At 66.7% G+C, this 115343-nt stretch carries 118 protein-coding genes, 1 pseudogene and 1 riboswitch (1 of these 120 running past the window's edge); of the genes and pseudogenes, 54 read left to right on the top strand and 65 right to left on the bottom strand.

Going from position 1 to position 115343, the window contains the following annotated elements:
* Together AB4Z27_RS11420 and AB4Z27_RS11415 are read left to right on the top strand one after the other, a co-directional pair.
* Positions 1–2909, top strand: the 3' portion of a protein-coding gene (locus tag AB4Z27_RS11420; RefSeq protein ID WP_441644492.1) for an ATP-binding protein. Its footprint begins 4 nt before the window's first position; only the last 2909 of its 2913 coding nucleotides appear in the window; the start codon falls outside the window, past its left edge; its stop codon occupies positions 2907–2909.
* A 2-nt stretch (positions 2910–2911) separates the two neighbouring features.
* On the top strand, positions 2912–4300 hold the full coding sequence (locus AB4Z27_RS11415; protein ID WP_441644491.1) for an ATP-binding protein: 1389 nt from the start codon (positions 2912–2914) through the stop codon (positions 4298–4300).
* Here AB4Z27_RS11415 and AB4Z27_RS11410 read toward each other — a convergent pair.
* The 3 genes from AB4Z27_RS11410 to AB4Z27_RS11400 form a co-directional block, all read right to left on the bottom strand.
* Positions 4284–5699, bottom strand: coding sequence for a hypothetical protein (locus AB4Z27_RS11410; protein WP_092295548.1), 1416 nt, complete (start codon positions 5697–5699; stop codon positions 4284–4286). The two genes, AB4Z27_RS11415 and AB4Z27_RS11410, sit on opposite strands and share 17 nt — an antisense overlap.
* Positions 5700–5867: 168 nt before the next feature.
* Positions 5868–6245 carry a potassium channel family protein gene (locus AB4Z27_RS11405; RefSeq protein WP_441592590.1) on the bottom strand — a complete coding sequence of 126 codons (378 nt, stop codon included), beginning with the start codon at positions 6243–6245 and terminating at the stop codon, positions 5868–5870.
* Positions 6246–6306: 61 nt separating this feature from the next.
* The gene (locus AB4Z27_RS11400; protein WP_441592591.1) at positions 6307–7041 is read right to left on the bottom strand and encodes a GntR family transcriptional regulator; all 735 of its coding nucleotides are present in this window, start codon (positions 7039–7041) and stop codon (positions 6307–6309) included.
* A 163-nt stretch (positions 7042–7204) separates the two neighbouring features.
* Here AB4Z27_RS11400 and pcaB point away from each other — a divergent pair, with 163 nt between their 5' ends.
* Genes pcaB through AB4Z27_RS11385 form a run of 3 tightly spaced genes read left to right on the top strand, consistent with a single transcriptional unit; the run spans position 7205 to position 11025 of the window.
* Positions 7205–8578: a 3-carboxy-cis,cis-muconate cycloisomerase gene (pcaB, locus tag AB4Z27_RS11395; protein ID WP_441592592.1), complete on the top strand. Its 1374-nt coding sequence runs from the start codon at positions 7205–7207 to the stop codon at positions 8576–8578.
* Positions 8579–8638: 60 nt separating this feature from the next.
* The gene (locus AB4Z27_RS11390) at positions 8639–9625 is read left to right on the top strand and encodes a tripartite tricarboxylate transporter substrate-binding protein (RefSeq protein WP_441644490.1); all 987 of its coding nucleotides are present in this window, start codon (positions 8639–8641) and stop codon (positions 9623–9625) included.
* A 5-nt stretch (positions 9626–9630) separates the two neighbouring features.
* Complete coding sequence (locus AB4Z27_RS11385; protein ID WP_441644489.1) at positions 9631–11025, top strand: class II fumarate hydratase; 1395 nt, start codon at positions 9631–9633, stop codon at positions 11023–11025.
* A gap of 12 nt (positions 11026–11037) precedes the next feature.
* Here AB4Z27_RS11385 and AB4Z27_RS11380 read toward each other — a convergent pair whose 3' ends face one another.
* From AB4Z27_RS11380 to AB4Z27_RS11370, 3 genes are read right to left on the bottom strand one after another with little or no spacing between them, the layout of a single operon-like run.
* Complete coding sequence (locus AB4Z27_RS11380) at positions 11038–11820, bottom strand: class II aldolase/adducin family protein (protein WP_441644488.1); 783 nt, start codon at positions 11818–11820, stop codon at positions 11038–11040.
* Positions 11821–11870: 50 nt separating this feature from the next.
* Positions 11871–12239, bottom strand: coding sequence for a RidA family protein (locus AB4Z27_RS11375; protein WP_092295566.1), 369 nt, complete (start codon positions 12237–12239; stop codon positions 11871–11873).
* A gap of 7 nt (positions 12240–12246) precedes the next feature.
* The gene (locus tag AB4Z27_RS11370) at positions 12247–13233 is read right to left on the bottom strand and encodes an NAD(P)-dependent oxidoreductase (protein WP_441592595.1); all 987 of its coding nucleotides are present in this window, start codon (positions 13231–13233) and stop codon (positions 12247–12249) included.
* A 239-nt stretch (positions 13234–13472) separates the two neighbouring features.
* On the opposite strand from AB4Z27_RS11370, the gene AB4Z27_RS11365 reads away from it, so the two are divergent.
* Positions 13473–14456: a Bug family tripartite tricarboxylate transporter substrate binding protein gene (locus AB4Z27_RS11365; RefSeq protein ID WP_441644487.1), complete on the top strand. Its 984-nt coding sequence runs from the start codon at positions 13473–13475 to the stop codon at positions 14454–14456.
* 143 nt (positions 14457–14599) lie between these two features.
* Complete coding sequence (locus AB4Z27_RS11360; protein WP_441644486.1) at positions 14600–15271, top strand: GntR family transcriptional regulator; 672 nt, start codon at positions 14600–14602, stop codon at positions 15269–15271.
* Positions 15272–15387: 116 nt separating this feature from the next.
* On the opposite strand, the gene AB4Z27_RS11355 is transcribed toward AB4Z27_RS11360, so the two are convergent.
* Complete coding sequence (locus AB4Z27_RS11355) at positions 15388–17979, bottom strand: bifunctional aconitate hydratase 2/2-methylisocitrate dehydratase (protein WP_092295576.1); 2592 nt, start codon at positions 17977–17979, stop codon at positions 15388–15390.
* Positions 17980–18473: 494 nt separating this feature from the next.
* Here AB4Z27_RS11355 and fliL point away from each other — a divergent pair, with 494 nt between their 5' ends.
* The 7 genes from fliL (at position 18474) to fliR (ending at position 22989) form a co-directional block, all read left to right on the top strand.
* Positions 18474–18962, top strand: a complete 489-nt coding sequence (fliL, locus tag AB4Z27_RS11350) for a flagellar basal body-associated protein FliL (RefSeq protein WP_092295579.1) — start codon at positions 18474–18476, stop codon at positions 18960–18962.
* A 148-nt stretch (positions 18963–19110) separates the two neighbouring features.
* Entirely contained in the window at positions 19111–20124 is a 1014-nt protein-coding gene (gene fliM / locus AB4Z27_RS11345; protein ID WP_092295582.1) for a flagellar motor switch protein FliM, read from the top strand.
* Positions 20117–20605 carry a flagellar motor switch protein FliN gene (gene fliN, locus AB4Z27_RS11340; protein ID WP_092295585.1) on the top strand — a complete coding sequence of 163 codons (489 nt, stop codon included), beginning with the start codon at positions 20117–20119 and terminating at the stop codon, positions 20603–20605. Before fliM ends, fliN begins: the two co-directional genes overlap by 8 nt.
* Entirely contained in the window at positions 20602–21120 is a 519-nt protein-coding gene (gene fliO, locus AB4Z27_RS11335) for a flagellar biosynthetic protein FliO (RefSeq protein WP_092295588.1), read from the top strand. The genes fliN and fliO overlap by 4 nt, the downstream gene beginning before the upstream one ends.
* Positions 21117–21908, top strand: coding sequence for a flagellar type III secretion system pore protein FliP (fliP, locus tag AB4Z27_RS11330; protein WP_092295591.1), 792 nt, complete (start codon positions 21117–21119; stop codon positions 21906–21908). Before fliO ends, fliP begins: the two co-directional genes overlap by 4 nt.
* A gap of 13 nt (positions 21909–21921) precedes the next feature.
* Positions 21922–22191 (top strand): flagellar biosynthesis protein FliQ, encoded by a 270-nt coding sequence (fliQ, locus tag AB4Z27_RS11325; protein ID WP_092295594.1) that lies wholly within the window; start codon positions 21922–21924, stop codon positions 22189–22191.
* Between the two features lie 12 nt (positions 22192–22203).
* A complete protein-coding gene (gene fliR, locus AB4Z27_RS11320; protein WP_092295597.1) occupies positions 22204–22989 on the top strand; it encodes a flagellar biosynthetic protein FliR in 786 nt (261 codons plus the stop codon).
* Positions 22990–23003: 14 nt separating this feature from the next.
* Here the strand turns inward: fliR and blaOXA are convergent, their stop codons facing one another.
* Positions 23004–23873 (bottom strand): OXA-1206 family carbapenem-hydrolyzing class D beta-lactamase, encoded by an 870-nt coding sequence (blaOXA, locus tag AB4Z27_RS11315; RefSeq protein WP_441592599.1) that lies wholly within the window; start codon positions 23871–23873, stop codon positions 23004–23006.
* A 166-nt stretch (positions 23874–24039) separates the two neighbouring features.
* Here blaOXA and AB4Z27_RS11310 point away from each other — a divergent pair, with 166 nt between their 5' ends.
* Positions 24040–25683 carry a hypothetical protein gene (locus tag AB4Z27_RS11310; protein ID WP_441644485.1) on the top strand — a complete coding sequence of 548 codons (1644 nt, stop codon included), beginning with the start codon at positions 24040–24042 and terminating at the stop codon, positions 25681–25683.
* Here the strand turns inward: AB4Z27_RS11310 and AB4Z27_RS11305 are convergent.
* The gene (locus tag AB4Z27_RS11305; protein WP_441644484.1) at positions 25673–27310 is read right to left on the bottom strand and encodes a methyl-accepting chemotaxis protein; all 1638 of its coding nucleotides are present in this window, start codon (positions 27308–27310) and stop codon (positions 25673–25675) included. The genes AB4Z27_RS11310 and AB4Z27_RS11305 overlap by 11 nt on opposite strands.
* A gap of 400 nt (positions 27311–27710) precedes the next feature.
* Between AB4Z27_RS11305 and AB4Z27_RS11300 the strand changes: the two genes are divergently transcribed.
* The 3 genes and pseudogenes from AB4Z27_RS11300 to AB4Z27_RS11290 form a co-directional block, all read left to right on the top strand.
* On the top strand, positions 27711–28916 hold the full coding sequence (locus AB4Z27_RS11300) for an NnrS family protein (protein ID WP_441644483.1): 1206 nt from the start codon (positions 27711–27713) through the stop codon (positions 28914–28916).
* A 105-nt stretch (positions 28917–29021) separates the two neighbouring features.
* Complete coding sequence (locus AB4Z27_RS11295; protein ID WP_092295612.1) at positions 29022–29459, top strand: nuclear transport factor 2 family protein; 438 nt, start codon at positions 29022–29024, stop codon at positions 29457–29459.
* Positions 29460–29575: 116 nt separating this feature from the next.
* Positions 29576–30373 (top strand): annotated as a pseudogene (locus AB4Z27_RS11290) (YoaK family protein); the annotation flags it as partial.
* Between the two features lie 30 nt (positions 30374–30403).
* On the opposite strand, the gene AB4Z27_RS11285 reads toward AB4Z27_RS11290, so the two are convergent.
* Positions 30404–31345, bottom strand: coding sequence for a GlxA family transcriptional regulator (locus tag AB4Z27_RS11285; RefSeq protein WP_092295618.1), 942 nt, complete (start codon positions 31343–31345; stop codon positions 30404–30406).
* A 145-nt stretch (positions 31346–31490) separates the two neighbouring features.
* Between AB4Z27_RS11285 and AB4Z27_RS11280 the strand changes: the two genes are divergently transcribed.
* On the top strand, positions 31491–32300 hold the full coding sequence (locus AB4Z27_RS11280; RefSeq protein WP_177219938.1) for an SDR family NAD(P)-dependent oxidoreductase: 810 nt from the start codon (positions 31491–31493) through the stop codon (positions 32298–32300).
* A 3-nt stretch (positions 32301–32303) separates the two neighbouring features.
* Here AB4Z27_RS11280 and AB4Z27_RS11275 read toward each other — a convergent pair whose 3' ends face one another.
* From AB4Z27_RS11275 to AB4Z27_RS11265, 3 genes are all read right to left on the bottom strand, one after another.
* Positions 32304–32951 (bottom strand): 4-carboxy-4-hydroxy-2-oxoadipate aldolase/oxaloacetate decarboxylase, encoded by a 648-nt coding sequence (locus tag AB4Z27_RS11275; RefSeq protein ID WP_441644482.1) that lies wholly within the window; start codon positions 32949–32951, stop codon positions 32304–32306.
* 18 nt (positions 32952–32969) lie between these two features.
* Positions 32970–33983: a Bug family tripartite tricarboxylate transporter substrate binding protein gene (locus tag AB4Z27_RS11270; protein WP_441592605.1), complete on the bottom strand. Its 1014-nt coding sequence runs from the start codon at positions 33981–33983 to the stop codon at positions 32970–32972.
* Positions 33984–34044: 61 nt separating this feature from the next.
* Positions 34045–34725 carry an RraA family protein gene (locus AB4Z27_RS11265; RefSeq protein ID WP_441592606.1) on the bottom strand — a complete coding sequence of 227 codons (681 nt, stop codon included), beginning with the start codon at positions 34723–34725 and terminating at the stop codon, positions 34045–34047.
* Positions 34726–34831: 106 nt separating this feature from the next.
* Here AB4Z27_RS11265 and AB4Z27_RS11260 point away from each other — a divergent pair, with 106 nt between their 5' ends.
* Entirely contained in the window at positions 34832–35725 is an 894-nt protein-coding gene (locus AB4Z27_RS11260; RefSeq protein WP_092295630.1) for a LysR family transcriptional regulator, read from the top strand.
* Here AB4Z27_RS11260 and AB4Z27_RS11255 read toward each other — a convergent pair.
* Positions 35722–36711, bottom strand: a complete 990-nt coding sequence (locus AB4Z27_RS11255; protein WP_441644481.1) for a zinc-dependent alcohol dehydrogenase family protein — start codon at positions 36709–36711, stop codon at positions 35722–35724. The two genes, AB4Z27_RS11260 and AB4Z27_RS11255, sit on opposite strands and share 4 nt — an antisense overlap.
* Before the next feature lie 114 nt (positions 36712–36825).
* Here AB4Z27_RS11255 and AB4Z27_RS11250 point away from each other — a divergent pair, with 114 nt between their 5' ends.
* Together AB4Z27_RS11250 and AB4Z27_RS11245 are read left to right on the top strand one after the other, a co-directional pair.
* Positions 36826–37752: a LysR family transcriptional regulator gene (locus AB4Z27_RS11250; protein WP_441644480.1), complete on the top strand. Its 927-nt coding sequence runs from the start codon at positions 36826–36828 to the stop codon at positions 37750–37752.
* Complete coding sequence (locus AB4Z27_RS11245; protein ID WP_441644479.1) at positions 37749–37970, top strand: hypothetical protein; 222 nt, start codon at positions 37749–37751, stop codon at positions 37968–37970. Before AB4Z27_RS11250 ends, AB4Z27_RS11245 begins: the two co-directional genes overlap by 4 nt.
* 18 nt (positions 37971–37988) lie before the next feature.
* On the opposite strand, the gene AB4Z27_RS11240 is transcribed toward AB4Z27_RS11245, so the two are convergent.
* The 4 genes from AB4Z27_RS11240 to AB4Z27_RS11225 form a co-directional block, all read right to left on the bottom strand.
* Entirely contained in the window at positions 37989–38480 is a 492-nt protein-coding gene (locus AB4Z27_RS11240; RefSeq protein ID WP_092295639.1) for a flavodoxin family protein, read from the bottom strand.
* A 62-nt stretch (positions 38481–38542) separates the two neighbouring features.
* Entirely contained in the window at positions 38543–39169 is a 627-nt protein-coding gene (gene ycaC / locus AB4Z27_RS11235; protein WP_092295642.1) for an isochorismate family cysteine hydrolase YcaC, read from the bottom strand.
* Positions 39170–39380: 211 nt separating this feature from the next.
* Complete coding sequence (locus AB4Z27_RS11230) at positions 39381–39800, bottom strand: organic hydroperoxide resistance protein (RefSeq protein WP_092295645.1); 420 nt, start codon at positions 39798–39800, stop codon at positions 39381–39383.
* Between the two features lie 84 nt (positions 39801–39884).
* Positions 39885–40226 (bottom strand): hydroxyquinol 1,2-dioxygenase, encoded by a 342-nt coding sequence (locus AB4Z27_RS11225; protein WP_092296206.1) that lies wholly within the window; start codon positions 40224–40226, stop codon positions 39885–39887.
* 460 nt (positions 40227–40686) lie between these two features.
* Between AB4Z27_RS11225 and AB4Z27_RS11220 the strand changes: the two genes are divergently transcribed.
* The 4 genes from AB4Z27_RS11220 (at position 40687) to AB4Z27_RS11205 (ending at position 44921) form a co-directional block, all read left to right on the top strand.
* Complete coding sequence (locus AB4Z27_RS11220) at positions 40687–42501, top strand: cytochrome c biogenesis protein DipZ (RefSeq protein ID WP_441644478.1); 1815 nt, start codon at positions 40687–40689, stop codon at positions 42499–42501.
* Between the two features lie 368 nt (positions 42502–42869).
* Positions 42870–43946 (top strand): porin, encoded by a 1077-nt coding sequence (locus AB4Z27_RS11215; RefSeq protein ID WP_092295652.1) that lies wholly within the window; start codon positions 42870–42872, stop codon positions 43944–43946.
* Between the two features lie 56 nt (positions 43947–44002).
* Positions 44003–44383 carry a VOC family protein gene (locus tag AB4Z27_RS11210; RefSeq protein ID WP_092295655.1) on the top strand — a complete coding sequence of 127 codons (381 nt, stop codon included), beginning with the start codon at positions 44003–44005 and terminating at the stop codon, positions 44381–44383.
* Positions 44384–44441: 58 nt separating this feature from the next.
* Positions 44442–44921, top strand: a complete 480-nt coding sequence (locus AB4Z27_RS11205) for an MEKHLA domain-containing protein (RefSeq protein WP_092295658.1) — start codon at positions 44442–44444, stop codon at positions 44919–44921.
* A gap of 27 nt (positions 44922–44948) precedes the next feature.
* Here AB4Z27_RS11205 and AB4Z27_RS11200 read toward each other — a convergent pair whose 3' ends face one another.
* Positions 44949–45359, bottom strand: a complete 411-nt coding sequence (locus AB4Z27_RS11200) for a cupin domain-containing protein (protein ID WP_441592609.1) — start codon at positions 45357–45359, stop codon at positions 44949–44951.
* A gap of 195 nt (positions 45360–45554) precedes the next feature.
* Between AB4Z27_RS11200 and AB4Z27_RS11195 the strand changes: the two genes are divergently transcribed.
* The gene (locus AB4Z27_RS11195; protein ID WP_092295663.1) at positions 45555–46301 is read left to right on the top strand and encodes a transporter substrate-binding domain-containing protein; all 747 of its coding nucleotides are present in this window, start codon (positions 45555–45557) and stop codon (positions 46299–46301) included.
* Between the two features lie 14 nt (positions 46302–46315).
* On the opposite strand, the gene AB4Z27_RS11190 is transcribed toward AB4Z27_RS11195, so the two are convergent.
* The 9 genes from AB4Z27_RS11190 to AB4Z27_RS11150 all read right to left on the bottom strand — a co-directional run bounded on the left by AB4Z27_RS11190 (position 46316) and on the right by AB4Z27_RS11150 (position 55332).
* Entirely contained in the window at positions 46316–47125 is an 810-nt protein-coding gene (locus tag AB4Z27_RS11190; protein WP_255370849.1) for an enoyl-CoA hydratase/isomerase family protein, read from the bottom strand.
* A gap of 91 nt (positions 47126–47216) precedes the next feature.
* A complete protein-coding gene (locus AB4Z27_RS11185) occupies positions 47217–48242 on the bottom strand; it encodes a Bug family tripartite tricarboxylate transporter substrate binding protein (protein WP_441644477.1) in 1026 nt (341 codons plus the stop codon).
* 94 nt (positions 48243–48336) lie between these two features.
* Complete coding sequence (locus AB4Z27_RS11180; RefSeq protein WP_441644476.1) at positions 48337–49926, bottom strand: AMP-binding protein; 1590 nt, start codon at positions 49924–49926, stop codon at positions 48337–48339.
* Between the two features lie 51 nt (positions 49927–49977).
* Positions 49978–50757 carry an enoyl-CoA hydratase/isomerase family protein gene (locus AB4Z27_RS11175; RefSeq protein WP_441644475.1) on the bottom strand — a complete coding sequence of 260 codons (780 nt, stop codon included), beginning with the start codon at positions 50755–50757 and terminating at the stop codon, positions 49978–49980.
* A 252-nt stretch (positions 50758–51009) separates the two neighbouring features.
* Positions 51010–51879, bottom strand: a complete 870-nt coding sequence (locus AB4Z27_RS11170) for an IclR family transcriptional regulator (protein ID WP_092295678.1) — start codon at positions 51877–51879, stop codon at positions 51010–51012.
* Between the two features lie 86 nt (positions 51880–51965).
* On the bottom strand, positions 51966–53246 hold the full coding sequence (locus AB4Z27_RS11165; RefSeq protein WP_092295681.1) for a TRAP transporter large permease subunit: 1281 nt from the start codon (positions 53244–53246) through the stop codon (positions 51966–51968).
* Complete coding sequence (locus tag AB4Z27_RS11160) at positions 53243–53827, bottom strand: TRAP transporter small permease (RefSeq protein ID WP_441644474.1); 585 nt, start codon at positions 53825–53827, stop codon at positions 53243–53245. The genes AB4Z27_RS11165 and AB4Z27_RS11160 overlap by 4 nt, the downstream gene beginning before the upstream one ends.
* A 15-nt stretch (positions 53828–53842) precedes the next feature.
* Positions 53843–54286: a type II 3-dehydroquinate dehydratase gene (locus tag AB4Z27_RS11155; protein ID WP_092295687.1), complete on the bottom strand. Its 444-nt coding sequence runs from the start codon at positions 54284–54286 to the stop codon at positions 53843–53845.
* A 38-nt stretch (positions 54287–54324) separates the two neighbouring features.
* Positions 54325–55332, bottom strand: a complete 1008-nt coding sequence (locus tag AB4Z27_RS11150) for a TRAP transporter substrate-binding protein (RefSeq protein ID WP_092295690.1) — start codon at positions 55330–55332, stop codon at positions 54325–54327.
* 178 nt (positions 55333–55510) lie between these two features.
* Here AB4Z27_RS11150 and AB4Z27_RS11145 point away from each other — a divergent pair, with 178 nt between their 5' ends.
* Positions 55511–56335, top strand: coding sequence for an IclR family transcriptional regulator (locus AB4Z27_RS11145; RefSeq protein WP_092295693.1), 825 nt, complete (start codon positions 55511–55513; stop codon positions 56333–56335).
* A gap of 20 nt (positions 56336–56355) precedes the next feature.
* Here AB4Z27_RS11145 and AB4Z27_RS11140 read toward each other — a convergent pair whose 3' ends face one another.
* Entirely contained in the window at positions 56356–56943 is a 588-nt protein-coding gene (locus AB4Z27_RS11140) for a PAS domain S-box protein (RefSeq protein ID WP_177219940.1), read from the bottom strand.
* Between the two features lie 90 nt (positions 56944–57033).
* On the bottom strand, positions 57034–57495 hold the full coding sequence (locus tag AB4Z27_RS11135) for a MarR family winged helix-turn-helix transcriptional regulator (protein ID WP_092295696.1): 462 nt from the start codon (positions 57493–57495) through the stop codon (positions 57034–57036).
* A gap of 229 nt (positions 57496–57724) precedes the next feature.
* Here AB4Z27_RS11135 and AB4Z27_RS11130 point away from each other — a divergent pair, with 229 nt between their 5' ends.
* Positions 57725–58171, top strand: coding sequence for an Ohr family peroxiredoxin (locus AB4Z27_RS11130; protein ID WP_092295699.1), 447 nt, complete (start codon positions 57725–57727; stop codon positions 58169–58171).
* A gap of 25 nt (positions 58172–58196) precedes the next feature.
* Here AB4Z27_RS11130 and AB4Z27_RS11125 read toward each other — a convergent pair whose 3' ends face one another.
* Positions 58197–59009, bottom strand: coding sequence for an anti-sigma factor family protein (locus AB4Z27_RS11125; protein ID WP_441644473.1), 813 nt, complete (start codon positions 59007–59009; stop codon positions 58197–58199).
* Complete coding sequence (locus AB4Z27_RS11120) at positions 58996–59619, bottom strand: RNA polymerase sigma factor (protein ID WP_441592615.1); 624 nt, start codon at positions 59617–59619, stop codon at positions 58996–58998. The genes AB4Z27_RS11125 and AB4Z27_RS11120 overlap by 14 nt, the downstream gene beginning before the upstream one ends.
* 231 nt (positions 59620–59850) lie before the next feature.
* Here AB4Z27_RS11120 and AB4Z27_RS11115 point away from each other — a divergent pair, with 231 nt between their 5' ends.
* Both AB4Z27_RS11115 and AB4Z27_RS11110 read left to right on the top strand, forming a co-directional pair.
* A complete protein-coding gene (locus AB4Z27_RS11115; RefSeq protein ID WP_441644472.1) occupies positions 59851–60738 on the top strand; it encodes a metallophosphoesterase family protein in 888 nt (295 codons plus the stop codon).
* Between the two features lie 4 nt (positions 60739–60742).
* Entirely contained in the window at positions 60743–61111 is a 369-nt protein-coding gene (locus AB4Z27_RS11110; protein WP_092295711.1) for a cupredoxin domain-containing protein, read from the top strand.
* Between the two features lie 9 nt (positions 61112–61120).
* Here AB4Z27_RS11110 and ydfG read toward each other — a convergent pair whose 3' ends face one another.
* Positions 61121–61870, bottom strand: a complete 750-nt coding sequence (gene ydfG / locus AB4Z27_RS11105; RefSeq protein ID WP_092295714.1) for a bifunctional NADP-dependent 3-hydroxy acid dehydrogenase/3-hydroxypropionate dehydrogenase YdfG — start codon at positions 61868–61870, stop codon at positions 61121–61123.
* A 162-nt stretch (positions 61871–62032) separates the two neighbouring features.
* On the opposite strand from ydfG, the gene AB4Z27_RS11100 reads away from it, so the two are divergent.
* A complete protein-coding gene (locus AB4Z27_RS11100; protein WP_092295717.1) occupies positions 62033–62500 on the top strand; it encodes a cupin domain-containing protein in 468 nt (155 codons plus the stop codon).
* A gap of 19 nt (positions 62501–62519) precedes the next feature.
* Here AB4Z27_RS11100 and AB4Z27_RS11095 read toward each other — a convergent pair whose 3' ends face one another.
* Genes AB4Z27_RS11095 through AB4Z27_RS11085 form a run of 3 tightly spaced genes read right to left on the bottom strand, consistent with a single transcriptional unit; the run spans position 62520 to position 65219 of the window.
* Positions 62520–63221 (bottom strand): RraA family protein, encoded by a 702-nt coding sequence (locus AB4Z27_RS11095; protein WP_255370865.1) that lies wholly within the window; start codon positions 63219–63221, stop codon positions 62520–62522.
* Between the two features lie 40 nt (positions 63222–63261).
* Positions 63262–64233, bottom strand: coding sequence for a hydroxyacid dehydrogenase (locus tag AB4Z27_RS11090; protein WP_092295723.1), 972 nt, complete (start codon positions 64231–64233; stop codon positions 63262–63264).
* A 5-nt stretch (positions 64234–64238) separates the two neighbouring features.
* Positions 64239–65219 carry a Bug family tripartite tricarboxylate transporter substrate binding protein gene (locus AB4Z27_RS11085; protein WP_441644471.1) on the bottom strand — a complete coding sequence of 327 codons (981 nt, stop codon included), beginning with the start codon at positions 65217–65219 and terminating at the stop codon, positions 64239–64241.
* A 91-nt stretch (positions 65220–65310) separates the two neighbouring features.
* On the opposite strand from AB4Z27_RS11085, the gene AB4Z27_RS11080 reads away from it, so the two are divergent.
* Both AB4Z27_RS11080 and AB4Z27_RS11075 read left to right on the top strand, forming a co-directional pair.
* Complete coding sequence (locus AB4Z27_RS11080; protein ID WP_092295730.1) at positions 65311–66237, top strand: LysR family transcriptional regulator; 927 nt, start codon at positions 65311–65313, stop codon at positions 66235–66237.
* A gap of 112 nt (positions 66238–66349) precedes the next feature.
* Positions 66350–67108 carry a sulfite exporter TauE/SafE family protein gene (locus tag AB4Z27_RS11075; protein WP_441592618.1) on the top strand — a complete coding sequence of 253 codons (759 nt, stop codon included), beginning with the start codon at positions 66350–66352 and terminating at the stop codon, positions 67106–67108.
* Positions 67109–67111: 3 nt separating this feature from the next.
* Here AB4Z27_RS11075 and AB4Z27_RS11070 read toward each other — a convergent pair whose 3' ends face one another.
* The 3 genes from AB4Z27_RS11070 to AB4Z27_RS11060 are packed head-to-tail and all read right to left on the bottom strand — an operon-like array spanning position 67112 to position 70148.
* Positions 67112–68443 (bottom strand): aminotransferase-like domain-containing protein, encoded by a 1332-nt coding sequence (locus tag AB4Z27_RS11070; protein WP_441644470.1) that lies wholly within the window; start codon positions 68441–68443, stop codon positions 67112–67114.
* A 54-nt stretch (positions 68444–68497) separates the two neighbouring features.
* Positions 68498–69259 carry an SDR family oxidoreductase gene (locus AB4Z27_RS11065; protein WP_441644469.1) on the bottom strand — a complete coding sequence of 254 codons (762 nt, stop codon included), beginning with the start codon at positions 69257–69259 and terminating at the stop codon, positions 68498–68500.
* Between the two features lie 46 nt (positions 69260–69305).
* A complete protein-coding gene (locus AB4Z27_RS11060; protein WP_441644468.1) occupies positions 69306–70148 on the bottom strand; it encodes an EamA family transporter in 843 nt (280 codons plus the stop codon).
* A gap of 98 nt (positions 70149–70246) precedes the next feature.
* Here AB4Z27_RS11060 and gcvA point away from each other — a divergent pair, with 98 nt between their 5' ends.
* The 6 genes from gcvA (at position 70247) to AB4Z27_RS11030 (ending at position 76330) form a co-directional block, all read left to right on the top strand.
* The gene (gene gcvA, locus AB4Z27_RS11055; RefSeq protein WP_441592621.1) at positions 70247–71131 is read left to right on the top strand and encodes a transcriptional regulator GcvA; all 885 of its coding nucleotides are present in this window, start codon (positions 70247–70249) and stop codon (positions 71129–71131) included.
* Between the two features lie 79 nt (positions 71132–71210).
* Positions 71211–72134, top strand: coding sequence for a LysR substrate-binding domain-containing protein (locus AB4Z27_RS11050; RefSeq protein ID WP_092295745.1), 924 nt, complete (start codon positions 71211–71213; stop codon positions 72132–72134).
* Positions 72135–72310: 176 nt separating this feature from the next.
* The gene (locus AB4Z27_RS11045) at positions 72311–73453 is read left to right on the top strand and encodes an NAD(P)/FAD-dependent oxidoreductase (protein WP_092295748.1); all 1143 of its coding nucleotides are present in this window, start codon (positions 72311–72313) and stop codon (positions 73451–73453) included.
* Positions 73437–73745: a (2Fe-2S)-binding protein gene (locus AB4Z27_RS11040; protein WP_218158036.1), complete on the top strand. Its 309-nt coding sequence runs from the start codon at positions 73437–73439 to the stop codon at positions 73743–73745. Before AB4Z27_RS11045 ends, AB4Z27_RS11040 begins: the two co-directional genes overlap by 17 nt.
* Entirely contained in the window at positions 73742–75232 is a 1491-nt protein-coding gene (locus AB4Z27_RS11035; RefSeq protein ID WP_441644467.1) for an FAD-dependent oxidoreductase, read from the top strand. Before AB4Z27_RS11040 ends, AB4Z27_RS11035 begins: the two co-directional genes overlap by 4 nt.
* Before the next feature lie 132 nt (positions 75233–75364).
* Positions 75365–76330 (top strand): Bug family tripartite tricarboxylate transporter substrate binding protein, encoded by a 966-nt coding sequence (locus tag AB4Z27_RS11030; protein ID WP_441592623.1) that lies wholly within the window; start codon positions 75365–75367, stop codon positions 76328–76330.
* 41 nt (positions 76331–76371) lie between these two features.
* Here AB4Z27_RS11030 and AB4Z27_RS11025 read toward each other — a convergent pair whose 3' ends face one another.
* From AB4Z27_RS11025 to AB4Z27_RS11000, 6 genes are all read right to left on the bottom strand, one after another.
* On the bottom strand, positions 76372–77856 hold the full coding sequence (locus AB4Z27_RS11025; protein WP_255370851.1) for a DUF1254 domain-containing protein: 1485 nt from the start codon (positions 77854–77856) through the stop codon (positions 76372–76374).
* A 49-nt stretch (positions 77857–77905) separates the two neighbouring features.
* Positions 77906–79396: a DUF1254 domain-containing protein gene (locus tag AB4Z27_RS11020; protein ID WP_092295754.1), complete on the bottom strand. Its 1491-nt coding sequence runs from the start codon at positions 79394–79396 to the stop codon at positions 77906–77908.
* Positions 79397–79531: 135 nt separating this feature from the next.
* Positions 79532–80560 carry a hypothetical protein gene (locus AB4Z27_RS11015; protein ID WP_092296221.1) on the bottom strand — a complete coding sequence of 343 codons (1029 nt, stop codon included), beginning with the start codon at positions 80558–80560 and terminating at the stop codon, positions 79532–79534.
* Between the two features lie 64 nt (positions 80561–80624).
* Positions 80625–81869, bottom strand: coding sequence for a complex I 51 kDa subunit family protein (locus AB4Z27_RS11010; protein WP_441644466.1), 1245 nt, complete (start codon positions 81867–81869; stop codon positions 80625–80627).
* 19 nt (positions 81870–81888) lie between these two features.
* Positions 81889–83538 carry an FAD-binding protein gene (locus AB4Z27_RS11005; protein ID WP_441644465.1) on the bottom strand — a complete coding sequence of 550 codons (1650 nt, stop codon included), beginning with the start codon at positions 83536–83538 and terminating at the stop codon, positions 81889–81891.
* A 14-nt stretch (positions 83539–83552) separates the two neighbouring features.
* Complete coding sequence (locus tag AB4Z27_RS11000; protein ID WP_441644501.1) at positions 83553–84191, bottom strand: 4Fe-4S dicluster domain-containing protein; 639 nt, start codon at positions 84189–84191, stop codon at positions 83553–83555.
* Between the two features lie 190 nt (positions 84192–84381).
* Between AB4Z27_RS11000 and AB4Z27_RS10995 the strand changes: the two genes are divergently transcribed.
* Both AB4Z27_RS10995 and AB4Z27_RS10990 read left to right on the top strand, forming a co-directional pair.
* Positions 84382–85326 (top strand): lactate/malate family dehydrogenase, encoded by a 945-nt coding sequence (locus AB4Z27_RS10995; protein WP_441592626.1) that lies wholly within the window; start codon positions 84382–84384, stop codon positions 85324–85326.
* 143 nt (positions 85327–85469) lie between these two features.
* The gene (locus AB4Z27_RS10990) at positions 85470–86975 is read left to right on the top strand and encodes a DASS family sodium-coupled anion symporter (RefSeq protein ID WP_441592627.1); all 1506 of its coding nucleotides are present in this window, start codon (positions 85470–85472) and stop codon (positions 86973–86975) included.
* Here the strand turns inward: AB4Z27_RS10990 and AB4Z27_RS10985 are convergent.
* Positions 86966–87541, bottom strand: a complete 576-nt coding sequence (locus AB4Z27_RS10985) for a histidine phosphatase family protein (protein WP_441644464.1) — start codon at positions 87539–87541, stop codon at positions 86966–86968. The genes AB4Z27_RS10990 and AB4Z27_RS10985 overlap by 10 nt on opposite strands.
* Positions 87542–87728: 187 nt before the next feature.
* Here AB4Z27_RS10985 and AB4Z27_RS10980 point away from each other — a divergent pair, with 187 nt between their 5' ends.
* The 3 genes from AB4Z27_RS10980 (at position 87729) to AB4Z27_RS10970 (ending at position 89844) form a co-directional block, all read left to right on the top strand.
* Complete coding sequence (locus tag AB4Z27_RS10980) at positions 87729–87941, top strand: CbtB domain-containing protein (RefSeq protein ID WP_441644463.1); 213 nt, start codon at positions 87729–87731, stop codon at positions 87939–87941.
* Positions 87942–87953: 12 nt separating this feature from the next.
* Positions 87954–88691, top strand: coding sequence for a CbtA family protein (locus AB4Z27_RS10975; RefSeq protein ID WP_441644462.1), 738 nt, complete (start codon positions 87954–87956; stop codon positions 88689–88691).
* Positions 88692–88944: 253 nt separating this feature from the next.
* A complete protein-coding gene (locus AB4Z27_RS10970; protein ID WP_092295775.1) occupies positions 88945–89844 on the top strand; it encodes a LysR family transcriptional regulator in 900 nt (299 codons plus the stop codon).
* A 102-nt stretch (positions 89845–89946) separates the two neighbouring features.
* Here the strand turns inward: AB4Z27_RS10970 and cobW are convergent, their stop codons facing one another.
* The 3 genes from cobW to AB4Z27_RS10955 are packed head-to-tail and all read right to left on the bottom strand — an operon-like array spanning position 89947 to position 94546.
* Positions 89947–91011, bottom strand: a complete 1065-nt coding sequence (gene cobW, locus AB4Z27_RS10965) for a cobalamin biosynthesis protein CobW (protein ID WP_441644461.1) — start codon at positions 91009–91011, stop codon at positions 89947–89949.
* A gap of 48 nt (positions 91012–91059) precedes the next feature.
* Positions 91060–92508: a PepSY domain-containing protein gene (locus AB4Z27_RS10960; RefSeq protein ID WP_441644460.1), complete on the bottom strand. Its 1449-nt coding sequence runs from the start codon at positions 92506–92508 to the stop codon at positions 91060–91062.
* 10 nt (positions 92509–92518) lie between these two features.
* Positions 92519–94546 carry a TonB-dependent receptor gene (locus AB4Z27_RS10955; protein ID WP_441644459.1) on the bottom strand — a complete coding sequence of 676 codons (2028 nt, stop codon included), beginning with the start codon at positions 94544–94546 and terminating at the stop codon, positions 92519–92521.
* Positions 94547–94762: 216 nt separating this feature from the next.
* Positions 94763–95013: riboswitch (cobalamin riboswitch) on the bottom strand.
* A gap of 224 nt (positions 95014–95237) precedes the next feature.
* Between AB4Z27_RS10955 and msuE the strand changes: the two genes are divergently transcribed.
* The 5 genes from msuE (at position 95238) to map (ending at position 99063) form a co-directional block, all read left to right on the top strand.
* Complete coding sequence (gene msuE, locus AB4Z27_RS10950) at positions 95238–95819, top strand: FMN reductase (protein ID WP_441644458.1); 582 nt, start codon at positions 95238–95240, stop codon at positions 95817–95819.
* Between the two features lie 43 nt (positions 95820–95862).
* Positions 95863–96846, top strand: a complete 984-nt coding sequence (locus AB4Z27_RS10945; protein WP_441592634.1) for a DUF1852 domain-containing protein — start codon at positions 95863–95865, stop codon at positions 96844–96846.
* Positions 96847–96935: 89 nt separating this feature from the next.
* Positions 96936–97961, top strand: a complete 1026-nt coding sequence (locus AB4Z27_RS10940) for a methionine synthase (protein WP_092295793.1) — start codon at positions 96936–96938, stop codon at positions 97959–97961.
* 128 nt (positions 97962–98089) lie between these two features.
* Positions 98090–98299, top strand: a complete 210-nt coding sequence (locus AB4Z27_RS10935) for a ParD-like family protein (protein WP_092295796.1) — start codon at positions 98090–98092, stop codon at positions 98297–98299.
* A complete protein-coding gene (gene map, locus AB4Z27_RS10930) occupies positions 98296–99063 on the top strand; it encodes a type I methionyl aminopeptidase (protein WP_441644457.1) in 768 nt (255 codons plus the stop codon). The genes AB4Z27_RS10935 and map overlap by 4 nt, the downstream gene beginning before the upstream one ends.
* Before the next feature lie 327 nt (positions 99064–99390).
* Here map and flgL read toward each other — a convergent pair whose 3' ends face one another.
* From flgL to flgB, 11 genes are all read right to left on the bottom strand, one after another.
* Entirely contained in the window at positions 99391–100626 is a 1236-nt protein-coding gene (gene flgL, locus AB4Z27_RS10925; RefSeq protein ID WP_092295805.1) for a flagellar hook-associated protein FlgL, read from the bottom strand.
* Between the two features lie 43 nt (positions 100627–100669).
* Positions 100670–102589 carry a flagellar hook-associated protein FlgK gene (gene flgK / locus AB4Z27_RS10920; RefSeq protein WP_092295809.1) on the bottom strand — a complete coding sequence of 640 codons (1920 nt, stop codon included), beginning with the start codon at positions 102587–102589 and terminating at the stop codon, positions 100670–100672.
* 253 nt (positions 102590–102842) lie between these two features.
* Positions 102843–103856, bottom strand: coding sequence for a flagellar assembly peptidoglycan hydrolase FlgJ (flgJ, locus tag AB4Z27_RS10915; protein WP_441592637.1), 1014 nt, complete (start codon positions 103854–103856; stop codon positions 102843–102845).
* Positions 103856–105049, bottom strand: coding sequence for a flagellar basal body P-ring protein FlgI (locus tag AB4Z27_RS10910; RefSeq protein ID WP_092295818.1), 1194 nt, complete (start codon positions 105047–105049; stop codon positions 103856–103858). Before AB4Z27_RS10910 ends, flgJ begins: the two co-directional genes overlap by 1 nt.
* A gap of 7 nt (positions 105050–105056) precedes the next feature.
* Positions 105057–105755: a flagellar basal body L-ring protein FlgH gene (flgH, locus tag AB4Z27_RS10905; protein WP_244844726.1), complete on the bottom strand. Its 699-nt coding sequence runs from the start codon at positions 105753–105755 to the stop codon at positions 105057–105059.
* Positions 105756–105766: 11 nt separating this feature from the next.
* Positions 105767–106552, bottom strand: a complete 786-nt coding sequence (flgG, locus tag AB4Z27_RS10900; protein WP_092295824.1) for a flagellar basal-body rod protein FlgG — start codon at positions 106550–106552, stop codon at positions 105767–105769.
* Positions 106553–106588: 36 nt separating this feature from the next.
* Positions 106589–107332 carry a flagellar basal-body rod protein FlgF gene (gene flgF / locus AB4Z27_RS10895; protein WP_092295826.1) on the bottom strand — a complete coding sequence of 248 codons (744 nt, stop codon included), beginning with the start codon at positions 107330–107332 and terminating at the stop codon, positions 106589–106591.
* Between the two features lie 31 nt (positions 107333–107363).
* Positions 107364–108587: a flagellar hook protein FlgE gene (gene flgE / locus AB4Z27_RS10890; protein ID WP_441644456.1), complete on the bottom strand. Its 1224-nt coding sequence runs from the start codon at positions 108585–108587 to the stop codon at positions 107364–107366.
* 74 nt (positions 108588–108661) lie between these two features.
* Complete coding sequence (gene flgD, locus AB4Z27_RS10885) at positions 108662–109324, bottom strand: flagellar hook assembly protein FlgD (protein ID WP_092295833.1); 663 nt, start codon at positions 109322–109324, stop codon at positions 108662–108664.
* Between the two features lie 45 nt (positions 109325–109369).
* The gene (gene flgC / locus AB4Z27_RS10880) at positions 109370–109777 is read right to left on the bottom strand and encodes a flagellar basal body rod protein FlgC (RefSeq protein ID WP_092295836.1); all 408 of its coding nucleotides are present in this window, start codon (positions 109775–109777) and stop codon (positions 109370–109372) included.
* A gap of 12 nt (positions 109778–109789) precedes the next feature.
* The gene (gene flgB / locus AB4Z27_RS10875; protein WP_092295839.1) at positions 109790–110197 is read right to left on the bottom strand and encodes a flagellar basal body rod protein FlgB; all 408 of its coding nucleotides are present in this window, start codon (positions 110195–110197) and stop codon (positions 109790–109792) included.
* A 288-nt stretch (positions 110198–110485) separates the two neighbouring features.
* On the opposite strand from flgB, the gene flgA reads away from it, so the two are divergent.
* From flgA to AB4Z27_RS10855, 4 genes are all read left to right on the top strand, one after another.
* A complete protein-coding gene (gene flgA, locus AB4Z27_RS10870; RefSeq protein ID WP_441644455.1) occupies positions 110486–111223 on the top strand; it encodes a flagellar basal body P-ring formation chaperone FlgA in 738 nt (245 codons plus the stop codon).
* Between the two features lie 184 nt (positions 111224–111407).
* Positions 111408–111725 (top strand): flagellar biosynthesis anti-sigma factor FlgM, encoded by a 318-nt coding sequence (flgM, locus tag AB4Z27_RS10865; RefSeq protein ID WP_149138701.1) that lies wholly within the window; start codon positions 111408–111410, stop codon positions 111723–111725.
* 9 nt (positions 111726–111734) lie between these two features.
* Positions 111735–112196, top strand: a complete 462-nt coding sequence (locus tag AB4Z27_RS10860) for a flagella synthesis protein FlgN (RefSeq protein ID WP_092295848.1) — start codon at positions 111735–111737, stop codon at positions 112194–112196.
* A gap of 172 nt (positions 112197–112368) precedes the next feature.
* Positions 112369–112539, top strand: coding sequence for a hypothetical protein (locus AB4Z27_RS10855; protein WP_177219943.1), 171 nt, complete (start codon positions 112369–112371; stop codon positions 112537–112539).
* A gap of 43 nt (positions 112540–112582) precedes the next feature.
* On the opposite strand, the gene AB4Z27_RS10850 is transcribed toward AB4Z27_RS10855, so the two are convergent.
* From AB4Z27_RS10850 to AB4Z27_RS10830, 5 genes are all read right to left on the bottom strand, one after another.
* Entirely contained in the window at positions 112583–112993 is a 411-nt protein-coding gene (locus tag AB4Z27_RS10850; protein WP_250025747.1) for a hypothetical protein, read from the bottom strand.
* 156 nt (positions 112994–113149) lie between these two features.
* Positions 113150–113407: a hypothetical protein gene (locus AB4Z27_RS10845; protein WP_144199916.1), complete on the bottom strand. Its 258-nt coding sequence runs from the start codon at positions 113405–113407 to the stop codon at positions 113150–113152.
* 434 nt (positions 113408–113841) lie between these two features.
* Positions 113842–114252 (bottom strand): hypothetical protein, encoded by a 411-nt coding sequence (locus AB4Z27_RS10840; RefSeq protein WP_441644454.1) that lies wholly within the window; start codon positions 114250–114252, stop codon positions 113842–113844.
* 69 nt (positions 114253–114321) lie between these two features.
* Positions 114322–114711 (bottom strand): hypothetical protein, encoded by a 390-nt coding sequence (locus AB4Z27_RS10835; protein ID WP_441644453.1) that lies wholly within the window; start codon positions 114709–114711, stop codon positions 114322–114324.
* 2 nt (positions 114712–114713) lie between these two features.
* Positions 114714–115343 (bottom strand): RHS repeat-associated core domain-containing protein (locus AB4Z27_RS10830; protein ID WP_441644452.1); only part of this gene is annotated, 630 nt, incomplete at its 5' end.

The following is a 115343-nucleotide window of genomic DNA, read 5'->3' as shown; positions in this document are numbered from 1 at the left end:
CTAGCCGCGCCCCTGCCGTCAAAGCCGACCCACCGGTCGCCTTTGGTCCGTTTACGCTGCATATCGCGCAGCGCCTTTTGCTGGAGTCCGGCCGCCCCGTGCGGTTGGGTGCGCGTGCGCGCAGCATCCTCGCCGCGCTGGTCGAACGTGCCGGCGAGGTAGTGAGCAAGGCCGCGCTGATCGCCTATGCCTGGCCCGACGGCGATGCCGAGGAAGCCACGCTGCGCGTGCACATGGGTGCGCTGCGCAAGGTGCTCGGCGATGGCCAGGGCGGCACGCGCTACATCGCCAGCGTGGCCGGACGCGGCTACTGCTTCGTCGCGCCGGTGGCACGCGCCACCGCCGAAGGTGCGCCCGGCGCACTCCCGGCAGCCCCCGCCCATGACGCCCACCTCCCCGCCCGCGTGACCCGCGTCATCGGCCGGGAAACCCTGATCGCCGCGCTCGCCCAGAGCCTGCCGCAGCGGCGCCTGCTCACGCTGTGCGGCGCGGGCGGCATGGGCAAGACCACCATCGCGCTGGCCATGGCCGAACGGCTGCTGCCGGACTATGCGGACGGCGTGCGCTTCGTGGACCTTGGCCGCGTKGCCGACCCGGGACTGGTGGACGCCGCGCTGGCCGCCACGCTCGGCATGACGGCCGGCCCCACCGCGCGCGCGGCGCTGGTGGATGCGCTGCGGCACCGGCGCATGCTGATCGTGCTGGACAGTTGCGAGCAYGTGATCGACGCCGTGGCCCTGCTGGTACTGGCGCTGCTGCAGGGGGCGCCGGACGTCCACCTGCTCGTCACCAGCCGCGAGCCGCTGCAATGCGAGGGCGAATGGGTCCAACGCGTGCCGCCGCTCGCCCTGCCCTCCCCGCGCAACGAAATCAGCGCCGACGAGGCGATGCGCTACCCGGCCGTGCAGCTATTCGTSGAGCGCGCCATCCACAGCGCCGACACCTTCCAGCTRCCGGACGCCGACGCGCCCGGCGTGGTCATGCTCTGCGCCAGCCTCGACGGCATGCCGCTGGCCATCGAACTGGCCGCCGCGCACGTGGAGACCTTCGGCGTCGCCCATCTGCGCCGGCTGCTGGACGACCGCTTCCAGATGTCGGCGTACAACAGCGACATCGTGCAGCCCCGCCACCGCACCCTGCGCGCGCTGCTGGACTGGAGCTACGACGTGCTGCCCGCCACCGAGCGCGTCGTGCTGACGCGGCTGGCCGTGTTCACCGGCGAATTCACGCTGGCCTGGGCGCGCGCGGTACTGGTGGACGCCGAGGTCAGCCGGGGCGATGTGGACACCGGCATCGCGTCGATGGTCGCCAAGTCGCTGGTCAGCGTGGATGCCAGCGAAGGCGTGGTGCGCTACCGGCTGCTCGCCACCACGCGCGCCTATGCGCTGGAACGGCTGGCCCGGGACGGCGCGCTCCGCGACCTCCAGGCCCGCCATGCGCTGCACTGGCGCGATGCACTGCGCGCCACCTGGACCGACGARCCGACGCTGACGCAGGCCGAATGGGCCGCGCGCTACGGCAACGCCATCGACGACGTGCGGGCCGCCATCGGCTGGGCGCTCTCCCCGGACGGCGACGCCGCCCTGGGCGCCACGCTGATCATCGCCGCGCTGCCGCTGGGCTACTTCCTCTCCCGTCTCGACGAATTCTGCGGCTACGCAGCGCGCGCGCTGGCGCTGGCCGACGAGGGCGCCGCCCCGCTCGACCCCACGCTGACCACGCGGCTGCGCGTGGCGCTGGGCACGCTGATCTATCACACGCGCGGCGTGGCCGCCGGCGCCGAAGACGCCTACCAGCGCGCGCTGCGCGACGCCACCGCGCTGGCGCAGCCAGGGGCGCAATCGGGCCCGCAACAGCAGGCGCTGGCCGGCATCGGCATGATCGCGCTGGCTTCTGGCGACTACGCCGCCGGGCGGCGCCACGCCGAGACCATGTGCGCACTGGCCGATCAGGACGGCGATGCGATGGCCCGCCTGTGGGCCGAACACACGCTGGCGCTGGCCCACCACTATCTGGGCGACCACGCCACGGCGCGGCATCTCGCGCGGCACGTGCGCACCCATCCGAGCCCGCTGGTGCGGCCCGTGGACAACCTCACCGCGCTGGTGGACCGCCGCGTCTGCATGCGCATCGTCGAGGCGCGCACGCTGTGGATCGAGGGCTACGCGGACAGCGCCGCGTCGCTGGTCGCCCAGTGCGTGGAAGACGCGCTGACCGACATGCCGCTGGCACTGGCGCAGGCGCTGGCATTCGCGGCCTGCCCGATCGCGCTGTGGCGCGGCGACGAGACCGCACTGGCCGACTACGCCAACCGGCTGCGCGAGCACTCGTTGCAGCACGCGCTGGTGGCGTGGCACGGCTGGGTGGAGATGCTCGACGGCGCGCTCGCGCTGCGCGACGATGCGCCGGGTGCCGTCGACACCGACGCGCACCATCGCCTGCAAGCCCGGATCACGCACACCGGCGGCAAGCAGGCCGATCTCTACGCCACCTTCGGCGCCCGCTTCGTGACGCCGCTGGCCATCACGCGCGCGACGGCGGGCAAGTCCGGCTGGTGCATGGCCGAAGTGCGGCGCGTGGCCGCCGAGGCGCACCCGCATCGGCACACGCACGCRGGCCGGYTGGCCGCCGCATCGGCGTTCGAGGACGCGTTGGACGTGGCCCACGCCCAAGGCGCACGCGCCTGGGCGCTGCGCGCCGCCACCAGCCTCGCCCGGGTGCGCCATGAACTGGGCGAYGCTGACGACAGCACGCGCGCGGCTGAGTTGCTCGCGTCGATCTGCGCACGCATGCCCGAAGGACACGCCACGCGCGACTACCGGACCGCGCAGGCTGCGCTGGCGGATTGCGCCGCGATGCCGGCCATCGCACCCGAAGCCGACGCGGCGACCACGCAGGCACGCGCATGATCATGGCGAATACGGACCCTGACAGCGCGGCCGGGCGCGCGTACCGCTTTGGCGCCTTCCTGCTACGGCCCGCGCGGCGCGAGCTGCTGGCGGACGGCGTGCCGGTGACGCTGGGCAGCCGCGCCTTCGACCTCCTCGCCGCGCTGGTCGAGCACGCCGGGCAGGTCGTTTCCCGCGATGCGCTGACCGCGGTGGCGTGGCCGCGCATGGTCGTGGAGGACAGCAGCCTGCGCGTGCAGATCGCCCATTTGCGGCGCGTGCTGGGCCCGGAAGGGCCGGGCATCGTCACGGTGCCGGGTCAGGGCTATCGCTTCGACGGCGTGGTGCAGGTCGTGGACGAGGGGGCCGCGCCAGCGGCGCAGGTCATACCGGCCGCGCGCGTGCTGCCGCGCCGCCTCACCGCCATCATCGGGCGCGATGCCGAGGTGGCCCGCGTGCAGGCGGCGGTCCAGCCGGGGCGAGTTGTCACCCTGGTCGGCATCGGCGGCATCGGCAAGACCACCGTGGCGCTGGCCGCCACCGAGCGGCTGGCGGGGGACTATGCCGATGGGATCTGCTACCTGGACCTCGGCACGCTGCCCGACCCCGTACAGGGTCTCGCCGCCGCGTTCGGCGCGGCGCGGATGGACGCGCTCGGCCACGCCATGGCCGGCCATCGGCTGCTGGTGGTGCTGGACGGCTGCGACTACGCACCGGAAGCCGTGGCCGCCCTGCTCGCGCAACTGGCGCAGGCGCCCGGCGTGGCGGTACTGGCCACGAGCCGCCACCCGCTCGGCGCCGCCGCCGAACACCGCCTGCGGCTGCCGCCGCTGGACCTGCCTCCTGAGGGAGAGATCGAGATCGACGCGCCCCGGGCGCTGACCTTCGGCGCGGTGCAGCTATTCGCCTCCCGCGCGCAGGCCAGCGGGGCCGGCTACACGCTGACCGACCGCGACGCCCCGGTCGTAGCCGCGCTCTGCCGGCGACTCGACGGCCTGCCGCTGGCCATCGAACTGGCCGCCGGCTGCGTCGACGCGTTCGGCGTGCTCGGCCTGCTCGACCAGGCCGACGATCGATTCAACCTGCTCGAAGCCCGCCGCCGCAGCCCGCAGGAACGCCAGCGCTCGCTGCGGGCGTCGCTGGATTGGAGTTACACCCGGCTGTCCGCCCCAGCGCAGACCGCGCTGCAACGGCTGTCGGTGCTCGACGGGACGTTCACGCTGGCGTCCGCCACGGCAGCCATCGGCGCGGATGGCATCGACAACGCGGCAGCAGCGGACCTGCTGGAAGCGCTGGTGGCGCAGTCGCTCGTATCGCCGGAAGCCACCGATGACGGCCCGCGCTTCCGCCTGTCCGCCATGGTCCGCGCCTACGCGCGCGAGCGGCTGCGGGCCGTTACTTCGCCTCGATAGACTGGTAGGTGGAGACGTAGGTCGCGTCCGCGTAGACCCACGAGCGTATGAGGTTGATGCGCATGTCTTCGACATAAGACATGGTGTACCGGCGGCTGGTTTCGGCGCCCTCGGTCTCCGTGCAGATCATGTCGATGGCCATGCCGGTTAGCGTGGGCAGGATCTGGCTTGCCGCGTAGCGCCCGCCGGTCCGGCAAACCACCTTCGCCAGCTTCGGCGCGCCCGACACCTCCCCGCGCCACGACGATACGGAGAACGTCATCCGGGCATCGGGCTTCACGGTGGCGGGACGCTGCGCCGGCTCGTTCAGCATGACGTACTGGGGCGGCTCCATGGCTTTGGCGCCGTGCGTGTATTCCTGCTGTTTCATCGTCCACGGGAAGGTGTCCCCGAGGTAGAAGTTGCCGTAATAGGGGACGTCTTCCGTCGTGCTCGCCTGCTGGAAACACTGGAGGATCGGCGCCTTGACCACGGAACACACCGACTTGATTTCGACAAAATCCGATCGTTCGCGGGTCTTGATCGAGAGAAACGAATGCGTCTCCAACTGCTTGAATGGCAGCTTGCCGCCGAGCGAGGTCAGTTGCTTGCGGAAAGCGGGAGGCATGGCGGAGAGGACGAAGTCCGCGTCGAGGACATCCTGGCTGCTCTTGAAAGGCGCGGGCAGCACAGCAGTCTTTGGGCGTTCGGCGCGCGCCCGCCCACCCAGCAGGAGGAGGACGAGATCATCGCGATCCGCTTCGTCGATCTGGTCGACCGCGACGCGTACGACGGCTTCGACAAAGCACGCCGCGTCCTCGTCGGAAAAGTCCTTCTGACCCAGATCGATCAGCTTCTGGGCGCCGCCAGGCATCTTGGCGGCAACCTCAAGTGTCTTGGCACCGAACGTGCGTTCCAGCGCCGCCGTGCGCTCGACTGTCAATCGCGTGTGGGGAACGCTTCTGGCTTCGGCCTGAAGGCCCAGGTAGAACACACGGTAGGCTGCATCCAGGTCGATCGGCGCCGCCTCGTCAATTGGCGCGTTGCGGCGGCACAGCAATGGCATGCCGCTCCGCAAATAGGACATCCGGTTCTGGCTGTCGAGGCGCATCAGGTTCCGCGTCATCTCGCAGTGGCGGCATCCCTCGCTGGCAACCCGGTTCAACCGCGACTGCAATTCCTCGTCAGTAAGCCCCTTCCTGATCTCCGCATCATCCTCCGCAGCCTCCAGCCATTTCCGGACCGCCGGATTGCCCGCCAACTGGCGATCCGCGCCTTCGCGGCTCAGGGCGGAATCGGTCATCGGGTGGCTGCCGGCGCCGGGCGCCGCGGCATCTTCCGCCGCGCCTGCCGTGTGCATGGCAAGGAAAGTCCAGACTGCAACAAACAGCAACTGCAGGGCACGTCGTGTGAGCGTCATGATGGGAGGGAAGGTGCGGCGACTCGCCGAATTGGAGCGAGACCGTAGCACCGACGCCCCATCATGTCGCGGATGGCGAAGGAGGGTGTGTTGCGACCCGCCAACGCAGGACGCAGCGCCTGCTTTAGCAGGCTAGGTGAGCGCTGACTATCGGCGGGGCATGACCCCTCACCCCAACGTTCGCCTCGCCGCAGCCTGGATCGCTTGCACGGCCGCCGCGGTCATGACGCCCATCGCCAATACGCCCAGCGCGCCGAGGGCCACGGCGAGGAAGCGGCCCAGGGGGGTGGTCGGGACGACGTCGCCGAAGCCGATCGTCAGCGACGTAATCGCACAGAAATACAAGGTGCCGCCGAGCGACGCTGGCGACCGGCTGCCCGCGTCGACCGGGCCGCCGACGTAGTACATCGCCAGCGACAGCAGGACGAACAGCACGCTGAGGAAAATCAGGATCGAGCGCAATTGCCACAGCACGGCGGTGAATTCGGCAATGGCGTGGCGGGGGCGGATGGGTAGCTGCCCGGATTCGTTGCGGATGGTGGCCATAAGCGGTGGACTCCCTGGCAAGGTGCGGCGAAGGCCGCGCTAGTCCATGTTAGGTCCCGGATCAGCCCGCCGTGCGCTTCAGTCGCGTCGTGACCGAAAAGGTTTCCGCCGGATGGATGGTCACGGACACCTCGAAGGTGTCGCCGGCCTCGTCGATATAGCGGCGCACGATCTTCAGCACCGCCGCCCCCGGCTCCAGCCCCAGCGCGCGGCCGATGCGCGGGTCCGCCAGCGTGGTGGCGCGCACGTCCTGCTCGATCTCGGCAATCGGCCGCCCATGGCGCGACTCGATCAGGGCGCTGACCAGCACGTCGGGCGTGTCGCGCACGATCGGGCCGATGTCCGCGTAGGCGCTATCTATATAGATATCGGTCCAGGCCATGGGCGCGGCGCTGGCACCGTCGTCCAGCCGCACGCTGGAGATGCGCAGCCAGCGGGTGTCCGGCGCGCCGCCCAGGTCGGCCGCCACTTCTGGCGGCGCCGCCACGGTCTCCACCGACTGCACCACGCGCCGGTGCGCCTCGCCGAACTGCATGAGGTCTTCCACCGAGGCCAGCGTCGGTTTGAACACGGCCCGGGGCCGCGCGGCCTCCACGCGGGTGCCCACGTTCTTGCGGCGCGACACCAGCCCCATGTCCTGCAGGGACTGCAGCACCGCCCGGATGGTGTAGCGGCTGGCCTGGAACTGCTCGCACAGCGCGAATTCGGTCGGCAGCAGCGTGCCCACGGGGAATTGGCCCGTGGTGATGCCATCCAGCAGTTCGCGGGTGATCTCCGCTGCGTTTGTTTTACTCATAAAGGCCCGTTACATCACTGGATTGGCGCGGTGCGGCATGGCTGACGGCACACGGGTGGACGCCCCGGGTTTACGTCTATTTCGCAAATATGTTCGAACATATTTAATAGTCGATATGTTCGAACATATCTGAGATCCCATCAGCATGCCACAAGGTCGCACCATGCCCAACATTTCGATTCCCGCCGCCAGTACCGTTGTCGACTCCGCGCTGTTCCGCGACGCCTTCGGCACGGCGGCCATGCGCGAGATCTTCTCCGATGGCGCGCTGGTCCAGCGCTACATCGACGTCGAGATCGCCCTCGCCCGGGCCGAAGCCCGCGTCGGCGTGATTCCGGCCGATGCCGCCGAGACCATCGCCAGCGCCTCGCGCCTCGATCGCATCGACTTCGACCACATGCGCGAGGAAACCGACATTGTCGGCTATCCGATCCTCCCGCTGGTGCACCAGCTCGTGGAAATGTGCGGCGATGCCGGCCGGTACGTCCACTGGGGCGCCACCACGCAGGACATCATGGACACCGCCGTGGCCCTCCAGGTGCGCGACGCGCTGGACAGCATCGACGCCGATATCCGCACCCTGCGCGGCATCCTGGCCGACCTGGCTGCCCGGCACCGCGACACCCCGATGGCCGGCCGCACCCACTTGCAGCAGGCCCTGCCGGTGACCTTCGGCTACAAGGTGGCGATCTGGCTGGCGATGTTCGACCGCCACCAGCAGCGCCTGGCCGAGCTGCGTCCGCGCGTGGCCATGGTGGAGTTCGCCGGGGCCGCCGGCACGCTGGCGTCGCTGGGCGACAAGGGCTTCGCCGTGCAGCAGGCACTGGCCGAGGAACTGGGCCTGGGTGTGCCTGCCACCACCTGGCACGTGGCGCGCGACGGCTTTGCCGAGGCAGTGAACCTGCTGGCGCTGGTCACCGGCTCGCTGGGCAAGATTGCGCTCGACATCATGATCATGGCGTCCACCGAGTTCGCCGAGGTCTACGAGCCCTTCGTCAAGGGGCGCGGCGCCAGCAGCACCATGCCGCAGAAGCGCAACCCGATTTCGAGCGAACTGATGCTCGCCGCCTCGAAGGCAGTGCGCCAGCACGCCGGGCTGATGGTCGATGCGATGGTGCAGGACTTCGAACGCGCCACCGGCCCGTGGCACGCCGAGTGGATCGCCATTCCCGAGAGTTTCATCCTGACGGCCGGCGCGCTGCACCAGGCGAAGTTCGCGCTGGGCGGGCTGATCGTCGACGTGCCGCGCATGGCCCACAACCTCGGCATCACCAAGGGGCTGATCGTCGCCGAGGCCGTGATGATGCGCATGGCGCCCCACATCGGCCGCCAGCAGGCGCACGACGTGGTCTACGACGCCTGCCGCACCGTCAACGAGCAGGGCGGCACGCTGGCCGAGGCCCTGCTGGCGCTGCCGGCCGTGACCGAGCACTTCGACCGCGCCGCCATCGCACACATGGTGGACCCCGCCAATTACCTCGGCCTGGCGCCGCAGATGGTCGACCGGGCCATCGCGCTGTCCGGCGAAGTGGCCTGAGCCCTCCGGCCGGCGCCACGCACTRCTTTCCACACGATAAGACTGATTCAGGAGACAACCATGCACCGCTTCCCCACCTTCGTGCGCGGCGCGCTCGCCGCCGCCGCCCTGCTCACCGCCGTATCCGCCCAGGCCCAGAACTGGCCCACCAAGCCGATCACGTGGATCGTGCCGTTCGCGGCCGGCGGCCCCACCGACGCGCTGGCCCGCAACATCGCCGAGCGCGTGGGGCGCGAAGTCGGCCAGTCGATCATCATCGACAACTCGCCCGGTGCCGGCGGCACGGTCGGTGCGGCCAAGGCGGCCCGCGCGCCGGCGGACGGCTACACCATGYTGGTGGGGCAYATGGGSTACATGGGCGCGGCGCCGGCGCTCTACAAGAAGCTGCCGTACGACCCGGTCARGGACTTCGCGCCGGTGTTCCGCTTCCCGGACACGCCGATGGTGCTGATGGTGCGCAAGGACCATCCGGCCAAGGACGTGAAGGCGTTCGTCGAATATGGCAAGCAGCATCCGGGCAAGCTGTTCATCAGCAACGCCGGCATGGGCTCCACCTCGCACCTGATTGCGGCGATGTTTGCGTCGGCGGCGGGGATCAAGGTATCGCTGGTGCCCTACAAGGGCGCCGGYCCGGCGCTGATCGATGTGATTGGCGGGCAGGTCGATGGCATGTTCGACCAGACCAACACGGCGCTGCCGCAGATCACGGAATCGAAAGTCCGTGCGCTGGCGGTGACCTCGGCATCGCGGGTGGGCCAGCTCAAGGACGTGCCGACGCTGGCCGAAACCGTGATACCCGGCTTCGAGGCCGCGACGTGGTACGGCATCTACGCGCCGAAGGGCACGCCGCAGCCGGTCATCGACAAGATGCAGGCCGCCTACCTGAAGGTGATGCACGACAAGGCGTTCACTGACCGCCTGTCGGCGCAGGCCATCCAGATGCTGCCGGCTGACAAGTACACGGCCAGCGCGCTGGGCAAGCACACCGAGGCGGAAGTGGCGCGCTGGAAGGTGCTCGCCGCCAAGGCCAATATTTCGCTGGACTGAGCGCCATGACAACGTCCCGGGTGGAGCRTGACGCCTTCGGCCCCGTCGATATCCCGGCGGACCGCTACTGGGGCGCCCAGACCCAGCGCGCGCTGGCCGTCTTCGGCATCGGCAGCGAGCGCTTTCCGGACTGCCTGATCCACGCCTTCGGCCTGCACAAGATGGCGGCGGCCGTTGCCAACCAGCAGYGCGGRGCGCTGGAGGCGGAGATGGCGGCGGCCATCGTCGCCGCGGCGGCCGAAGTGCGCAGCGGCGCGTTCGATGCGCATTTCCCGCTCACGGTCTGGCAGACCGGCTCCGGCACGCAGACCAATATGAATGCGAACGAGGTGATCGCCAATCGGGCCAACGAGCGGCTGGGCCAGCCGTTGGGGACCAAGCAGCCGATCCATCCGAACGATCACGTCAACCGCTCGCAGTCATCGAACGACAGCTTTCCCACGGTGATGCACCTGAGCGCGGTGCTGGAACTCGAAGACCGGCTGCTGCCGGCGATGGCCGCGCTGCGCGACAGCCTTCAGGCGCGCGCGACGGACTTCGCGGACATCCTGAAGCTGGCCCGCACCCACCTGATGGATGCCGTGCCGACCACGCTGGGCCGCGCCTTCGAGGGGTTCGCCGCGCAGATCGGGCACGGCATCGCGCGTATCGAGGGGACCCTGCCGCGCCTGCTGATGCTGCCGCAGGGCGGCACGGCGGCGGGCACCGGGCTCAACGCCCCGCCCGGCTTCGCGGAGGCGTTCTGTGCGGAGGTAAGCCGCCTGACCGGCCTGCCGTTCCAGCCCAATCCTTGCAAGGTGGAAGGCATGGCCGCGCACGACGCCCTGCTGGAGTTGTCCGGCGTGCTGAACGTGATTGCGGCGTCGTGCATCAAGATCGCCAACGACCTGCGCTGGATGAGTTCCGGGCCGAACTGCGGCCTCGGCGAGCTGGTGATGCCCGAGGACGGGCTCACCTCGTCGATCATGCCGGGCAAGCGCAATCCGACCATCGCCGAAGTCATGGTGCAGGCCGGCATGCAGGTAGCCGGCAACCATGTGACGGTGACCATGGCCGGCGCCTCGGGCAGCTTCGAGCTGAACGTGGCCAAGCCGGTGCTGATCTACAACGTCCTCCAGTCCATCCGCCTGCTGGCCGACAGTGCGAACACCGTGGCCGAACGGGTCATCCCCGGGCTGGCGCCGGACCGCGCGCGGCTGGCGCGCCAGCTCGACAGCCCGCTGCTGGCAGCCACCGCGCTGAACCCGGTGATCGGCTACGACCAGGCGGCACGCATCGTGCGCCACGCCATGGCGTACGGCATGGCGCCGCGCGAGGCCGCCATCGCACTGGGTATCCTGCGTGGCGAGGAATACGACCGGCTGGTCGATCTCGAACGCATGGCGCGCGGCGTGGCGTAGCCCCGGGGTGCCTCAGCAGCGATAGTCCCCGCCATCGCGATCCAGCAGGCGCAGCAGCGCCGTCCACTCGCGGTCCAGGTGCACCGTGTCGAGGTAGGCGTAGTCGTCGTGCTGCTTGGCGGCGTGCTCGCAGACCTCGGGCGACGGCAGGGTGACCTTCTGGCCCATCGACAGCGTCTGCACCTGGATCTCGCAGGCGCGRTTCAGGTAGAACATGCGCGTGAACGCCTCMGCCACSGAGCGGCCGGTGGTCAGCAGGCCGTGGTTGCGCAGGATCAGGTAGTTGGCGTCCTGCATCGATTTCACGATGCGCGAGCGCTCGTCCAGATCCAGCGAAATACCTTCGTAGTCGTGGTAGTTCACGCGGTTGTAAAACTGCATGCTGATCTGGTTCAGCGGCAGCAGGCCGCAYTCCAGCGCGGCGACGGCCATGCCGGCGTCCGTGTGCAGATGGACCACGCACTCCACGTCGTGGCGGCTCTGGTGCAGGGCGCTGTGGATCGTGAAGCCGGCGGCGTTGACCTCGAAGCGGCTATCGCCGATCGGCCGGCCTTCGGTATCGATCTTCACGAGGCACGACGCCGTGATCTCGTCGAAAAACCAGCCGTGCGGATTGATCAGGAACTGGTCCTGCGTGCCCGGCACGCGCACGGAGATGTGGGTGTAGATCAGGTCGGTGAGCTGGTACTTCGCGGCCAGCCGGTAGGCGGCGGCCAGTTGCACGCGCACCGCCCATTCTTCCTCGCTGATGTTGCGCGGCTTGCGGTTGCGGTGCGGGTCCGTGGTGGAAATCATGGTGGCGTCCTCTGGTGAAATCGGCGGAAGTCGGCGGAAGTCGACGGAGTTCAGGCGAGCAAGGCAGTGATGACGATCTCCACGCGGTAGGCCGGGTCGGCCAGTTCGACCTTGCCGCAGCAGCGCGTGGGCGTTTCGCCGGGGGCCACCCAGGCGTCCCAGACCGCGTTGAAGCCGTCGAAGTCGGCCATGTCGGCCAGCCAGATCTGGGCGGTCAGCGCGCGGCGGCGGTCGGTGCCGGCCTCGGCCAGCAGSGCGTCTACCTTGGCCAGCGCCTCGCGGGCCTGGCTGGCGATATCGCCGGACTTGTCGTCAGCCACCTGGCCGGCCAAAAAGACCATGCCGTTGGCGATGACGGCCCGGCTGCGGCGGTGGTTCTGGTCCAGACGGACGATGGGCGATGCGGAAGATGTGGACATGGCGGGCTCAGGCGTGGGTCTTGACGATGCGGCGGCAGTGCTCCAGCGCGGCGCCGATCAGGTTGTTGTTGGCTTCCGGTGTGCGGAAAGCCGAATGGGCGGACAGCGTGACGTTGGGCAGCGTGGTCAGCACGTGGCCGGCGGGCATCGGCTCCACCGTGAACACGTCCAGCCCGGCGTGSGCCAGCTTGCCGCTGCGCAGCGCCGCRATCATGGCGTCTTCATCCACCAGCGCGCCRCGCGCCGTGTTGACCAGGATCGCGCCGTCGCGCATCGACTGGATGCGTTCCGCCGTGATCAGGCCGCGCGTCTCGTCGGTCAGCAGCAGGTGCAGCGACACCACGTCGCTCTGCGCCAGCAGCGTGTCCAGATCGACGAATTCCACGCCCTCGTGCGTCTTCGGCGTGCGGTTCCAGGCCAGCACGCGCATGCCGATGCCCCGCGCCAGCCGCGCCAGTTCCTGGGCGATGCCGCCAAACCCGACCAGCCCGAGCGTCTTGCCCGTCAGTTGCACGGCGTCCGAGCGCAGCCAGTTGCCGGCGCGCATCTCGCGGTCCATGCGCGCGAAGTTGCGCGCGGCCGCCCACATCAGCGCGAAGGCGCACTCGGCCACGGCGGTATCCCCGTAGCCCTTGATGGTGTGCACCGTGATGCCGATCTCGGCCAACTCCTCCGGGTTCATATAGCTGCGCGGGCCGGTGCCCAGAAACACCACGTGCTTGAGGCCGGTGCACTGGCGGGCGATCTCGGTCGGCAGATGAGTGTGGTCGATGATCGCGATCGGCGCGCCGGCCAGCGTCGCGGGCAGTTGCTCGGGCTTGATCTCGGGCTGGCGGTTGATCGTCAGCGGCAGGTCATCGGCCCGGTGCAGGCGGGAAGCCACTTCCGACAGTGTGGGATTGGCATCGACGAAGACGGCGCGCCATGCACCAGCATCGAACGCGGGATTATGGGCAGCGGGGCGGGCAGGCGTGGCGGAAAGAGAAGAAGTCATTGTTTTTACTCGGCAATAAATAGGGGTGAACCATTACGGTGCCGATGAACCAAAACGGGGCTCGATGAGGCCGCAACGGTGAAGCGCAGCATAACGCTTTACAGAATACAGATCAATAATTAAAGTCTGTATACAGGACGGAGTGCAGGGCCGGGAGYCACCCGGCCCGCACGTTGCCCCCACCACCCTGCCCTTGGAGCGTTCCCATGACGATGCGCCGATTTGCCCCGCGATTTGCCTTGCTTCCCGCCTCYCTGCTTGCTGTCACGTTGATGGGRCTGGCCAGCCCCGCCTCGTCCCAGGACACCAAGTCGTGGCCTAACAACACGATTGCCATCGTCAGCGGCTTCCCCGGGGGCGCCGCCACCGACATCTACGCGCGCCGGCTTGGCGTGGAGCTGAACAAGGAATTCGGCGTCTCGTTTATCTCCGATAATCGCCCCGGTGCGGGCGGGAATATCGCGTCGAGTCTCGTCGCGCAGGCCAAGCCGGATGGTTATACTTTCCTGCTCGGCACGGCCGGYACGCACGCGATTAATCCCGCGCTATATTCGAAACTGTCATTTGACGTGGTGAATGATTTCTCGCGCATTGCATTATTGGGCACGCTGCCGAATATCCTGCTCGTGAATCCCGAGAAGCATCCGGAGATCAAGACCTGCCAGGACCTGATCGCCGCCGCGAAGAAGGCGCCGGGCACGCTGAACTACGCCTCAACCGGCAACGGCGCCTCCGGCCATCTGGCCGGCACGCAGTTCGCCACGGCCTCGAAGACCAGCTACGTGCATATCCCGTACAAGGGCCAGGGGCCGGCCATGACCGCGCTGCTCTCGGGCGAGGTCGATTTCTTCTTCAACCAGAGTTCGCCGAGCCTGGGCGCCATCCAGTCTGGCAAGATGCGTGCGTTAGCGGTCACTTCGTCGCAGCGCGTGAGTGTGCTGCCGAATGTGCCGACCGTCGCCGAGGCGTGCAGCCTGCCCGGCTTCGAAAGCACCACCTGGTACGGCCTGTTCGGCCCGGCCGAGTTGCCGGCGGACATCCAGACCCGGATGTCGCAGGCCGTGCTCAAGGCCATCGGCACGGAGAGCTTCCGCCAATGGCTGGTGAGCCAGGCGATCCAGCCCATTGCCGATGGCGGCCCGGCCGCGTTCAAGCGCACGCAGCTTGCCGATATGAAAACCTGGGCCAAAATCGTCAAGGATTCCGGCGCCCATATCGATTGACGCTGATATAGACCGATTCGCATGGCGGCGTGCCGGTTGCCGCGAGGTGTATACACCGCCGTGCACAGAATCGAATTCAGGTATATTCCAGCCTTTCGCCAGCACCGGCGAAAGGCTGATGACCGAAGACAGGACTCAATACCGTGGCAACCGTGGCAAGTGACAGCATCGTCGAGCAGGTCTATGACAAGCTCAAGCAAATGAGCGTGGGCTATGACTTCAAACCCGGCGAACGGCTCAACGAAGGCGTGCTGGCCAGTGCGCTGGGCGTCAGCCGCACCCCGCTGCGCGAGGCGCTGACCCGCCTGACGACCGAAGGGCTGCTGCGCTTCTCGCCGGGCAAGGGCTTCTTCTGCCGCGATCTGGATGCCCAGGAAGTGTTTTCCCTCTACGAGCTGCGCAAGGTGGTGGAAACCGAGGCGCTGCGGCTGGCCATCGTGCGTGCCAAGGAAGAGGACATCGACGCCCTGCTGTCCTTCCTGGAGAACACCGGCCCGGAGCCGGGCGACCGTACGGTGGAGGAACTCGTGAGGCTCGACGAGACCTTCCATGAAGGCCTGATGGCGATGTCCGGCAACCTGGAGATGCTGCGGGTGCTGAAGAACATCAACGCGCGCATCCGCTTCGTGCGCTGGATCGACATGGAGCGCTGCGACCGCCGCGTCAGCCAGAACGACCACCGCGAGATCCTGCTGGGCCTCAAGGCGCGCGACCCCGAGCGCTGCATCCCCATCCTCACCCGCCATATCGACCGCCGCCACGACCAGATCGCGACCGCCCTGAAGGAAGGGCTGGCGCAGATCTACATGGGCTGACGGCCGGCCCGCCCTACCTCCCGCCTTCCCCCAAAGAAAAAACCCCGCGATGCCATCGGCAACGCGGGGTTCGATGCCCTGCCGCGAACGGCAGGGCCGGCTGTGCCCGGAAACGCTTACACGTTCACGGTATCGGCCACTTCCTTGAAGTCTTCGATCTGGTCGAAGTTCATGTACTGGTAGATCTTGTCGCTGTTGGCGGTCAGCACGCCCATGTCGGCCATGTACTCTTCCTTGTTCGGGATACGGCCAAGGCGCGAGCAGATGGCGGCCAGTTCGGCCGAGCCCAGGTACACGTTGGTGTTCTTGCCCAGACGGTTCGGGAAGTTACGCGTGCTGGTGGACATCACCGTGGCGCCTTCGCGCACCTGTGCCTGGTTACCCATGCACAGCGAGCAGCCCGGCATTTCGGTGCGCGCACCGGCCGTGCCGAACACGCCGTAGTGGCCCTCCTCGGTCAGCTGCTTCTGGTCCATCTTGGTCGGCGGGGCCACCCACAGCTTCACGGGGATGTCGCGCTTGCCTTCCAGCAGCTTCGAGGCTGCGCGGAAGTGACCGATGTTCGTCATGCACGAGCCGATGAACACTTCGTCGATCTTGGCGCCGGCCACGTCGCCCAGCGTCTTCACGTCGTCCGGGTCGTTCGGGCAGGCGACGATCGGCTCATGCACGTCGGCCAGATCGATCTCGATCACGGCGGCGTACTCGGCGTCAGCGTCCGGCTCCAGCAGCTTCGGATCGGCCAGCCACGCTTCCATGGCCTTGATACGGCGCTGCAGGCTGCGCGGGTCCTGGTAGCCCTCGGCGATCATCCACTTCAGCAGCGTAATGTTGCTGTTGATGTACTCGATGATCGGTTCCTTGTTCAGGCGCACCGTGCAACCGGCGGCCGAACGCTCGGCGGAGGCGTCGGACAGCTCGAAAGCCTGTTCCACCTTCAGTTCGGGCAGACCTTCGATTTCCAGGATACGGCCCGAGAAGATGTTCTTCTTGCCTTGCTTGGCCACGGTCAGCAGGCCCGACTTGATCGCGTACAGCGGAATCGCGTTGACCAGGTCGCGCAGCGTGACGCCGGGCTGCATCTTGCCCTTGAAGCGGACCAGCACCGATTCCGGCATGTCCAGCGGCATCACGCCGGTGGCAGCGGCAAACGCCACCAGACCGGAGCCGGCCGGGAAGCTGATGCCGATCGGGAAACGGGTGTGCGAGTCACCGCCGGTACCCACGGTATCCGGCAGCAGCATGCGGTTGAGCCACGAGTGGATCACACCGTCGCCCGGACGCAGCGAGATACCGCCGCGCGTGCTGATGAACTGGGGCAGCGTGTGGTGCGTCTTCACGTCCACGGGCTTCGGATAGGCGGCGGTGTGGCAGAACGACTGCATCACCAGATCGGCCGAGAAGCCCAGGCAGGCTAGGTCCTTCAGCTCGTCGCGCGTCATCGGGCCGGTGGTGTCCTGCGAGCCCACCGAGGTCATCTTCGGTTCGCAGTACGTGCCCGGGCGGATGCCCGTGCCGTCGGTCAGGCCGCAGGCGCGGCCAACCATCTTCTGGGCCAGCGTGTAACCCTTGCCGGTATCGGCCGGGTTCTGCGGCAGGCGGAACAGCGTGGACGGGGCCAGGCCCAGTGCCTCGCGGGCCTTGGCGGTCAGGCCACGGCCGACGATCAGCGGAATCCGGCCGCCGGCGCGCACTTCATCGAACAGCACGTCCGACTTGACCTTGAATTCGGCGATCACGGCGCCGTTCTTGAGCGCCTTGCCTTCGTACGGGCGCAGTTCGACCACGTCGCCGGTGTCCATCTGCGACACGTCGAGTTCGATCGGCAGCGCGCCGGCGTCTTCCATCGTGTTGTAGAAGATCGGGGCGATCTTGCTGCCCAGGCACACGCCGCCGAAGCGCTTGTTCGGCACGTAGGGGATGTCTTCGCCGGTGAACCACAGCACCGAGTTGGTGGCCGACTTGCGGCTGGAGCCCGTGCCGACCACGTCGCCCACGTAGGCCACGAGGTTGCCCTTCTCCTTCAGCGACTCGATGAACTTCACCGGGCCGCGCTTGCCGTCTTCCTCGGGCTCGAACGCGGTGCCTTCACGCTTGTTCTTCAGCATGGCCAGCGCGTGCATCGGGATGTCCGGGCGCGTGGTGGCGTCGGGGGCCGGCGACAGGTCGTCGGTGTTGGTCTCGCCCGGCACCTTGAACACGGTGATGGTCATCGACGCCGGCACTTCCGGACGGTTCGTGAACCACTCGGCGTCGGCCCAGCTTTGCAGCACGGACTTGGCGTTGGCGTTGCCCTTGTCGGCCTTTTCCTTCACATCGTGGAAGGCGTCGAACATCAGCAGCGTGGTCTTCAGCGCGTTGCCGGCCACGGCGCCGACTTCGGCGTCGTCGAGCAGCTCGATCAGCGGGGAGATGTTGTAGCCGCCGAGCATGGTGCCCAGCAGTTCGGTGGCGCGGGCGCGCGAAATCAGCGCGGTCTTCTCCGAACCCAGGGCCACGGCGGCCAGGTAGGAAGCCTTGACCTTGGCGGCGTCGTCCACGCCGGCCGGCACACGGTAGGTGATCAGGTCCAGCAGGGTCTGTTCCTCGCCCGCCGGCGGGTTCTTGATCAGTTCGATCAGCTCGGCGGTCTGCTTGGCGGTCAGCGGCAGAGGRGGAATGCCAAGCGCGGCGCGTTCGGCAACATGGGCGCGATAGATATCAAGCATGGGAACCTGCTGGTAATAGGGTTGTAACGTACAGCTTTGTCTCTGTGGGTCCAGCGGCACAGCACACCGCTGGTTGCCGCGTGATTGTAATCCGAAGTCCGGCCCAGATCAAATGTCTTATATCTTATATAAGACTTAAATCGCAACACCCGCGGCTCCACAACGGTTGGCGGCACATAAGACYCGCGGAACTGACATGAAAGGTGTCCGGAGGTCGCCACCCGCCCTGCCGGCAGCCACGCGAGCCGGGCCGCGGCGCCGGCCTTTTAAGATATTCATCGATCACATTCACACGTCATGCAAGACGTGCGTCTTAAGTTCCGGCGCGCCCATTCGTTAACCATGGTGCAGGCGCTAATGGCGCGCCCATGCGCCTCCGCGTCCGATGCCCGCCCAGCTCAAACGGCCAAGCTGAGTGGGTTTCCCCCTTTTTATCGGCCCTTTGCTTGCCTGCGATTCGGGAAGAATGGCAGGCATTCCGACACAGGCATCTCATGGCGAACACGCTTTCCCCCTCCCAGACTGGCGGCAATTCAAGCAAGCGCGGTCGACTGCTGCTGATTGGCGGCGGCGTGCTGGTGGTGGTGCTGGGCGTTGGCGGCTTCGTGCTCGGCAGCGTGCTCGGCGGTAATCGCCAGGCAGCGGCGCCGGCAGCACCCGTAATCCCCGCGCCGATCTTCGTGCCGCTTGACGCGTTCACGGTGAACCTGAAGGGCGAGGACGGTGATCGCTTCCTGCACACCGGCCTGTCGCTCAAGGTGGCGGACGCCGACACCCAGGGACGTCTGGCCCAGTACCAGCCGGAAGCGCGCAGCCGCATCCTGCTGCTGCTTTCGGCCCGCCAGCCGGCGGACCTGGCCACGGTGGAGGGCAAGCGCAAGCTGGCCCAGGACGTGCAGGCTGCCATCAGCCAGCCGTTCGCGCCCGGCCTGCCGCCCCAGAAGATCCTGGATGTCTTGTTTACATCGTTCGTGGTGCAGTAAGCCCCTGGCGCCCTGCTCCCGAACCCAACTGCATAACCGACATGAAACTGTCCGCCGACCTTCCTTCCTGCCGACGCGCCTGGCGCGCCGACTGAAGCCGGCCATGGACCGTTTCATCCTTACAGCTGTTCACGGGGCAGGACACTAGATGGCCTACGACAAGTTCCTCTCGCAGGACGAGGTAGACGAGCTACTGAAAGGCGTATCGGGCGAATCCGATGCGCCCGCAGCCAGCAGCGCGCCCGCTATTGATGAAGGCGGGGTGCGGCCGTACAACCTGGCTACCCAGGAACGGATCATCCGTGGCCGCCTGCACACGCTCGAAATCATCAACGAGCGCTTCGCGCGGGCGCTGCGCACGGCGCTGTTCAACTTCATCCGCCGCGGCGCCGACATCTCGGTCGGTTCGGTAAGGATCGAAAAATACGGCGATTTCGTGCGCAACCTGCCGGTGCCGACCAACCTGAACCTGGTCCACATGAAGCCGCTGCGGGGCACCGCGCTGTTCGTGTACGACCCGAACCTCGTGTTCCTGGTGGTGGACAACCTGTTCGGCGGCGATGGCCGCTTCCACACCCGTGTGGAAGGCCGCGACTTCACGCAGACCGAGCAACGCATCATCCGCCGCATGCTGGACCTGACGCTGAACAGCTACGGCCAGGCCTGGCGCACCGTGCATCCCATCGAGTTCGACTATGTCCGCTCGGAGATGCACACCAAGTTTGCCAACATCGCCGGCGCCAACGACGCCGTGGTGACCACCGCGTTCCATATCGAACTGGGCGCCGTGGGCGGGCAACTGCATATCTGCATTCCCTTCTCGATGATCGAACCGCTGCGGGATCTGCTGATGAACCCGCTGCAGGACGAGGTCGAGGTGGACAAGCGCTGGCTCGGCCAGCTCTCCACCCAGCTGCGTGCCGCCGAAGTGGAACTGGTGGCCGAATTCACGCACCTCCAGAGCACCGTGGCCGAGGTACTGGCCCTGCGTGCCGGCGACGTGCTGCCGATCGACCTGCCCGAGAAGCTCTTCGGCAAGGTGGACGGCGTGCCCGTCATGCAATGCGGCTTCGGCACCATGAACGGCCAGTACGCGCTGCGCGTGGAGCGAATGATCAATTACCAAGACAGCGATTCCAACAAGGAAACCGATCATGACTGACGGCACTCAGGACAAGCCGGTCGATCCGATGGACGACTGGGCCAGCGCCCTGGCGGAGCAGACCAGCGCCGAGCCGGCACCGGCTGCCGCCCCGGCCGCCACGACCCCCTCCGCTACGGCACCCGCTACGGCGGCGCCTTCGCAGGCCATGGCTACCGCCACCCCGGCAGCCTCCACGGTGTTCCCGCCGCTGGCGCAGGAAGCGCCGGCCGGCTTCCACAACGATATCGGGATGATTCTCGATATCCCGGTGCAGCTGACCGTGGAACTGGGCCGCACCAAGGTACCCATCAAGAACCTGCTGCAACTGGCGCAGGGCTCGGTGGTGGAACTCGACGGCCTGGCTGGCGAACCGATGGACGTGCTGGTCAACGGCTACCTGATCGCCCAGGGCGAGGTGGTGGTCGTGAACGACAAGTTCGGCATCCGCCTGACGGACATCATCACGCCGTCCGAACGTATCCGGAAGCTGAACAAATGACAGCCGTGTCGCGCCGGCTGCGGTCTGCCGGACGCTTTGCCGCGGGCCTGATCCTCACGGGTCTGGCCACGGCCGGTGCGCAGGCTGCAGATGTTGTATTGAGTACCGCCCAGGCAGCCAGTGCACCGGCTGCCCCGGTGGCGCAGTCCGCGCCGGTGATCAGCGGCGGGGCCAGCCTCGCGCAGGCCGGGCTCGGCCTGTTTGCCGTCATCGCCCTGATCCTCGGCATGGCCTGGCTCGCGCGCCGCGTGGGCCTGGTGCGCCACGGCAGCGGCGGCGCCACGATGAAAGTCGTGGGCAGCCTGATGCTGGGCGCGCGCCAGAAGGTGGTCATGGTCGAAGTTGGCGATACCTGGCTCGTGCTGGGTGTTTCCGCCGGCGAGATTCGTCCGCTCCACACCCTCCCGGCCCAGCCRGATGCCATGGTCCCGGCCGGCACCACCGCGCCGCAGCCCTTGCAGGGCGGCTTTGGCGAGCGCCTGATGCGCGCGATGCAGGAAAACCTCAAGAAATGAACACGTTGCGTGCCGCCATCGGGCGGCATTCCGCCCGCGGGGCCTGGGTCGCGCTGCTGCCGGTAGCGGTCGGGCTGGCGCTGTCGGCCCTTCCCGAATCGGCCCTGGCCCAGGCGCTGCCGGGCGTGACCAGCAAGCCGGCCGCCGGCGGTGGCCAGACCTGGTCGCTCTCGATCCAGACGCTGGTCCTGCTGACCTCGCTGTCGTTTCTGCCGGCTGCCATGCTGATGATGACGGGCTTCACCCGCATCGTCATCGTGCTGGGCCTGCTGCGCAGCGCGCTGGGCACGGCCTCCTCGCCACCGAACCAGGTGCTGGTGGGCCTGTCGCTGTTCCTGACCTTCTTCGTCATGTCCCCGGTGTTCGACCGCGTGTACACGGACGCCTACAAGCCGCTCTCGGAAAACAAGATCAGCCTGGAGACCGCCGCGTCCCGCGCCGCCGTGCCGATGCGCACGTTCATGCTGCGCCAGACCCGCGAGAAGGACCTGGCGATGTTCGCCCAGATGGCCAAGACGCCCGAGATGAACGGCCCGGAAGACGTGCCGTTCTCGGTGCTGGTGCCGGCGTTCGTCACCAGCGAGCTGAAGACCGCGTTCCAGATCGGCTTCACGATCTTCATCCCTTTCCTGATCATCGACCTGGTCGTGGCCAGCGTGCTGATGGCGATGGGCATGATGATGGTGCCGCCGGCGACGATTTCATTGCCATTCAAGCTGATGCTGTTCGTGCTCGTGGATGGCTGGCAACTGCTGCTGGGCTCCCTGGCGCAGAGCTTCATGACCTGACAAGGAGCCTGCCATGACGCCCGAAACAGTCATGACCATCGCCACGCAGGCGATGAAGATGACGCTGATGCTGTCCGCCCCGCTGCTGCTGGTGGCGCTGGCGGCCGGTCTGGTGGTGAGCCTGTTCCAGGCCGCCACCCAGATCAACGAAATGACCCTGACGTTCATCCCCAAGCTGATTGCACTGTTCGTGACGATGGTGCTGGTTGGCCCGTGGATGATCAACACCTTCGTCGACTACATGCGCGAGGTGTTCCAGGGCATTCCCGCGCTGGCGCACTGACGCCCGCCTGCCGTGATCGACGTCTCCACGGCCCAGCTCTACGGCTGGATCGCCGCCTTCCTGTGGCCGATGTTCCGCCTGCTCGGGCTGATCGCCACCGCGCCGCTGTTCAGTGAATCGACGATTCCGCGCCGCGCCAAGGTCCTGCTGGCCGGTGCGCTGTCGGTCATCGTCTCGCCCACGCTCGGCAATATCCCGAGCGCCACGGTCTATTCCTTCGACGGCTTCCTGATCATCCTCAACGAGGTCGGCATCGGCGTGGCCATGGGCTTCACCATGCGGCTGGTCTTCGCGGCGGTGCAGACCGCCGGCGAGGTGATCGGCCTGCAGATGGGTCTCTCGTTCGCCTCGTTCTACGACCGCTCGTCGGGCGGGCAGACCATGGTGCTGTCGCGTTTCCTGAACATCGTGGCGATGCTGCTGTTCATCGTCCTGGACGGCCACCTGATGATGCTGGCCGTGCTGGTGGACAGCTTTGGCGCGGTGCCCATCGCCGCCACGCCGCTCTCCGGCCACGGCTGGGGCACGGTGGCCAAGGCCGGGTCGATGGTGTTCTCGGCCGGCACGCTGCTCTCGCTGCCGATGATCGCCACGCTGCTCACGCTGAACCTGGCGATGGGGATTCTGAACCGCGCCTCGCCGCAGCTCTCGATCTTCGCGGTGGGCTTCCCCGTGACGCTCCTCGGTGGCATGCTGGTGATGACCCTGGTCATGCCGCAGATGGGCGCCTACATGCAGCACATGGTCGAGGCCGGCCTGGCCACCATGGGCGCCGTCCTCGACCAGCTGGCGCCCTAGGGCGCCCAAGCCGACTAGTTCGCCTGCGGCAGCGCGCCAGCCTGCTGCAGCGCGGCGCGGCCAATCTCGAGCCGCTTCGGCCCCTGATCCATCTTCGGCATGTCCATGTTCATGGCGAACACGTAGCGGTCCTCGCCGCGCGTGAGCGAGCCGACCCACCAGCCCACATCGACACCATCCCGCGCGGACCAGCCGGTCTTGGCCCGCAGCGTGTACGCCGGGGTCTGCTCGATGGTCAGGATGTCATCCAGCGCGTCATAGCTGCGCGCCGAGATGCCCGGCAGCGTGCGCGCCACCACGGCCCGCATGAAGTCGATCTGCTGGTAGGTGGTGATCTTCAGGTGGTTGTTGAGCCAGAACATGTCCACCGGGCCGCTCACATCCGCATTGCCGAAGTGGGCCGCGCCGAGGAAGCGGCGGTACTGCGCCGTCCCCACGCGCCGCGCCAGCGCCTGATAGGCCGGCACGCACGAGTTCTTCAACGCCAGCCGCAGCGACACATCGCCATTGCACACGGCCGGCAGGATCGGCTTGCCGTGGTGGGTCCAGACCTTGCCGTCCCAGGGGATCTTGTCGTTGTCCACGTCAGCCACGGCGCCGGTCTCCAGCCCGATCAGGGAATTGAAGATCTTGAACGTCGAGGCCGGCGAGTAGGCCTCRCGGGCACGCTGCGGGTTGTAGGCGTACAGGCGGGCGGCGCGCACGTCGTAGATCARCATCGTGCCCTGCGTGCCGGCGGCATCGAAGAGCGGCTTGAGGTTGAGCGGGGCTTCCTTGGGGGCTTCCTTGGCGGTCTGCGCGTGGACCGGCGCGGCCAGCATCAGCGCGGCGGACAGCGAGGCGAGGCAAAGGCGGCGGGCAAGGCTGGGCAATCTGTTTGGCATGTTCTGCACCTTTCTGAGGGGAGGATCGAAATGTCATGGGATGACAATCCAGGCCCGGATCGTGGTGCGGAGCATAGGCGCTGATCGCCGGGGCGCCAACCCGGCCAGCTGTAACACGCGTAACATGGCGGGGCCCCACAATCGCCCCCCATCGCCCCCGCCCCCCATGCCCGCCCCGCTCGTCCATATCGACCTGTCCGCGCCCTACCGCGTGAACGGCCAGCCCGCGCGCTACCAGTCCGTCTGGCTGCTGGCGCGCATCTGGCTGGCCACCGCCCGCGACCATGAAGACCTGCCTGCCGCCGCCGTGCGCGCGCGCTTTGCGGAGGCTGCCGATGTGCGGATGATGGTGTCGCGCGCGTTTGCCGATTTCGCGCGCTGGGGGGTGCCGGTGGGCTGGGGCGGCGACACCTCGGCGCCCATCGACCATCTGAGCCCGGCCCGACGCAGCCGGGGCCCGTTCTGGATGCCGCCCGCCAGCGCGCGGCGCCTGCGCTTCGCAGCCGGCGGCAAGGCGCTGGGCGCCACCGCCGTGGCGCGCTGGCTGGGCCAGTCCGCCGCCGATAGCACCGATGGCGCCGATGCGGCGCCGCCCGCCGCCGCCGATGGCCTCGGCTACGTGATGCGCGACATGGCGTTCTGGAGCCACCTCACTCAGGCCATGCGCGGCGCGCAGGACGGCGTGCCGGGCACGGTCGATGCGGGCGTGGCCGAGTTGTTCCGCGCCGCCCAGCGCAGCGCGGCGGATGACTTCCAGCAGGCGTTGTCGCTGCTCAAGGAGAGCCTGGCGTGGCGCCGCAGCGACCGCCTCGACCAGAGCCGCGCGGCGCTGCGCCGCTTCCACCGCGTCGTCGCGCGGGGCGGCGTCAGCGCGGCCCTGCCCACCTTTGCGGCGATGGGCCACGTAGTGCGCGCGTGGGAGCACTACGCGCGCGGCGACCTGGACACCGCGCAGGGCGAGCTGGCGCGCCTCAACGCCGATGCCGAGCTACGCCCGGTGGTGCGCTACAACCCGCGCGTCCGCTTCGAGACGCTGAACCTGGGCGCACTGGTGCGCAAGAGCCTGGCGCTGCGGCCGGACGATCCCAAGGCCAAACCCGGCAAGGTCGATCGCCCCACCGCCGCGCGCGACGCCCTCCAGGCGTTCTCCGGCGCGCTGCAGGCCGGCTACGAGGCCGATTCGGTCGACGCCGTGCAACACGCCGCCGCCAATATCGGCTGGTCGCTGTGGCTGTTCTGGCAGCACGGGCTGGTCGATGAAGGCCGCGCGCTGGCCGCCGGCGACGTGCAGCGGCAGGCCATGCGCTGGCTGGGCCTGTCCGAATGGATCTGCGACCGCTTCGGCGTGGGCGGCGGCTCGGCCTGGAACACGATCTTCCTGCTGCGCGTGGCGCGCGGCACCGCCGACGTGGAAGCCCCCGACAGCGTGGCCGCGTTCCGCAGCCAGCGCCCCCTCACCGTGGCCGCCGCCATCGACGCCCTGCGCCCCTTCCACGCCCCGTTCGCGCCGGCCAAGGGCTTCGTGCGCTGGTCGTCGGTGGCCGCCTTCGCGCTTGAGGAGCACGACGCTGGCCACGTGCGCTACAACGCGCTCCAGCTCGCCAACCTGCTGATGGAATCGGCCTGGTACCTCACCCACGAGCAGGGCGCCACGGCCATCGCCTATACCGCGATGGAGCGACTGGCGCAGCAGATCGGCACGCTCAGGCCCGCCGAGCGCGGCTTCTTCCGCGCCGGCCTGCGCGCGTTCCCGCCGGAGTTGCGGGCGGCGGCAGCCGAAGCCATGCGCCGCCCGAGCCTCAGCCGCTGAACTGCACGGCCCCAACCGGCAGCGCGCGGCGGCGCCGAGCGTCAGCCACCCCCGCCACATCCCCCGCCCGGCCCGGAAGCCGGAAGAACGCCACCGCCTCATTGAGCATGCGGCCCTGTTCGTCGAGCGAGCGGGACGCCGTGGCGGCCTCGTGCACGAGGGTGGCGTTCTGCTGCGTGACCTGATCGATCTGGACGATGGCCTGGTTGACCTGTTCGATGCCCCGGTTCTGCTCGGCGGACGCTGCGGCGATCTCGTCGACGATGCCGGTCACGCGGGCCACCGCCTGGGTCACCTCGCCCATCGTCTTGCCGGCTTCCCCGGCCAGCACCGCGCCCTCGCTCACCTGCGCCACGGAGACCTCGATCAGCGCCTTGATCTCCTTGGCCGCGCTGGACGAGCGCTGCGCCAGCCCGCGCACCTCGCTGGCCACCACCGCGAAACCGCGCCCCTGTTCCCCGGCGCGCGCCGCTTCCACGGCCGCGTTGAGCGCGAGGATGTTGGTCTGGAAGGCGATGCCCTCGATGATGCCGGTGATATCGGCAATCTTGGCCGAACTGGCGCTGATGCCGTTCATGGTGTCCATCACGCGCCCCACCGTGCCGCTGCCCTGCTGGGCCACCGACGCGGCGTTGCGGGCCAACTCGCTGGCCTGGCGGGCGTTCTCGGTGTTGTGGCGCACCGTGGCGGTCAGCTCCTCCATGCTCGCGGCGGTCTGCTCCAGTGACGCCGCCTGCTCCTCGGTGCGTGCGGACAGGTCCGCGTTGCCGCTGGCGATCTCGCCCGTGGCATCGACGATGCTGGCGCTGCCCTGACGCACGCGCGCCACGGTTTCGGTCAGGCGGTCGTTCATGTCGCGCAGCGCGCCCARCAGGCGGCCAGTCTCGTCGTCCGAATTCACGTCGATGTGCATGCCCAGCTCGCCCCGCGCCACGGTGCGCGCCACGTCCACGGCGCGCTGGATCGGGCCGGTGATGGCGCGCGTCAGCAGCAGGCCGCCCATCAGCCCGAAGACCACGGCGGCCAGCGACACCACGACCAGGAGGTTGCGCTGCGTGCCGTAGTCAGCCTCCAGCGCCGCCACCATCTCGTGCTGGCGCTCGCGCGTGAAGCCGGCGTAGGCGTCGGTGGCCTTGACCAGCTCGGCCAGCAGCGGACGGCACTCCGCATTCATCTTGGCGATGGCCGCCTCCTGCTTCTTGTCCAGCGCGAGGCCGACGATGGCTGTCGCCACCGGGCCGTAGCGCGCTTCCACGCTGGCCATGCCGGCCACGAGGCCGCGCGCGGTCTCGCTGACGCCTTCGCGGGACACCATCTCCCTGAGCTTGGTCATGCGCGCCGCCACATCGTCATGCGCGCGCAGCACCTCGGCCTTTTCCACGTCGAGGTCCGCCTGCGTGGTCACCAGCACCAGATTGCGCGCGGCAATCGCGCGGCGGTCCACGGCGGAGCGCAGTTGCGCGGCCACCTCGGCCCGCGCGTTGAGGCCATCGACATAGGCCTTGAAGCCGCTGGTGGCACGGTTCAGCGCGTACAACGACAGCCCCGACACCAGCAGCACGACCAGCGCCAGCGTGCCAAAACCGGCCACGAGCTTGGTCTTGATGGAAAGATTGCGAAAGCTCACAGTGATCCCCTTTTCCCGAAGGCATGCCTGTCCGATAGGCATGCCGGATGCATGTCACACGCACGCGTGACGGCCGAATCGCTGAGAGCCCGTTCCCCACTCGCTGGCACATCGCGATATGACTGGCTCTGCCCTTGCGGGCGCGCTCGCGATTTGGCGCGCGTACGCGCCGTGCTCTGTCTAGTGCGTGGGCTAACGGCAGGCCGTGGAAAGCTTTACCCCTCCTGCGGGAGGGGTATCCGTAAGGGGGGAATGGTTAACCCGTGAGAAGTGACGGGACCGCCGGTTTCCCCCGTCAATCCGGCTTGGAACGGGGTCGCATTCTAAAATTGCATTTGTAATGCATATTTTATAGAATCGATTCGTCGCGGCGTTCGGCCGTGAATTCAAGCGAGCAACGATGTCCGTCCTGCTGCCGATTTCTCCCCCCTCCCGTCCCGACGCCGGCTATCGCGGCCTGCCCGTCTTCGCGCTCGGCTTCCGTCCGTTCTATTTGCTCGCCGCCGCCTTCGGCGCACTGGCCGTGCCGGCCTGGGTGGCGCTCTACCTCGGCTGGTGGCAGCCGGCCGCGCAGCCGTGGATGGGCACCATGGCCTGGCACGCGCATGAAATGGTGTTCGGCTTCGCGGCGGCGGTGGTGGTGGGCTTCCTGTTCACCGCCGGCAAGGCCTGGACCGGCCTCCAGACACCCCAAGGCCCCTGGCTGGCCGCGCTGGCCGGCACCTGGCTGGCGGCGCGCATCCTGATGTGGGCCGGGCCGGCCTGGGCGGCCATCGCCGTGGATGCGGTGTTCCTGCCGCTGTGCAGCTTCAGCTTCTACCGCCTGCTGCGCCGGGCCAAGAACAAGCGCAACATGGGCCTCGCCATCGCCATGGGGGTGCTGGGCGCGCTGAGCCTGGCCTTCGACCTCGCCGTCGCCAGCGGCCATCTCGGGCTGGCTTTCCAGATGGCCGACGCAGCCACCGGGCTGGTCGTCGTCTTCGTCACAGTGATCGGCGGCCGGGTGATTCCGATGTTCACCACCAACGGCGTGCCGGGCACGCGCATCCGCCGGGTGGAGATGGTCGAGCGCGCCGTTATCGCGCTGACCCTGCTCGCCATCGTCGCCCATGCCTCGATGCTGTCGCCGCTGGCCACCACGCTGCTGGCGCTCGGCGCGGCGGCGGCGCACGGCATCCGGCTGGCCGGCTGGGACCCGCTGCGCACCTGGCGCAAGCCCATCGTTGCCATCCTCCACTTCGCCTATGCCTTCCTGCCGATCGGCTTCCTGCTGATTGCCGGCGCCGCGCAGGGCTGGGTGGACCGCTCCACCGCGCTCCACGCGCTGACCGTSGGCGTGATCGGCTGCGCCATCGTCGCCATGATTACCCGCACCGCGCTTGGCCACACTGGCCGGCGGCTGGAAACCGGCCATCTGGAACACCTGGCCTACGCCTGCATCGTGCTGTCCGCGCTGGTCCGCGTGGCGCTGCCGATCTGGCTGCCGGCGCTCAAGGCGCAGGCGGTGGCCGGGGCCGGCGCGCTGTGGGTGGCGGCCTTCCTGCTCTACCTCGTCAAATACACCCCCTACCTGTTGCGGRTGCGCATCGACGGCAAGGACGGCTGATGCGGGGCTCCCGATGGACGTGATACGATGACCGACAACTGGGGCGTGACTTCGATGCCCCAGTCAATCCATCACCGTTCCTCCAACAAAAAACGGGAGACATCGATGTTCAAATTCGCCGCAGCCCTTGGCGCCGCCGTGCTGTTTGCATCGGCCAGCGTGCCTGCCATGGCCCAGTCCGCGGACGTCCAGTCCGTCACCACCACCGCCGAAAAGCTCCGCGTCGCCATGGTCGATCCCGACCAGGCCGCGCTCTCCGCACTGGTTGCCGAGACGCTGAGCTACGGCCACTCGGGCGGCCGCCTCGACACCAAGGCCAGCTTCATCGGCGACCTGCTCGATAAGAAGTCCGATTTCGTGTCGATCGCCATCACCGACCAGACCGTGTCCGTCTCGGGCGATGTGGCCGTGGTGCGCCACACGCTGTCCGGCGAGACGCTGGATAGCGGCAAACCCGGCACGGTGAACCTGAAGGTGCTTCAGGTCTGGCAGAAGCAGGGCGGCGCCTGGAAGCTGCTGGCGCGGCAGGCGGTCAAGGCCTGACGCGCCCCCGGACGTTATATGACGTCCTATGTTTCGAATGCCTCCTTCGGGAGGCATTTTCGTTTTGGCGCGTCGTATGATGACGGCTTCCCGGTCGTGATTCCGCGAGGTTGACCATGCCTATCGCCTATCTGCGCAGTCTCACGGCGCGCCAGCGCACTGCCTATTCGAACCGGCAGCTAGCCGGTTTCCTGTGCTTCGTGGCGGGCGCGGCCAACGCCGGCGGGTTCCTCGCGGTCAAGCAGTACACCTCGCATATGTCCGGCATCGTCTCGGCGATGGCCGACGATCTCGTGCTCGGCAACTTCGCCCTGCTGCTCCAGGGCCTGGGCGCCTTCCTCTCCTTCCTGCTCGGCGCCGCCTGTTCCGCCATCACCATCAATTGGGCCCGGCGCACCGGCCTGCGCAGCGAATACGCGCTGCCGCTGGTGCTGGAAGCCGCCCTGCTGCTCTGCTTTGGCCTGATGGGCGCGCAACTGGGCCTGAAGCAGTGGCTGTTCGTGCCAGCCACGGTGATGCTGCTGTGCTTCATGATGGGCCTGCAGAACGCGATGATCACCAAGGTTTCCAACGCCGAGATCCGCACCACGCACGTCACCGGCATGGTCACGGACATCGGTATCGAACTGGGCAAGCTGTGCTACTGGAACTGGGCGCCGCCACTGGGCAACCGGCGGCCGGTGGCGGCCAACCACGACAAGCTGCGCATGCTCGCCCTGCTGGTGGGACTGTTCTTCGGCGGGGGCGTGGTGGGGGCGCTGGCGTTCAACGGCATCGGCTACACGGCCACGATTCCGCTGGCGGCCCTGCTACTGCTGGTGGCGCTGGTGCCTGTGCTCGACGATCTACTACCGCGCCTCTTCCTGCTGCTGCGCGCACGCCGGCTGGCGCGGCGCAGCCGCCGCTGGGGCCGCCGGCGTTAGTCGCCCGGCCAGCCCGCCAGCCTAGGCCCGCGCCGCGCGCCGCACCGCCTGCGGCGGGAGGCCGAAGCCGCGCACGAAGGCCTCGCGCATATGCCGGCGGTCCCGAAAGCCGGTTTCGCGCGCCACCACGTCCAGCGGGTGGCGGCTCTGTTCGATCATCAACCGCGCCGCCTCCAGCCGCAGGCTTTCGATGGCCTTTGCCGGCGACTGCCCGGTCTCCGCGGTAAAGATCCGGCTGAACTGGCGCGGGCTCAGATGCACCGACTGCGCGAGTTCCTCCACCGTCAGCGCCTGGCTCAGATTTTTGCGCGCATGGTCGATGGCGCGCTGGATGCGGTCTGACTTCGGCGCCATGTCCAGCAGCTCCGAGTGCTGCGACTGCCCGCCCGCGCGCCGCTGCACCATCACCAGCTTGTGCGCGAGGGACCGCGCCGCGTCCGCGCCAAGATCCTTCTCGACCATCGCCAGCGCGAGGTCAAACCCGGCCGTCATGCCCGCCGAGGTCCAGATCGGGCCATCGACGATATAGATACGGTCGTCCTCCACGTGGATGCCCGGGTGCTGCTGCTGCATCGCGCGCGCGTACGCCCAGTGCGTGGTGACGCGCCGGCCTTCGAGCAACCCCGCCTCGGCCAGCACGAAGGCGCCCGTGCAGATCGACGCCGCCCGCCGGGCGCGCGGCGCTGCGCGGCGCACGAAGTCCAGATGCGCCGCCGGCGTCGGCGTGGCGACCGGGTCCCCCACGCCAACGATGATCCACGTATCCACCGCCGTGCGCGGCCCGACGGCGCGCGTCTCCACGCGCATGCCCAGCGACGAGCGGACCGGCCCGCCGGCTATCGAGTAGTTGTCGATSGCATAGAACGGCTCCCCCGCCACCATGTTGGCGTACTCGAACACGCTCTGCGTGGCCAGCGCCATCACCTGGAAACCATCGATCAACAGAAATCCGATGCGATGCATTGATCACTCCGCGCCACGCCGTGGCCTATGTCCTGAATCCGTACCATAAACGTCATTTCGGCCATCGTCAAACGACCCTACGATGACATCCATGGATTCGACGAATCCGATCCGACGACACRAACCGATTCAAAGGAGCATCACCATGGCAATCACCCCGACCCCTCCCCTCGGCACGGCCCTGATCACGGGCGCCTCCACCGGCATCGGCGCGCTCTACGCCGAGCGGCTGGCACGGCGCGGCTACAACCTGATCCTGGTGGCACGCAACCGCGAGAAGCTGAACGCGCTGGCCGCGCGCATCACGGACGAAACGCGCCGCGAAGTGGAAGTGCTGGTGGCGGACCTGAACGACCGCGCCTCGCTGGCCACGGTGGAAGCCAAGCTGCGCGAGGACGCCAGCATCACGCTGCTGGTGAACAACGCCGGGGTYGGCACGCACACGCCGCTGCTGGAGAGCGACGTGGACAATATGACGCGGATGGTCGACCTGAACGTGACCGCGCTGACGCGCCTGACCTACGCCGCCGTGCCCGGTTTCGTGGCGCGCGGGCAGGGGTCGATCATCAATATCGCGTCGATCGTGGCCGTGGCGCCGGAGATTCTCAACGGGGTCTATGGGGCGAGCAAGGCCTACGTGCTGGCGCTGAGTCAGTCGCTCCATCACGAACTGAAGGACCAGGGCGTGCGCGTGCAGGCGGTGCTGCCGGGCGCCACGGCCACCGATTTCTGGGCGATTGGCGGCCTGCCGGTGGAACACCTCGACCAGAACATCGTGATGCCGGCGGCGGCCATGGTCGATGCGGCGCTGGTTGGTTTCGACCAGGGCGAACTGATCACGATYCCGTCGCTGCACGCCCTCGACACATGGCAGGCCTATGAAAGCGCCCGCCAGTCGATGATGGGCCAGCTGTCCCGCAACGCGCCGGCCCCGCGCTACGCCACGGCGGGCTGAGTTTTATCGCAGCCCAAGCGAGTCAAGCGTCTCCCGCAGGCCCAGCAGCTCGACCATGGTCGCGCCCTGGGCCAGCCGCTCGCGCATCTGGGCCTCCTTCTGCTCGCGCGCCGCGCTCGCGGCGATGACTTCGGGCACCTCGTCGGCGGCCACGATGACGAGGCCGTCGCGGTCCCCCACCACGATGTCGCCGGGCCGCACCGCCGCCCCGCCCAGGATCAGCGGCAGGTTCAGCTTGCCCGGCTGGTGCTTGTTGGTGCCGCGAATGCTGAGCCCCCGGCAGAACACCGGAAAGCCCATCTCGACGATTTGCGAGGCATCGCGCACCGCGCCGTCGATCACCAGTCCGGCAATGCCGATCTGCTGCGCCGCGAAGGTCARCACATCGCCCCACGGGCCGGCATCGACGAACGCTTTCGCGTCCACCACGAGTACATCGCCCGGGCGCGCCTTGGTCAGCGCGTAGTGGATCATCAGGTTGTCGCCGGGACGGATGTCCACGGTCAGCGCCGGGCCGGCCAGCCGCATGGWYGGGTCCAGCGGCGCGATGCGTGGGTCCACGGCGCCGCGCTGGCCCTGCGCCTCGTGAATCGTGGCGGTGCCCAGGCGCTTGAGCTGGTCGCGCTGGGCGGCGGTAATCGAAGTGGTCATGGCGAAGTTCGATGAAGATCAGTCAACGGTCGCGCCGGAGCGCTTGACCAGCGATTCCCAATACGGCAGTTCCTTGCCGATAAAGGCGCGGAACTGGGCCGGCGTGCCGCGCACATCGCCCGAGCCCATCTCGGCCAGCTTGGCGGCGACGTCCGGCTCGCCGAGCACGGCGTTGAGGTCGTCGTTGAGGCGCTGCACCAGCGGCGCGGGCGTCTCCGCCGGCACGAACAGGCCGTACCAGTTCTCGATCACGAAGCCCGGGAAGCCGGCCTCCTGCATGGTCGGCAGATCAGGCAGTGCGCGGGCGCGCTTGGCGCCGGTAGTGGCCAGCGGCCGGACGCGGCCCGACTTGAGCTGCGGCGCCAGCGCCGTGGTGGTCTCGAAGGCAATCGGCACCTGCCCCGCCAGCACATCACTCAGCGCCGGCCCCTGTCCGCGATACGGCACGTGGATCAGGTCCAGATGGCGCTCCAGCTTCAGCAGTTCGCCAGCCAGATGCTGCGGGCTGCCGCTGCCGCCGGACGCGTAGCTGTACTTGCCCGGCGACGCCTTGACCAGATCCACCAACTGCCCCACGTTATTGGCCGGCAGCGCCGTGTTGACGTAAAGCACCAGCGGCACGGACGCCACCTCGCCCACCGGGGCCAGCGCGCGGGTGGGGTCCAGCTTGAGCTTGTACAGGGTGCGATTGATGACGATGCCGGTGTTGTTGCCGAGCAGCGCCGTGCAGCCATCGCCCTTGGCGCGGCCCACGAACTCGGTGCCGATATTGCTGCTGGCGCCGCCCCGGTTGTCGACGATGACTGGCACGCCCAGCCGCTTCGACAAGCCCGGCGCGACGATGCGCGCGAGGATGTCCGTCGTGCCGCCCGGCGGATAGGGCGAGACGATGCGCAGCGTGGCGCAGGGGTAAGCGGGGGTATCGGCRGCGGCGAGGGCGGTGGAATTCACGCCGGCAAAGATTGCGATAACGGTCGCGGCCAGCACGAAACCGGCAGCCGCGCGCCGGCGCGGGTGGGAGGGGAATGCCATGTCTGTCTCCATCTCTATTTATAGTGTGCGAGGGGCCGGGAGCCCCTTCGCGGCGCCGGGCTCAGTGGCCGGCGCGTTGCAGCGTGTGATAGCCGAACTGGCGACGGGCGTCGCGCAGCGCCATGCCCTCCAGCGCGGCGCCGAGAATCTGGTCCTCCACGTCACGCGTGCGCAGCGCGCGTTCGAACACTTCCTGCGCGCGGGCCTGCGGCACCACCACCACGCCGTCCGGGTCCGCCACGATGAAGTCACCGCTGGCCACGCGCACATCGCCCAGGCTCACCGGCTGCTCCACCGCCCGCACCTGCACGCGGTCCTTGCCGGTGCGCATGAACCGGCCGCGCGCATAGAGCGGATAGCCGGCCGCGTCGGCCTCGGCGGTGTCCCGGCAGACGCCGTGGATCACCGTGCCGCCCACCCCGCGATGCGCGGCCAGCCGGCTCATGATGCCGCCCCAGACCGTGCAGTCCATGCGGCCCGCGTTGTCGAGCACGGCCACGGCGCCCTGCGGAATGTCATCGAGAAAGTCGCCCACCGTGCCCGGCGTGGCCAGGTCCACCGGCACGAAGGCCACGGTGAAGGCCGGGCCGAACACCCGCGGCTGGCCGGCGATGTGCTGGATGCCCAGCGCGCTGCCGGGCAGGCGGAAATAGTCGAGGGCGTCCGAGATCTCGGCGGTCGAGAGTTGGCGGGCGCGGGCCAGCCAGTCGCCGGTGTGGGTGGGATTGGGGGTGTCGCTCATCGTGCTGCGTCTCCTGCTGCTTTTCTGTTTTCCTACCGATGAACGCAGTTTCAAGTAAAGTCMCATCGAGATCAAACATCGAAAAATGGACTCGACTTCAATAAAAATGAACTTGCGGCAGCTACGCTATTTCTGCGAAGTGGTCGATGCGGGCAGCGCGGCGGAAGCCGCCAACCGGCTGTTCGTGGCGCCCACGGCCATCAGCATGCAGCTTGGGCAGCTGGAATCGCTGCTCGGCGCGCCCGTGTTCGACCGGTCCCGCCGCCCGATGACGCTGACCGCGACCGGCCAGTTTCTCTACCCGCGCGCCAAGGACCTGCTCGCGCAGATGCGCCGGCTGGACGAGGAGGCGCGCGCCATCGCCGCCGGCAACCTCGGCTGGCTCGGCATCGGCTTTACCCGTTCGGCTATCTTCTCGATCCTGCCGGCGGCGGTGCAGCGCTTTCGGGAGCAGTATCCGGATGTGCATCTCGATCCACTCGAACTGCTGTCCGAGCACCAGCCAGCGCAACTGCGGCGCGGGCGTATCGACGTGGGCATCTCGCGCTATGTGGGCGAGTTCGAACGGCCGGCGGACCTGCACTACACCACGCTGTTCGAAGACCCCTTCGTGGCCGCCGTGCCGTTGCAGAGCCCGCTGGCACAGCGCAGCGCCATCGCCGCGCGGGAGCTGGACGCGCTGCCGCTGATCCAGTATCCGAAGGACCCGCAGAGCGTGTTCGCCAGCCATATGGTGGCGGCGCTGCGCGACGCCGGTGCCCATCCCACCCCGGGGCATGAGGCCATCGAGATCCATACCGCGCTGGGACTGGTGGCGGCCGGGCTCGGCTTCACGCTGGTGGGCGCGTCGGTGGCGGCGCCGAACCGCACCGACGTCGCCTTCGTGCCGATCGACGATCTCCGCGTGCGCGCCACGCTGGTGGCCGTGACCCGCGCCGGGACATCGAGCCCGGTGATCGACGCCTTCGTGGCCGCCCTCGCCGCCTCCCGCCCCGCCTAGACCGTCACCACAATCTTGCCGAACTGGGCGTTGGACTCCAGGTAGCGGTGCGCGGCGACGATGTCGTCGAAGGCGAAGCGGCGGGCGATGACCGGCGCCAGCGAGCCATCACGCACGCCGTCGAGGATGAACGCCTTGGCCGCCGCCAGCTTCGCCGGGTTGCCGATGACCTCGTGGACGAGGTAACCGCGCAGCGTCAGCCGCTTGCCGAGGACGGTGGCCAGCGGGAACGGCGTGGGCGCGGGGTCCAGCCCGCCGTATTCGATCAGGATGCCGCCCGGCGCCATGGCGGCGGTGAGCGGCGTGAACAGCGGGCCGCCGATCGGATCGAAGACCACGCGCGCSCCCCGGCCGCCRSTGATGGCGTCGATGCGCGCGGCCAGATCCTCGTCTKCCGATGCCACGACGTGGGCGRCGCCCTGCGCCCGCAGCGCGTCGCCCTTGGTGGCGCGGCGCGTGACGGCAATCGGCGTGGCGCCGACCCGGTTGGCGATCTGGATGGCGGCCAGGCCGACGCTGCTCGACGCGGCCGTCACCACGACGAAGTCGCCCCGGCCCAGCGCGGCGATATCGATCAACGCGCCGTAGGCGGTCAGGGTCGGCATCCACAGGGCGGCGGCCTGCGCCCAGTCCAGCGCCGCCGGGTGCCGGACCACCGCTGCGGCCGGCATCGTAATGATCTCCCCGTAGGTCGGCCAGCGCGCCATCGAGATGGGCGGGATCACGCTAACTGCATCACCGACGGCCACCTCGCGCACCCCCTCCCCCACCGCCGCGACAATGCCGGCCGCCTCCAGCCCCAGCCCGGACGGCAGCGGCGGCGTTTCTATATAGATGCCCGCGCGCATCAGCGCCTCGGCCCGGTTCAGCCCGAGCGCCTTGACCCGGATCTGCACCTCGCCGCGCGCGGGCGGCGGCACCTCGACGTCTTCGATCCGGAGCACCTCCGGGCCGCCATGTGCGTGGAAACGGATTACGCGTGTCATCGGTGCCATCACTCGCCTTATTCGTCTTGATTGGGAACGAATACACTATGGCAGGCCGCCCATCCGCGATAAATGGCCGGTTTTCCAGAACACTGATAACCAGGAGTTTCTAATATGGACCGGCTGACTAGCATGGCCGTGTTTGTGAAGGCGGTGGATCTCGGCTCGTTTTCGGCCGCCGCCGACGCGCTCGAGCTATCGGGCCCGATGGTCGGCAAGCATGTCCGGTTCCTGGAAGAGCGGCTGGGCATGCCGTTGATCACCCGCACCACGCGGCGCCAGAGCCTGACCGAGTTCGGCCGCGAGTATTACGACYGCTGCCGCGTGGTGCTGGCCGAGGTGGACGCCGCCGATGCGCTGGCCGCCGACCATGCCGACAAAGGCGAGCAATCAGCCCCGCCGCGCGGCCGGCTGCGCGTGACCGTGCCGGTGCACTTCGGTCGGCGCTGCGTGGCGCCGGTGCTGCTGGCGCTAACGCGGCAATATCCCGGGCTCGAACTCGACCTGTCGTTCAGCGACCGTTTCTCGGACTTGATCGAAGACGGCTTCGACCTGGCCATCCGCACCGGGGAGCCGGACGACAAGGCCGGTGTGGTGGCGCGCCGCGTGGCGCGGCAGATCATGATCGTGTGCGCGTCGCCCGGCTATCTGGCCGAGGCCGGCACGCCGCTGGGGATCGATGACCTGGCGGGGCATCGCGCCGTGGTCTACCGGCGCTCGGGGCGCATCCGTCCGTGGCAGTTGCCGGGCGACGATGGCGCGCCGGTGCCGCTCCTGCCCGCCCATCAGGTGCGGATGGACGATCTCGACGCCCTGGCTGACGCCGCCGCGATGGGCCTCGGGCTGGCATGGCTGCCGTACTGGCTGGTCCGGGACCGGATTCAGGCGGGCACGCTGGTCCACCTGCTGCCCGAGCGGCCCGGTTTTCCCTACGATGCCTACGCACTGTGGCCGCACACGCCCCACACGCCCCACCTGCCACGCAAGGTGCGCGTCGCCGTGGAGGCGCTGGCGGCCGAACTGCCGCGCATGATGGCGTGAAACCACGAGTGCTGGGTGGCTTCCTCGACCTATGGCAGCCCCGCTCGCTGATCGTCGATGCCGGCACCACCGCACCGGCCAGCGGCAGCTTCCCGGCCGTGGTGGCCTCGGACCGGACCGGCGTGCCCGGCGACGCCACCGACGGCACCGACGGCACGATCCGCAACGCCGCCGTGCTCGCCGCCAACATCGACTACGTGGCCACCGTGACCGCGTAGCGCACCGCCGCGCAGGCGCTAGAACACGCCGAGCGCGATGCCGGCCGCCAGGCCGGCGCCCAGCTCGGCGCATTGGTCCAGGTCGTCCTGGTCGATCTGCTTCGTGGCGAGGATGGCTTCGGGCGTCTGTGCGTGCGTGCAGACAATCAGCGTCGGCGCCACGCGGTTGAGGCGCCAGCCGGTGGCGATGCGCTCGACCTGCCGCTGCGCGTTCTGGCCGTCACTGCCGGCGCAGATCATCGCCGCGTAGGGGCGGCCGTTCACGCGGTCCAGCACCGGGTAGTAGCAGCGRTCGAAGAAGTCCTTCATCAGGCCGGACATCGCGGCCAGGTTCTCCGGGGTGGCGAACAGGTAGCCGTCGGCGGCCAGCACATCGGCCGCGCCGGCCTCGGTGGCGCGCAGCAGGCGGACATCCACGCCCTCCTGCCCGCGCGCCGCCGTGGCCGCCGCCTCGGCCATCTGCGCGGTGCCGCCGGTCATCGTGTGATAGACGATCAGTAAGGTCTTCATGGTGCGCCGACTCTACCATGTGGCACGGGCGGCACCGGCGCACCCGGGGGTACCGAATCGGCCTACTTGCTGCCCTTGACCGTGGTGTARCTCGTGATCAGGTTGCGGTAGTCGGGAATGTGGTTCGAGAACAGCGTGCCGAGCCCCTCGATGTCGTTGCGCCAGTCGCGGTGCAGCTCGCACGCCACGCCGAACCAGCTCATCATCTGCGCGCCGGCCTGGGCCATGCGGTTCCAGGCCGCGTCCCGCGTGATCGGGTTGAAGGTGCCGGAGGCATCGGTCACGACGAAGACGTCATAGCCCTCCTCGATGGCCGACAGCGCCGGGAAGGCGACGCAGACCTCGGTGACCACGCCGGCAATCAGCAGCTGTTTCTTGCCGGTGGCTTTCACGGCGGCGACGAAGTCGGCGTTGTCCCAGGCGTTGATCTGGCCGGGGCGCGGAATGAACGGCGCCTCGGGGAACATCGTCTTCAGTTCCGGGGCGAGCGGGCCGTTCGGGCCATCCTCGAAGCTCGTGGTCAGCACGGTGGGCAGGCCGAAATATTTGGCGCAATCGGCCAGCGCCAGCACGTTGTTCTTGAACTTGTCGGGTTCGATATCACGCACCAGCGACATCAGGCCGGCCTGATGGTCCACCAGCAGCACGGCGGCTTGGGACTTGTCTAGGCGGTTGTACTTTTGGGTCATCATGCGCTCCAAAGGAAGCCTTGGGCGAGCGGACGGGCATCCGCCCGGCGGGGGTGGCCCTGCGGGCCAGACTCCGCTGCGAACGGCGGAGTGAAGTCCACTGTAGGCGATCCATCGGCAGCGCGGCAGTCGTGAATGCAACGCGCAGCGGGCCGGTGAAGGCGCGCTGCGCGGGACTGCCATCGGAAAAATCGGACCAGATCCGACCCGGTCAGACGAGATTGATCTCGATATGGATGTTGCCGGTGAGGGCCTTCGAGTACGGGCAGGTCTGGTGCGCGGTCTCCACCAGCGCCTGCGCCACATCGCGCGGCACGCCCGGCAGGCTCACGTTCAGGCGTGCCTGCAGCAGGTAGCCATCGCCGCCCTTGCCGAGGTCCACTTCGGCGTCCACGGCGGTATCGCCCGGCAGTTGCACCTTGCGGGCCTTGGCCGCGATGCCCATGGCGCCGATGAAGCACGCGGACCAGCCCGCAGCCAGCAGCTGCTCCGGGTTGGTGCCGATGCCGCTGGTGCCCGGCGAGGACAGCTTGATGTCCAGCCGGCCGTCGTCGCTGCGTGCCGAGCCGTCACGGCCGCCGGAGGTGATGTGGACTTTGCCGGTGTACAGCACGTTTTCGATACGGGTCATGTCGATTTCCAGTGTTTCGAGGTTGCAGGTTGAAGAGCGTGGATCCAATCGGGCAAATCAGGTGACGCAGGTGACGCAGGTGACTCAGGCGTAGGCGCCGTCGAGGTACGGATCGACCGTGCGTGCCGGGTCGGCCGAGACGCCGGTGCGGTCCATGCCGGCCACGATGCGGGCGCCGTCCGTGTACGGATCGACATTGCGGGCGCCATCGGTGAACGGGTCGACGTTGCGGGCGCCGTCGCTGTACGGGCTGCGGGCGTCCTGCACCGAGCGGGCACCGTCGCTGTACGGGTTGCGGGGTTCTTGCACCGAGCGGGCGCCGTCGGTGTAGACATCACGGGAGCCGGTGACGGCGGCTTGGGCGCCGGCAGCGGCGGCAACGAGGGCGACGGCGAGAACGAGGCGCTTGGCGATGGAGGTCATGATCGTATTTCCTTGAAGTTTGGGTTCGGTAATCAATTAAGGATTGCGAGGCGGGTTACGGTGCGTCTGGTTTGTTTCGCTTGCCGCGCTGCCACGGAATGCATTTAAGACGACGGACGTATCGCGCCCGTAGCGATTTGAGGGCCTTACTGTCAGGGCACGTATCGGTGCGGGAGCCAGATACAAAGACGTACAAAAAGGGGCGGGGCGGAGGGGGGAGGCAGATCGCGATCGGCGGGATTCGGGTGACGGATGGGGCGGAATCGGTTCGAATCGGACCCAGACCGGGCAAATCGGACGCAACCGGGCCGATCGGCGAGCCCGCCGGCCACCGCCATGTATCACTCTGTATCTGGCGACGGCCTCGCCACAGTGGCATACGCCCAGCCGCGCTGGCGACACATCGGCGATATGCGCAGCGGGTCTGATCGAGGCAAGCCAATCTTCCTACCGGATGCCAATCATGACCCTGCTGATACTTGCCTATATAGGTGGCGCTCTCACCATCCTGAGCCCGTGCATCCTGCCGGTGCTGCCGTTCGTGTTCGCMCGCGCCGGCCAGCCCTTTGTGCGCAGCACGCTGCCGATGCTGGCCGGCATGGCGCTGACCTTCGCCGCCGTGGCCACGCTGGCGTCGGTGGGCGGCGCCTGGGTCGTGCAGGCCAATCAGGTGGGACGCTACGCCGCGCTGGTCCTGCTGACCGTCTTCGGCGCGAGCCTGCTGCTGCCCGCGCTGGCGGACCGGCTGGCCCGCCCCGTGGTGGCGCTCGGCAACCGGCTGGCCGGCGATGGCGACACCTCCACGGTGTGGCGCTCGCTGCTACTCGGCGTGGCGACCGGCATGCTCTGGGCGCCCTGCGCCGGCCCGATCCTTGGGCTGGTGCTGACCGGCGCGGCGCTCAACGGCGCCAGTGTGCARACCTCGCTGCTGCTGGCCGCCTACGCGGCGGGCGCYGCCAGCTCGCTGGCCGTGGCGCTGGGCATCGGCGGCCGGGTCTTTGCGGCGATGAAGCGGTCGATGGGCGCCGGCGAGTGGCTGCGGCGCGGCCTGGGCGTGGGGGTGCTGGCTGGYGTGGCGATCATCGGCACCGGCACGGACACCGGCCTGCTGGCGCGGCTGTCCGCCGGCAGCACCACYGGCATCGAACAGGCGCTGCTCAATGCGGTGGAGAAGGCGCGCGACATGCCGCCGCAGTCCGCCAACGTCGCCAACGTCGCCAATGACGCCAATGACGCCAACAACGGCATGCTGCTGGCCGCCAACGACGCCCGCGTAGGCTTCCCGGGCGGTGTGTCGGGCGCCTTGCCCCCGCTGCCGGTCGAAGGCCGCCTGCCCGCRCTGGACGGCGCGGTGCAATGGCTCAACTCGGCCCCGATCACGCGCGAGCAGTTGCAGGGCAAGGTCACGCTGGTCTACTTCTGGACCTATTCCTGCATCAACTGCATCCGCTCCCTGCCCTACCTGCGCGCCTGGGCTGACAAGTACAAGGACCAGGGCCTGACCGTGATCGGCGTGCATACGCCCGAGTTCGCGTTCGAGAAGCAGCCCGAGAACGTGCGCCGCGCGGTGGCGGACTTCCGCATCGGCTTCCCGGTGGCCATCGACAGCAACTACAAGATCTGGCGCGCCTTCGACAACAGCTACTGGCCGGCGGCGTATTTCGTGGATGGTCGMGGCAATATCCGCCATCAYCAGTTCGGCGAAGGTGGCTATGCGACCTCGGAACGTGTGATTCAAGCGTTGCTTGCGGAGGCCGGCGACAAGTCGGTGGCCACGGGACTGGTTGCGCCGGAGGCGCGCGGTGCGCAGGCCATGCCTGACCTGAACAACGTGCGCTCGGGCGAGACCTATGTCGGCTACCAGCAGGCCACCAACTTTGCCTCCCCCGGCGGCCTGCGGCCCGATGCGRCGCGCGACTACACGGTCGGCAAGCTGGACCTGAATAGCTGGGGGCTGTCTGGCCGCTGGACCGTGGAAGCGGAGCAAGGGACACTTGACCGCGCCAACGGCACCATCGCCTACCGCTTCCATGCCCGCGACCTGCACCTCGTGCTCGGCCCGGCGGCCAATGGGCAGGCGGTGCGCTTCCAGGTGACCATCGACGGCAAGCCGCCCGGCGCCAGCCATGGTGCGGACACCGATGAGAACGGCAATGGCGCGGTCACGCAAACCCGGCTCTACCAGCTGGTGCGGCAGGCGGGCGAAGTCGGCGACCACACGTTCGAGATCCGCTTTCTCGATCCGGGCGTGCAGGCTTACGCGTTCACCTTCGGCTGATGTCTGAATACGTGAGTTAATCGTCACTTTTTCGGGGCTTCCTCCCGATTGCGGTAAACTACGCCCCGTTCTGCCGGCCGGGGCGTCGCTGCATCCAGCCCCACCCAGCATCATTTGCCCGGCAAACACCCCTCTGCTTCACCTTCGCTCCGGGGACTGCGCCGCCCATCGCGCGCAGCCCGGTCATTGACCTGCGCCCCCCCCATCCGGGACCGATCCGGGACCGATCCGGGACCGATTCGGAACCCATCCGGGACCCATCGTGGACCGCGCGCAGGACTGAATCCCTCAGGCAGTTTGTCTGACCCTCCCTCCCGGGGCACGCGCGCGTGTGCCGCGGGCGGATCCGTTTTCCGGAGGACAACGCAATGAAGAAGCCAGCCAGCCTTTGGCTGCTTGCGGCCGGGCTCCTGCCCGTCGCCGCCCACGCCGCACCGGGCGTGACCCTGTACGGCATCGTCAGCTCGGCGGTGCGCTATACGTCGAACATCGACGGTCATCACAACGACCAGGCCGCGCTGGTCTCGGGCGGCATGGTCGGCAGCCGCTGGGGCCTGAAGGGCGATGAAGACCTGGGCGGCGGCCAGCACGCGATCTTCCAGGTGGAAAGCGGCTTCGCCAGCGACGACGGCCGCGCGTCCTACAACGCGCTGTTCGGCCGGCAAGCCTGGGTGGGCCTGAGCGGCGACTGGGGCAGCCTGACCTTCGGCCGCCAGTACAACGCGCTCAACAACATCGGCTGGGCGTTCGATCCGCTCGACCAGGGCTGGGGCAATTTCTGGTCCGATCCGCTCTACATCGGCGGGGACATCTTCTTCCAGGACTACCGCATCGACAACAGCGTGGTCTACCAGCGCACCGTGGGGCCGTTCTCGGTCCAACTGGACTACGGTGCCGGCGAGCAGGCCGGCAGCATGGGGCGTGGCACCACGCTCGGCGGCGGGGTGAAGTACCAGCAGGGGCCGGTGGTGCTCGGCGTGGCGTACGACCAGCGCCGCAGCGACGATGGCGCCAACACGCTGCGCAACTACTCGGTGGGGGGTTCCTACGCGTTCGGCAAGGCCACGGCCTACCTCGGCCATATGGGCCGGCGCGAGTCCGCTGGGGATGCGCGCTTCGCCATCTCCTTCGTCGGGCTGGGCTACCAGCTGACGCCGGCGTTCCACGTCTCGGGCGCCTACTACCGCTACCAGCAGTCCGGCGACGTGACCACGCAGTTCCAGGACACCCCGGTGCGGCTGGGCGGCGGCAACGCGGACAGCATCGCGCTGGTGGGCGACTACGCGCTCTCCAAGCGCACCAGCGTCTACGTGGAGGCGGATATCGTGCATGCGCGCGGCGGCGCGGTGGGGCGGGAGACCGAGTACTGGGCCGGTACGCCGGCCACGGACGTGGACGATTCCACCCGCATCGGCGTGATGGTGGGCATGCGACACCATTTCTGAAGCCGCGCTATCATCGCCCGCTCAGTCCGTTACATCTGTTAAACCCGGGAGCCGCGATGACCGCGAACATGGACACCATCGAGATCAAGGCGTTTCTGCCGGCGCAGGATTTCGACCTGTCGAAGCGTTTCTACCTCGACCTCGGCTTTACGGAGGCGTGGGGCAGCGACGAGATGGCCTACCTGCACGCGGGGCGCTCGAGCTTCCTGCTGACGCGCTTCTACGAGAAGCCGTTCGCCGAGAACCTGATGATGTCGCTGCTGGTGGTGGATGTGGAGGCCTGGTGGCAGCACGTGGTGGCCCAGGACCTGGGCGCGCGCTACGGCGTGCGCGTGAACCCGCCCGAGGACCGGCCCTGGGGCATGCGCGACTTCACGATCGACGATCCGTCCGGGGTGCTGTGGCGGATCGGCCAGTCCATCGACCAGCCGGCCTGATGGCTGCCTGATGGCTGCCTGATGGCTGTCCTGGCTCCCTTCCTTCCGCTTCACGCTTATGTCTTCCGATTCGATTCTTTCCCCCCGTGAGCCCGGCGACACCGCCTTCTACCAGCTGTTGGCCGATAGCTACCAGCGGCTGCTCGGCCGCACGCTGGTGCCCGAGCCGATGCCGGCCCGCAAGGCGGCCCGCTGGCTCTACGAGGAGGCGCCGTTCGCGGTGCTCGCCCACAACACCGCGCCCGATCCGGTCTTCGTCTACGGCAACCTGGCCGCCCAGCAGCGTTTCGAGTACGACTGGGCGGGCATCACGCGGCTGCCGTCCCGGCTCTCCGCCGAGCCGCCCAACCAGGCKGAGCGGCAGGCCTTCCTGGCGCGCGTCCAGCGCGTGGGCTACGAGACCGGCTACACCGGCGTGCGCATCACGCGCACCGGCAAGCGCTTCATGATCGAGGAAGCCACGCTGTGGCAACTGATCGACGCCGATGGCGTGCTGCACGGGCAGGCGGTGATCATTCCCCGGACGCGCGACCTGTAGGCAGGCGCCCCCGCCGTGACTTGAGCGTTACTTGACCGGGGCCACCAGCGGCACGCCCTTCCGGACGACGTACGTCGCCAGTTCCGAGGCCTTGCCGTGCCCCACGTTCTTGGCCACGTGCGCGGTGCCGTCCGGGATGAACAGCGCCTCGCCCGCCTTCAGCGTCACCGGCGCGCGGCCCTCCAGCTGGTATTCGAGTTCGCCCGCCAGCACGTAGGCGATTTCCTCGCCCGGATGGGCATGCTTGATCGAGACCGCGCCCGGRTCGAAGTCCACCCGCACCTGCACGGCTTCGCGCCCCGGCGTGCTCAGGTCGCTCTGCACCAGGTCCGTGCGGTGGAGGCCGACGTTCTGGGCGTGCGCGGCCTGGAACAGGCCGGCGCCGATCAGCAGGACAGTAGCGGCGAGGATGCGGCTGGAGGTACGGGTCGAAGTCATGGGAAGCCTTTGCGTTGCAGTGGAAAGAGTCGCCATTGCATCGCGCTGGTGTGTGGCGGATGTATCGGGCCGGGGACGGTTCTGTATGCCGATGTACGAACGCCCGGCGCCGACATGCGGCGATACAATGTCCGCCACGCCCGCACCGCTGCGGGCCGGCGCCCTCCCCCAACGTAGGTTTCCGACTGCTACCCCATGACCGTAGACAAGCCACTTCTTGACGCCTTCGCCCCGACCGGCGTGCTGCGTGCCTCGATCAACCTGGGCAATCCGATTCTTGCGCACCGCGCGGACGCTGGTGGCGCGGGTGGCGCGGGTGGCGTGTCCGTGGACCTGGCCGGCGCGCTGGCCGAGCGGCTGGGCGTGAAGCTCGAACTGGTGGTGGTGGAGACCGCCGGCAAGTCGGTCGATCTGGTGGCGAACGAGCAGGCCGATATCGGCTTCTTCGCCATCGATCCCAAGCGCGGCGCCAGCATCGCCTTCACGGAGCCCTACGTGCTGATCGAGGGCTACTACCTCGTGCACAACGACTCGCCGGTGCGCACCAACGCCGATGTCGATCACGCCGGCACCCGGGTGGTGGTCGGCAAGGGCAGCGCCTACGATCTGTTCCTGTCCCGCGAACTCCAGCATGCGGAGATCGTGCACGCGCCGTCGTCGCAGGAGGTGGTCCGYACCTTCCTCGAACAGGATCTCGACGTGGCCGCCGGGGTGCGCCAGCAACTGGAGGCGGATATCCGGGGCCTGCCCAACCTGCGCCTGCTGGACGAGCGCTTTATGGTGATCCGTCAGGCGATGGGCGTGCCGAAGTCTCGCGGCGACGCGGCGGCGGCCTTCCTGGCGGCGTTCGTCGAGGAGCGCAAGGCGTCCGGCGCGGTGGCGGCGGCGCTGCAGAAGCACCGCATCCAGGGCGCGACCGTGGCGCCGTTGGCGGCGGGCTAACCCATCGACGAGCCTCAGCGGCCGACGAAGGTCGGCTTGCGCTTCTCCGCGAAGGCCGTCGCCGCGTTCCGATAGTCCTCGCTCTGGTCGCTGCGGCGCGTGGCCTCCGCAATGGCGTCGCGCGCGGCATCGAGCTGGCCGGCGGCGATGGCGTTGAGCTGGAGCTTGATGCCGGCGATGGAGAGCGGCGCGTTGTCCATCATCGGACGGCCGAAGGCCATGGCGGCGGCGACCGGGTCGTCGTCGGCAGATAGCGCGTCCAGGAATCCGGCCTGATAGGCCTCCTCCGCCTGGACGAGGTCGCCGGAGAATAGCCAACGGCGGGCGGCGCTCAACCCGATCAGGTGCGTCAGCCGCACCAGCTGGATCGTCGGATACATCAACCCCAGCTTGGCGACCGGCACGCCGGCCCGCACGCTGCCATCCCCTACGCGGAAGTCGCAGCACATGGCCAGGCTCAGGCCGCCGCCCACGCACGCGCCTTGCACGGCGGCGATGACGGGGACCGGGCAGTCCTGCACGGCGGCGTACGCCTGCTGGATCACCGCGCGGTAGGCGTCCGCGGCCACCGGATCGGACAGCACGCTGCGGAACGCGAGGATGTCGTCCCCGGCGCAGAAGTGGCCGCCGGCCCCGGTCAGCACCACCAGTTGCAGCGCGCCCCGCTCGGCGGCGAACGCGCGGAAGCGGTCGCGCAGGTCGGTCCAGGCGGCGAGGTCACAGGCGTTGCGCCGATGGGGGCGGTTGATCGTCACGATGGCCACGCGGCCGTCGTCGCGGAACTCGGTCACGATCTCCGAGGGTTGGGTGTTCGATGCGTTCATGGCGGAATTCATGTCCAAAGTGGCGGGCCCCCCCGGGGGCGCCCCGTTCCTATTCCTATTCCTATTCCTATTCCTATTCCTATTCCTATTCCTATTGTGCGGCGATGCGGGTTTCCTGGATCACGCGCGCCCATTTGGCGACTTCGCCCTTGAGCCGGTGATCGGCATCATCGGCGCTGCCCAGCACCACGTCGATGCCCTGGGCGGCGAAGCGCGCCTTGACGTCGGGCATCTGCAGGATCTTCTGCAACTCGGCGTTGAGCCGCGTGACGATGGGCTTGGGCGTGCCCTGACGGACCAGCACGCCGTAGGTGGACGGCACCACGAAGTCCTTGAGCCCCGCCTCGGCCACCGTCGGCACGTCCGGCAGCGCGCCGATGCGCTGCGGCGTGGCCACCGCCAGCGCCCGCACCTTGCCGCTCTTGATGGCGGACAGCGCCGTGGGCCCGGTGGCGAACATGATCTGGATCTGGCCGCCCAGCAGGTCCGCCACGGCCGGCGCGGCACCCTTGTACGGCACGTGCAGCAATTCCAGGCCGGCCTGGCGGCGGAACATCTCGCCGGCCACGTGCTCGATCGAGCCATTGCCGGACGACCCGAAGGCCAGCGTGTTGGGCTTGGCCTGGGCCAGCCGGATCAGGTCCTGCACGCTGTTGGCCGGGAGGTCATGGCTCACCAGCAGCACGATCGGCAGGTTGCCGACAATCGCCACCGGCGTGAAGTCGCCGGTGAGGTTGTAGCCGTTGGCCTTCTGCAGCAGGGCGGCGTTGATCGAATAGGAGGTCAGCGCGGCCATCAGCACCGTGTAGCCGTCCGGCGCGGACCGGGCGACGAACTGCGCGCCAATGTTGCCGGAGAACCCGGGCTTGTTGTCCACCACCACGGGACGGCCCAGGCTCTCGGCAAGCTTCTGGCCCAACAGGCGCCCCACCACGTCGACGGCACCGCCGGCGGGATAGGGAACGACCAGGTTGACCGGTTTTTCGGGGTACTTCTCCTGCGCGATGGCCGGCGCGGCCATGAAGGCCACAGCACAGGCCGACGCACAGGCCAGGAGGATGTTCGTGGCCAGCGTGGCGACGCGTGCCGGGGTACTGCGACCAGACTTTGACAGCATGGAAAGACTCCACTGAGACGAAAGGACGCACCGGCCGGGAAACCTCGCCCGACCGGGGGGGGCATGCCCAAGGGGGCATCAGGGCATCAGGACATCAGCCGCGGGCCTTGCCGACGCGATAGCCGCTCTGTTCGAGGTCCCAGACGCCCGCCACATCGCGGGACAGCAGCTTCTTCTGGATGCGCTGCGTGGGCGTTTTCGGGAATTCGTCGATAAAGGCCACGTAGCGCGGCACCTGGAAGTACGGCATGCGCGACTCGGACCACTGGATCAGCGCGAGCGGGTCGAGCGTCCCGCCGCCCTCCTGCCGCACGCGGATGAAGATCTTGAGTTCGTCCTCGCCCAGGTCGCTCGGCACGCCGACCAGCGCGCACTCCTCCACCAGCGGGTGCTCGGCGATCACCCGCTCCACCTCCCACGCGGAAATATTGATGCCCCGCCGCCGSACGGTGTCCTTCTTGCGGCCGGCGAAGGTCAGGAAGCCGTCCGCATCGCGCCGCGCCAGATCGCCCGTGCAGAACCACTCGCCACGCATGGCCGAGGCCTCGGCCTCGGGGTTGCGGAAGTAGCCCAGGAAGGCCAGCCCCGGCGCGTTGGCGCGYACGACGATYTCGCCSGGCTCGCCCACYGGCACRGTACGCCCGTCATCGTCGGTCAGGTCCACGTCGAAGTAGCCGAGCGGCTTGCCGATGGAGCCCGCCGGGCCCGCCGGATTGACCGTAACGAAGGTGATCATCTCGCTCAGGCCGTAGCCCTCGCGCATCTCCACGCCAAAGCGCTCGGAGAACGCCTTCCACAGCTCCGGCGGGCACCCRCCGCCCCACGCCACGCRCACCTTGTGCTCCCGGTCGTTRTCRCGCGGCGGCTGCTTGAGCAGCATCGGCACCACGCTGCCGAGATAGTGGATGTGGGTCACGCCATGGCGCCGCACCTGATCCCAGAACTGCGAGGCGCTGAATCGATCGACCATGGCCAGCGTGGTGCGCTCGATCAGCGCGGAGATCAGCACAGCCACCCCGGCGCCGTGGTGCAGCGACTCCCACAGCAGGAAGACGTCGCCGGCCTGCGCGCCGGTCAGCCGCAGGATGCCCATCGGGCCCGCGCGCAGCGTGCGGTCGGACTTCAGCACGCCCTTCGGGGCGCCGGTGGTGCCGGAGCTGGGGGTCAGCGCCAGGATGTCGTCCGGCTGGGTGACGTGGGCCGGCGGCGTTTCCGGGCACGCCGCGAAGGTGGCGAAGTCGTCCCGGCCCTGCCCTGCCCCGCGCCACAGCACCGACATCGACGGCCGGTCCTGCCGGATGGGCGAGAGCGCCTCGGCATAGTCCGCGTCGGCCAGCACCGCGGCCGGCTCGAACTGCTCGAACAGGTGCGACAGGGCGGCGCCGTGCAGATGCACGTTCACCGAGACCCGCACCAGCCCCAGCCGCGCCAGCGCCAGRATGGCGACGATATGGTCCGGGTGGCTCGGCAGCATCAGCGCCACGCGGTCCCCCGGCTGGAGGCCGGCTGCGGCGAGGCCGTTGGCCACCTGGTTCACGCGCCGGTCGAGGGCGGCAATCGTCAGCACCTCGTCGTGGAAGCGGCAGTAGATGTCGTCAGGCGTTTCCCGCGCGCGGCGGGCAAGCAGCGCGGAAATGGTTTCCGAGGCGACCGGGGGAATATCGATGTGAGTTTCCGAAGACATGGGAGATGGCAGGACAGCGTTGATCTGATCGACAGGAAGGACTCGGGCGGCTCAGGCGGCGGTGGCGCGGCGGCGTTCGCGCTCGGCGAAGAACGCTTCCATCATGCGCGCCGGTTCGCCCGAGGCATAGGATTCGCGGTGGATGCGGATACCGGCCTCGATGGCATCGCGGAAGCCGGCTTCGGTCATTTCCTGCAGGCGGGCCTTGTCGAGCTTCATGGCCACCGGCGGCTTGCCGGCCAGCGACTCGGCGATCTCCATGGCGCGGGCGTGCACCGCCTCGCGCGGCACCAGATAGTGGATCAGGCCGATGGCGTGGCACTCCGTCGCGTCCATCATCCGGCCGGTCAGCGTCAGCTCGATGGTGCGCGACAGGCCGAGCATCTCGCGCATGATCCACGGTCCCGTGACGCTGGCGATGCCGGCGTTGATCTCGGGCTGGCCCATCTGCACYTCCGGGTGGCCGACGCGGATGTCGCCCAGCAACGCCACCTGGAACGCCGAGCCGGCGGCGGTGCCGTTCAGGGCCATCACCAGCGGCTTGGGCAGGCTGCGCAGCGTGTCGTAGAAGGTTTCCCATTCACGCAGCCAGACTTCGGCGCGGTCGGCGTCGAAGTCATGCGCCTCTTCGAGATCCTGGCCGGCGGAGAAAGCCCGCTCGCCAGCACCGGTCATGACGATGGCGCCCACAGCGGGGTCCTTGGCGAAGGCGCCCAGCGCCGCCAGGATCTCGCCACGCATGGCGGTGTGCCAGGCGTTGAGGCGCTCCGGGCGATTGAGGGTGATCACGCCGATGGCGCCGATGCGTTCTGCCTTGATGTCTCGGTACATAGTTATCGCATAGAAATAGTAAGTTAGTGAATCGAAATATAAAGACATCACGGCGGCGGTGCAACCGGTTTTCGACTAAGGGTTTACCCGCGTCTATTTGGCGCAAACGGGTGAAAGTGGGCGTGCCGCGTCGCTACGGCATGCAAAAGGGAGACCACGTCGGGGGCGAAGCTGGCGCGCAGTCACCGGGGTCGGTGACTGCGTGGGGGTATGACAGGGGAAGGGGTAAGGCGGGCGAGGAGGCGGGAGAACTCAGGCGCGGCTGGAGATGGCGCGGCCGGCGGCAATCAGCAGCGACGCGACGCGCTGCTCGTCTTCCGCGCCCTTCCAGCGGGCCCGCGACACCGCGACATTGATCGCGCCGCGCGGCCGGCCATCGGACCCGACGATSACSACGGCGGTGGCAATATCGCCGATATACATCTCGTCTTCGGTATGGGCGTAGCCGTTGCGCCGGATGGTTTCCAGCCGCTTCAGGATGGCGTCCGGCGCGAAGATGGTGTGCTGCGTGTACGGCACGAGATCGGACTTGGCCAGGATCTCCCGCACTTCGTCATCGGGCAGCGCGCTGAGGATGGCGAGGCCGGACGAGGTGCAATAGGCTGGCAGCCGCGTGCCGACGATGACATCGGGCGTCAGCACGTGGCGGCTGACAAAACGCTGCACGAACACGATTTCCGTGCCGTCGAGCAGCGTCAGGTTGACCGTCTCCTCGGTTTCCAGCGACAGGTGCTGGAGGAACGGCGTGGCCAGCCCGACCAGCTCGTTGGCGGCGATGAACTGGTAGCCGAAGTCGAGCATGCGCGGCGACAGCGAATAGGTTTTCGCCGCCGCGTCGCGCCGCAGCAGGTTGAGGTGGGTCAGCGTATGGGTGAAGCGCTGCGCCGCGCTCATGTCCAGCTCGGCCAGCGCCGCGATCTGGGTCAGCGACAGTTCGCGCCGGCGTGCATCGAACACGCTCAGCACGCGCAGGGCCTTCTCCACGGAATTGACGAAGAGCGACGACTCGTCGCCCGCGCTGTCTCCCTTCTTGGCCCCTTCGGCAGCGGCGGGCGCGCTGGGCGTGGCTTCCGCGCTGCGCTTCGTCCGGGTTCGCTTGGTGGTGGGCTCGTTCGTTGGCATTCGAGGATAATCGTTAGCGGATTGCAATACATCATTATTGCATTGTCCGGTAACGATCCCACCCGCCCACCCGCCCACCCGCCGCCTCACCCCCCGAACAGCTTCGCGGGCACCGTCACCAGGGCCGGGAACACCACCATCAAAAACATGATGGCGAACTCGGCGATCATGAACGGCACCACGCCCCGGGTGACCTCGTCCATCTTCATGCGCCCCACGCCGGCCACCACGTTCAGCACCGTGCCGACGGGCGGGGTGACCAGTCCGATCGAGTTGTTGATGATGAACATCACGCCGAAGTAGACCGGGTCGATGCCGGCCGCCTTGATCACGGGCATCAGCACCGGGGTCAGGATCAGGATGGTCGGCGTCATGTCCATGGCCGTGCCGACGATCATCACCAGCACCATGATCGCCGCCATCAGCAGGATCTTGTTGCCCATGAAGGGCTGGAGCAGGTCCACCACCTTGGACGGCAGGTCCGCCACGGTGATCAGCCAGGCGCTGACCATGGCCGCCGCGATCAGGAACATGACCACGGCGCTGGTCTTGGCCGCCGTGACGAAGATCTGGCGCAACTGGGCGAAGCTCAGCTCGCGGTAGACCACCATCGACACGAACAGCGCATACGCCGCCGCCACCACGGCGGCTTCCGTGGGCGTGAACACGCCCATGCGCAGCCCGACCAGGATGATGACCGGCAGCATCAGCGCCCACAGCGCATGGCGGAACGCCGCCAGGATCTCCGCGCGCGACTTGCGCGGCGGCGGCTCCAGGTGCTCGCGCCGTGCCAGCCAGGCCCAGGTGAGCCAGAGCGCCACGCCGATCAGCAAACCCGGCACGATGGCGGCGAGGAACAGCTTCGAGATCGACACATTGGCGGCCACGCCGAAGATCACCAGCCCGATGCTCGGCGGAATGACCGGGCCGATGACGCCCGTGGCGGCAATCAGCCCGCCCGCCGTTTCCTTCTTGTGGCCGGCGCTGACCATCATCGGCAGCAGCAGCGCGGTCAGCGCGGCGGCGTCCGCCACGGCCGAGCCGGAGAGTGCCGAGAGCAGGCAGCCGGCCATGATCGTGACGTAGCCCAGCCCGCCCTTGATATGGCCGACCAGCGCCAGCGCCAGATCGACAATCCGGCGCGACAGCCCGCCCACGTTCATGATCTCGCCGGCCAGCATGAAGAACGGCACCGCCAGCAGCGGGAAGCTGTCGGCGCCGCCGATCACGTTCTGCGCCAGGATCTGGGCGTCGAACATGTCCAGATGCCACATCAGGGCCACGCCGCTGGCCAGCAGGGCGAAGGCAATCGGCATGCCGATCAGCATGGCGCCCAGCAGCGAGCCGATAAAGACGGTGATGGTCATGCGCGCCTCCCGGTGCTGCCGAGGTCCGCGGCGTCCGCCGCGTCCGCCTGGTCGAGAATCTGCTTCATCTGCACCGCTTCCTCGGATTCCTGCACCATGACCAGCTCGTCCTCGGTGAGCCTGCCGGWCAGCAGGCGCCAGAGATCGAGCGCGATGATGACGGCCGCGAGCACCGAAAACACGATGCCGGCCGCGTAGACAATCGCCATCGGGGCGCCGGTCACCGGGGCCGTCACGTCGAGATTGATGACTGCCTGGTCCCAGCTACCCTTGCACAGCAGCACCACGATGTAGAGCATCAGCACCTGGCTGACCACCAGGCACACCTTCTTGCCCCAGGCGGGCAGCTTGCCGACCAGCATGTCCACCCCCAGGTGCCCCCGTTCCTTGAGCGCGATGACCGCCCCCAGGAAGGTGAGCCAGATGAACATCCAGCGCGACACCTCCTCCGACACCGTAATGCCCGAGTTGAAGCCGTAGCGCAGCACCACGTTGCCGAACACCAGCACCACCATCACCGCGAGCAGCAGCGCGATGCCGGCCTCCAGCACGCGGCAGATTCCATCGATCAAGCGACCCATGATGATCCGCGCCGCCTAGGACTTGGCGTCGGAGACCAGCCCGACCAGCGCGCGCAGCCCCGCCAGGTAGGAATGCACGCCCAGGCCCTGGATGGTGCCCTTCACTGCCGGCGAGATGATGGAGTGCGCGCGCCAGGTTTCCCGGGCCGCGATGTTCGACATGTGGATTTCCAGCGAGGGAAACGGCATGGCCTTGATCGCATCGTGCAGCGGCACGCCGTGCTGGGTCAGGCCGGCGGGGTTGATGAGGGCGCCCTGGGCGGCGTCGATGTGCGCGTGCAGGAAATCGATCAGCGCACCTTCATGGTTGGACTGGATCGTGGCCAGTTCCACGCCCAGTTCGGCGGCCAGCGCCGCCAGGCGTTCGTTGATCTGATCGAGCGTGGTGGTGCCGTAGATATGCGGCTCCCGGCGGCCGAACAGGTTCAGGTTCGGGCCGTGCAGAACGAGGATTTTCATGATGTATTGGGGGCGTCGGAGGTGGCGGGGCGGCGGGCTTACTTGCGCAGGCGCCGGATCTCGTCGTTGTAGAGCTTCACGGTGGCCGGGTCGTAGCTGGCCATGAAATGGTCGGTGACCGGCTTGACCACCTGCTGCATGCGCGCACGTTCCGCCGGCGTCACATCGTTGTACTGGATGCCCTTGGCGCGCAGCTCGCCCACGGCCTTCTGCGCGGCGGCGCGGCTCACCTGGCGCTGGTAGACGCGCGCTTCGTCCGCGGCCTCGTTCATGATCTTCTGCTCGGCCGGCGAGAGCTTGTCCCAGAACTTCTTGCTGACGAGCACGATGTTGGCGGCGTACACGTGGTTGGTGGCGCTCACGTACTTCTGCACTTCATAGAACTTGTTCGAAAGAATCACCGCGAAGGGGTTCTCCTGGCCATCCACCGCCTTGGATTCCAGCGCGCCATACAGCTCGGCGAACGGCATCGGCACCGGGTTGGCCTTGAACGCCTTGAAGGTGTCGAGAAACACCGGGTTCGGGATCACGCGGATCTTCAGGCCCTCGAAGTCCTCCGGCCGGGCAATCGGTCGCTTGGAATTGGTGACGTTGCGGAAGCCCAGATCCCAGAAGCCCAGCGCCACCAGCCCTTTCTCGGGCAGCCGGGCGATCAGCGCCTTGCCGAGCGGGCCGTCCAGCAGCGCGTCCGCCTGCTCGAAGCTGCCCACCGAGAACGGCAGGTCGATCAGGCCGAACTCCTTGACGATGCCCGCCAGCGAGGTGGACGCCGGGGCCGACATCTCCTGCACCCCGCCCTGCAGGGCCGATTGCTGCTGCATCTCGTTGCCGAGCTGCGAGGCCGGGAATTCCTTCACCTTCAGCTTGCCGCCGCTCTTGGCGGCCAGCAGCTCCCCGAACTTCTTCACGCCGAAGCTGACCGGATGGTCGGGATTGTTCAGATGGCCGAAGCGGATGGTGCGCTCCTGGATGTCCTGCGCCATGGCCGTGGCGGCGATGGTGCCCAGCGCGGCGGCCAGCGCCAGCCGAAGAATGGTTTTCCTCATGCCTTGTCTCCTCGATGTCTTTTTTCTGGGCGGGTGGTGGCCAAGTATCGGTACCAATATTGGGGCCGATCCCGATGGCTCCCCCGCAGTGAGTGGAATACTATTCCACATGGAATCAGTTTCCACTTGGGGTTAGTATCTAGCCCACCCTCATCGCCCTAACACCACCTCTATCGATATGGCCGGAGTACTCGAACGCGCACTTGCCGTGATGGAACACCTCGCCACGCAGCCGGAAGGCGTGCCGCTGGCATCCATCGCGCAGGAACTGGAGATCCCGCAGAGCGCGGCGCATCGCCTGCTGAACGAACTGGTGCGCTGCGGCTATGTGCGCCAGCTCCGCGACCATGGCGACTACGCGCTGACCGCCCGCGTGGCGTCCATCGGCCTGAGCTACCTGAGTGCCACGGGTATCGTCGACATCGCCCAGCCGCTGGTGGACCGGCTGGCGCAGATTTCGGGGGAACTGGTGCGGCTGGCCATCGTGGATGGCGAGCACCTGACGTGGGTGGCCAAGGCGCAGGGCGCCCGGCATGGTTTGCGCTACGACCCGGACATGGGCATGGACGCCCGGCTGTCTTGCAGCGCGTCCGGCCACGCCTGGATGCTGACGATGAGCGACGAGCGCGCCATCGAGCTGGTCACGCGGCAGGGCTTCGGCTCGCCTGAGGAATATGGTCCGAACGCGCCGACCACCATCGGCGCGCTGCTGACGATGCTGCACGAGAACCGCGCGCGCGGCTTTGCGATGATCAACGAGGTGTTCGCGCCCGGCATGACGGCGATGGCCGCGCCGGTCAAGCGCAAGGAGCGCGATCCGATTGGCGTGCTGAGCATCGCCGGACCGGCCGTGCGGCTGACCGAGGCGCGCATGACCGCGCTGGGCCCCGACCTGCTGGCCGCCGCCGACGAACTCGCGCTGGCCAGCCTGGCCTCGCCGATGTTYCGCACACGCTTTCCGCTACAGGGCCGCAACAACGAGGACAACTCGGCCGCCGCCTGACCTTCAGGGGCGCCGTTCCTTCAAGCCTCCATGCCGCGCAGGCACAGGCTCATCAGCCCCATGCGCCCGCGCACGCCAAGCTTGGTGAAGACCCGGGCGACATGCGCCTGCGTGGTGGATGCCGTCAAGCCGAGCCGTCCGGCGATCTGGTTCTCGGAGGCTGCCGTCAGCAGCAACATCAGCACCTGCTGCTCGCAGGGCTCCAATACATTCAGCAAGGCGGCGGGAATCAGGTGGTCGCAGGTGGGCTGCCGCAAGGCGGTGACGTCGTGCGCCACGCCGAAGCGCAGTTGATGCGTCTCCAGCCAGCGGGCGGACCATGAGAAGTGAACGTCACTACCGTCGCGGTGCTGGTAGCGGTTCTCGAATCCGGTGCGCCGATTCCCGGCCATCACCGTGCCCGCTTCCCGGAGCGTCCGGTCGCGGTCATGCGGCGCTACCAGTTCGATCATGGTCTGGCCGATGATGGCGGCCTGGGACAGGCCCAGGCTATCCGCGCACCGGGCGTTGGCGTAGCGGATCTTCCCAGCCTTGTCGACCAGGAACACCGTGTCTGGCAAGCTGTCCGCCAGCGTCAGGATCGCGTCTTCCGCCAAGCGTTCAATCATGTGTACCGATCCCCGGGGCCGCGACAAAGCCATCGCGACAATGTGGCCGATCATGCCAGAGGATCGGCGTTCACTCCAGCGGCACTGGCCCTACGTCTCGTCCTTCACCGCGTGCACGATGTTGTCGCGCAGCGCGATGACCTCCTTCTGCAGCTTGGCGAAGGCCGGCGGCGTCAGCCCGCATGCCGACATCAAGTCGGTGCTGGCCGCCTTCTCCCGCACGCGTCGACCGCTCTTCGTCAGGCTCACGCGCACCTGCCGCTCGTTCTCCGGGTCGCGCTTGCGTTCGACGTGGCCCATCGCTTCCAGCTTCTTGAGGATGGGTGTCAGCGTGTTCGACTCCAGGAAAAGCTTTTCGCCGAGGCCGCTGACGGTCTGGCCGTCCGCCTCCGACAGCGCCACCAGGGTGACGTACTGGGTGTAGGTGAGCCCGAGCTTGTCCAGCACGGGCCGGTARAGCTTGCCGAAGGCAAGGTTCGTCGAGTAGACCGCGAAGCACAGGAAGTCCGACAGCGGGGTATCCGCGGCGCTTGTCTCATCAATGGGTTTCATCTGYTTYCTCGTCGTGATGGGCCGATGGCAAAGAATACATCGTATGCGACGCAATCGTAAGCGCTGAGCGCCTTCCCCGGCCCACCGCCRCGCCGCCCGSCGGGTTTCTTCACGCGCGCCGTACAAACGCCTTGACTTGCCCGGTCCCGTGAACCATTATGCAACGCATGCGATTACATCGCATGCGATTTGTTAAATCACACTAGATTCAGCGAGACCCTCACACATCATGACCAAGATCGAAAAAGTACTGTTCACCGGCAAGACCCACACCACCGGCAGCAAGGGTGGCCCCCGCCATCACGGCAACGTCGACCTCCATCTCACCACGCCGGGCAACGACACGGCGCCGACCTATGCCTATGAAGCGGTGCAGTCCCACCCGACGGCCGAACAGCTCTTCGCGGGCGCATGGTCGGCCTGTTATATCGCYGCSCTGGGCCTCGCGGCCAAGGARYTGAAGGTGGCGGTGCCGGCCGATCTGTCGGTCGAGATCGAGGTGGATCTGGGCATGGCTGGCGCGGACTACTTCCTGCAGGGCCGCATCCACGTCAACCTGCCCGGCGTGGCGCAAGAGGCGGCCGAAGCCGTGGCGCACCGCGCCGATGCCATCTGCCCGTACTCGAAGGCCACGCGCGGCAATATCGACGTCACGCTGACCGTCGCGACGGCGTAACGGGGGATAAGGGGGATAAGGGGGGTCATGGCGCAACCGCTTCCGCGTTGCGCCATGCCTGCACGAAGGCACGCAGGGTCGTCGCGGAGGCATCGCTGACGGCCCAGTACTGCATGCCGCCTGCCGCCCAGCGCTGTAGCTGGTAGCCCTGCTGCACGGCTTCGCCGCTGCCGCCCGGCCCACGCTGCGCGTCTGGCAGCACGAACACGTCGATCGGATGCCCATCGCGCCGATAGACCAGCACGGCCACCCGGTGGCCATCCACATAGTCGAGCCGGCCGCCCAGCAGCGGGAACCCGGCGCTCGCCAGGTCGCGGACCTCCGGCGCGTAGTCGACACGGCCGTTGAACCACGGCTTCACCACATGCATATTGGACGACGCCACATCGATGGCGTGGTTCGAAATCAGACCGCGYACGTGGCTCGTCACCACGGCGTCGACCATGCCTTCCGCCGGAGACTGCCGCATGGCGTGCTGCTGGAGGCCCAGGCCGACGGCGAACACCGTGACGCCCGCCATGGCCGCGTTGATGGCGGGCGACCACGTGAACCAGCGGCGCCAGCCTTCCGACGAGGGGGGCGAGGGCGACGCGTCGGCGTCCGGTGCGATGGCCGCGTCGCCGGGCAGCGCGGCCACGATGCGCGCGCGCAAGTCGGCGGACGCGCGGTGATAGTGCGCGCCGTGGCGCGTCGCCGCGCGCAGCGCCTGGAGATTGCGCAGGCAGGCCACGCACTGGTCGCAGTCTTCGAGATGTCGTTCCAGCCGCACACTGTCAGCCGCGCCGACTTCCCCGTCGGCGCAGGCCTGCAGGAGCAACTGCGCGTCATGGCAATCCATGTTTCGTATCTCCGGGGGGATGAGCGGGTGGCACGTCCGCAAGGTCCTGGCGCTCCGCCGGCGCGGCGGCAACCGGCACCTCGCCACGCAGCGCCGTGACGGTGGCGGCCAGCATGCGCCGGCCCCGCGCCAGCCGGGACATCACCGTGCCGACCGGTATCTGCGCGATGCGGGCGATATCGCGGTAGTGCAGTTCCTCCAATTCACGCAGGACGATGACTTCGCGGAAGACCACCGGCAGCCGCGCCAGCGCCGCATGGACCAGCCGCACATCCTCCTCGCGCATCAGCCATTGCTCCGGGTCCGTGGCGGCGCCATGCCAGTCCGGCAGCGCGGTGTCCATCTCGCCTTCCTCATAGTCCGTTTCCGCCGCGCCCCGGCGCTTCTCGCAGGTCGTGAACCACGTATTGCGGACGATAGCCAGCAGCCAGGGCCGCGGCTGGTCGCCCCGAAAGCTGCCGAACAGCCGGAACGCGCGCAGGAACGCCTCCTGCACCACGTCCTCCGCATCGCCCGTGTTGCCGCACAGCCACCGGGCGAGGTTGTAGGCGGCGTCCAGGTGCGGCAGCACGAGGGCGTCGAAGCGGCGGCGCGTGGCAGGGGCGTCCACGTCAGTCCTCGGTCCGGACGGAGCGGTCGGGCAATCCAGTCACATCGAGGCAGTCGAGCGAATCGAGCGAATCAGACGAAGCGGGTGGATGGCGCAAGGCGGTCTCCTGTATACCGGCGCTGCACCGATTCTATTCCCGCGCGCCGGCGCCGGGAATATTTGGCGGCCCCCGCCGGTATGACAGGGGTGGGGCGTGCGATGGCCATGCCCGCGACACCGACGGAGGCAATCATGGACGGAACATGGCGGCGGCGGGACATCCTGCGCCTGGCAGGCGCGGCCGGGGGCGCCGTCTTTGCATCGGCGCTGCCGGGCTGGGCGGCGGGGCGGGACGAGGAATTCGTGTTCGTGCAGCTATCGGACGCGCATTGGGGGTTCGAAGGGGCGCCGAATCCCGACGCGCGCGGGACGCTGCCCAAGGCGGTGGCGGCCGTCAATGCGCTGCCAACGCCACCCGACTTCATCATGTTCACCGGCGACCTGACCCACACCACCGACGACCCGAACGAGCGCCGGCGCCGCATGCGGGAGTTCCGCGACCTGATCGCGCCGCTGCGCGCGGGCAAGGTGTGGCTGATGCCGGGCGAGCACGACGCGAGCCTCGACGCCGGGGCCGCCTATCGCGAGCTGTTCGGTCCCACGCACTACACGTTCGATCACAAGGGGGTGCACTTCATCGTGCTGGACAACGTGTCGGACCCGGCCGGCCAGGTCGGCGAGACCCAGCGCGCGTGGCTGGCGGACGACCTGCGCAAGCAGTCGCGCGAGGCACGCATCGTGGTCTTCACGCATCGGCCCCTGTTCGATCTCTATCCGCAGTGGGACTGGGCCACGCGCGACGGCGAGGCCGTGGTGGCCCAGCTCATGCCGTACCGGCACGTCACCGTGTTCTACGGGCATATCCATCAGGAACACCACCACATGACCGGGCATATCGCCCATCACGCGGCGCGCTCGCTGATGTTTCCGCTGCCGCCGGCCGGCTCGCAGCCCAAGCGCGCGCCGGTGGCGTGGGATCCGGCCCAGCCCTATCGCGGGCTCGGCTGGCGCACGGTCAAGGCCACGCGCGCGCCGGATGCGTTCGGCCTGACCGAGCAACCGGTACAGCGCGATGCCTGAGGCGATGACCACCTCCCCGGCAAGCGGCCGCCGCACGGTATTGGGATGGATGCTGGCCGGCGCGCTGGCGGGGATGATCACGCGCGGGGACGCGGCGCCCCCGCGTGTGATTCCGGTCCGGGCGCGCCGCTTCGTCTTCCTGCCCGACCGGATCGCCCTCAAGGCCGGCGAGACCGTGATCCTGGCGCTGACGGCCGAAGACATCATGATGGGCTTCGGCGCCCCGGACTTCCACGTCCGCGCCGACCTGCCGCCCGGCCGCACGGTGCAGGTCACCCTGACCGCCGGCAAACCCGGCACCTACCGCTTCCTGTGCGACATCTTCTGCGGCACCGGGCACGAGGACATGGGAGGGACGATCGAGGTGACGTAGGGGGAGCGCTTACTCCCGGTGAATCGCCAGCGGCCCGAACGACTGGGTGACCGGCATCACTTCCACGAAGTTGATGTTGACGCGCGCGGGCAGCGTGGCGGCCCAGAAGACGGTTTCGGCGATGTCGTCCGGCGTCAGGGCGTCCGCGCCTTCGTAGACCTTCTCCACGCGAGCCTGATCGCCGCTGAATCGCACCGACGAGAACTCGGTGCCGCCCACCAGACCCGGCGCCACGTCGGTCACGCGCACGCGGGTGCCTTGCAGGTCGGCGCGCAGGTTCAGCGAGAACTGGCGCACGAAGGCCTTGGTCGCGCCGTAGGCGTTGCCGCCCGGATAGGCGTAGGCGCCGGCCGTGGAGCCGATGTTGATCACGTGGCCACGGTTGCGCGACACCATGCCGGGCAGCACGGCGCGCGTCATATACATCAGGCCCTTCACGTTGGTGTCGACCATCGTGTCCCAGTTGTCCAGGTCAGCCTTCTGCGCCGGCTCCAGGCCCAGTGCCAGGCCGGCGTTATTGACCAGCAGGTCGATCTCGGCGAACTCGGGCGGCAGCGCGGCCACGGCGGCGGCCACGGCTTCGCGGTCGCGGACATCGAGGATCAACGGCAGCACCTTGTCGCGGCCCAGCGCGTCGGCCAGCTCGGCCAGGCGGTCCGCGCGGCGTCCGGCGGCAATCACGCGATGGCCCGCCGTGGCGAAGCGTCGGGCAATGGCGGCGCCGAATCCTGAGGTGGCGCCGGTAACGAAAACGATCATCTTGCTCTCCAAACTGGGACGGGTTCGGGCACCGATACTACACCGGATCCCCGCGGGTTTCCCCCACTGCTGGGCGCGGGGCGCGGTGCGACAATCCAGCCGTGTCGCCGAGCTGGCGTCGTGGCGATGCCTCGATTGCAGTACCACCCCAGGGAGAACAACATGCACCGCCTTGCCACGCTTGCCGCCATYACCGCCGCCTTYGGCTGCGGCTACCTTGCCGCCCCGACGGCGCTGCCGCCGGCCCACGCGCAAACCCCGCCCGCCGCGCTGGCGCCGCAGATCATCAACCTGGCGGCGATGACCCCGGACGACATCGGGCCGCAAGTCCCCAACATGGGCACGCTGCGCACGAAGGGACTGGTGGCCACGCCACACGGGACCCTGGCCGTGCAGGCCGGCAATGTGCCGAAGCACTATCACACCAGCGCCGACGAGATCCAGTACATCATCGCCGGCAAGGGCACGCTCTGGCTGGGCAATGAGCAGCGCGAGATCGGCCCGGGCGACCTGATCGTGATTCCGAAGGGCACCGCGCACGCGGGATCGATCGCCACCAGCGGGGAATTCAAGGCGCTGGCCATCAAGCTGCCGCCGCAGGCCGCCGGGGATACGCACCTGCTGCCCTGATCCCCAGCGGCTGGTCGACCTAGACCGGCAGCCCCTTGGCCCGCAGCGCCGCGTCGAAGCGCTCGGGGTCCGAGGTGCCGGACGCGTTCTCCGCGCGGATCTTCGCTTCCTTGGCCAGATGGGCGCGGCAGCGTTCGAGCACCTGGGCAGCCTCGGCGGCCGGCACGGCAATCACGCCGTCCGCATCGCCGACGATCAGGTCACCCGGCAGCACGGCCAGCCCGGCGCAGGACACCGGCACGTTGATCTCGCCCGGACCATCCTTGCTGGGCCCCCGGTGGGTGTGGCCCCGGGCGAAGATCGGCATGCCGTCTTCGGCCCACTCGCACAAGTCCCGGACGGCACCGTCGATAACCAGCCCCCCGAGCTGCTTCGTGACGCACGTGGTGCGCATCAGGCCGCCGACCAGGGCCTGGGTGACATCGCCGCCGCCGTCGATGACCAGCACATCGCCGGGCTGCACCATCATCAGCGCCTTGTGGATCATCAGGTTGTCGCCGGGGCGCACGCGCACCGTCACCGCCGGGCCGCACAGCACAGTCTCCAGCCGGCGATGGTATTGGCGCAGGCCAAGCGTGCCGATGTTGCGGCTCATGGCGTCGCCGATGGCGGCGACGGGCATCTCGCGGAACGCAGCAACGATGCTGGCGGACGGGCCATCCGCACGGGGGTTGATGCGGTAGCCGGCAGGCCACTGCACGGGTGCTGGGGATTCGGACAGGCTCACGGGAGACTCCAGGAACAGGAAGGTAGAAAGGGGATCAGGCAAGGACCTGGGGATTGACGCACGCGGTACGGTCCATCGGGCTGCCATCCAGCCAGCCGAGCACGTTCTGTGCGGCGGCGCTCGCCATCGCGGCCAGTGCCGCCGGCGTCGATCCGCCGACATGCGGCGTCAGCACGACGTTCTTCAGCTCGGCCAGCGGGCTCCCGGCGGGCAAGGGTTCGACCGCCATGGTGTCGAGCCCGGCCGCAAACAGGCGGCCGTCCTGCAGCGCGGCCACCAGCGCGGTTTCATCCACCACTTCGCCGCGCGCCGTATTGATCAGGATGGCGCCCTTCGGCAGTTGGTCGAACGCGGCGTCGTCCAGCATGTTGCGCGTGTGGCGGTTAAGCGGGACGTGGAGGCTCAGCACGTGCGCCTGCGGCAGCAGGTCGGCCATCGACGGGAGCAACGCCACCCCATCGACGGGACTTTGACGGCCGGCCAGCGCTGGGTCGAAGGCCACCACCTGCATGCCCAGCGCCAGGCAGACCTTCGCCACGCGCTGGCCGACCTGGCCGAACCCGACCAGCCCGATGGTCTTGCCGAGCAGTTCCACGCCGTCCTGCGCGCGCGACCAGCGCCCGCTGTGCAGTTCGGCATCCATCCAGCCGATGCGCCGGGCCGCCGCGAACATCAGGCCCAGCGTCATCTCGGCGACCGACTGGGCGTTGGCGCCGGGCGTGACGTAGACCGGAATGCCGCGCGCGGTGGCCGCTTCCACATCGATATTGCTGACCCCCACGCCATGCTTCGAGATGACCTTGAGCGTGGGGCAGGCGGCGATGGCCTGCGCGGACAGCGTCACCGTGCGTGAGATGACGGCATCGACGGGCTCGGCGGCCATGATGCGCTCCACTTCCCCGGCATCGCCGGACGCGGACAGGTACAGCACGCGCGCGCCGGCGCGGGTCAGCAGGTCCACCCCGGCGGGGGCGAGCTTGGGAGCGGTGACGAGAATGGTGTGCATGGGTTTCAATCGAGCTTGATATTGGCTTCGCGGATCAACGCGCCCCACTTCTGGTGCTCGGCGCGSAGGTAGTCGCCAAACTGCTGGGGCGTACTGCCCATCGGCGTACTGCCCTCGGCGGCGAGCTTGTCCTGCACCTCCTGGGTCTTGAGCGCCTTGCGCACTTCCGCGTTGATGCGGTCCACCACGGCCGGCGGCGTGCCGGCCGGCGCCACGAGGCCGGTCCAGGTGATGGCGTCGAAGCCGGGGTAGCCGGACTCCGCCACGGTCGGCACGCCGGCCAGTTGCGGCACGTTGCGCAGGCGCTGGGCGGAACTCACGGCCAGCGCGCGGACCTTCTGGTTCGTCAGTTGGGGCATCGCGGCGGCGGTATTGGCGAAGTTGAACTCCACCTGATTGCCGAGCAGATCCATCATGGCCGGGCTGGCGCCCTTGTACGGCACGTTGAGCATGCGGAAGCCCGCCTGCCGCTCCAGCAGTTCGCCGGCAAGGTGGGACACGGTGCCATTGCCGGGCGTGCCCATCCGCAGCGCCTCGGGCTTGGCCTTGGCGGCGGCCACGACGTCCTTCAGGGTCTTGAAGGGCGAGCTGGCGTTGACGASCAGCACCACTGGCTGCGACGCCACCGTGGAGATCGGCGCGAAGTCTTTCAGGGGATCGAACGGCATCTTCGGGTACAGCGCCGGGTTGATCGCCAGATTCGCGGTCTGGCCGAGGCCGATCGTGTAGCCGTCCGCCGGCGCCTTGGCCACCGCGTCCATGCCGACATTGCCGCCCGCGCCGGGCCGGTTCTCGATCACCACGGTCCAGTGGGCCTGGGTGGCCATCTTCTCGGCGATCAGCCGCGCGACCGCATCCGTGCCGCCGCCGGGCGGAAACGGCACCACGAGCCGGATCGGCTTGGCGGGCCAGGTGTCGGCGGCGCTCGCGGCACCGCTGCAGAYAGCCAGCACGGCGGCGGCGGCCAGAAGGCGAAGGTTCAGCATCGTGTCTCCTTTCGTTATGGGCGCATTCTTGCCGTGCAGAAACATTCCGTCTATTTGATAATGTTCATGTTTTCATTCCYMSGAGTTATCGATGGACATCCAGCTCAGGGACCTGCGGTACTTCGAGGTCGTGGCCGAACTCGGTCACATCGGACAGGCAGCCGAAAAGCTGGGCCGCACCCAGCCGGCCCTGACCAAGGCGGTGCARCGCCTGGAGGCGGCGTTCGGCAGTGAACTGTTCGAGCGCAAGGGGCGCGGCATCCGGCTGACGCCCGTGGGCGAGGTCCTGCTGGCGCGGGCCCGCATGCTGCGGGGCGCGACGGACGAGGCGCTGCGGGAAGTCGGCGATTTTGCGAAGGGCAACGCCGGGCACGTGCGGATCGGCAGCGGCCCGATCGCCGCCGAGCATGTCTTGCCCGAGATTTGCAGCCTGCTGCTGGAGGAGGCGCCGGCAACCACCATCGACATCACGGTGGCGCCCAGCCTGGTACTACGCGAGCGCCTGAAGGAAGGCACGCTCGACCTGCTGATCGGATTGATGCCGGAGCATGACGACGCGCTCGTCAGTCATGCGATCGTCGAAGACGTGGTGGTGGTGGCCGCCAGCCGGACGCATCCGGTGTTCCAGCTACCGCGCGTGACGCTCAAATCCCTGCTGGCCTGGCGCTGGGTCTTGCCTGCCGCCTCGATTCCCAGCCGGCAATGGCTGGACGCGGCCTTCCAGTCGCACGACCTGCCCCGGCCCGCCACCCAGATCGACGCGAATTCCATCCCGCTGCTGCCCCGGCTGATCGCCAAGACCGAACTCCTGAGCTTCCTCTCCCGGCATACGCTGCACGAGCACAGGCACACCCTGCGCGAAGTGCCGCTGAAGGAAGCCACGCTGCGYCGCAGCCTGGGCGTGACGTACCGGCGGCAAGGCTACCTGTCGCCCGCYGCRCTACGGCTGATGGCGCTRCTGCAGGARCGCGGCGAGGCACTGTTCCGCGCCGCGCCGGGGGATGCGGCCAAGCCGTAAGCAAATTGTATCCATGACAATTATTTGATTGTCCTGATGCAGCGGATTACGATGCCTCATCCTCCCAGCCCGGCTCCGGGCGTCGGGTGGCATCGCAAGGACGCGCATCACCATGGAACTGAACACCACCACCATTCTCGTCACCTTCGCCGGGGTTTTCCTGATCTGCTTCATGAAGGGGGCCTTCGGGGGCGGCTTTGCCATCGTCGGCATTCCGCTGCTGTCGCTGGTGATGGACCCGGTGACGGCGGGCGGACTGCTCGCCCCGCTGTTTATCGCGATGGACCTGTTCGGCCTGCGCTACTGGAAGCCCTCCACGTGGTCGAAACCTGACCTCCGGCTGCTGGTACCGGGGCTGGTGGTCGGCATTGGGGTCGGCTACGGGCTGTTCCGGGTGCTGGATCACCGTGCGATCGCCATCGTGATGGCCGCCGTCACGCTGGCCTTCGTGGGCATGTGGTTCCTGCGTGGCGGCGATGTCGTGGTACAGCCGCGCTCCTCGCGCAAGGCCGTGGCCGCTGGCGTGACCTCGGGCATCACCACCATGGTCGCGCACTCCGGCGGGCCGCCGCTGGCGATGTACCTGTTGCCGCTCGGCCTGAGCAAGCAGGTCTATGCCGGCACGACCAGCATGTTCTTCACGGTCGGCAACATCATGAAGGCGGCGCCGTGGCTGTTCCTGGCCAGGCCGGTGGGCGCCGTCTGGACCTTGATGGCGATCTGCCTGCTGGCGATACCTTCCGGCGTCTGGCTCGGCTGGCGCCTGCATGCCCGGCTGGACCAGCGCCAGATGTACCGGGCCTGCTATGGGTTGCTGGTGGTGACCGCGATGAAGCTGCTGTGGGATGGCGCGTCCGGCTACCTGCTCTGACGCTCACCAGGACTGGTCGGCCACCACGCGCGCCACGGTTTCCAGCGCCTGCCTGAGCGTTGGCAGGCTGACGGAGCCGAGCGCGAGCCGGATGGCGTGGGGCACCTGCGCTGACGTGGCGAACGGATGGGCCGTCGATACGGCGATGCCCGCCTGCATCAGCGCCATCGCGATGGCATCCSCGCGCACYTCGGGGGGCAGCGGCAGCCAGACGAAGTACGACGCGGGATGGCTGACCCGCTCCAGTCCGCCGAGCACTTCCGTGGCCAGGCGCTGGCGCAGCGCGGCATCCCGGCGTTTGTCGGCTTCGAGCCGGGCCACGGTGCCGTCTTCGATCCAGCCGCAGGCGATGGCCGTCAGGGTGGCTGGCGTATTCCAGGTGGTGGCGCGGATGGCCCGTTCGAGCTGGGGCACCCATTCGCGCGGCGCACTGACGAAACCGATGCGCAGCCCGGTGGCGACACTCTTCGACAAACTCGACACATAGACGGTAGCTTCCGGCGCCAGCGCGGCCAGCGGCGCGGGGGCCCCTTCGACGAGGAACGCGTAGGCCGCATCCTCGATCAGCATCAGCCCATGCCGCCGGGCGATGGCGACCAGTTCGCGGCGTCGCGTGGCACTCATCACCCAGCCGAGCGGATTGTGCAGCGTCGGCATGGCGTACACGGCACGCACGCGCCGGCGGCGGCAGAGCGCCTCCAGGGCGTCGAGGTCGGGCCCGTGAGCGGTGACGGGAATCGGGACGAGTTCCAGCCGGCCAGTTTCGGCGGCGAGCTTGAAGCCCGGGTAGGTCAGGGCATCCACGGCCACCACGTCGCCGGGCTCCAGCAAGGCCATGGCGGTGAGCGTCAGCGCGTGTTGCGCGCCGCTCGTGAGCAAGACGGTTTCCGGGGTGGCCGGCACGCCGCGCCGGCCCAGATGGAGCGCCACGGTCGCGCGCTCGTGCTCGCGGCCGCCGTGGGGCTGGTAGCGCAGCAGCGCCTCAAGGTCGCCGGCGGCGGCCAGCTGGCGCAGCGCTGCCCGCAGCAGATCTGCCTGGCCCGGCAACGCCGGATTGTTGAAGCTCAGGTCGACCGTATCGGCGATCCAGGCAAGCAGATCCACGCCCTGCCCGCGCGGCAACGCCTCCTTGACGAAGGTGCCGCGACCGGCCTCCCCGCTTACCAGCCCCATCGATTGCAGTTCGGCGTAGACGCGCGTGGCCGTGACCAGCGCCAGCCCTTCACGCGCCGCGAGGTCGCGGTGCGTGGGCAGCCGCGTGCCGGGACGCAGCCGGCCCGCGCGGATATCGTCGGCAAGCCGGTCGACCAGTTGCTTGTAGCGGGGCTGGGGCATGACAGCGCGTGTCCATGACAATCATCGGAATGTCCCGATTATCCCCCCTGTGACTCACCGCCCGCCGGTGACATCGAGGAAGGTGCCGGTGCTGTAGGACGCGTCGGCGCTGGCCAGCCACAGGATCGCGCGGGCGACCTCTTCCGGCTGGCCGCCCCGGCCCATCGGGATCGAGTCCTTGACGCGATCCACCCGTCCCGGCTCGCCGCCGCTGGCGTGCATGTCGGTGTAGATGTGCCCGGGGCGGATGCAGTTGACGCGAATGCCCTCCCGCGCGACTTCCTTGGCGAAGCCGGTGGTGAAGGTCTCCAGGGCGCCCTTCGACGCCGCGTAGTCGACATATTCGTTCGGACTGCCGAGCCGGGCCGCGCCCGACGAGATATTGATGATCACGCCGCCCCGCCCGTTGTGACGATGGGACATGCGCCGGGCCGCCTGCTGGGCGCAGAGCATGGGGCCGATGGCGTTGACGGCGAAGATGCGCTGCATCCGCGCGAAATCGAGATCCTCCAGCCGGGACTGCCGCGCGAGGATGGCGGCGTTGTTCACCAGCACGTCGATCCGGCCGAACGTCCGGTCGATGGYGGCGAATAGCTGGGCAACCTGCTCGGGGTCCGCGCTGTCGGCGCGCACGGCCAAGGCCCGGCGGCCCAGCGCTTCCACATCGGCCACCACGGCCAGCGCGGCGGATTCGTTGGCGACGTAGCTGATCGCCACGTCGTAGCCYTGTGCGGCGGCCAGGCGCGCGGTGGCCGCGCCCACGCCACGGCTGCCCCCCGTAATCAGAATCAGCGGTGCCTGCGGRACGGTATTCATGTTTTGTGCATCCTCATGTGATGATTGATTAACTATTGTGGCAGGCTCAAACCCCCAGGCAMACCGCGCCGGCTGCGACGACGATGCAGGCGAGCCAGCGCGTGCCGCTGACCGACTCCCGCAGGAAGACCCGCCCAATCAGGACCGCGAACACCACGCTGGTCTCGCGCAACGCCGAGACCGCGCCCATCGCGCCTGATTGCAGCGCCCAGATCACGATGCCATAGGCGGCAATCGACACCAGCCCGCCGACCAGCGACGAACCGACCGCCAGCGGCTCGGACCGTACCGGCGCCCACAGCGGCGCCAGCCCCCGCACCGCGACGAACAGGATCGGCATCAGCCAGTAGAACAGGAACATCCACGCGGTGTAGCTGAGCGCCTGCCCGCCGGACAACCTGACGCCGATGCCGTCGATCACGGTGTAGAGCGCAATCATCGCCCCGGTGGTCAGCGCGGCCAAGGCACCCGCGCGGGACGCGCGGTGCCCCTGCAGCGCGATCACGATGATGCCGCCCGAGACCATGGCGATGCCGAGCGCGCGCAAGGGGCCGATCGCCTCGTCGGCGAAGAGCGCCGCGCCAAGCGTGACCAGCAGCGGCGAGGAGCCCCGCGCGATGGGGTAGGCCAGCGCCAGGTCGTTGCGGCGATAGGACCGCACCAGACTCACGTTGTAGACGATATGCACGAGCCCCGACGCGACGATGTACGGCCAGGCGGCGCTGGCCGGCAAGGGGTTGCGCAGGACGACGAGCGTGGCGACGGCCGCGATGGCGATGCTCATCCACGTCATCGACAGGAACCGGTCGCGGTTGCCGTGCAGCATGGCGTTCCAGCTCGCGTGGAGCACGGCGGCGAGGAGCACGATACCGCCGGTATAGCTGAGCATTGGGGTGGGAGGGGAGCAGGAAATGCCCAAGAATATCTATCTTGAAGCGGCACGACAAACCAGATAAATTGCCACATCGCGTTAGAAAATCTATTGCCATGAAACGGGTATTGCCGCCGCTCAATGCCTTGCGGGCCTTCGAGGCCGCGGGCCGGCTGGGCAGCTTCAAGGAAGCCGCCGCCGCGCTGCACGTCACGCATGGGGCGGTGAGCCAGCAGGTGCGCCTGCTCGAGGAGTGGCTCGGCGCCGCGCTGTTCGAGCGGCATAACCGCCGCGTGACGCTGACGCCGGCGGCGAAAGCCTATCTGGCGGAAATCGGCCCCTTGTTCGAACAGCTTGCGCAGGCTACCGCGCGCTACGGGGTGCCCGGGCCGGTCTCCCGGACCCTGTCCGTCAACGCGCCCGCGACCTTCACCCTGCGCTGGCTGGTGCCGAGACTGGCCAAATTCCGCGCCGAGCATCCCGATGTGGAGATCAAGGTGGAGACCTCGAACGGGCCACTGGAAAGCCTGAAGGACGACCACGACCTGATCATCCGAGGGGGTCCGGACACGTTCTACGGCTACGCGATGCGGCCWTTCCTGACCGAGGAGCGGCTGCCGGTTTGTAGCCCGGCGCTGTTGCAGCGCCAGCCGCTCGGGGTGCCGGGCGACTTGCGCCACCACACCCTGCTGCATACCTCGAGCCTGCCGCGCCTTTGGCCGGACTGGCTGGCGAGCGCGCAGATCCCCGGGCTGAGCCCGGCCGCCACGTTGACCTTCGATCACTTCTTCCTGACCCTGCAGGCAGCCATCGACGGCATCGGCATCGCCATGGGGCCGACGTCGCTGGTCTCCGACGACCTCGCCGCCGGGCGGCTGGTCGCCCCATTCGCCGGCCCGCGCCTGCCGTCGCGCAGCTATTGCGCCTACGTGCCGGACGAGAAACGGGGCGATGAACTGGTCGGGCTGTTCCAGTCATGGCTGGAACGGGAGGGGATGTGATTCTGCGGCGATGTGCTACGGACCCATACGGATCTGGTATACCATCGCCCGCTAGTCCCCGCCTTCCCAAGACCCCGGCATGAAGTTCAAGGAAATCAGTGCGTTCCAGGCCGTGATGCGCTCYGGTTCGATGACCGCGGCGGCCACCGAGCTGTACACGTCGCAACCGAACGTGAGCCGGCTGATCGCGCAACTCGAATCGTCCACCGGACTGACGCTGTTCACGCGCAACGCCGGCCGCCTGATTCCCACCGAGGAGGGCCTGGCGTTCCTGCGGGAGGTGGAACGCGCCTTCGTGGGCCTCGACACGCTGAAGGACGCCGCCCGCAACATCCGCCAGTTCGGCAAGGGCCGGCTGCGCATCGCCGCAGTGCCCTCGCTGGCCATGACCGTGCTCCCGCTGGTGCTCCAGCGGTTCCATGCCGACTATCCCGGCGTCAACGTCGCCATGGAAACGGGCAGCACGCAGTTGGTGGCCGACAGCGTCGGCAGCCGCTACTGCGACCTCGGGCTGGTGTCGTTCCTGCCCCCCGCCGCCGTCACCGATGCCCAGCCCGTGGCCGAACTCGCGGGCTGTTGCGTGCTGCCGCCCGGCCATCGTCTGGCCAGTCTGGACGTCATCACGCCTGCCGACCTGGCCGGCGAGTCCTTTATCTCGATGAGTCACGGCGATGGCCTGCGCGCCGCCGTGGACGCCGCGTTCGCCGACGACGACCGGCGTGTGATGCACTTCGAAACCCCCTACGGCGCCACCATCTGCAAGATGGTCGGACTCGGGCTGGGCGTGGGCATCGTGAACCCGCTGGTAGCCCGCATGCACGCCGCCGAGGTGGTGGTCCGGCCATTCCGGCCGCGTATACCGTTCGTCAGCTACCTCCTGCTGGCCCGGAACCGGCCTGCCAACGTGCTGGCGGACCGCTTTATCGAGCGGCTGATGGAACTCATCGCTGCCGAAATGGCATCCCTGCCCCCRGGGCTATCAGGTTTTCGTATAGACGCCTGACAGACTCGTATTTGCGCGCGCGGCGCGCGCTCCGCATACTCGCTCGGACTGACACACCGCTGCCCATTGGGCTTTTTTGGGCTTCTTCGGCTGGTGGTTTCATGAAGCTTGCGAGTACCTGACATGATTTCTAGCAGGGCCCAAGGCCCGCAATCCCCCCACGGAAGGTGCTGCAGATGACCGCAGCCTCCACCTCCCGACTCCCCGTGTTCGACGTCGCCGTGATTGGCGGCGGGCTGGTCGGCTCGGCCGTGGCCTACGGCCTGCGCAGCAGCGTGGGCACAATCGCCGTGCTCGACGAAGGCGATATCGCCCTGCGCGCCTCGCGCGGCAATTTCGGCCTGGTCTGGCTGCAGAGCAAGGGCTACGGCATGGGCGCCTACAGCCGCTGGACGCTGAACTCCACGCGGCTGTGGCCGAAACTGGCCGCCGGCCTGCTGCAGGAAACCGGCATCGACGTGGCCCTGGAGCAGAAAGGCGGCCTGACGCCGCTGATGGGCGACTACGAGGTCGAGGCGCGGCTGGCGTGGGTCAACACGCTGATGGCGCAGCCCGGTGTGGAGCCCTATGAATGGAAGCTGCTGGATCACCATCAGGCCGCTTCGCTCGTGCCCGGACTGGGCCCCGATGTCACCGGGGCGATCTGGACGCCGCACGATGGCATCGTCAATCCGCTCAAGCTGCTGCGCGCGTTCCATACCGCGTTCAGCACCAGCGGAGTCAATTACCTGCCGCACCACGGCGTCACGGACATCGTGCAGCAGCCCGGTGGCGACTTCGTGCTGACCACGCCGAACGGCACCGTGCGGGCGCGCAAGATCGTGCTGGCCGGCGGCCTGCGCAACGGCGACCTGGGCCGCATGGTGGGCATCGACCTGCCGATGGCCCCGCAGCGCGGCCAGATCCTGGTGCTCGAACGCACGCGCCGCCTGCTGGACACGCCCATGGTCACGCTGCGCCAGAACGACGAGGGTAGCTGGTTGGTCGGCGACTCCCAGGAAGAGGCGGGCTACGCCGAACAGGTCACCACGCTGCCGGTGCTGGCCACGCTGGCCGACCGTGCCGTGCGCACCCTGCCCGCCCTGCGCGACGTGCGCGCGGTGCGCGCCTGGTCCGCCCTGCGCGTGCGCGCCAAGGACGGCTTCCCGGTCTACGAACAATCGGCGACGCATCCGGGCGCGTTCATCGTCACCTGCCATAGCGGCGTGACGCTGGCCGCCACGCACGCCATGAACCTCGCCCCCATGATCGCCGCAGGCGAGCTGCCACCCGAGCTGGCCACTTTTTCGACCCGGAGATTCCATGTTCAGACGCATTGACGCGGCCGTCCTGCAAGCGACGGATCGCAAAGTACGGGTCACCGTGGATGGCACCGCGCTGGAATGCCGGGAAGGCGACAGCGTGGCGGCGGCCCTGTTCGCCGCCGGCGTGCTGGCCTGCCGCGACACGGCCGTGTCCGGCGCCGCACGCGGCCCCTATTGCATGATGGGCATCTGCTACGACTGCCTGGTCCGCATCGACGGCCGGCCCAACCAGCAGGCCTGCATGGCGCGCGTGCACGATGGCATGACCGTGGAACGCCAGCACGGCGCACGCGAGGTGGCGGCATGAGCCTCGACATCGACATCGCAACCTGCGACCTGCTCGTGGTCGGCGCCGGCCCTGCCGGGCTGGCCGCGGCCACCGAGGCTGCCGCGCTGGGCCTGTCGACGGTGCTGRTCGACGAACAGCCGGCACCCGGCGGACAGATCTATCGCGCCATCAGCAGCACGCCGGTACAGAATCGCGCGATCCTGGGCGAAGACTACTGGCACGGCCAGAGCCTGCTGGAGCCGTTTGCCAACAGCGGTGCGCGCCATCTGTCGGCGGCAACTGTCTGGTCGATCAATGCGCGCGAGCCGCAGCCGGGTACGGAGGGCGATGGCCAACCCGCCGGCTTCGAGGTCGCCTATTCRGTGGCCCGGCCCGGTCAGGATCCGCAGGCCGCGCTGCTGCACTGCCGCCATCTCATCCTGGCCACCGGCGCGCAGGAGCGGCCCTTCCCGATTCCGGGCTGGACCTTGCCGGGCGTGATCACGGCCGGTGCCGCGCAGATCCTGCTGAAGACCTCGGGCGTGGTGCCCGAAGGGCGCACGGTGCTGGCGGGCGGCGGCCCCCTGCTCTACCTGCTCGCCTATCAATACCTGAATGCCGGCGTGAAGCTCGAGGCGATTCTCGAGACGACCGATAGCGGCCAATGGCGCAAGGCGCTGCCGCACGCCTGGGGTTTCCTTCGCTCGCCCTATCTGGCCAAGGGGCTGAAGCTGCTGCGCGCGGTCCGCAAGGCCGTGCCGATCGTGAGCGGCGTCACGGCGCTCGAGGCCATCGCCGGCGCCGGCGGTCAGGTCGCCGAACTGCGCTATCAGGCGGCGGGCCAGCGCCACAGCATGGCGATCGACCAGCTGCTGCTGCATCAGGGGGTAGTGCCGAATACCAACCTGTCGCGCGCCATTGGCGCCGAGCATGTCTGGAACGAGCGCCAGGACTGCTGGGAGCCGCAGGTGGATGCATGGGGCGCAACGTCGATGCCGCACGTGAGCATTGCCGGGGATGGCGCGGGCATCGCGGGCGCCGTGGCCGCCGAGCATCGGGGCCGCATCGCCGCCGTGCATGCCGCTGCCGCGCTGGGTCGCATCGACATCGCCACGCGCGACGGCAAGGCGGCACCGCATCACGCCGCGCTGGCACGCGCCACGCGAGGCCGCGAATTCTTCGAGGTGCTCTATCGYCCGCTGCCGCAGTTCCGCCGCCCCGTGGGCGACACCATCGTCTGCCGCTGCGAGGAAGCCACCGCCGAACAGGTGCGCCACGCGGCACGCATCGGCTGTCAGGGTCCGAACCAGTTGAAGGCGTTCCTGCGCTGCGGCATGGGGCCRTGCCAGGGACGACTCTGCGGGCTGACCGTGACCGAACTGATCGCCGACGAACAACAGCGCCATCCGCGTGATGTGGGCTATTACCGGCTGCGGTTTCCCACCAAGCCGGTGACGCTCGGCGAGATCGCCTCGCTGCCGCAGACCCAGGCGTCGCGGGACGCCGTGGTCCGCTTCAAGAAGTAAAGCGCAGTAGGCAGCAACATGAAAACAGAAGCGCGGACCGGGTCATGCATGGCATCCCGCGTCCCGCCAGTCGAACCAGCACAGCGACGACATCCTGAGAGCAATCCTCAACCCCCTTATCGAGAATCAATCATGGCGTTTTCCAAGATCGTCCCCGCTCTCGCCCTCGCGCTGGCCGCAGCCCAAGGCATGGCCCAGGACTTGCCACCGGGCCCGATGCGGATGTTGGTCGGCTTCGCGCCCGGCGGTGGCAACGATGTCATCGCCCGCACGGTCGCCACGCAGTTTCAGCTGAACACCAAGGTCACCATCGTGGTGGAGAACAAGCCGGGCGGCGGCAGCACCATCGCCACCGCCGAGATGGCGCGTGCCAAGCCGGATGGCTCGGTGCTGCTGCTGGGCTCCGTCGGCGGCCAGGCCATCGCACCGTCCATCTACAGCAAGCTGCCGTACGATCCCATCAAGGGCGTGCAGCCGGTGTCGCTGGTGGCCAAGTCCGCCAACGCGCTGGTCGTGAACAATGACCTGCCGGTCAAGAACGTGCAGGAGCTGCTCGCCTACGCCAAGGCCAATCCGGGCAAGCTCAATGTGACGTCGCCGGGCAATGGCACGATTTCGCACCTGTCGGCCGAACTGTTCAAGAGCATGGCTGGCGTCTCCATCACGCACATTCCGTATCGCGGCGATGCGCCGGCGATGCAGGACGTGATGGCGGGCCAGGCCCAGATGACGTTTGCGAGCCTGCCGTCGGCCAAGGCCGGCGCCGATTCCGGCAAGGTCCGCATCCTCGCCGTGACGAGCACCAAGCGCGTGGAAACCATGCCGAACGTGCCGACCATCGCCGAGTCCGGCGTACCCGGGTACGAAGTCGTGTCGTGGTACGGCGTTTTCACGACGGGCGGCACGCCGATGCCGACGGTGAACCGCCTCGCGCAGGAGATTGCCGCCGTGGTGGCRCAGCCGTCGATCCGCGATTCGATCGCCAAACAGGGCATGGAGCCGAGCGCGCTGGGCCCAGTCGAGTTCACGCAACTGGTGAACCGCGACGCCCAGAAGTGGGACAAGGTCGTGAAGACCGTCGGCATCAAGCTGGACTGACCCCACGCGATACTTCAAGCAGGGCGAGCGTCGCGTCAGCGCTAGTTCGCCCTTACCGCAGGCGGCGGCGTCCACTTGCCGTTCAGCGCAACCGCTTCGGGCCAATAGGCGCGCACGTACAGCGAGAAGTCCTCGTCCTTCGGCGCAGGCAGCCAGTTGCTCTCCTTGTCAGCGCCGGGCGAGTCGGCCTGGATGTAGAGCGTGAGCGATCCGTCGGCACCGTACTTGAGGGCCTTGTTCTTCGTGCCGATGGAATAGCGCTTGAGCTTGTTCTCGGCAAAGAAGTGGTGCTGGTTGTAGAGCGTCAGCGACCAGAATCCCTGCACCGGGGGCTGCGCCCCCTTGGCAAAGGTCACCGTGTACTCGCCTCGGCCGTTCAGGCGGGCGCCGCTCGCATCCAGATCCTGATAGAAGTACTTGGTCTCTTTCTGCCGATTGACGAAGATGTTGGATTTCGCCGCCGCCGTGCGGGCAAAGTAATCCGTGCCAAAAGCTGCGCCGTTGCTGATGGTGCTCCAGTGGTCGGGCAGTTGCAGGCCGTAGTTGCGGAACTGGAAGAGCGGATCGACGATCTCGCTGTCTGCCTGCGCGGCGGCCTTGACCAGCATGTCCTTGACGCGCGGATCCTTTGCCGCAGCGTCTGCCAGCATCAGCGCCTGGGCGTACTTCGTCTCCTCGCCCGGCAGCGGCCTGGCGTCTTTGAGCACCAGCGGCAGCGTCGCCCAGAATGTCTCCGGCACCACCCATTTGGTCTCGGCGTCCCCCGCATTCTGATTGGGGAAATGCGGCAGCTTGGCCCAGTCCCGCGTCTGCATCTTGCCCGTGTATTCGGCCAACGGGTACAGGTTCACGCCTGCCAGCGATGCCTGCACGGCCTGCTTGTCAGCGGCGGTGTCATCCTGGAACACGCGCGGGATCACCACGCCGGTGTTGCTCCTGGCGCGAAACACCTTGGTGATGCCCTTCGGCACGCTGCCCTTCCAGTCGGGCCCCACCAGCAGGTAGAAGCCCGGTTTGGTGCCGTACATCTTGCCAAGCTCGGCAAAGCTGTCGGTACCCAGATCCACCACCTGATAAACCCAGAAGCGCTTGCCGAAGTCGGGCACCTGCACCACCACCGGGCTCTGGTCCAGCGCCAGCACGCTGAAGCCATAGACCACATCCTGGTTGGGGCACGCCACCATGCGCTCGTCCGGCGCGATGTAGTCGGTCAGCATCGACAGCCGGTTGGACGGTGCGATCGGCACCGTCCCGCCCATCAGCCCGGGTTGAGGCAGGTCCTTGAACGCCAGCCGGCGGTTGTAGACATTGGTCATCGGCCACGCCCAGAAGTAGATGTCGCGCGCCGCCATCTGCAGGTAGGCATCGGTCATCTTCATCCCCGCCACGGGCCCGGCCACCGCTCCGGGCACGTCTTGCGCGGCAAGGGCCATGGTGGGCGTCGCAGCGGCAGACGCCAGCGCCACGGCAACGAGCAAGGGGGACAGCGCAGCGGATGGCATGCGGATCATCGATGGGTTACTCATGTCGGTGAAAGGTCGTGCGTTGTGCCACCACGGTGGGCGGCTGCGCCGTCTACCTCAGCTTTTCCAGGTCGCCCGGTCGCCAGGTCTTGTCAAAGAATGGCTGGGTAGGGCCGTAGAGACGCAGGATCACGAAGTAGCCCTGCTTCGGCAGGGTCTTCAGCCAGTTCTTTCCTGTGCCTGGCGACGTCGGGCCGAAGTAGATATCGGTGGATCCGTCCGCATTTCGTACCGGCTGGTCCATGGTGTTGATCGACGGRAACGGTTGGCCGTTGTCCACGCCCGACGCGGTGATCGAGTCATAGATGGTYGCGGACCAGAACAGCGCCGCCGGCACGTCCTTGGGCAGCGTGAGCTTGTAGCGGTTGCTGCCGGATAGGAAGTTGCCCTTCGCATCGACAAAGGTGGCCGGATATTTCGCACCCACGTTGACCATGTTCACAGCCATGCCCGGACTGGCGGAATACGCATTGGTGAAGAAACCCGTGCGCGGATCGATGTAGTTGAAGGTCTCGGCGGTAAAGGTGGCGTTGCCGGGAAACACGTTCAGCCAGCGGCGGTCTTCGTACCAGACGCCGTTGGGCACGCCACGCTGCGGCGCGTACGAGATCGAGTGCCCCATCTTGGCGGCAGTGCGGGCTGCCTTGTCCAGCAGGTCGCGCGTGTGCGTGTCCGGTGCGAACGGCTTGCCCTTGATGATCCCGAGCGCTGCCAGCATCCCGCGCATCTCCATGTCGGCCGGATCGACATACTCGTTGTCGATAAAGCGCGACAGCATGTTGAATGCCTTGTCATCCGTTGGATACAGCATGTTGACCGGCACGCCCGACGCATTGGGGAACTGCATGGGCCGGGCGGAAGCCTCCTTGCCCAGCGGATAGATCCGGGTCTGCTCCATCACCTTTACCGGCGCATCCAGCTGGCGAGGATCCTTGAAAAATCCGCGCCAGAACACGAACACCCCATACGTGCGCGACCGCATCACGATATAGCCAGCCGGAATCTCGCCGCGATAGTCAGGCGGGAGCACAAGGTATTTGCCACCCCTGCCCTTGTCCGGGCCGGGCAGCCCCACATCGCCGCACCACTGACGGCCGTCGATTTCCCCCTCGGTGCAGATCGGGCGCTGGAAGAAGTCGTCGAGGATGCCTTGCAGTCCGGGCGGCACGTCGATCACCATCGGGCCGTCTTCCTTCAGGTCGAGGTAGCCCATGGCGTAGATCACATCCGAATTCGGCGTGGTGACCAGCGTCTTGGCATTCAGGCGGTCCTTCCAGATCGGCAGGACGTTATATCCCTTGCCGAAGGTCTTCTCGGAGCCTTCCTTCATGCCGAGCATATTGAGGGCAGGCAGCGCCCAGATATACGACTGCACGGCGCGCTGGAACGTCAATTCGTCCTGGAGCGTGGCAACGCCCTGCGGCGTCGGATAACCGTTGTGGAATGGCAGGTTCGCCAGGGCATCGTAGCGCGTTGCCTGCGCTATGGCGTGTCCGGCAACGAAGGCCGTCAAGGCGACTGCAACCCCGATAACTTGCCGCATCGCTTCTCCTAGGATCTGTGGGCGATTGACTACCGCAAGATCCTATCGGCCATCGGCGTGCCGCGTACTGCATGTTTTCGTTCGCTGATGTGAATCTTTTCGCCTGAAACGGCCACTTGACAGCCGTCCGCTGATCTACAACAGACGCTCCGCCTCTTCCAGCAGCGTCATGCGGGACAACATCGTGGCGCGCGCAAAGCGCACGAGCAGAAAGGTTCTCACCAGGCGGGGGTCGCCTGGAATGCTTGCGGTCAGGAATTCCAGGTCGTCGCCGGGCGCGGTGCTGTCATCGGGTTGAAGCACATTCATCCGGCTCAGCCGCATGCGCCGGCGCTCGATGAGGAGATAGGCGCCGGCGTTGGTGAGCGCTGCCTGCAGCCCTTCCATCTGGCGCTCCAGCGCATCGACTTGTCCCGCCGGCAGGGCRGTGTCGCCGTTGGCCGCATCGATCTGTGCGATCTGCGCGCGCAGGCGCTCCCGTTCCTCGGGGTCCGGCGAGACATCGCCGCCAAGCATCGAACGCATGCCCACCCCCTGGCGTTCCAGCAGCCGCAAGCGCTCGCTGAGCAACGCCATCTCCTGCAGGCGCTCATCTCGCCCAATGCCCCCCGCCGCCGCACTGGCAAGGCCCTGCAGCGCAAGCTGGTCCAGCATGCGCGCCTCGATCTCCCTGTACAGCCCGGCGTGGCTGTCACCGCATATCCGAATCTGATGATCGTTGAAGCTGACCGTGGTTTGCAGCACGTCCGAGCGCATGACGTCGCCCTCCAGGGCCACGCCCAAGGTGCGCCGCTCGACCATTTCCATGCCAAGCACCGCAAACGCCTCGTCTGTGCCAGGTGACGCATCGAAATAGTCGCGCAGATCGGCGGCGCGGCTGAAAGCCAGTGCGACGTCCTGACCAGTGCCAAAACACGCGTGGATGTACGGGTCCGTCCCCCACGTCTCCGGACTCGCTTCCCGTGGTGCGGGAATGCCGGCCACGACCGCGCGTACGTGGTCGAGCGCGATGCGGATCGAGGGGGCCAGCCGCCGGGCATAGCGGGGCAATAGCCGTAGGCGGGGACTTAGCCGGGTAATGCGCTCGGCCAGTTCCGCCACCTCCCGCCGGTTGTCCGCCTGCCCATCGGGGCCGCGGCGGCGGCGCCAGTTCAGAATGCCCATCACCATGCTCCGTTCAGGCGCGCAATATGACCTTCAGCCGCTACCCGTTGCGAGTCCGACACCGTCATGCAATCAGAAGCGCCTCGTATTCCGCCCGAAACTGTTGCAGCGAGCTTTCCACCACCGTCACGGCGCCATCGATCAGACCGCAACGGCCGCTGCCGGGCAGGATGCGACACAGGTTCTCCAGCGCTTCCAGATCGGCACGTACGCCATGGCCCGTGTCGATCCGGCCGAGCAATCGCATCATCTGGAAGGTGCCACCCTTGCAGGGCGGACACTGTCCGCATGAGCCCTGGGCGAAGAAGCTCACGTACTCGGAGACCTTGCGGACGATGCTCGTGCCTTCGGACACGACGATCATGGCACCGGTGCCCAGACGCGAACGCCGTTGACGCACGGAGTCAAAATCGAGTGCCACATCGAGATCACGCTTCGTCAGCAAGGTATTGGACGGGCCGCCGGTAAAGACCGCCTTGAACTCCTTGCCCTGGAGCATGCCACCGCCATGCTCGAACACCAGGGCCTCCAGGCGCGTGCCCATCGGCAATTCATACAAGCCAGGACGCAGGACGTCGCCCGAAAGCGAATAGAGCTTGGTTCCGGCAGCATTCCCGATGCCAAGACCGCGATACCACTGCGCACCGTTGCGCAGAATGCCCGGTACGTGCGCCAGGGTCTCGGTGTTGTTCAMGATSGTCGGTGAGCCATGCACACCGTGCTCGGCAGGATAGGGCGGCTTGCGTCTGGGGAACGGGAATCCGCCCTCGACACTCGCGATCACCGCCGTCTCCTCCCCGCCGATRTACAAGCCAGAGCTGGGGATCACGTCAAGCGACAGCGGGCCGCCAATCAGACGAACGAGTTCCGCAAACAGGGCGTGCCCCCGCCACTGCTCCACCGCCTGMCGCACCATATTGAGGGCYAACGGTTGATGCGGATTAACGTACAGCACGACATGATTGGCATGGGTCGCCGCTGCGGCGATGAGCGCCCCCTCGATGACCTGGTGCGGCGTGTGCTCCAGCAGATAGCGGTCCTTGAACGTACCGGGCTCGTCTTCGTTGCCGTTGCAGATGATGWATTTGTCGCCTGCAGCGGYGGCAGCRACCGGTGCCCATTTGCGATGCGTCGCGAATCCGGCACCGCCCATCCCACGCAGGTCCGCTTGTTCGATTTCGGCGAGGATGGCGAGCGGATCGCGCAGGGCCTTGGCCAGCCCCTCTCCGCCGCCGCATGCRAGCCAGGCGTCCAGGTCTGCGCCGACCCGGATATCGTCCCTCAGGAGAACCTGATTCAGCTTGTGCATCGCGCGCTCCGTGGGTCGCTCATCGGACGCCGCCGCCCGCGCCGCCCCACTTGCCCCGGCGCAACGCTGCATCGACCCGCAAGTCGAAATGGGCATAGCCGGGGAAGAGTTGCGGTGCCTTGACATGCAAGGGTAGCCCCGCCAGCGTCAATTGCCGCTGCCAGGCGTGCACATGGCCGATGCCTGCGCGGCCGGCCATGGCACCCGCGCCAGACTCCGCTGCCTTGGCGCCGGCACGCCGCCCCATGCTCAGGATGTCGAGCAGCGCGTTTCCCATCAGGCGGTTACGCCCGTGAATGCCCCCCGTGACCTCGCCGACGCAAAACAGGCCGGGCACGCTCGTGGCACCGTCCTTGTCGATCGCCACGCCTCCGTTCTGGTAGTGGAGGGTCGGATAAACGAGGAAGGGCTCCACTGCCGCATCGTGACCGCACTTCCGCGCGAGATGGCGCAGCGTCACGAGGCGCTTGGCCAGAATGCCGGGGTTCTCCATTTCCAGCGTCGGCGTGTCGAGGAAGACGCCGGTCTGGCCGTCCCGGTCAATGCCACGCCCCTGCGCGCATTCGCGCAGAATCGCCGAGGCCACGACGTCCCGAGGCTTGAGTTCGTCCACGAAGCGCTCGCCCTCGCCATTGATCAGCTTGGCACCGGCCGAACGCGCCGCTTCCGAAATGAGTCCACCTGCCAGGTGCGCCGGATAGGCGATGCCGGTGGGGTGATACTGGAACGAGTCGAGTTCGCGCAGGTGTGCCCCGATCCGATAGGCCAGCACCAGGCCGTCCGCGGTGGCGCCGTAGTGATTGGATGTCGGAAAAGCATTCAGGTGCAGCCGCCCCGCCCCTCCGGTGGCGAGAATCACGGCACGCGCGCGCACCAGCACATAGGTACGCGACTCCAGGTTATAGATCACGGCCCCGGCGCAGCGGCCCCGCTCGTCGGACAGCAGTTCGACCGCCGGGCAGCGGTTCCACACCTCGACTGCGGGATCGAGGTCCACCGCCTCGCGCAGCACGCGCATCATCTCCAGGCCGGTGTAGTCCCGATAGGACAGGATGCGCGCCGCCGAAGCGCCACCGGGCTTCTTGCGCAGAAGGTTGCCGCCCATGGGCCGGCCTTCCTCCAGGTCGAACATCACGCCAAGCTGGATCAGCCAGCGAATGACGTCGGGGCCATCCATCACCATCTGCGCCACGAGTTCTGGCTCGCCGCAGAAGTGTCCGGCGCGCAGGGTGTCCTCGAAGTGCAACTGGGGACTGTCGTCCTCGCCGACGGCCGCCTGAATCCCGCCTTCGGCCATGACGGTGTTGCTGTCACCCAGGCGCAGCTTGGTGGCGAGGATCACCTGCGCGCCTTGCTTTGCTGCAATGAGCGCCGCCGCGCAGCCGCCACCGCCGCCGCCGATGATCAGGACGTCGGTGCTGATCACTTGCGCGCCGGCGATGTCGATATCGTCGATCAGCGCATTGGCCTGGAGATAGCGTGCGAGATCCGGCTGACAGGGGTCCCCCTGGTTCACGCCGATGCTCAGCGCCACACGCGCATTGAGCCCATGGTCGGGGTGATAGCCCTTGAGAAGCTCGTCGACAGAAGTGTCGTCGCTGCGGACCGTYGGTACCGCACCGGGCCGGTAGCGCTTGCGCGCGTCTTCGAAGGGAATGCCAGCGGGCATCGTTGTKGTTCCGATCAGCGTGGCGGCTGCGCGCCAGGCGCGTCGAAATCGATCTTCATTTCGCCGCGCTCGATCTGCTGCAGCCGGCGCATCAGGTTCGCCGGACGCAGCGACTGTGACGCGATCATCCGCCGCACGAACAGGCCGAGATGGTTGGGCCGGATATGCTCGGGGCAGGCCAGGGTGCAGAGGTTGCACATGACACACTCGTCGAAGACATCGCTCGACTCAGCCAGTTCGCCCGCCACGGCGAGATTGACGCCGCGCTGGACGTCGAGACCCTTCGGGCAGGCGCGATCGCAGCCGCTGCAGTGACGACAATGGGAGGCTTCCGGGAATATTTCAGAGAGGGTGCGCAGCGCCTGCCAGCTGTCGCCGATTTCGTCCAGGCGATACCTGTGGCGAGACGAGACGGTGAAGTAATCCAGGAAGGCCACCTGCATGCCCGCTTCGACCAGCGTCTCGCATCCGAGGGCCGTCTTCACCTCCTGCTYGCCGCTGTGCCGCACCATGACGCGGCACGAACCGCAGACCCCCTGCCCCATGCAGCCAACGCCCTCGACCAGCGTCTCGCCTGCGTAGAGGAAGGCCTGCAGGATGGAGCAGTTGGCCGGCGCCTGGACCTGATGGCCTTCGATGCTCAAGCGTACCAGTCCCATCGGGTTGCACTCCGTCGTTCGCGGCGCCAACGCCACACTGGCGCTTCTATCGAAAAGGTCATATAAACCATAGCATATGAAAGGCTCACGAACTGCCACGCGGCCTTCACTTCACTTTCCGCTGATGTAGCGCGAAACCGGCCCAGGTTCAGGCTCGATTCTCCAGGCACGACGGAGGTACGCCATGCGGCAACCCAAGATCGTCATCGTCGGAGCAGGACTGGTTGGCGGATCGGCGGCCCTGTTTGCGTCGGGGGCCATCCCGAGCGCGGAAATCGTCATCATCGATGTCGCACGCGTCCGGGCCGAAGGGCAGGCGATGGACCTCGCCCACGCTGCGGCATTCTGGGGACACAACCGCTTCTATGCCGGCGACTACGAGAACGCGCGCGACGCGGACCTCGTCGTGATCACCGCCGGCGTCGGCGTGAAGCCAGGGCAAACTCGCCTGGACCTGGCCAAAACCAATGCAGGCATCGCGACGGAGATCGTCGATCGCATCGCCCCGCTGGCCCCGGATGCGATCTACCTCATCGCGAGCAATCCCTGCGATGTGTTGGCCGCCGTCGTGTTTGACCGCCTCCGCTGCGCGCCGGAGCGCGTCATCAGCACGGGCACCTCGCTCGACACCGGCCGGTTGCGGTCGCTGCTCTCCGAGCGACTGGGCATCGTGGCGCCTGCGATTCACGCCCACGTTCTCGGCGAACACGGGGAATCCGCGCTGATCGGCTGGTCCGGCGCAACGGTCTCCGGCATGCCCCTGGAAACGTTCCTGGCGAAGAGCGGCAAGGAGCTTGGGCCTGCCAGCCGRGATCTGATCCTGCGCTCCGTGCACGAGGCTGCCAAGCTCATCAAGGAAGGCAAGGGCGCCACGCATTACGGCATCGCCAGTGCGATCGGGCGAATTTGCCAGGCCATCGTCCACGACACGGACCTCATTCTCACGGTCGGCATTGTGCATGCGGAAGTCGAAGGCGTACCGGAGGTATGTCTGTCGCTGCCGATGGTGGTCAATGGCAGTGGCGCGCAGTTACTGGCTTATCCGGAACTGGACCCCACCGAGCGCGAAGCCCTGCAGCGCAGTGCGCGCATCGTCAAGGAGGCCACCGACAGCGTGCGCCACCGGTAGGGGCATTGCACGCTTCGGACAAATCCGTTCGATGTCAGATCCTGACGGCTTCCACTCAGCTTGGCGGCGTCGGCGTCACGCTGGCACTTCTGCCGAAAAAGTCATATAAACCATAAGCAAAGACGACTGGGAAGGATCGCACCATGCTTGCAAAACTGAAAGCGGCGTTCCAATACTTCAACAGCGTAGTCCCCTTTAGACTCGGCCCCGCCCTGATCACGACGGTGGTGCTGGTCACCCTGCTGCTGTGGCCTGTGCCAGAGGGGCTCACGCCCAAGGCCTGGGGTCTGGTTGCCATCTTCCTGACAACCATCGTGGCGATCATCCTGAAGGTCATGCCGATCGGCGTGATGGCGATGATGGCCATCGTGGTCCTCTCGCTGTCGCAGGTGACCTCGACCTCGTCCAAGGGGGCCATCGCCGATGCGCTGACCGCCTTCGACAGTCCGCTGATCTGGTTGATCGTGGTCGCCATCCTGATCTCCCGCGGCGTGAAGAAGACGGGCCTGGGCACCCGTATCGGCCTGATGTTCATCGCCCTGATGGGGAAACGCACGATCGGCATCGGCTATGGGCTGGCCACCTGCGAACTGGTGCTGGCGCCGTTCACGCCAAGCAATACGGCGCGCGGTGGCGGCATCGTGCATCCGATCATGAAGTCGATCGCCACGGCATTCGACTCGGACCCGGCCAAGGGCACCGAGGGCAAGGTCGGCACCTACCTGGCGTTGGTCAACTATCACGCCAACCCGATCTCCTCGGCCATGTTCGTGACCGCCACCGCACCGAACCCGCTAGTGGTGGACTACATCGCCAAGGCAACCAATCAGGCACTGCATCTGAGCTGGATGAGCTGGGCGCTCTGCATGCTGCTGCCCGGCCTGCTATGCATGCTGGTGATGCCGATGGTGATCTATGTCTTGTCGCCGCCGCAGCTCAAGGCCACACCCAATGCGGTGGAGTATGCGCACGCCGAAATGGCGAAGATGGGCCCGGTGTCGCCGAAGGAACGGGTCATGATCTTCACCTTCGCGCTCCTGCTGCTGTTGTGGGCCAACATTCCGGCGATGGTGTTCGGCCCGGCGCTCACGCTGGACCCCACGGTGGTCGCCTTCGTCGGCCTGTTCGTGCTGATCATTACGGGCACCATCGACTGGGACGATGTACTGTCCGAAAAGAGCGCCTGGGACACGCTGATATGGTTCGGCGCGCTGATCATGCTGGCCGAGCAACTGAACAAGCAGGGTGTGATCGGCTGGTTCTCAACCGGCATGAGCAACGCGATCGTGGCCAGCGGCATCGGTTGGGGCGGCACGGCCGCGATCCTGGTAGCGGTCTTCGTGTTCTCGCACTACCTGTTCGCCAGCACGACGGCACACATCAGYGCGATGATGCTCGCCTTCCTGACGGTCGGCGTGAATCTGATACCGCCCGCGTATGTGGTGCCGTTCATGCTGCTGATGGCGGCCGGCTCGGCGATCATGATGACGCTGACCCACTATGCGACGGGCACCTCGCCAATCATCTTCGGCAGTGGCTACGTCACGATGGGGAACTGGTGGCGCGTTGGCTTTGTGATGTGCGTGGTCGAACTGCTGATCTTCGCGGTGGTCGGCACCGTCTGGTGGAAGGTGCTTGGCTACTGGTGAAACCGCAGCGATTCACCCAAAGACAATCGCCATCGATCTTGCYGTCTTGACAGCGTCAGTGTGGACAAAGGCGCAACGTCGATTTGCCAGTAGGYCCTCACCGGCGCCTCCAATGCATGGAGGACGATGGCCTTGATGACGCTSGCATGCGTGACGACCAGCGTGTGCGAGGCGGGGCTGGCATAGGGCCCCATCCACCGCCGCACACGTTCGCAAAACGCGGACAGGGATTCCCCGCCGTGCGCGACCATGTCCGGATCGGACAACCAGGCWGACAGTGCGGCAGGTTCCGCAATGCCGATTTCCTTGAGCGAGCGCCCCAACCATCTGCCGTAGTCGACCTCCCCCAGCGCGGGTTCGATGATCGGCGAATGGCCCAGCGCCATGGCGGCCTCCCGTGCGCAGCGTGCCGGGCTGCWGAGCACCTGGTCTGGCGCCCCGAGCGCGGTGGCGAGCCGGGCCACGTCGTCGGCCTGTCCGGGATCCAGGGATTCGTCGGCCGGAAACCGCCCGGCGCGCAGGGCTGCCGTGGCCGGTACGCAGAGCAATGTCAGGCGGGTTGTCACGTGTCAGGTCGTCCAGTCGATTAGAATGCACGCATATGCGCTGGGGAGAAGCCGGTTGGAATCCGGCACGGTCGCGCCACTGTATCGCAATCTGAAGCGTCGTTTCGACGAAGCAGGCTGCCAAGTCAGACCTCCYCAACGCCTCATCCATCCGTTACGGGACGCGTCATCCTCAAGGAGATCTGYCATGCACGCAAGCGCCACCCTTTCGCCGGCCATCGAGCCGGTATCCATCCCGGTTYCCGARCTGCTGCCCTGGGCCATCTTTGGCAGCATGCTCCTGCTGCTGGCGATCTACTTCGTCGGCGTGGAGGAAGGTGCCGCCGCCATCTTCAATACGATGTATGTGCATGAGTTTGTGCACGACGGACGTCACCTGCTCGGCTTTCCCTGTCACTGAGGACGCGCCGCCATGGTGAGAAGTCTTCTGGTCCGCGGCATGATCGCGGGGTTCCTGGCGAGCCTGCTGGCATTCGGTGTTGCCAAGGTCGTTGGAGAACCGGAGGTGGAGGGCGCCATCGCGTACGAAGCGCGGATGGAGCAGGCAATGGGCGGTAGCCACCAGCATGAGATGCCCGAACTGGTCAGCCGTGACGTACAGGCCGGGCTCGGGCTGTTTGTCGGGCTGGCGGTRTTCGGCAGCGCGGTAGGTGGCCTGTTTGCGCTGACGTTCGCCTTTGTCTACGGCCGGATTGGCAAGCTGGGCGCGCGCCCGACGTCCGTGCTGATGGCGCTGCTTGGCTACATCGCGACCGTGCTGGTGCCGTTTATCAAATACCCACCGAATCCGCCGGCCATCGGCGATCCTTCGACGATCGGCCTTCGCACCGCCTTGTTCTTCACCATGATCGCCCTGTCGTTGGCGGCGATGGTGATTGCGGTCATCGTTGCCCGCAAGCTTGCGGCGAGCCACGGCACCTGGCACGCCACGCTGGGCGCGGCGGCCATCTATGTGGTCATCGCGCTGCTGGCGCAAGGGTTGCTGCCGGAAGTCAACGAGATCCCCGACGAATTCTCAGCCGTCCTGCTGTGGCGCTTCAGGATGGCCGCCTTCGGTATCCAGGCCACGCTCTGGGCAGGTCTTGGTCTGCTGTTTGCCACGCTGGCACAGCGGCGGCTGGAGGAGCGACGCGGCGTCAGGCATGCCTGACGTCTGATAGCCGAGCCCAAAACAAACATCCCCGCCGTGGCGGGGATGTTTGTTTTGGGCCGCGACAGCCTTGCCGACTATTGCGCGCGCAGCGTCTTCGCAGCCCGATCTCGTTCGGATACTTGAAGTCGTCGAACGCGTCGAGCAACTCATCGTCGATCTGGATCACGGAGGAGATCGTCGATGTCCGATTGTAGGAAGGCCAATCAATGAAGTAAAATGATCGTTATTCAAAAATACATGAATMTCAATCATGCTTGAACGCATTCACCTGGCAATCATCCGGGAAGTGGACCGTGAGGGCTCCCTGACAGCGGCCGCTTCGGTGCTGTGCCTGACGCAGTCGGCACTGAGCCATGCAATGAAAAAGCTCGAGTTGCAGTTGGGTACCGACATCTGGCTGCGGGAAGGCCGCAGTCTGCGGCTGACCCAGGCGGGCTCCTACCTGCTGGCGGTGGCCAACCGCGTGCTGCCCCAGCTCGATCTGGCCGAAGAACGGGTCCACCAGTTTGCGCAGGGCGAGCGCGGCACGCTGCGGATAGGCATGGAGTGCCATCCCTGCTATCAGTGGCTGCTCAAGATCGTCTCGCCCTACCTATCGACATGGCCGGACGTGGATGTCGACGTCAAGCAGAAGTTCCAGTTCGGCGGTATCGGCGCGCTGTACGGGTATGAGATCGACATGCTGGTAACGCCGGATCCACTCTACAAGCCCGGCCTGCATTTCGAGCCGGTGTTCGACTACGAGCAGGTGCTGGTCGTCAATCGCGGCCACCGGCTCGCCGGCTTGCCCCACGTAGACGCCGACGCGCTGACGAACGAAGTGCTGATCACCTATCCCGTGGCCACCGAYCGCCTGGACATCTACAACCTGTTCCTGCAGCCGGCGGGCGTCACGCCCAAGCGCCACAAGACCATCGAGACCACGGACATCATGATGCAGATGGTGGCCAGCGGGCGTGGCATCGCGGCCCTSCCGCGCTGGCTGGTGGCCGAATATGCGGAAAAGATGGATGTCACGGCGGTACGGCTGGGCCCGCATGGCGTCGCCAAGCAGATCTTCCTTGGCGCGCGGGAAAGCGACATCGAGATCGATTACGTACAAGCCTTCATCGAACTGGCCCGCCGTTCAGCGGAGCTCGCCCCCAACTGAACGACGTAACGCCATCAGGCGCGCGTATCGCAGCGCGTCACCGACCCGGCACGCGTGAAAGCACCCAACTTCCGCCCACATCGGAATACAGCGTTTTCTGGTTCAGCCGGCCAGCGCCTGATCCAGCGCGGCTTGCAACGCGGCGCCATCCAGTTCCTGGCCGATCAGCACCACGCGCGTGCCCCGCGCTTCGTCAGCACGCCAGGCACGGTCGAAGTAGCTGTCGAATCGTTGYCCCACGCCGTGCAGCACCAGTCGCATTGCCTTGCCCGGGAGTTCGGCGAAACCCTTGACGCGATAGATCGTGTGGTCGGCCACCAGCTTCTGGAGCGCGCCAACCAATGCCTCGCGGTCAACGGTGCCAGCCTCCACCACCACCGAATCGAATTCATCGTGATGATGATCGGCGTGGTCGGCGTCGTCCGCGCTGCCATGATGATCMACGCGCWGGTGGATCGTCTCTTCCGACGCGCGGTTCAGTCCCAGCAGGCTGTTCACATCGAGCGACCCCGCCTGCGCCGGCACGATCTTCACTTCGGCCGGAATCTCGGGCCGTACCAGCGCCTCCACTGCGGCAAYCTGGGCGGCATCCATCAGGTCGGTCTTGTTCAGGATGACCAGATCCGCGCTGGCGAGCTGGTCTTCGAACAGCTCGTGCAGCGGCGACTCGTGATCGAGGTTCGGATCGGCGCGGCGCTGCGCGTCTACCGCCACCGGATTCGCGGCGAACTGGCCGGCGGCGGCGGCGGGGCCATCCACCACCGTGACCACCGAATCCACCGTGAACGCGTTGCGGATGCTCGGCCAGTGGAATGCCTGCACCAGCGGCTTCGGCAGCGCCAGACCCGAAGTCTCGATCAGCACGTGATCGATCTGGTCGCGGCGCTCGAGCAGTTGTTCCATGACCGGGAAGAACTCTTCCTGCACGGTGCAGCACAGGCAGCCGTTGGCCAGTTCATAGAGTTGGCCGGTGGGCTCGCCCTGCTCGTCGCAGCCAATGCCGCAGCCCTTCAGGATTTCCCCGTCGATGCCCAGCTCGCCAAATTCGTTGACGATGACAGCGATACGGCGCCCGTTGGCATTCTCGAGGATATGGCGCAGCAAGGTGGTCTTGCCGCTGCCCAGGAAGCCCGTGACGATCGTGGCGGGAATTTTTGCGGTTTGCATGGAATCACCTGGTGCTTGAAAGTTGAAAATGGAAAGGGGTGGCGAGAGTCAGCGGCGCAACCGCCGCCAGCCCACGACCACCCCGCTGACGGACATCACCAGACCCACCAGCGACAGCACCCACACCACCACATCCCATGACGGGCGATGCTGCGTGAGCGAAACGAAGTCATAGCTGTGTACGGCGTTGAACAGCCAGCGATAGAGACGGCGGCTGTCGTCACTGCGGCCGATGACCTGACCCGTCGAGGGATCGACATAGGCCCAGGTGTTGTCGGCGTCGTCGAAGGTCACGCGCAACACGGGCAGCCTGCGCGCGTTGTGGTGACTGTACCAGTAGGTGTCGGCCTCGGCCTGCATGACGCTGGCCACGACTTTAGCGTCCGGCATCAGGGTGCCGGCGATACGCGAGAGCATGCCCGGGTCCCAGCGCACTGGCGCACCACTGCCCGGATCGAGCACCGTGACAACGCCCTTGCCGGCGGCCACCTGCAACATGGGCGTGCTGCCGACCCACACCATACGGACCTCGCGCGCACTGCGGTCTGCCAGCGTGGCACGCCAGTCCGGCGCGGGGAACGAGGCCCCGGCATGCCCCGCGTAGCGCTGCAGGGCCGCGCCGTCGAAGCTGCGCCCGTTGAACCACTGGTTAGGATTGACGGAGAGCCATCCCGAGATCAGCCAGAACAGCAGGAACAGCGCGCCGACGAGCCCGGCCATGTGATGCCAGGCCATCCAGCCGTGGTACGGCGAGACGCCCGCCATGCTGCCGTGCGCAAAGCGCCGCCGCACGCGTAGCCGCAGCCAGCCAATCCAGATTCCCGTGATGGCCACCACCACGCAGGGCCCGGACGTCCACAGCACCACCTGCCGCCACAGCGGCGGGTCCTTGCGGATCGGCGTGAAATACAGCCAGTGCGGCACCGAGCCGAGCCAGTTCCAGAACCGCTCCGCGCGATCGGTATCGCGCATGATCTCGCCGGTCTTCGCCGAGAYGTACAGCTCGGTGCCGTGTCCGTCATCGATGGCGATGCGATGCAGCGGACGCCACGCGTTGAGGCCATTCGGCACGGTCCACTGGTCTCGTTCGGCGGTCTCGATCCAGCGCGCAGGCTTGCCGGTGAACTGCTGGGCAGTGGCCTGCGCCGTGGCWGCATCGACGCGCTCGATGACGCGSCCATCGGTGGCCGCCACGGTATGGGGCTGACCCTTGCCATCAACCATGCGATAGACGGGCAGGCTGCCCGCCATCTCAAGCCGCAGGCTGCGTGGAAAGCTGGACAGCCCCGCCGCCGCCATCGCCGCATCGGGCGTCGTGGCCACGGCACGCACATCGAGCGGCGGCAGGCTGGCCAGCCGCTCGGCATCGGTCAGCGCGGGAAAGCCGACGTACATCATCACCAGCCCCGAGCCGAACCACATCGCGATCAACAGGCAGCCGGCGATGCCCATCCAGCGATGGATCAGGTACAGCCAGCGCCGGATCTTGCGCCACATCGCCCGGGCCTCAGAAGTAGAAGTTGGCCGACAACTCCGCCGAACGCGGACGCCCCAGCAGCCATTGCTGGCCCCCGTTCGAGACCGATTCGGCGTAGTCCTTGTTGAACAGGTTGTAGACGCGCAGCGTCAGCGCCGCCTGCTTCGAGACACGCCACGACAGCGCCGTATCCACCGTCGTATAGCTCGGCACGCGCACGCGGTTGGCCGTGTCCGCGTAACGTCCGCCGACATAGCGCAGGCCCGCGCCGAACGTCCATTGCGGGATGAAGTTCCACGTCAGCCACGCGTTGGCGGCCTGTTGCGGCACGCTCGTCGGCACGTTGCCGGCGCGGGAGACCAGCACCCCGCCGACCGACTCGTTGAAGTCGTCATAGCGCGCGCGCAGCACGGTGCCGTTGACGTCGAGGCGCAGACCGCGCAGCACTTCCACGCTCGCCGAGGCTTCCAGCCCGCGCGACGACTGCTCGCCCACCTGCTGGGTGATGGTCGGATTGACCGGATCGCGCGAAAGCAGGTCGTTCTTGCGGATCTCGTACGCCGCGAAGGTCCATTCGCCGCGATTGCCCCAGAACGCCTGCTTCATGCCCACTTCCACCTGCATGCCGGTGGCGAGGTTGAAGTTGCGCTGCGCGTCGGACGTGGTGATCAGCGCGCCGAGCGGATCGGTCGCGGTGGCGTACTGGGCGTAGACGGCCAGGCTCGGGGTGAACTGGTAGACGGTGCCCACGCGCCACGTGGTGTTGGCGAAGGTCTTGTCCCAGGCCGAGCCGGCCACGAGGTCGGTGCGCGTCAGGTCGGCATGGTCGAAGCGCACCCCGCCGATGACCGACCACTGCGGCGTGAGGGCGATACGGTGCTCACCGAACAGCGCGTACTGCGTGGTGTTGCTGCGGAAGCGCGGCGAGGTAACGACGCCCGGCGGGCTGAAGAACAGGCCCGGATCGAAATCACGCGCCGGTACGGTGGAGGTGCCGTCATAGGGCGAGTTGTTCGAGTGGGTGAAGTTGACCTTGTTGACGTCGAAGCCCACCGTCGTGGTGTTATCGAGCCCGAACAGCTTGCTGCGCACCGTCATGTCGGCGCGGTTGCCCACCTGCTCCTGGTCGTGCAGGATTTCCAGATAGTCCCCGCGGCGCACCTGCGAGGTGGCCGGCAGATAGGTAAAGGTCTCACTGTCGCGCCAGTGACGGTGGCTGGTCAGGTAGTAGAACTGGTTGCGCACGGTGACGCGGTCGTTCGGCGTCCATTCGGCGCTCAGGCGCGTCCAGCGGTCGCGATAGCTGATCTCGGCATCGCCAACGTTGTAGTTCTTCTTGCGCAGCGAGCGGTCCAGGCTGCCGTTGACCAGCGGCGTGCCGAGGTATTGCTGCGGATGCTGGGTGCCGTCGTCATAGGACAGCGTCAGGTTGAATTCCGGATTCACGTCCAGCCGCACGGACGCCGACACCATCAGGTTGTTGGCATCGCCCCGATCCACCCAGCCAGCCGTCCGGTTGTAGGCCGTGGMGAAACGGTACGACAGGTTGTCGTTGACCTTGCCACCACTGTCGAAGGCCACGCGCGCGGTCTTCTCGGTGCCGCCCGTGATCTGGAGTTCGTTCTCGATCGGGCCTCGGATCGGCTTCTTCTGCACCACATTGACCACGCCGCCGATCGCCCCTTCGCCATACATGACCGATGCGGGGCCGCGCAGGACCTCGATGCGGTCTACCGACCACGTATCGAACGGAAAGGTCACCGTACCGGAGGCCACGTACATGCGCGTGCCGTCCAGCAGCTGCATGACCGAGCCCTGCCCGGCGAAGCCGCGCGCGGTCAGCGAGGTGCCGCCGTTGCCCGGCGACGGATTGCCGGTGATGCCGGTTGCCCGGGTCACGGCCTCGCGCACGCTCTGGTCGCCCCGCGCGCGGATGGTCTCGCCGCTGATGACTTCGACGCTGGCCGGCGTCTCGAGCGGCGTCAGGCCCATGCGGCTGCCCGTGTATTCGGGTTTCGAGAGCGCCAGGCCGGGATAGACGGCCTCACTGACGACCACGGGCGGCAGTGACGTGTCCTTCTGTTCGGAGGTTTCCTGTGCGAAAGCACAGGGAAGATTAAGGCCGGCCACGGCACCAAGTGATGCGGCCAGCACGCGCGGTCGACGCCCACGCGCAGGGCGTGACGAAATCTGGGCCGAGCGCGGGCGGCCAGCGGAATGCGCGAACAAGTTGTATGTCATCGTGAAGCCGGACGACCCCGTCCGTGCGAAAGATTTCGATGATGACAACAGGCCGGTATCCGGGCTGACAGGCGGGGAGCGTGCGCTCCCGGGAATCCGTCGCCTTCCCACGCGATGACAACGATGACAATCGCGCAGTGGCCGCCGATCCGATGGATCGACATGACAGTTCCCGAACCTGCTTACCGTTGCGGGGGCAGCACAGGCTTGGTCGCGGCTCGGCGACGTACCTGTTTCCCGTTTAACCCACGMGCATCGCGGGCACCTGCAATCACGGGCGGCACAGGGGACGTGCCGCGGTGCGCATTCTACCCGTAACGGACGGTTACAAAGCGCACATGCTGATCTGGGGAGCACGRAGGCGTGAGAGCGGGATGACCCGGCGGGTGCGCCCGATAACTCACATGACTACTGCTCATGKATTGTTGAAATAAAGCCATTTTACTTCATCGATGCACATCCATACGATTGGCATGTCGCGTGAGCCTCGCAACAGATGAAAGCAAAAATGACACGTCCACTCCGTCTAGTAGCGGTTTCCGGCGGGCTACAACGCCCCTCCAAGTCTGCAGCCCTGGCAGAGCACCTGCTAGACCTGATCGCAGACGAACTTCCGTGCGAACAGCGCTTGGTTGAACTGGGTCAGCTCGCACCGCGGCTTGCCGGYGCGGTCTGGCGCACCCACTTGCCCGACACGGTGGAGCGGGAACTTGCGGCGGTTGAGCAAGCTGACGTCCTGGTGGTGGCAACACCGGTGTTCCGCGGCTCCTACACCGGACTGTTCAAGCACTTCTTCGACTTCATTCATCAGGACGCCTTGATCGACAAGCCTGTGTTGTTGGCTGCCACCGGTGGCAGCGAGCGCCATGCCCTGGTGATCGACCACCAGTTGCGGCCGCTGTTCAGCTTCTTCCAGGCGCGCACATTGCCGCTGGGTGTCTACGCGACCGACAAGGATTTCGTCGACTACCGCCTGCAGAACCAGGCCCTCATCGAGCGGGCCAGGCTGGCGATCCAACGGGCACTGCCGTTGGTCGAACTGACGCGCCACGCAAGGCCCGCTCTGGCCGAGGAAGTGGTTGTGGCCTGAAACAAGAATCGACTTCTCTCAAAAATTAGGTCACTGGATCGCAATGAACAAAGAACTTGCCTTTAGCCTCAAGAGCATTCTTTTCGATGAAAACTATCAGCCATCGGACAGTACGCGCGTAACCACCAATTTTGCCAACCTGGCCCGGGGAAAGAGTAGGCAACAGAATCTGCGCAACACGTTGAGGATGATTGACAATCGCTTCAATGACCTGGCGCATTGGGACAATCCGACCGGAGATCGCTACGCTGTCGAGCTCGAGATCATCTCCGTGGAGATGAGTGTCGACGCCAAGCGCGGCAACGATGCATTTCCGTTGATCGAGATACTGAAAACCTGCATTCTCGACAAGAAAACGCACAAACGCATCGACGGCATCGTGGGGAATAACTTCTCCTCCTACGTACGCGATTACGACTTCAGCGTCTTGCTTCCAAGGTACAACGTTGATCGAGCGGAATTCCGCACGCCAGACGATTTTGGTGACTTGCATGGAAAGCTGTTCAAGCAGTTTGTTGCCTCGCGCACTTACAAGGAGCGCTTCCACAAGCCGCCTGTCATCTCCATAAGCGCCTCGACCAGCAAGACCTATCAGCGGACCGGAAACCAGCACCCCGTACTTGGGGTCGAGTATCAACAGAATGAACTGTCCTCGACCGACCGATACTTCGCAAAGATGGGGATGCAGGTTCGTTTCTTCATGCCTCCGAATGGCGTTGCACCCTTGGCTTTCTACTTTTTCGGCGATCTTCTGGGCGACTACACAGATCTCGAGTTGATCGGCACCATCAGCACAATGGAAACCTTTCAGAAGATTTATCGCCCCGAGATTTACAACGCCAATTCTGCAGCAGGGAAACGCTATCAACCGAGCCTGAAGAACCAGGATTACTCGTTGACGCAGATTGTCTATGACCGGGAAGAACGCAGCCAGCTGGCTGTCCAGCAGGGGAAATTTGCGGAGGAGAACTTCATCAAGCCGTACAAGAACGTCCTTGATCAATGGTCTGCCAATTTCGCGCTCTGACCCCATAACACGCCGTCCCGTGGCTGATCGGGAAAAACGGTCCCGAAGTAYGCTTGCCACACCCATCGTTGCTTGAAAGGAATCCTCAGATGTTTGAAACCTCCATCGCCGGCAGCCTGCCGAAGCCAGGCTGGCTGGCTGAAACAAACAAACTCTGGCCTCAGTGGAAGGCTGAAGGCGACGCGCTTCGCCAGGCCAAGGCCGACGCGACGTTACTGTGGATCAAGGCCCAGGAAGACGCAGGCCTGGACATCGTGTGCGACGGCGAGCAATCGCGACAGCACTTCGTGCACGGATTTCTCGAGCAGGTCGAGGGCATCGACTTCGAGCACAAGGTGAAGATGGGCATCCGCGACAACCGCTACGACGCGATGGTGCCGCAGGTGGTTTCGGCCCTGCGCCTGAAGGGCCGCGTGCATGCCTTCGAAGCACAGCTGGCGCGCGCGCACACGAAGAAGAAGCTGAAGTTCACCCTGCCCGGCCCGATGACCATCGTCGACACCGTGGCGGACCGCTTCTACGGCGACAAGGTCAAGATGGCCTTCGCCTTCGCCGAGTTGCTCAACCAGGAGGCCCTGGCGCTTCAGGCCGACGGCGTAGACATCATCCAGTTCGACGAGCCCGCCTTCAATGTCTACATGAAGGATGCCGCCGACTGGGGCGTGCAGGCGCTCGAGCGCGCGGCGCAGGGCTTGACCTGTACGACGGCGGTGCATATCTGCTACGGCTACGGCATCAAGGCCAATACGGACTGGAAGAGCACCCTGGGCGACCAATGGCGCCAGTATGAGACGGTGTTCCCCGCGCTGGCCCGCAGCTGCATCGACCAGGTGAGCCTGGAATGCATCCACTCCCATGTGCCGCCCGACCTGATGGGGCTGCTGGCCGGTAAGGACGTGCTGGTCGGCGTGATCGATGTGGCCAGCGACGTGGTCGAGACACCCGAGGAAGTGGCTGACACCATCGGCCGGGCGCTGGAGTTCGTGCCGAAGGAGCGACTGTTCCCGTGCACGAATTGCGGCCTGGCGCCGATGGGTCGGGATGTGGCGTGGCGCAAGCTGGAGGCGCTGGCAGCAGGCACGAGGCTGGCAAAGGAGCGGCTCACCACGGCGTGACGCCCACATGGTCGTCCGCTCTTGGCCGCGGATTCTGTTGGGCTGACCAGGAGTGGAGCGACACAGGGCTTGCGTCGCCGGCGCGATTGCCTATATGATTCRTATATGTTTCATATATGGATGGCACTATGGGCATCGTGAACATCGATGGCGAGCTGCATGATCAGTTGCGCAAGGCAAGCGGCGTGTCATGTCGGTCTATCAACGCTCAGGCAGCGTTCTGGATGAAGATTGGCATGCTGTGCGAAATGAATCCCACGCAAAGCTTCAATGAGATCGTCACTCGCGAACTGCGGGCTGCGGGTGTTGTTGCGCAAAGCTTGAAGGTGGCTTCGTGACCAAGGAACCTGGGGAAATTGCCCTGATGGCCGAATCGGGCAGGCTATTGGCAGAGGTTTTTTCTCGCCTGGATCGCCTGAATCTGRTCGGCATGTCCACCATGCAGGTCAACGATCTGGTGGACCACTTCATTGTCGACGAACTCCACGCGCGCCCAGCCAGCAAAGGGCAGTACGGGTACGCCTACGCCCTCAATGCCTCCCGTAACCACGTCGTTTGCCACGGCGTTCCGTCCCCCGCGGAGGTCCTCCAGGACGGCGACATAGTGAATTTCGATATCACGCTGGAGAACAATGGCTACATTGCGGATTCCAGTAAGACGTATCTGGTCGGCGAAGTCTCTCCGCTTGCCAAACAACTCGTGCGCGTAACGTATGAAGCGATGTGGAAAGGAATCAAAGCCGTCCGCCCAGGCGCGAGACTAGGTGATGTGGGGTATGCCATTGAGCGACATGCTCGCCGCAATGGCTACTCAGTCGTGCGGGAATACTGCGGGCACGGCATCGGTCGAGAAATGCACGAGCCCCCAGAGGTCCTGCATTGGGGAAAGCCGAACACGGGTCTGGTGCTGCGAGAAGGCATGGTGTTCACCATCGAGCCGATGATCAATCAGGGGCGGCATGCGGTTCAYACGGAAGCCGACGGCTGGACTGTGGTGACGGGTGACGGAAAGCTGTCCGCACAGTTCGAGCACACAGTCGCCGTAACTCGACACGGCGTCYGGGTTCTGACGCTACGCGCGGATGAAAGAATGCCGAACTGACCCGTGTTGAGGCAGGGGTTACCACGCATCGTGTCGATATTGGGGTCGAGTCCGAAGTCGAAGCCTTGGCTCGCGCCATCCCCAAGATCGATCACCTGGTCACGACAGCCGCCTCACTGGTATTCAAGCCGTTCMTGGAGMCCGCCCGATCCGACATCGACGCGATGCTAGGRTCGAAGCTGCTGGGGCCGATGCATCTGGTCCGGCATCTGGTCCGACATCTGGTGGCCCGCATGACCAAAGACAAGGGAAAATGAAAAAGCCAGCCGATTGGCTGGCTTTCAACGAAGCGCTTTCCACCGGGCCGACTAGCGGCCCGGCTCCCACTTACAGAAACTTGAACAGGTTCATCCCCTGGATCTGCATRAACGACTGCTGCGCGCCTTGCAGCGCGGTCTGGCGCTGGTAGAACTCGCTGATGGCGGCCGCGTAGTCCAGGTCCTGCAGGCCCGACAGGGTCTGCGCGTTGGACAGCGCGCGGTTCTCGCCGATGGTGTCCAGCGCGTCGACTTCATTCAGGCGCGAGCCCACCGACGAGCGCACCGTCAGCACGTTGTCCAGGGAGTTGCTGAACTGGCGGATGCCCGTGGCGATCACGTTCTGCAGGTTGGCGTTCGCCGCTTCCTGGTTCAGGCCGGTGTTGATCGGGGCCTTCAGCGCGTCGATCACGGCCTTCAGGTTTGCGAACACGTCCGCGCCGGCCTGCTGCGCCGGCTTGGCGGTCATGGTGTCGCCGTCTGCCGGGACGCCCTTCACCGAGAACGACACGCCTGCCACCTTGATGGCCACGTTTTCAGAGTAGTCCGTCGGGGTGCCCACGGCGGTGCCGGTGGTGGTGTCCATGATGCTGTACTGCATCTTGCCCGTGCCGGCGTCGGTCTGGAACGTCAGCGTCAGCGAGTGGCCGTACAGCGGGTCGGTCGGGTCCGTGACCGAGATCGCGCTGTAGGTGCCCGTGCCGGTATTGGCCGAATTGCCCTTGAGCACGTAGCCGGCGTTGCCGGTGACGCTCATGAACACTTCCGAACCGTTGTTGCCCGCTTCCATCTGGCGCGCGGCATCCACCTGCAGCAGCTGGTGGCCGGTATCGCCCTGGTACATCGCACCGCCCGCCGCGTTGAGCGAGAACGGCACGGTGCCCGACTGCAGGCCGGCGAAGATGTAGTTGCCGTTGCCGTCGTCGGCGTTGGCCAGGCCCATYAGCTGGTCGAACTGGCCTTGCAGCGCAGTGGCCAGCGACGCGCGGTCGTTGTCGCTCAGCGTGCCGTTACCGGCGTTCACCAGCATGGTCTGGATGTTCTGGATCGTCGTGGTGACGGTGGCCAGCGTGTTGTCTTCCAGGCCGAGGGAGGCCGTGGCCTGCCTGCGCGACGTGGTGTACTGCGTGTTCACTGCACCGGACTGCGACACGCCCAGGGCGCGCGTGGCGGCCACGGGGTCGTCGGACGGCGTCAGGATGCGGCGGCCGGTGCCGAGCTGCTGCTGCACGTGCAGCAGGGCCGATTGCTGGCCGTTCATCGAGGCCAGGCCCTGATGGTACAGGGTAGAGGTTGCGACGCGCATGGCGAGATTCCTTCGTATCCGTTGAGATCGTTGGCCGCCGCGATTACGCGCCGATGCCGATRAGGGTGTCGAACAGCGTGCTGGCCGTCTGGATCACGCGTGCGTTCGCCTGGTACAGCTGCTGGAACTTGAGCATGTTCACGGTTTCCTCGTCCATGTTCACGCCCGAGACCGACTGCTGGGCCACATAGATCTGGTTGGTGATGCTGTCCTGCGAGGTCGAGGCGATGGTCGCCGACTTCGTCGCGCTGCCCACGTCGTTGACCAGCTGCGCGTAGGCGTCGTTGAAGCTCGACGTGCCGTTGATCGTCTTGGCCGTCTGCAGCTTGGCCAGCGCCAGCGCGTTGCCGTTGTCGGCCACGGCGCCGGTGTTGTTGGCCAACGTGAAGGTGTCGCCGTTATTCGGCGCGCCGTTGAACGTGAACGTCATGCCGTTGAAGGTCACGTCGGTGCCCGTGCCGTTGGGCGCGGTGCTGGTCGGCACGACTGCCGCGCCCAGCGCGTTGGTGAACGTGTAGGTGCCCGTGCCGCTGTTGTAGGTGGCCGTGATCGGCGCRTTCGCCAGCAGTGCAAAGCCCTGCGCCACATTGGTGAGCTTGGCGGTGCCCGTGCCGGTGTTGTTCTTGTTGACGTCCGCGCGCGCCGGGGAAGCCGCGGCTACCTTGGCAGGGTCGGTGATCAGCGTCCCGAAGCTGGCGGCGGCGTTGCGCGTCGGCTGGATCTGGAACGAGTCGTTGGCGTTCATCGGCGCGCTGAGGCTGATCGAGACACCATCGACGACCATCGGCGTGGCGGCGGTCGGGGCGCCCGCCTGCGAGGCCACCACTTTGTTGTCCGAGAGGCGCGTCAGCGTGTAGTTGGTGCCATCGAACTTCAGCGCGTAGTCGCTGGTCGTCAGGTTGCCGGCGTTCGTGATGGTGGCCGAGGCGATCGCCGCCGAGGTGTTGTTCTTGTTGGCGTAGACCACCGGCGAGCCCAGCGAGAACATGTCCGTGCCGATGGCGCCGTTCAGGTCGATGCCCAGCTTGTGCTGGTCGTTGAACGTCTGGCCGATGGCCAGCGAGAGACGGCCGATGGCGTTCTGCGCCGGCTCCAGGGAGTCCGAGCGGAACTTCAGGATGCCGCCGAGCGAGCCGCCCGTCACCGAGCCCTCGGGGGCTTCGATGATGTTGCCGCTCAGCAGCGTGTAGCCCACCGTTGTGCGGCCGGGGTCGGTGGCCGAGGGCTGCGCCACCATGTCGTACGAATCGCTGCCCATGACCAGCGGCTGGCCGTTGCCGACGAACACGTTGTACGTGCCACCGTCCTGCACCACCACCTTGGCGCCGACCAGTTCGGTCAGCATCGCCACGGCCTGGTCGCGCTGGTCGAGCAGATCGTTCGGCGGCTGGCCACCGCCGGCGGCGGTCATGCGCGTGATTTCCTTGTTCAGGTTCGCGATCTGCTTGGTGTAGTCGTTGACCTGCGTCACCGTCGACTTGATCTGCGTGTTCAGGCCGTCCTGGAGCTGCTTGAAGTAGTCGCTGGAGGACTTGATCTGGCCGGCCAGCGCCTGGGAGGCCGAGAGCAGGCTCTGGCGCGCGGCGGTGTCTGCCGGCGTGTCCGACACGGCCTGCACGGCGGCGAAGAACTTCTGCATCAGCGGCGAGAGGCCACCCTTCTGGTCGGCCAGCAGGTTGTCGATCTGCGAGAGCTGGTCCGCGTACGTCGCCAGCTGGGCGCTGGCCGACGTGGCACCACGCAGCTGCCCGGTCAGGAAGCTGTCGTACACGCGCTGCACGGTAATGGTGTTGGAGCCCTGGCCGTAGAAGCCCGAGCTGGTGTACTGGCCGCCCGCCGACGCGATGATCGTGTTCTGGCGCGTATAGCCCGCGGTAGCTGCGTTGCTGAAGTTGTGGCCGGTCGTCGTCAGCGCGTTCTGCGCCACGTTCAGGCCCGAAAGACCGATATTAAAGAGAGACATGTGTCTGACCCCGGATCTGTTGGTAGCCTTCGGCGTGCGGCCGGCGGCGGTGGATGAGCAAGTTAACGGCGCGAACCACGCGGGACTTTAGCGTCTCATCGGCCATTTCCACGTGTTGGCCGGCGCGCATGTTGTGAGCGATCACTTGCGTGAAGACGTAGTCTGGAAGCGCCAATAGCGCGACCGAAAGCGGGCCGCGCGAAGCGTGGGACGGGAGATTGGGCGGCGTATGCGTTGCCATGCCGCCCATCCGTCAGGTCGAAACCTTCTTCATGATCCGGACCAGCTTCTCGCCGTAGGCCGGATCGGTGGCATAGCCGGCGCGCTGCAGGCCATGCGCGGCTTCTTCCGCGCTGTTGGCGGCCACCACGCCCGCGTAGCGCGAGTTGGTGGTCAGCAGCCGCGCGTAGTCAGCGCACGCTTCGTCGTAGGAGCCGTAGGCACGGAAGCGGGCCCGCACCTTCTGCGGCTGGCCATCGACATATTCGGTGGTCAGCACCTCGGCGGTCGGCCCCTTCCAGTTCGCGCCGGCCTTGATGCCGAACACGTTGAAGGTGGTGGAGCCATCCGGGTTGGTGATCTCGCGGCGGCCCCAGCCCGATTCGAGCGCGGCCTGRCCGACGATCAGCTTGGCCGGCACGCCCGAGGCGCGCGAGGCGGCCATGGCCGGCGCGGCCAGCCGGTTGACGAAGTTGCTGATGTGTTCGGGGGAGTCGTCCGGGAGCTGGCCCAGTTGCGACTGGCCGTTCTGCTGCCAGTCCGCCTGGCCCTGATACTGGCGCACGCCGGCGGTGGGGTTCCACGCATTGCCGGGCAGCACCGTGCCGATCGGCGGCGGGCCGTCGGCGTCGGTGGCGCCCCGGCTGTCCAGCAGGGCCGCCATCTGGCCATCCTGCGGGCGGCCGCCCACACCGGGCGCGGCCATGGTGTCCGGCAGCTGCGTGCCCGTGGCACGCGCCAGCTGGCGGATCATCACATCGGCCAGGCCAATGCCGCGCGAGGACAGCTGCTGCGAGAGCTGCTGGTCCATCATCGACATGTAGAGCTTGGTCTGCTCGTTGTCGAACATGCCGTCCTGCGGCGTGGCGTCGCGCATGCTCTTGAGCACCATCTGCGTGAAGACGGCCTCGAACTGCTTGGCGGCCGCCTGCAGGGTGTTCTGGTTGTTGCCGGCGCGAGCCTGGTTCTTGAGCGCCTCGAAGCCCTGCGTATCGAGCGCGAAGCGCTGCGAGACGTCGGTCTGCGAGGAAAGCGTGGCGCCCGACATCAGATGATCTCCAGTTCCGCGCGCAGCGCCCCGGCGGCACGCATGGCCTCGAGGATGGTCTGCAGGTCGGCCGGCGTGGCGCCGAGCGCGTTCAGGCCCTTGACCACCGCGGCCAGCGAGGCGCCCGCCTTGACGATCTGGAGCGAGCCGCCACCCTGCTTGAGGTCGATCTGCGACACCGGTGCCACCACGGTCTGCCCGTTGCTGAACGGCGCCGGCTGGCTGATCACCGGTTGSGTGTTGATCACCACCGACAGGTTGCCGTGCGCCACGGCGCAGTCTTCCACCGTCACCGCCTGGTTCATCACGATGGAACCCGTGCGGGCGTTCAGGATGACCTTGGCGGCGGCCTTGGCCGGGGTGACGTCGAGGTTCTCGATCCGTGCGAGGAAGCCCACGCGTGCCGTCGGCGCCTGCGGGGCGCGCACCTGCACCACGCGGCCATCCATGGCGGCGGCGGTGCCGGGGCCGAGGTTGCGGTTGATGGCGTCGACCACGCGCTCGGCGGTGCCGAAATCCGTATCCTTGAGTTCCAGGTTCATGTAGCCGCCTTCGGGCTGGAAGGCCGCGACGGCACGTTCCACCACGGCGCCGTTGGCGATACGCCCCACGGCAAGCTGGTTGATCTGGACCTTGCTGCCGTTGGCCGACGCGCCCGCGCCGCCCACCAGCATGTTGCCCTGCGCGATGGCGTACACCTGGCCGTCGGCGCCCTTGAGCGGCGTCATCAGCAGCGTGCCGCCGCGCAGGCTCTTGGCGTTACCCATCGACGAGACCACCACGTCGAGCTGGCTGCCGGGCTGCGCGTACGGCGCCAGCGTGGCGGTCACCATCACGGCGGCCACGTTCTTCAGCTGCATGTTCTTGCCGGCGGGCAATGTCACGCCGAGCTGCGAKAGCATGTTCGTAATGCTCTGCGTGGTGAACGGCGTCTGCATGGTCTGGTCGCCGGTGTTATCCAGCCCCACGACCAGGCCGTAGCCGATCAGCGGATTGTCCCGCACGCCCTGGAACGTGACGAGGTTCTTCAGGCGTTCCGCATGCGCCGTGCCGGCGCCCACCAGTCCGAAGACCAGCGCGAGCGCGAGCAACAGGCGCGGAAGAGAGACCGCRCGACCCCAGCGGGTAGGAAGGCCGGGCGGGGTGCCCAATAGCGAGCCTGGCTTGTGGAAAGGCATCGGAGGCAGAAACATGGCGGGATCAGAACGGTAAGACATTGAGGAAGAAGCGCTGCAGCCAGCCCATGTTCTGCACTTCGTCGATGTATCCCTTGGCGGTGTACTCGATCCGTGCATCCGCCACCTGGGTGGACGGCACTGCGTTGTCGCCGGTGATCGTGCGCGGATTGACCACGCCGGAGAAGCGGATGAACTCCGCCCCCTGGTTGATGGCCATCTGCTTTTCTCCGGACACCACCAGGTTGCCGTTGGCCAGCACTTCCAGCACCGTGACGGTGATGGTGCCGTTGAAGGTGTTGGCGGCGGTGGCGCCGCCGCTGGCCTTCAGGGCATTGCTGCCGTTGACATCGGCATTCGACCTGGCGCTGAACAGCCCGGCCAGCGCACGCGGCACGGCGTCGAACGACAACGTCGTGCTGCCCGTGCGGCTGGCATTGGTCCCGGAGTTCTTGCTGGCGTTGACGTTCTCGCTGATCACGATGGTCAGGATGTCGCCAACGTTACGTGGCCGCCGGTCCTCGAACAGCGGATTGCCCGCGTAGGACGAGGCGAAGATGGAACCCGTGGGCGCGCCCACGGCGCGCGGCTCGGCGCGTGCCGTGGTGGGCGTCTGTACGAGGGGCTCCTTCGGCATCAGTGCGCAGCCGCCGCTCGCCAGCACGGCCAGGCCGGCAAAGGCGTACAGGGCAAACACACCGAGGCGATGCAGCTTGGCGGCCATGGTCACTCCCATCATCCCATCTGGGTCAGGCGTTGCAACATCTGGTCGGACGTCTGCACTGCCTTGCTGTTGATTTCGTACGCGCGCTGGGTCTGGATCATGCTGACCAGTTCCTCGACCACGTTCACGTTCGACGCTTCAACGTAGTTGTTCTGCAGCGTGCCCGCGCCGTTCAGGCCCGGCACGGTGGTGTTCGGTGCGCCCGAGGCATCGGTCTGCGCGTAGAGGTTCTCGCCCAGGCTTTCCAGGCCGGCCGGGTTCGGGAACGTGGCGAGCTGGATCTGGCCGACGGTGGCGGCGTTGGTCTGGCCCGGCTGCATCACCGTGACGGTACCGTCGCGGGCCACGTTCACCGAGGTGTAGTTGGCCGGCAGCGTGATGGCCGGGTTCAGCACGAAGCCGCTCGAGGTCACCAGCTGGCCGTTCGGATCGACCTGGAACGAGCCGTCACGCGTGTAGGTGGTGGTGCCGTCCGGCATCGTCACCTGGAAAAAGCCCTGTCCGATGATGGCCACGTCGCGCGCGTTGCCGGTCTGCGTCGGGTTGCCCTGCGTGTGGATACGTTCCGTGGCCACGGGGCGCACGCCGGTACCCAGCTGCATGCCCGAGGGCAGCACGGTCTGGTCCGACGACAGCGCGCCCGGCTGGCGGATGGTCTGGTACATCAGTTCCTCGAACACGGCGCGGCTGCGCTTGAAGCCCGTGGTGGACACGTTGGCCAGGTTGTTCGAGATCACGTCCATCTGCGTCTGCTGCGCATCGAGGCCGGTCTTTGCAATCCAGAGTGAGCGGATCATGGTTTTCCTTCGAGTTCTGTGTCAGCGCAACGCGCTTCAGTTGTTGGACAGCAGCGCGTTGGCCCGCTGGTCGTTGCTATCGGCGCCGGTAATCATCTTCATCTGCATTTCGAAGCGGCGCGCGTTGGCGATCATGTCGACCATCGCCTCCACCGGATTCACGTTGCTGCCCTCCAGCGCGCCGGAGATCACGCGCACGGTGGGGTCCTGCTCCAGCGCGTTCACGCCGGGACGCAGGCGGAAGTAGCCGTCGTCACCGCGTGCCAGCCCTTCAGGCGGCGGCGATACCACGCGCAGCTTGCCGACCTGGGCCAGGCCATTGGCGGCCTCGCCCGGGCCACGCGCCACCACGGTGCCATCGGTACCGATGGATACCGTGGCGCCCGGCGGCACCGCCATCGGGCCGCCATCGCCCAGCACCGGCCGGCCGACCGAGGTCTGGAGCTGGCCGTCGGCCGAAATTTGCAGCGCACCGGCGCGGGTGTACGCCTCGGAGCCGTCGGGCATCTGCACCGCCAGCCAGCCGTTGCCTTGCAGGGCGACGTCGAGGTCGCGGCCCGTGTACGTCAGCGGGCCGGCCTTCATGTCGGCGCCCGGCGTGGAGGCCAGCGTGAAGGCGCGGGTCTGCGTCTCCTGCCCCACCACCGGTACAGCGCGATACAGGTTGATCTGCGCGCGGAACGCCGGCGTGGAGGCATTGGCCAGGTTGTTCGATACCGCGGCCTGTTGGTCGAGTATCTGCTTGGCGCCCGAGAGGGCGGTGTAAATCATGCGGTCCATGTCGGCGTTCCGGCGGAGAGATCAGCGTGGATCAGATGTTCACCAGGGTCTGCAGGACGGTGTCCTGCGCCTTGATGGTCTGCGCGTTGGCCTGATAGTTACGCTGCGCGACGATCAGGTTGACCAGCTGGCCGGACAGGTCCACGTTGGACTCTTCCACGGCGTTGGACTTCAGCGTGCCCATGGCGCCRCCGGCCGTGCCGAGMAGTTCCTGGCCCGAKGCRCCGGTGGMGGACCACACGTTGTCGCCTTCCGGCTTCAGGCCTTCCACGTTGCCGAACGTCGCCATGGCGATCTGGCCCAGCGACAGCGTCTTCTCGTTCGAGTARGAACCGAGGATCGTGCCGTCTTCCTGCACCGAGAAGCCCAGCAGCGCGCCCGAKGCGTAGCCGTCCTGCACGATCTTCTTCGGATCGTTGTCCGAGCCGAACTGCGTGGAACCGGTCAGGTTCAGGTTGGCGGTCAGCGCGGCGGCGCCGTTGGCGGCCGGCAGTGCGAGCGTCGGGTTCGCCGGCGTCGTCGATTGCATCACGCCGTTGCTGTCGAAGGCCATCGAGACCGGCATGCCGGCCAGCGTGTTACCCGCGGAATCGGTCAGGTACATGTTCCAGTTGGTGCCGCCCGGCACGGTCGGCGCGGCAGCCGACTTGGAGAAATACGCGGTGACCTGCTGCTTGTTGCCCAGCGAGTCATARACGCTGATCGCCGTGCTGTAGTTGAACATGTCCGAGGTCGGCAGCGCGCCCGGGGCGCTGGCGAAGGCCGTGGTCGGCACGGTGCTGCGCGAGTCGAGCTGGAACTGCGCCGTCACGGTCTGCGTGGCGCGCGGGGGCATCTGGGCGTTGCTGATGGTGATCGGCTGCGGGGCCACGCCACCGGCGGTGGTGCCAGCCGGGTAGCCCGTGACCTGCAGGCCCGTGGCGTTGACCAGGCGGCCATCGTCCAGGCGGTTCATCTGGCCGTTGCGCGAATAGAACACCGAGCCATCGGTATTGGTCAGGCGGAAGAAGCCGTTGCCGTTGCTGATGGCCACGTCCAGGTTACGGCCCGACGAGGCGATGTTGCCGTTCGTGAACGACTGCACCACGGCGTTCACGCGCGTGCCCAGGCCGATCTTCGAACCCGCGTACACGTCCGCGAACTGCGCGGTGGATTGCTTGAAGCCAACCGTGTTGGCGTTWGCGATGTTGTTGCCAATCACGTCCAGGTTGGACGCGGCGGCGTTCAGGCCGCTTACCCCTTGACCAAAACCCATGATTTTCCCCTAATAAGGCTGTCGTTCGTGAATTGCCCGCGCGTATGCCGGACCGGGTGATACGTAAAAGTGGATCAGGAAATGCGGCGCACGTCGTCGACGTTGGCGGTCTTGCCGTCGCCAAGTTCGACCAGCACGCCGGTGCTGTCACCGCTGATGGACTGGACCTTGCCGTAGACCAGCGCRATGGCGCTGACATCCTTGCCCTCGGCCGTGCCGGACACCTTGAAGGTGTACTCGCCATTGGCCACGGCGTTGCCCTGGTCGTTCTTGCCGTCCCAGGCGATGTCGTGCACGCCGGCGGTCTGGCCCTTCATGTCGATGTTGCGGACCACGTTGCCGTTCTTGTCGAGCACCTGCACGGTCACCGAGTCAGCCGTGGACGGCACGTCCACACCGATCTTGGTGGCCACGCCGTCTGCCACGGTGATCGCGTTGCCCGGCACCATCACGGTCTTGCCGATCAGGTTGGCGGAGTCCATCGCGCGGCTGGCCGCGGTCTGCGAGAGCAGCGCGGTCAGGGTCTCGTTCATCGTCTGCAGGCCRCTCACCGTGCTGATCTGCGCCAGCTGCGAGGTGAGCTGGGCGTTGTCCATCGGGTTGAGCGGGTCCTGGTTGTTCATTTGCGTCACCAGCATCTTCAGGAAGTTGTTCTGAAGATCTGCCGCGCTGGAGCTGCCGCCCTTGAGCGCGTCGTTGACGGCGGAGTTGCTGTTGACGGAAGAAGTGGTCGTCATGGTGTCGGTTCCGGCGGTTCCTGGAAGGATTCGAAAAGTTGTGGATTACTGACCGATCGTCAGCGTCTTCAGCATCATGGTCTTGGCGGTGTTGAGCACCTCCACGTTGGCCTGGTACGAACGCGACGCCGAGATCATGTTGACCATCTCTTCCACCGGGTTCACATTGGGCATCGTCACGTACCCGTTGGCGTCCGCCAGCGGGTGCGACGGGTTGTGCACCATCCGTGCCGGGGCGGCGTCTTCCATGACGCCGGCCACCTGCACGCCGCCCACATCGGACTGGCCGGGCGTGGGCGCCATCTCGAAAATCACCTGCTTGGCGCGATACGGCTGGCCGTTCGGCGCCACGGCGCTGTCCGCGTTGGCCAGGTTGGAGGCCGTCACGTTCATCCGCTGCGACTGCGCGGCCATGGCGGAGCCGGCCACGTCGAAAATGTTCATGCTGGGCATGGTCGGTCCTGGTTAGCTCTGGATCGCCGACAGCATCGTCTTGATCTTGCTGCTCATGACCGTCAGGCCGGCTTCGAAATGCACCGTGTTGTCGGCGAACGCCACGCGCTCGGTGTCCATTTCCACGGTGTTGCCGTCCATGCTCGACTGCAGCGGAATGCGGTAGTCGAGGTCGGCGCTGCCCGAAGTCGGCGCCTGGCCCGGCAGATGGCGCACCTGCGTGGTGGAAAGCGTCATGCCTTCGCTCTGGCGGCCGCGCTCCACCGACGTCGCCAGGGTGCTGGCGAAATCGAAATCGCGTGCCTTGTAGCCCGGCGTGTCCGCGTGGGCGATGTTCGAGGCAATCACCGATTGCCGCTGGGTCCGGAGGCTCAGGGCTTCCTGCTGGAAGCGCAACGCCGCATCGAGTCTGTCGATCATGTCTGCCTTTCCTGCTCTGGCTTCAACTTCGGGGAGAAAACTGCCGTAGACCTGGGAATACGTATACGCATCCCGGTCGGGGGCTTCTTCAGGGTTGCCATCTTAGGGGCCGGCCTGTCACGCCAATCGTGCGAATAGGACCGAGAAATCCGCGCAATTCGCGCCGACCCTTCGCGCGAGGCTGCCTACAATTGCCCCACAGATTCGTTGTTGTATTTCCGATGTTGTGTGGCGACATCGCGCGGACCCGCCCGTGCCGCCGCCCCCATCCTTGCTGGGATGACCCCTATGAACCTCACTCGCCAGGCCGCCGCCGGGCTGATGGCGCTGGCCGGCTTCGCGCTGGCCCMGCCGTCCGCCGCCGCGCCCGCCCAGGTCACGCCGGTGGCGTCGCCGTCGGCTCCCGCCCCGTTTGCCGACGACCCCGTACGCGTGGTCGTCGAACAGTTCCTGCTGCGCCAGGCCTCCGGCCTGCCGGGCAAGGTCAGCGTGCAGGTGGTGCCGCCTTCGGGCGGCCGCGCGCCCGATTGCATCCTTCCCGACCCGTTCCTGCCGTCCGGCGCCGCCCCATGGGGCCGCGTGGCCGTGGGCGTGCGCTGCGGYGGCGACCGGCCCTGGACGCGCTACGTCCAGGCCCGGGTGTCGGTATTGACTGATTACTATGTGGCGGCCCGCGCGATGGCCCCCGGCGAGACCATCAGCGCCGCAGACCTCGAAATGCGCCAGGGCGACCTGGCCGCGCTGCCGCGCGCCGTTGTGACGGATCCGACACAGGTAGCCGGCGCCGTGGCAGCCAACCGCATCGCGGCCGGCTCGCCCATGCGCACCGATCTACTCAAGAAGTCGATTGCCGTGAAGTCGGGCCAGACCGTCAACGTGACCGTCGAAGGTGACTCGTTCCAGCTCACCAGTGAAGGCAAGGTGCTGGCCGATGCCGCCACCGGCAATTCGGTGCAGGTGCGTCTGCGCAACGGTCAGGTCGTCAGCGGCGTCGTCCGGAGCGGCGACACGATTGTCCTGCAGTAGCAAGCGTCACTTTTTTAACGGAAGAAGCCTGAAGTAGTCGCCTGGATTCCCGAGGAAGCAGGAAGTAAGAGCAGGCGTAGGCGGCGCGTGCGAGAATGCCGCCCAACCCTGATCAGGATGCAAAAACCCTAAAGTTCCGGGTGGAACATCCGATAAGCCAAGGGAACCCAGCAAGGATTTCACCGTGAAGATCAACCAATCCACTCCGTCCCTGCCCGCCGATGCCGCGGCAACCGACAGCGCAGCCCGTCCGGCCGCCAACGGTGCCGCCTCGTCCGCGACTTCCGGCGCCCTGACCGGCGTGCGCGTCAGCCCGCTGACCGCGCAAGTACGTGAGATCGGTTCGCGCCTGGTCAATGAGACCGACGACGACATCGATACCGCGAAGGTCGAGGAAATCCGCCAGGCAATCGCGGAAGGAAGGATCAAGATCGATCCCAGCAAGATCGCCGATGGCTTGCTCGCTTCGCTGCGCGAGTTGAGCCAAGGCGAAAGCCAATAACTCCCTGACATGAGCCAAGCCCTGATCCAGACCCTGAAGCTCGAAGCTGACGCCATCGCCGCATTTGGCCGCACCCTCGCCGAGGAGCGCGACGCCATCAAACGCCAGGATTTCCAGGCGTTGAGCGAGCTGCTCAACCAGAAGATGGAATTGGCTCAGGGCCTCACRCGCGCTACCGCGGCGCGCGAGGCGCAGATGATTGCGCTGGGCCTGCGCGTGGGCCCGGCGGGCCTGCTCGTGGGCGGGCTGGTGGACGCGGACGTGACCGAAGCGTGGCGCAAGGTGGTGTTCTTCGCCAGCAAGGCCAAGGACGCCAACGCGCTGAACGGCGCCATCGTCAACGCCCACCTCGAATTYACGCAGGAAGCCATCCAGGTGCTGCGCCAGGGCGGCTCGGGCCCCAACGAGATGTATGGCCGCGACGGCCGCGCGCAGAACGCCGCAAGCGGCGTGAGCCTGGCGGCCGGCTGAGTTACATACGCATCACACCGCCGGTCCCAACCCGGCGGTAGTCAGAACCGGCCTACGCAAGGCTAGGTCATCGACCGATCCCGGCCGGCAGGCACCTTGCCTACATTGACAGACAGGCGCATCCGCACGACACGCGCGGATGCCACCACTTTCTGTCTGGGAGGTGTCACTCATGTCCTTCGCGCTCTATCTCATCGGGCTCATGCTGCTTGTCGGCGGCATCGCCTGGGGCCTCAGCATCGCTGGGTTGGCTCCGGTTTATATCGGTATTGCCTGCTTGGTGGTACTGGGAATTGGAGTGATGTCGGCGGTTTCGCGGACGCGAACTAAGGATCCGTCGTAGGGATGTGGGCGTGGGCGGGCTGGCGCGTGAGGGGCGCTCCGCCCTATTTCGCATCGGTTGCGATCGGAGGCGCTGGCTCCTCATCACTAAAAATAAAGTCATCCGATTCCAGGTTGTGGTCCACCCTGTACTGCTCCTCCCACTCCCAAAAGCCTTCCGGCTCCCTGGAGTCGATACCTCTCCACCAATAACACTCACCGTGCGCTAATATCATGGCCCAGTGATAGTCGAGGTCATGAGCGCGTACGACTATGGCCATATAGTCATCCAAAGCTTCTTCCACAAGCCAGGAATTCATTAGTATGGCGTCGGCCTCGTCTTCCGTTTTCCCCGCATATTTCACCATGATGGCCCTAATTATAGCCACCCAGGAACGAAAATTGAAAACAACACTTTCTCTGGGATCGCGGTCGTTAACGATGACGATACCATCGACAATTTTGCTTTCATCCATTGCTAGCTCATCACTCTCGTTATTTGCAATTTCTCGCCTGTTACGCTACTCCGGCGATTCGTCACTGTCACAAAGCTCCGGYCCTGCAGGTTATGCTCTTTTCTGTATTGCTTTTCCCAACCCCAAAAACCTTCGGGCTCACGCGAGTCGATACCCTCATCCAGATTGCGGACCATGCGCCAACAGCATCGCCCAATGATATTCAAGGTCGCGCGAACGCATAACAATAGCCATATGACCATTCAGAGCCCCACCAAATGAGGAGCGCACCAGACATTTCGCCTCAGCCTCTGTTTTGAATGCATATCTCGCTATGATTGCCTCCATGATCGAGACCCAGGTATGAAAATGACATCCCCCTGGATCCTCATCATCAACAACCAAGATGCTGTCCACGATCCTGTCTTCATCCATCGCACTAACCCTCCCCGATTTTGTGTGAACATCTCACCGGCTTTCGCCGAGGAAATTGCAAACTGACACCCTTTAGCCACAGGGTGCGCACCATTTTTTACGGCACCGGGATTTTTTACCAAGAGGCCACTTACTGCATCATATCCATGCGAAAGCTTTACGCCCACGCGTAAAAAAGCCGACGCACTTCATCTGTAGGCTTGACTACCTTTAATATCAAGCGCAGCCCCCCGCTCCAAGCGGAAAATACGGTGATCTTCGGACACTGGCATGGCGCCTGTTTACATCGCTATTGCCTGCCTCGTGGTGATGAGTATCGGGTAATGTCGGCGGTTTCGCAGACGAGAACTAAGGATCCGTCGTCGGGAAAGTGTCGGCTTTGGCCAGAGTGGGCCCAGCGCGTCTTGCGACGCGTTTCGACGATACGCCTTCGCCTAGCAGGGGTGTTGCGTCACGGGGGGATTTTTTGGTGGATGTCTGAAAATGAAGCTCTCCTGTTTCAGGTTGTGATCCCTTTTATATYCCGCCTCCCACTCCCAGAAATCATCTGGCTCGATCTCACTTATCCCCCTGTGCCAATAGCGCTCCCCATGAACGAGTATCATAGCCCAATGATAATCGAGTTCATGTGCCCGTACGACAATGGCCATATAATCCTCTAGAGCCCTCTTCACGAGCCAAGAATCCATAATTATTTTGTCGGCTTCGCACTCGCTCTTTTCCGAATATCTAACCATGATTGCCTTTATGATTGACACCCAGGTTCGAAAATTAAAAACGACGCCTTGCCGGGGATCGTGGTCATCGATGATGACGATGCCATCGACAATTTTGCGTTCGTCCATCCTAGCAGTCCTCCTGTTGGCTTTGTCGAAAATCAAGATCCCCTTCGCGGAAAATCTGCATCAGCAATGCTAGGTTGGTGCGTCATCGTCAAATTCGAAGCTTTCGGCTTTGAGGYTGCGGTCTTTTCTGTACTGGGCATCCCATTCTTTATAGCCTTCCGGTTCGTTTGTGTCGATTCCCCTCAACCAATATCCCTCCCCATGGGCATAGAGCATCGCCCAATGATAATCTACCTCATGGGCACGTAAAACTACAGCCATATAGTTTTTCAGGGCGTTTTCTACTAAGGGCGACTCAAGAAGAATGGTCTTGGCTTCGACCTCATTTTTTCCACCATACTTGACCATAAGTCCCGCGATAATCTCCACCCACGTATGAAAGTTGAAAATAACGACTTCCCTCGGGTTCTTGTCATTAATGATTCGAATACCATCGACAATCCTTCCTTCGTCCATCATGACTAACAATCCTCYCTCATGGATGCATTAAATATTGAAATCGCCTTTGCGGAAAAAACTGCCATCTGGCAGCCACTACTTTTCGGATAAGCACCACTCTCTTTTACTGCTAGTGGGTTTTTAACCATAGGCCCGCTTACCGCATCGTACCCATGAGAAAGCGTACCCTTACGGCCTCGCGTGACAAAATCAGCCCACTCCGAGTCTGCAAAATCGAATACTTTTATATTCAATTTCTGTAATTCCGCATCCGGAACGGCAAACGTGGTAATGGTTGGGCGCTTATTTGAACGCCAATCCTCTGCTTGCGCCCTATCTGTCGTCACATAAAATCCTCTTTTTCCTGCGGGGTTAAAATCCAGATTTGCGCGACTCCTTGCAGGATCAATTCCCCCTTTAATATCCCCTGCATGGTAGAAAGTTGTTGTCTTTTCAAGGGCTGAAAGTCCGAGGGGATCGAGATACTGCACCGGATTCGGTGCATACGCGTAGGCATTAATCCCGCCTTCCAGCCCAATCGGGTCCTTGCTSACAWACCGCCCGCTTACCGGATCATAGTACCGGTGCCGGTTGTAATGGAGCCCGGTTTCCTGGTCGTAATACTGGCCCTGGAAGCGCAGTGGGTTGGCAAT

Source organism: Cupriavidus sp. KB_39, from assembly GCF_052114485.1.
Taxonomy (GTDB): domain Bacteria; phylum Pseudomonadota; class Gammaproteobacteria; order Burkholderiales; family Burkholderiaceae; genus Cupriavidus.
This window is presented reverse-complemented; position numbering and strand designations above follow the sequence as displayed.

Coding starts and splice junctions, on each gene's coding strand:
- AB4Z27_RS11415 (WP_441644491.1), top strand. CDS start 2,912: ATGGCGAATACGGACCCTGACAGCGCGGCCGGGCGCGCGTACCGCTTT.
- AB4Z27_RS11410 (WP_092295548.1), bottom strand. CDS start 5,699: ATGACGCTCACACGACGTGCCCTGCAGTTGCTGTTTGTTGCAGTCTGG.
- AB4Z27_RS11405 (WP_441592590.1), bottom strand. CDS start 6,245: ATGGCCACCATCCGCAACGAATCCGGGCAGCTACCCATCCGCCCCCGC.
- AB4Z27_RS11400 (WP_441592591.1), bottom strand. CDS start 7,041: ATGAGTAAAACAAACGCAGCGGAGATCACCCGCGAACTGCTGGATGGC.
- pcaB (WP_441592592.1), top strand. CDS start 7,205: ATGCCCAACATTTCGATTCCCGCCGCCAGTACCGTTGTCGACTCCGCG.
- fliL (WP_092295579.1), top strand. CDS start 18,474: ATGGCGAACACGCTTTCCCCCTCCCAGACTGGCGGCAATTCAAGCAAG.
- fliM (WP_092295582.1), top strand. CDS start 19,111: ATGGCCTACGACAAGTTCCTCTCGCAGGACGAGGTAGACGAGCTACTG.
- fliN (WP_092295585.1), top strand. CDS start 20,117: ATGACTGACGGCACTCAGGACAAGCCGGTCGATCCGATGGACGACTGG.
- fliP (WP_092295591.1), top strand. CDS start 21,117: ATGAACACGTTGCGTGCCGCCATCGGGCGGCATTCCGCCCGCGGGGCC.
- fliQ (WP_092295594.1), top strand. CDS start 21,922: ATGACGCCCGAAACAGTCATGACCATCGCCACGCAGGCGATGAAGATG.
- AB4Z27_RS11310 (WP_441644485.1), top strand. CDS start 24,040: ATGCCCGCCCCGCTCGTCCATATCGACCTGTCCGCGCCCTACCGCGTG.
- AB4Z27_RS11295 (WP_092295612.1), top strand. CDS start 29,022: ATGTTCAAATTCGCCGCAGCCCTTGGCGCCGCCGTGCTGTTTGCATCG.
- AB4Z27_RS11265 (WP_441592606.1), bottom strand. CDS start 34,725: ATGAGCGACACCCCCAATCCCACCCACACCGGCGACTGGCTGGCCCGC.
- AB4Z27_RS11260 (WP_092295630.1), top strand. CDS start 34,832: ATGAACTTGCGGCAGCTACGCTATTTCTGCGAAGTGGTCGATGCGGGC.
- AB4Z27_RS11230 (WP_092295645.1), bottom strand. CDS start 39,800: ATGACCCGTATCGAAAACGTGCTGTACACCGGCAAAGTCCACATCACC.
- AB4Z27_RS11215 (WP_092295652.1), top strand. CDS start 42,870: ATGAAGAAGCCAGCCAGCCTTTGGCTGCTTGCGGCCGGGCTCCTGCCC.
- AB4Z27_RS11210 (WP_092295655.1), top strand. CDS start 44,003: ATGACCGCGAACATGGACACCATCGAGATCAAGGCGTTTCTGCCGGCG.
- AB4Z27_RS11190 (WP_255370849.1), bottom strand. CDS start 47,125: ATGAACGCATCGAACACCCAACCCTCGGAGATCGTGACCGAGTTCCGC.
- AB4Z27_RS11185 (WP_441644477.1), bottom strand. CDS start 48,242: ATGCTGTCAAAGTCTGGTCGCAGTACCCCGGCACGCGTCGCCACGCTG.
- AB4Z27_RS11165 (WP_092295681.1), bottom strand. CDS start 53,246: ATGACCATCACCGTCTTTATCGGCTCGCTGCTGGGCGCCATGCTGATC.
- AB4Z27_RS11155 (WP_092295687.1), bottom strand. CDS start 54,286: ATGAAAATCCTCGTTCTGCACGGCCCGAACCTGAACCTGTTCGGCCGC.
- AB4Z27_RS11150 (WP_092295690.1), bottom strand. CDS start 55,332: ATGAGGAAAACCATTCTTCGGCTGGCGCTGGCCGCCGCGCTGGGCACC.
- AB4Z27_RS11140 (WP_177219940.1), bottom strand. CDS start 56,943: ATGATTGAACGCTTGGCGGAAGACGCGATCCTGACGCTGGCGGACAGC.
- AB4Z27_RS11115 (WP_441644472.1), top strand. CDS start 59,851: ATGGACGGAACATGGCGGCGGCGGGACATCCTGCGCCTGGCAGGCGCG.
- AB4Z27_RS11110 (WP_092295711.1), top strand. CDS start 60,743: ATGACCACCTCCCCGGCAAGCGGCCGCCGCACGGTATTGGGATGGATG.
- ydfG (WP_092295714.1), bottom strand. CDS start 61,870: ATGATCGTTTTCGTTACCGGCGCCACCTCAGGATTCGGCGCCGCCATT.
- AB4Z27_RS11090 (WP_092295723.1), bottom strand. CDS start 64,233: ATGCACACCATTCTCGTCACCGCTCCCAAGCTCGCCCCCGCCGGGGTG.
- AB4Z27_RS11075 (WP_441592618.1), top strand. CDS start 66,350: ATGGAACTGAACACCACCACCATTCTCGTCACCTTCGCCGGGGTTTTC.
- AB4Z27_RS11045 (WP_092295748.1), top strand. CDS start 72,311: ATGACCGCAGCCTCCACCTCCCGACTCCCCGTGTTCGACGTCGCCGTG.
- AB4Z27_RS11040 (WP_218158036.1), top strand. CDS start 73,437: ATGTTCAGACGCATTGACGCGGCCGTCCTGCAAGCGACGGATCGCAAA.
- AB4Z27_RS11025 (WP_255370851.1), bottom strand. CDS start 77,856: ATGAGTAACCCATCGATGATCCGCATGCCATCCGCTGCGCTGTCCCCC.
- AB4Z27_RS10945 (WP_441592634.1), top strand. CDS start 95,863: ATGAACAAAGAACTTGCCTTTAGCCTCAAGAGCATTCTTTTCGATGAA.
- AB4Z27_RS10940 (WP_092295793.1), top strand. CDS start 96,936: ATGTTTGAAACCTCCATCGCCGGCAGCCTGCCGAAGCCAGGCTGGCTG.
- AB4Z27_RS10935 (WP_092295796.1), top strand. CDS start 98,090: ATGGGCATCGTGAACATCGATGGCGAGCTGCATGATCAGTTGCGCAAG.
- flgH (WP_244844726.1), bottom strand. CDS start 105,755: ATGGCCGCCAAGCTGCATCGCCTCGGTGTGTTTGCCCTGTACGCCTTT.
- flgG (WP_092295824.1), bottom strand. CDS start 106,552: ATGATCCGCTCACTCTGGATTGCAAAGACCGGCCTCGATGCGCAGCAG.
- flgF (WP_092295826.1), bottom strand. CDS start 107,332: ATGGACCGCATGATTTACACCGCCCTCTCGGGCGCCAAGCAGATACTC.
- flgC (WP_092295836.1), bottom strand. CDS start 109,777: ATGCCCAGCATGAACATTTTCGACGTGGCCGGCTCCGCCATGGCCGCG.
- flgB (WP_092295839.1), bottom strand. CDS start 110,197: ATGATCGACAGACTCGATGCGGCGTTGCGCTTCCAGCAGGAAGCCCTG.
- AB4Z27_RS10855 (WP_177219943.1), top strand. CDS start 112,369: ATGTCCTTCGCGCTCTATCTCATCGGGCTCATGCTGCTTGTCGGCGGC.
- AB4Z27_RS10850 (WP_250025747.1), bottom strand. CDS start 112,993: ATGGATGAAAGCAAAATTGTCGATGGTATCGTCATCGTTAACGACCGC.
- AB4Z27_RS10845 (WP_144199916.1), bottom strand. CDS start 113,407: ATGGATGAAGACAGGATCGTGGACAGCATCTTGGTTGTTGATGATGAG.